The 84,311-nt window shown below is 37.4% G+C and carries 84 protein-coding genes; 37 read left to right on the top strand and 47 right to left on the bottom strand.

Annotated features, from left to right (window positions below):
- Positions 1–176 precede the first annotated feature (176 nt).
- The 4 genes from FY049_RS15365 to FY049_RS15350 are packed head-to-tail and all read right to left on the bottom strand — an operon-like array spanning position 177 to position 3,942.
- The gene (locus tag FY049_RS15365) at positions 177–1,208 is read right to left on the bottom strand and encodes an alpha/beta hydrolase (RefSeq protein ID WP_004719563.1); all 1,032 of its coding nucleotides are present in this window, start codon (positions 1,206–1,208) and stop codon (positions 177–179) included.
- Positions 1,208–2,356 (bottom strand): YdcF family protein, encoded by a 1,149-nt coding sequence (locus tag FY049_RS15360; protein WP_166782320.1) that lies wholly within the window; start codon positions 2,354–2,356, stop codon positions 1,208–1,210. Before FY049_RS15360 ends, FY049_RS15365 begins: the two co-directional genes overlap by 1 nt.
- A gap of 13 nt (positions 2,357–2,369) precedes the next feature.
- Positions 2,370–3,398 carry a UDP-N-acetylmuramate dehydrogenase gene (gene murB, locus FY049_RS15355; protein ID WP_004719558.1) on the bottom strand — a complete coding sequence of 343 codons (1,029 nt, stop codon included), beginning with the start codon at positions 3,396–3,398 and terminating at the stop codon, positions 2,370–2,372.
- A 40-nt stretch (positions 3,399–3,438) separates the two neighbouring features.
- Entirely contained in the window at positions 3,439–3,942 is a 504-nt protein-coding gene (locus FY049_RS15350) for a low molecular weight protein-tyrosine-phosphatase (RefSeq protein ID WP_056512835.1), read from the bottom strand.
- A 120-nt stretch (positions 3,943–4,062) separates the two neighbouring features.
- Here FY049_RS15350 and FY049_RS15345 point away from each other — a divergent pair, with 120 nt between their 5' ends.
- The 3 genes from FY049_RS15345 (at position 4,063) to FY049_RS15335 (ending at position 7,311) form a co-directional block, all read left to right on the top strand.
- Positions 4,063–5,217 carry an iron-containing alcohol dehydrogenase gene (locus FY049_RS15345; protein ID WP_446083968.1) on the top strand — a complete coding sequence of 385 codons (1,155 nt, stop codon included), beginning with the start codon at positions 4,063–4,065 and terminating at the stop codon, positions 5,215–5,217.
- 628 nt (positions 5,218–5,845) lie between these two features.
- On the top strand, positions 5,846–6,652 hold the full coding sequence (locus tag FY049_RS15340; protein WP_056512831.1) for an OmpW/AlkL family protein: 807 nt from the start codon (positions 5,846–5,848) through the stop codon (positions 6,650–6,652).
- A 227-nt stretch (positions 6,653–6,879) separates the two neighbouring features.
- Entirely contained in the window at positions 6,880–7,311 is a 432-nt protein-coding gene (locus tag FY049_RS15335) for an acyl-CoA thioesterase (RefSeq protein ID WP_056512827.1), read from the top strand.
- Positions 7,312–7,659: 348 nt separating this feature from the next.
- Here the strand turns inward: FY049_RS15335 and FY049_RS15330 are convergent, their stop codons facing one another.
- The 5 genes from FY049_RS15330 to FY049_RS15310 form a co-directional block, all read right to left on the bottom strand.
- On the bottom strand, positions 7,660–8,379 hold the full coding sequence (locus FY049_RS15330) for an MgtC/SapB family protein (RefSeq protein WP_056512824.1): 720 nt from the start codon (positions 8,377–8,379) through the stop codon (positions 7,660–7,662).
- Between the two features lie 12 nt (positions 8,380–8,391).
- Entirely contained in the window at positions 8,392–11,139 is a 2,748-nt protein-coding gene (gene mgtA, locus FY049_RS15325) for a magnesium-translocating P-type ATPase (protein WP_446083967.1), read from the bottom strand.
- Positions 11,140–11,173: 34 nt separating this feature from the next.
- On the bottom strand, positions 11,174–11,911 hold the full coding sequence (locus tag FY049_RS15320) for a hypothetical protein (RefSeq protein WP_446083966.1): 738 nt from the start codon (positions 11,909–11,911) through the stop codon (positions 11,174–11,176).
- 515 nt (positions 11,912–12,426) lie between these two features.
- The gene (gene dnaX / locus FY049_RS15315; RefSeq protein ID WP_446083965.1) at positions 12,427–14,652 is read right to left on the bottom strand and encodes a DNA polymerase III subunit gamma/tau; all 2,226 of its coding nucleotides are present in this window, start codon (positions 14,650–14,652) and stop codon (positions 12,427–12,429) included.
- Between the two features lie 325 nt (positions 14,653–14,977).
- Positions 14,978–16,465, bottom strand: coding sequence for an MFS transporter (locus FY049_RS15310; RefSeq protein WP_419280089.1), 1,488 nt, complete (start codon positions 16,463–16,465; stop codon positions 14,978–14,980).
- Between the two features lie 114 nt (positions 16,466–16,579).
- On the opposite strand from FY049_RS15310, the gene FY049_RS15305 reads away from it, so the two are divergent.
- Complete coding sequence (locus FY049_RS15305; protein WP_004719539.1) at positions 16,580–17,167, top strand: TetR family transcriptional regulator; 588 nt, start codon at positions 16,580–16,582, stop codon at positions 17,165–17,167.
- 116 nt (positions 17,168–17,283) lie between these two features.
- Here FY049_RS15305 and FY049_RS15300 read toward each other — a convergent pair whose 3' ends face one another.
- The 3 genes from FY049_RS15300 to FY049_RS15290 all read right to left on the bottom strand — a co-directional run bounded on the left by FY049_RS15300 (position 17,284) and on the right by FY049_RS15290 (position 21,064).
- Positions 17,284–18,546, bottom strand: a complete 1,263-nt coding sequence (locus tag FY049_RS15300) for a serine hydrolase domain-containing protein (RefSeq protein ID WP_446083964.1) — start codon at positions 18,544–18,546, stop codon at positions 17,284–17,286.
- An 80-nt stretch (positions 18,547–18,626) separates the two neighbouring features.
- Positions 18,627–19,481 carry a MaoC family dehydratase gene (locus tag FY049_RS15295; RefSeq protein WP_224963749.1) on the bottom strand — a complete coding sequence of 285 codons (855 nt, stop codon included), beginning with the start codon at positions 19,479–19,481 and terminating at the stop codon, positions 18,627–18,629.
- Positions 19,482–19,672: 191 nt separating this feature from the next.
- Entirely contained in the window at positions 19,673–21,064 is a 1,392-nt protein-coding gene (locus tag FY049_RS15290) for a 3-oxoacyl-ACP reductase (RefSeq protein WP_105713690.1), read from the bottom strand.
- A 311-nt stretch (positions 21,065–21,375) separates the two neighbouring features.
- Between FY049_RS15290 and FY049_RS15285 the strand changes: the two genes are divergently transcribed.
- Positions 21,376–22,914, top strand: coding sequence for an acetyl-CoA C-acetyltransferase (locus tag FY049_RS15285; protein ID WP_004719531.1), 1,539 nt, complete (start codon positions 21,376–21,378; stop codon positions 22,912–22,914).
- A gap of 179 nt (positions 22,915–23,093) precedes the next feature.
- Here the strand turns inward: FY049_RS15285 and FY049_RS15280 are convergent, their stop codons facing one another.
- The gene (locus FY049_RS15280) at positions 23,094–24,212 is read right to left on the bottom strand and encodes an OmpW/AlkL family protein (protein ID WP_056512793.1); all 1,119 of its coding nucleotides are present in this window, start codon (positions 24,210–24,212) and stop codon (positions 23,094–23,096) included.
- A gap of 674 nt (positions 24,213–24,886) precedes the next feature.
- Here FY049_RS15280 and mdh point away from each other — a divergent pair.
- The 3 genes from mdh to FY049_RS15265 all read left to right on the top strand — a co-directional run bounded on the left by mdh (position 24,887) and on the right by FY049_RS15265 (position 28,109).
- A complete protein-coding gene (gene mdh / locus FY049_RS15275) occupies positions 24,887–26,059 on the top strand; it encodes an iron-dependent methanol dehydrogenase (RefSeq protein ID WP_105713693.1) in 1,173 nt (390 codons plus the stop codon).
- Between the two features lie 203 nt (positions 26,060–26,262).
- Complete coding sequence (locus FY049_RS15270) at positions 26,263–27,105, top strand: SDR family oxidoreductase (protein ID WP_056512785.1); 843 nt, start codon at positions 26,263–26,265, stop codon at positions 27,103–27,105.
- 41 nt (positions 27,106–27,146) lie between these two features.
- Positions 27,147–28,109, top strand: coding sequence for an alpha/beta hydrolase (locus FY049_RS15265; protein WP_446083963.1), 963 nt, complete (start codon positions 27,147–27,149; stop codon positions 28,107–28,109).
- A 57-nt stretch (positions 28,110–28,166) separates the two neighbouring features.
- On the opposite strand, the gene FY049_RS15260 is transcribed toward FY049_RS15265, so the two are convergent.
- Positions 28,167–29,348: a hypothetical protein gene (locus FY049_RS15260; protein ID WP_004719519.1), complete on the bottom strand. Its 1,182-nt coding sequence runs from the start codon at positions 29,346–29,348 to the stop codon at positions 28,167–28,169.
- Positions 29,349–29,707: 359 nt separating this feature from the next.
- Between FY049_RS15260 and exaC the strand changes: the two genes are divergently transcribed.
- The gene (gene exaC / locus FY049_RS15255) at positions 29,708–31,219 is read left to right on the top strand and encodes an acetaldehyde dehydrogenase ExaC (protein ID WP_446083962.1); all 1,512 of its coding nucleotides are present in this window, start codon (positions 29,708–29,710) and stop codon (positions 31,217–31,219) included.
- Between the two features lie 128 nt (positions 31,220–31,347).
- Here the strand turns inward: exaC and FY049_RS15250 are convergent, their stop codons facing one another.
- The 3 genes from FY049_RS15250 to FY049_RS15240 form a co-directional block, all read right to left on the bottom strand.
- Complete coding sequence (locus tag FY049_RS15250) at positions 31,348–31,686, bottom strand: immunity protein Imm33 domain-containing protein (protein WP_446083961.1); 339 nt, start codon at positions 31,684–31,686, stop codon at positions 31,348–31,350.
- A gap of 89 nt (positions 31,687–31,775) precedes the next feature.
- Positions 31,776–32,195, bottom strand: a complete 420-nt coding sequence (locus FY049_RS15245) for a hypothetical protein (RefSeq protein WP_262781922.1) — start codon at positions 32,193–32,195, stop codon at positions 31,776–31,778.
- Positions 32,196–32,247: 52 nt separating this feature from the next.
- Positions 32,248–33,120 carry a LysR family transcriptional regulator gene (locus FY049_RS15240; protein WP_151957424.1) on the bottom strand — a complete coding sequence of 291 codons (873 nt, stop codon included), beginning with the start codon at positions 33,118–33,120 and terminating at the stop codon, positions 32,248–32,250.
- A 147-nt stretch (positions 33,121–33,267) separates the two neighbouring features.
- Here FY049_RS15240 and FY049_RS15235 point away from each other — a divergent pair, with 147 nt between their 5' ends.
- Positions 33,268–34,185: an AEC family transporter gene (locus tag FY049_RS15235; protein ID WP_105713696.1), complete on the top strand. Its 918-nt coding sequence runs from the start codon at positions 33,268–33,270 to the stop codon at positions 34,183–34,185.
- Positions 34,186–34,346: 161 nt separating this feature from the next.
- On the opposite strand, the gene FY049_RS15230 is transcribed toward FY049_RS15235, so the two are convergent.
- Entirely contained in the window at positions 34,347–34,940 is a 594-nt protein-coding gene (locus FY049_RS15230; protein ID WP_335955519.1) for a 2-hydroxychromene-2-carboxylate isomerase, read from the bottom strand.
- Between the two features lie 155 nt (positions 34,941–35,095).
- Positions 35,096–35,842, bottom strand: coding sequence for an SDR family oxidoreductase (locus FY049_RS15225; RefSeq protein ID WP_327857319.1), 747 nt, complete (start codon positions 35,840–35,842; stop codon positions 35,096–35,098).
- A gap of 95 nt (positions 35,843–35,937) precedes the next feature.
- Here FY049_RS15225 and FY049_RS15220 point away from each other — a divergent pair, with 95 nt between their 5' ends.
- The 4 genes from FY049_RS15220 (at position 35,938) to FY049_RS15205 (ending at position 38,599) form a co-directional block, all read left to right on the top strand.
- Positions 35,938–36,504, top strand: a complete 567-nt coding sequence (locus tag FY049_RS15220) for a TetR/AcrR family transcriptional regulator (RefSeq protein WP_151957426.1) — start codon at positions 35,938–35,940, stop codon at positions 36,502–36,504.
- A 67-nt stretch (positions 36,505–36,571) separates the two neighbouring features.
- Positions 36,572–37,288: a glutamine amidotransferase gene (locus FY049_RS15215; protein ID WP_056512768.1), complete on the top strand. Its 717-nt coding sequence runs from the start codon at positions 36,572–36,574 to the stop codon at positions 37,286–37,288.
- A 313-nt stretch (positions 37,289–37,601) separates the two neighbouring features.
- Positions 37,602–37,871: a putative hemolysin gene (locus tag FY049_RS15210; protein ID WP_333666584.1), complete on the top strand. Its 270-nt coding sequence runs from the start codon at positions 37,602–37,604 to the stop codon at positions 37,869–37,871.
- 200 nt (positions 37,872–38,071) lie between these two features.
- Positions 38,072–38,599 (top strand): ClbS/DfsB family four-helix bundle protein, encoded by a 528-nt coding sequence (locus FY049_RS15205; RefSeq protein WP_333666586.1) that lies wholly within the window; start codon positions 38,072–38,074, stop codon positions 38,597–38,599.
- A 95-nt stretch (positions 38,600–38,694) separates the two neighbouring features.
- On the opposite strand, the gene FY049_RS15200 is transcribed toward FY049_RS15205, so the two are convergent.
- The gene (locus FY049_RS15200; protein WP_446083960.1) at positions 38,695–38,850 is read right to left on the bottom strand and encodes a hypothetical protein; all 156 of its coding nucleotides are present in this window, start codon (positions 38,848–38,850) and stop codon (positions 38,695–38,697) included.
- Between the two features lie 212 nt (positions 38,851–39,062).
- Here FY049_RS15200 and FY049_RS15195 point away from each other — a divergent pair, with 212 nt between their 5' ends.
- Together FY049_RS15195 and FY049_RS15190 are read left to right on the top strand one after the other, a co-directional pair.
- A complete protein-coding gene (locus FY049_RS15195; RefSeq protein ID WP_056512760.1) occupies positions 39,063–39,272 on the top strand; it encodes a hypothetical protein in 210 nt (69 codons plus the stop codon).
- Between the two features lie 78 nt (positions 39,273–39,350).
- Positions 39,351–39,905, top strand: a complete 555-nt coding sequence (locus FY049_RS15190; RefSeq protein ID WP_151957429.1) for a lipocalin family protein — start codon at positions 39,351–39,353, stop codon at positions 39,903–39,905.
- 73 nt (positions 39,906–39,978) lie between these two features.
- On the opposite strand, the gene FY049_RS15185 is transcribed toward FY049_RS15190, so the two are convergent.
- Positions 39,979–41,211 carry an MFS transporter gene (locus FY049_RS15185; RefSeq protein WP_446083959.1) on the bottom strand — a complete coding sequence of 411 codons (1,233 nt, stop codon included), beginning with the start codon at positions 41,209–41,211 and terminating at the stop codon, positions 39,979–39,981.
- Positions 41,212–41,277: 66 nt separating this feature from the next.
- On the opposite strand from FY049_RS15185, the gene FY049_RS15180 reads away from it, so the two are divergent.
- From FY049_RS15180 to FY049_RS15160, 5 genes are all read left to right on the top strand, one after another.
- On the top strand, positions 41,278–41,670 hold the full coding sequence (locus FY049_RS15180; RefSeq protein ID WP_446083958.1) for a helix-turn-helix domain-containing protein: 393 nt from the start codon (positions 41,278–41,280) through the stop codon (positions 41,668–41,670).
- Between the two features lie 209 nt (positions 41,671–41,879).
- The gene (locus FY049_RS15175) at positions 41,880–42,878 is read left to right on the top strand and encodes an AraC family transcriptional regulator (RefSeq protein ID WP_446083957.1); all 999 of its coding nucleotides are present in this window, start codon (positions 41,880–41,882) and stop codon (positions 42,876–42,878) included.
- Between the two features lie 114 nt (positions 42,879–42,992).
- The gene (locus FY049_RS15170) at positions 42,993–43,616 is read left to right on the top strand and encodes a sterol desaturase family protein (RefSeq protein ID WP_262781914.1); all 624 of its coding nucleotides are present in this window, start codon (positions 42,993–42,995) and stop codon (positions 43,614–43,616) included.
- A 33-nt stretch (positions 43,617–43,649) separates the two neighbouring features.
- Positions 43,650–44,684, top strand: coding sequence for a DUF6670 family protein (locus FY049_RS15165; RefSeq protein ID WP_446083956.1), 1,035 nt, complete (start codon positions 43,650–43,652; stop codon positions 44,682–44,684).
- A gap of 204 nt (positions 44,685–44,888) precedes the next feature.
- The gene (locus FY049_RS15160) at positions 44,889–45,572 is read left to right on the top strand and encodes an Lcl C-terminal domain-containing protein (RefSeq protein ID WP_056512746.1); all 684 of its coding nucleotides are present in this window, start codon (positions 44,889–44,891) and stop codon (positions 45,570–45,572) included.
- Positions 45,573–45,804: 232 nt separating this feature from the next.
- On the opposite strand, the gene FY049_RS15155 is transcribed toward FY049_RS15160, so the two are convergent.
- Positions 45,805–46,383, bottom strand: a complete 579-nt coding sequence (locus FY049_RS15155) for a YceI family protein (RefSeq protein ID WP_004719471.1) — start codon at positions 46,381–46,383, stop codon at positions 45,805–45,807.
- A gap of 310 nt (positions 46,384–46,693) precedes the next feature.
- Here FY049_RS15155 and FY049_RS15150 point away from each other — a divergent pair, with 310 nt between their 5' ends.
- Positions 46,694–47,104 carry an OsmC family protein gene (locus tag FY049_RS15150; protein ID WP_056512744.1) on the top strand — a complete coding sequence of 137 codons (411 nt, stop codon included), beginning with the start codon at positions 46,694–46,696 and terminating at the stop codon, positions 47,102–47,104.
- 40 nt (positions 47,105–47,144) lie between these two features.
- On the opposite strand, the gene FY049_RS15145 is transcribed toward FY049_RS15150, so the two are convergent.
- The 3 genes from FY049_RS15145 to tkt form a co-directional block, all read right to left on the bottom strand.
- Positions 47,145–47,918 (bottom strand): hypothetical protein, encoded by a 774-nt coding sequence (locus FY049_RS15145; protein ID WP_446083955.1) that lies wholly within the window; start codon positions 47,916–47,918, stop codon positions 47,145–47,147.
- Positions 47,919–48,047: 129 nt separating this feature from the next.
- Positions 48,048–48,263, bottom strand: coding sequence for a hypothetical protein (locus FY049_RS15140; protein WP_004719469.1), 216 nt, complete (start codon positions 48,261–48,263; stop codon positions 48,048–48,050).
- 173 nt (positions 48,264–48,436) lie between these two features.
- Positions 48,437–50,425 carry a transketolase gene (tkt, locus tag FY049_RS15135; RefSeq protein WP_151801517.1) on the bottom strand — a complete coding sequence of 663 codons (1,989 nt, stop codon included), beginning with the start codon at positions 50,423–50,425 and terminating at the stop codon, positions 48,437–48,439.
- A gap of 568 nt (positions 50,426–50,993) precedes the next feature.
- On the opposite strand from tkt, the gene metK reads away from it, so the two are divergent.
- Positions 50,994–52,160 carry a methionine adenosyltransferase gene (metK, locus tag FY049_RS15130; RefSeq protein WP_004719464.1) on the top strand — a complete coding sequence of 389 codons (1,167 nt, stop codon included), beginning with the start codon at positions 50,994–50,996 and terminating at the stop codon, positions 52,158–52,160.
- Between the two features lie 258 nt (positions 52,161–52,418).
- On the opposite strand, the gene FY049_RS15125 is transcribed toward metK, so the two are convergent.
- Positions 52,419–52,670 (bottom strand): hypothetical protein, encoded by a 252-nt coding sequence (locus tag FY049_RS15125; protein WP_004719463.1) that lies wholly within the window; start codon positions 52,668–52,670, stop codon positions 52,419–52,421.
- Between the two features lie 296 nt (positions 52,671–52,966).
- Here FY049_RS15125 and FY049_RS15120 point away from each other — a divergent pair, with 296 nt between their 5' ends.
- Positions 52,967–53,155, top strand: a complete 189-nt coding sequence (locus FY049_RS15120; RefSeq protein WP_056512843.1) for a hypothetical protein — start codon at positions 52,967–52,969, stop codon at positions 53,153–53,155.
- On the opposite strand, the gene FY049_RS15115 is transcribed toward FY049_RS15120, so the two are convergent.
- Positions 53,152–53,781: a LysE family transporter gene (locus FY049_RS15115; RefSeq protein WP_056512737.1), complete on the bottom strand. Its 630-nt coding sequence runs from the start codon at positions 53,779–53,781 to the stop codon at positions 53,152–53,154. The genes FY049_RS15120 and FY049_RS15115 overlap by 4 nt on opposite strands.
- A gap of 428 nt (positions 53,782–54,209) precedes the next feature.
- Positions 54,210–54,779, bottom strand: coding sequence for an FxsA family protein (locus FY049_RS15110; RefSeq protein ID WP_446083954.1), 570 nt, complete (start codon positions 54,777–54,779; stop codon positions 54,210–54,212).
- Between the two features lie 311 nt (positions 54,780–55,090).
- On the opposite strand from FY049_RS15110, the gene ruvC reads away from it, so the two are divergent.
- A complete protein-coding gene (ruvC, locus tag FY049_RS15105) occupies positions 55,091–55,636 on the top strand; it encodes a crossover junction endodeoxyribonuclease RuvC (RefSeq protein ID WP_004719459.1) in 546 nt (181 codons plus the stop codon).
- A gap of 129 nt (positions 55,637–55,765) precedes the next feature.
- On the opposite strand, the gene FY049_RS15100 is transcribed toward ruvC, so the two are convergent.
- From FY049_RS15100 to FY049_RS15085, 4 genes are read right to left on the bottom strand one after another with little or no spacing between them, the layout of a single operon-like run.
- On the bottom strand, positions 55,766–56,107 hold the full coding sequence (locus FY049_RS15100) for a hypothetical protein (protein ID WP_004719458.1): 342 nt from the start codon (positions 56,105–56,107) through the stop codon (positions 55,766–55,768).
- A complete protein-coding gene (locus FY049_RS15095) occupies positions 56,100–56,984 on the bottom strand; it encodes a hypothetical protein (RefSeq protein WP_262781906.1) in 885 nt (294 codons plus the stop codon). The genes FY049_RS15100 and FY049_RS15095 overlap by 8 nt, the downstream gene beginning before the upstream one ends.
- A gap of 50 nt (positions 56,985–57,034) precedes the next feature.
- Entirely contained in the window at positions 57,035–57,307 is a 273-nt protein-coding gene (locus FY049_RS15090; RefSeq protein ID WP_446083953.1) for an acylphosphatase, read from the bottom strand.
- Positions 57,307–58,794: an NAD(P)H-hydrate dehydratase gene (locus tag FY049_RS15085; RefSeq protein ID WP_446083952.1), complete on the bottom strand. Its 1,488-nt coding sequence runs from the start codon at positions 58,792–58,794 to the stop codon at positions 57,307–57,309. Before FY049_RS15085 ends, FY049_RS15090 begins: the two co-directional genes overlap by 1 nt.
- Positions 58,795–58,840: 46 nt before the next feature.
- Here FY049_RS15085 and queG point away from each other — a divergent pair, with 46 nt between their 5' ends.
- Positions 58,841–59,941, top strand: coding sequence for a tRNA epoxyqueuosine(34) reductase QueG (gene queG / locus FY049_RS15080; RefSeq protein WP_446083951.1), 1,101 nt, complete (start codon positions 58,841–58,843; stop codon positions 59,939–59,941).
- 299 nt (positions 59,942–60,240) lie between these two features.
- Positions 60,241–61,230, top strand: coding sequence for a biotin synthase BioB (bioB, locus tag FY049_RS15075; protein ID WP_004719449.1), 990 nt, complete (start codon positions 60,241–60,243; stop codon positions 61,228–61,230).
- 110 nt (positions 61,231–61,340) lie between these two features.
- Here bioB and FY049_RS15070 read toward each other — a convergent pair whose 3' ends face one another.
- From FY049_RS15070 to FY049_RS15030, 9 genes are all read right to left on the bottom strand, one after another.
- Positions 61,341–63,233 carry a M48 family metalloprotease gene (locus tag FY049_RS15070; RefSeq protein ID WP_004822360.1) on the bottom strand — a complete coding sequence of 631 codons (1,893 nt, stop codon included), beginning with the start codon at positions 63,231–63,233 and terminating at the stop codon, positions 61,341–61,343.
- Positions 63,234–63,318: 85 nt separating this feature from the next.
- Positions 63,319–64,863, bottom strand: a complete 1,545-nt coding sequence (gene purF, locus FY049_RS15065; protein WP_056512722.1) for an amidophosphoribosyltransferase — start codon at positions 64,861–64,863, stop codon at positions 63,319–63,321.
- A gap of 24 nt (positions 64,864–64,887) precedes the next feature.
- Positions 64,888–65,481, bottom strand: coding sequence for a CvpA family protein (locus FY049_RS15060; RefSeq protein WP_004719444.1), 594 nt, complete (start codon positions 65,479–65,481; stop codon positions 64,888–64,890).
- 3 nt (positions 65,482–65,484) lie between these two features.
- Entirely contained in the window at positions 65,485–66,489 is a 1,005-nt protein-coding gene (locus tag FY049_RS15055) for a quinone-dependent dihydroorotate dehydrogenase (protein ID WP_446083950.1), read from the bottom strand.
- An 89-nt stretch (positions 66,490–66,578) separates the two neighbouring features.
- Complete coding sequence (gspM, locus tag FY049_RS15050; RefSeq protein WP_224963769.1) at positions 66,579–67,058, bottom strand: type II secretion system protein GspM; 480 nt, start codon at positions 67,056–67,058, stop codon at positions 66,579–66,581.
- Positions 67,058–68,200: a type II secretion system protein GspL gene (gene gspL / locus FY049_RS15045; protein WP_224963770.1), complete on the bottom strand. Its 1,143-nt coding sequence runs from the start codon at positions 68,198–68,200 to the stop codon at positions 67,058–67,060. Before gspL ends, gspM begins: the two co-directional genes overlap by 1 nt.
- A gap of 38 nt (positions 68,201–68,238) precedes the next feature.
- Positions 68,239–68,694 (bottom strand): SixA phosphatase family protein, encoded by a 456-nt coding sequence (locus FY049_RS15040; protein WP_056512714.1) that lies wholly within the window; start codon positions 68,692–68,694, stop codon positions 68,239–68,241.
- Positions 68,695–68,786: 92 nt separating this feature from the next.
- A complete protein-coding gene (locus FY049_RS15035; RefSeq protein WP_105713717.1) occupies positions 68,787–69,860 on the bottom strand; it encodes an NAD(P)H-dependent glycerol-3-phosphate dehydrogenase in 1,074 nt (357 codons plus the stop codon).
- Positions 69,861–69,934: 74 nt separating this feature from the next.
- The gene (locus FY049_RS15030) at positions 69,935–70,510 is read right to left on the bottom strand and encodes a nitroreductase family protein (protein WP_035371016.1); all 576 of its coding nucleotides are present in this window, start codon (positions 70,508–70,510) and stop codon (positions 69,935–69,937) included.
- Between the two features lie 326 nt (positions 70,511–70,836).
- Here FY049_RS15030 and FY049_RS15025 point away from each other — a divergent pair, with 326 nt between their 5' ends.
- Positions 70,837–71,217 carry a hypothetical protein gene (locus FY049_RS15025; RefSeq protein ID WP_056512707.1) on the top strand — a complete coding sequence of 127 codons (381 nt, stop codon included), beginning with the start codon at positions 70,837–70,839 and terminating at the stop codon, positions 71,215–71,217.
- A 94-nt stretch (positions 71,218–71,311) separates the two neighbouring features.
- Here FY049_RS15025 and rhlB read toward each other — a convergent pair whose 3' ends face one another.
- Both rhlB and FY049_RS15015 read right to left on the bottom strand, forming a co-directional pair.
- Positions 71,312–72,463 carry an ATP-dependent RNA helicase RhlB gene (rhlB, locus tag FY049_RS15020; protein ID WP_004719428.1) on the bottom strand — a complete coding sequence of 384 codons (1,152 nt, stop codon included), beginning with the start codon at positions 72,461–72,463 and terminating at the stop codon, positions 71,312–71,314.
- Between the two features lie 105 nt (positions 72,464–72,568).
- Positions 72,569–72,781, bottom strand: coding sequence for a cold-shock protein (locus tag FY049_RS15015; RefSeq protein ID WP_004822370.1), 213 nt, complete (start codon positions 72,779–72,781; stop codon positions 72,569–72,571).
- Between the two features lie 382 nt (positions 72,782–73,163).
- On the opposite strand from FY049_RS15015, the gene FY049_RS15010 reads away from it, so the two are divergent.
- From FY049_RS15010 to FY049_RS14990, 5 genes are all read left to right on the top strand, one after another.
- A complete protein-coding gene (locus FY049_RS15010) occupies positions 73,164–73,403 on the top strand; it encodes a sulfurtransferase TusA family protein (protein WP_004822372.1) in 240 nt (79 codons plus the stop codon).
- 138 nt (positions 73,404–73,541) lie between these two features.
- A complete protein-coding gene (gene rpoH / locus FY049_RS15005) occupies positions 73,542–74,411 on the top strand; it encodes an RNA polymerase sigma factor RpoH (protein ID WP_004719424.1) in 870 nt (289 codons plus the stop codon).
- Between the two features lie 175 nt (positions 74,412–74,586).
- On the top strand, positions 74,587–74,952 hold the full coding sequence (locus tag FY049_RS15000) for a DUF423 domain-containing protein (protein ID WP_446083949.1): 366 nt from the start codon (positions 74,587–74,589) through the stop codon (positions 74,950–74,952).
- Positions 74,953–75,002: 50 nt separating this feature from the next.
- On the top strand, positions 75,003–75,200 hold the full coding sequence (thiS, locus tag FY049_RS14995) for a sulfur carrier protein ThiS (protein WP_004719420.1): 198 nt from the start codon (positions 75,003–75,005) through the stop codon (positions 75,198–75,200).
- Positions 75,201–75,214: 14 nt separating this feature from the next.
- On the top strand, positions 75,215–76,015 hold the full coding sequence (locus tag FY049_RS14990; RefSeq protein ID WP_004719418.1) for a thiazole synthase: 801 nt from the start codon (positions 75,215–75,217) through the stop codon (positions 76,013–76,015).
- Between the two features lie 748 nt (positions 76,016–76,763).
- On the opposite strand, the gene FY049_RS14985 is transcribed toward FY049_RS14990, so the two are convergent.
- A complete protein-coding gene (locus tag FY049_RS14985) occupies positions 76,764–77,495 on the bottom strand; it encodes a DUF1266 domain-containing protein (RefSeq protein ID WP_056512695.1) in 732 nt (243 codons plus the stop codon).
- Positions 77,496–77,770: 275 nt separating this feature from the next.
- Between FY049_RS14985 and FY049_RS14980 the strand changes: the two genes are divergently transcribed.
- From FY049_RS14980 to FY049_RS14970, 3 genes are all read left to right on the top strand, one after another.
- Positions 77,771–78,451, top strand: coding sequence for a hypothetical protein (locus FY049_RS14980; RefSeq protein WP_262781903.1), 681 nt, complete (start codon positions 77,771–77,773; stop codon positions 78,449–78,451).
- On the top strand, positions 78,451–79,155 hold the full coding sequence (locus FY049_RS14975) for a hypothetical protein (protein ID WP_056512689.1): 705 nt from the start codon (positions 78,451–78,453) through the stop codon (positions 79,153–79,155). The genes FY049_RS14980 and FY049_RS14975 overlap by 1 nt, the downstream gene beginning before the upstream one ends.
- A gap of 194 nt (positions 79,156–79,349) precedes the next feature.
- Positions 79,350–80,057, top strand: a complete 708-nt coding sequence (locus FY049_RS14970) for a hypothetical protein (RefSeq protein ID WP_056512686.1) — start codon at positions 79,350–79,352, stop codon at positions 80,055–80,057.
- A 109-nt stretch (positions 80,058–80,166) separates the two neighbouring features.
- Here FY049_RS14970 and FY049_RS14965 read toward each other — a convergent pair whose 3' ends face one another.
- The 3 genes from FY049_RS14965 to gstA form a co-directional block, all read right to left on the bottom strand.
- Complete coding sequence (locus FY049_RS14965; protein WP_056512684.1) at positions 80,167–80,481, bottom strand: putative quinol monooxygenase; 315 nt, start codon at positions 80,479–80,481, stop codon at positions 80,167–80,169.
- Between the two features lie 49 nt (positions 80,482–80,530).
- On the bottom strand, positions 80,531–81,112 hold the full coding sequence (locus tag FY049_RS14960; RefSeq protein ID WP_004719408.1) for an NAD(P)H-dependent oxidoreductase: 582 nt from the start codon (positions 81,110–81,112) through the stop codon (positions 80,531–80,533).
- A 200-nt stretch (positions 81,113–81,312) separates the two neighbouring features.
- Positions 81,313–81,924, bottom strand: coding sequence for a glutathione transferase GstA (gene gstA / locus FY049_RS14955; RefSeq protein ID WP_446083948.1), 612 nt, complete (start codon positions 81,922–81,924; stop codon positions 81,313–81,315).
- Between the two features lie 214 nt (positions 81,925–82,138).
- Here gstA and FY049_RS14950 point away from each other — a divergent pair, with 214 nt between their 5' ends.
- Positions 82,139–83,590 (top strand): SulP family inorganic anion transporter, encoded by a 1,452-nt coding sequence (locus FY049_RS14950; protein ID WP_446083947.1) that lies wholly within the window; start codon positions 82,139–82,141, stop codon positions 83,588–83,590.
- Positions 83,591–84,311 lie beyond the last annotated feature (721 nt).

The raw sequence follows: 84,311 nt of genomic DNA, 5'->3' as shown, positions 1-84,311 counted from the left end.
GTTTGCTGTATCGCGTCGGGATGCTGCGTATTCTATACAGATTTTAAACCAGCGCAAGCCCTATTTTCAACAAAATGCATCGTGTGATTATTTTTTAATCTAAATGTTCAAAAAATCGCATAATTCACCTATTTTTTAGGCATTTTTGAGAAATTCAACTTAAAAGTAAGCTACATCTATTCAAAATAGTCACCAGAAGATTGTGCATGTAGAAACGCAGGAATTAATCCAGTTAATGCTGCACGTATATCTGCCCGCTCATTAATCAATTGATGCGAGCCTTCTTCAAGAATCAATAAGGTCTGTAATCTAAATTGTCGACGTACAAAATCAATATTATATTTCCAGTCTACAGTTTGGTCTTGTGCACCTTGTGCCAACCAAACCGGAATGCGGCACTTTGGATAGGCTTCCATTTCCAGCATCCACTTTGACATTGCCAAAATCCAATCCATTCCCATCATTCGAGGTTGTAACGGGTCTTTAAGGCGTACAAATCTTAAAAACTCAGGATTGTGATTATTTCTTTTAAAGTGACGAGGAACTTCTCTTTTAATTCTGCGAATAATTCCTAAACCAATAGAATTATGCCACCACGCTGTTTTTGCAGGTCGTACCAATGGTGAAAGCAGTAACACCCGATCCACAATTGGATTTTCACGTTTTTGCGCATACTCAAGTAAGTGATGCATCCAAATTGCACCACCTGTACTTTGCCCCACTCCCAACCACGGCTTAGGAAGCTGCTCTGCATTTTTTACATATTGATAGACCGCATGTAACACTTGTTGGTAATGGTCAAAGTTTTGAATATTTGCAGGCGAACCATTACTCAGTCCATGCCCAGGCAAATCATAAGTAATCACACTAAACCCTTGTTCAAGGATTTCTTTTACAATCGGTTGGTAAATACCACTATGTTCTAAATAGCCATGCAACAAACACACAGTGCCTTTTATTTTATCTATATTGGGTTTAAATACTTGCACATGAAGTTTAAACAACGGCATATCAATAAAACCTTGCCATTGCACACAGTCCAGTTGATCAAAACCATAAAGACGTTGATAAGATTTTATTTCTTTATTTGGAATATATTCACGATTTAAGTTTAAGGCTTCTAATAGTTGTGGTGTTGTATCTCGACTTGGTATAGGTAAGTCAAGTTGCTTTAGAATTGTTGGATTTAAAAATGGAATATCTGCCATTAAGGCACCTCTCTACAGCCACTCGAACCAAACAACATATCTCGGATTGTTGCTAAAGTTTCATAATTGGCTCTACGACTATGATCATAATTTTGTTTGCTCGGCTGCCATGCTGTTAATTGAGTTGGCATTGGTGCATTGACAGGAATTGTTTCGATACCATTTAATGCAAATAAACGACGTGTTCTTGGCATATGGTAACGATCGGTAATTAATAAGACTGTGGGTGCACCACCTTTTTTCTGTAAAAGTAATGAACTAAAGCGTGTATTTTCACAGGTGTTCATGCTCCTATTTTCTAATAATTTGGCTTGAACACCGCGCTCAGATAACCATTTTTGCATATAAGGTGCTTCTACACCACTCAGCACAATAGGAAGTTTAACCTTCTCTTCTAAAGCTAACGTTGTTTCAAGTCTTAGTTTGGTATAGTCATTCACAATAATGTCTTTTTGATTTTTATCTAAAGTTAAACCACCGCCCAAGACTACAATTGCATAAGGTTGACTGATTGGCTTCGGTTGTTCACTGATTTTCGTAGGCAAACTTTCAAGATCTTCTTGTACTTGTGAACTGGACAATTCATTTGCCAATGTGTGTGAATTTTCTTGAAGTAATTTTTCATCAATTTTATATTTTTTTAAGAATGTTAAATATTCATCCATTAAAGCCTTATTGTCTTCACTATTTAAATCCAATAAGTTTTTAACAACATCGTTCGATTGGTTCTCAACAACCTCTGATGCAGCATGTTCAGACACCAATGGAATTACTGGCTTGTTTTGTTCTTCATCATCATTTTTTTGATCTTCAGCAATTTTTTCTTGCAAGGCTTTATATCGTAACTGGAGTAGCATTAAATCCTGAGCATTTTTACTCTTAATGGCTTCATCCATCAGCTTAAGATAGGCTTGTCGAGCAATCCATAAATCAGAACCAGGTTCTAAGTTTTCAGCCTCCGAAAGAGCAGCGTTTTGCTGGCTCTTTGCTGCCACCTGATTGACTTCAACTGGAACAATGCTATTCAGGATTTTAACCATCATTGTCGAATAAAATGGCGTGTACCAAAAAACGACCAAACAGCCGAATAATACAAATAATATGGCAATTATTCGTAGAAATCTGACCATCCAATGCGGTTTGACCATATATTTACTCAATTTAATGGTTTTCGATTAAGCCTAGTTCATTATAAAGCACAGGTTCAGGTTCTAAGTGCACACCAAACTTCTCAAAAACATCTTTTTGTACTGCCTGATACGTTGCGCGTACATCTGTCAATGTTGCATCGGCATAATTCACCAACACCAAAGCTTGTTTATGAAACATTCCCACCTGATTAAGCTGTTTACCTTTCCAACCTGATTGATCAATCAACCAACCCGCTGCAATTTTAACGTGATTCCCTGCTTGAGGATAATGTGGAATATTAGGGAATTTTGCAATTAATTGTGAAAACTCTTGTTGCTTAATAATCGGATTTTTAAAGAAACTTCCCACGTTTGGATATTCATTTGGGTCTGGGAGTTTACTTTGACGAATATGAATCACTTGCTTTTGTAAGTTTTCAGCACTCATATCATCCATCATTGCATCTTTTAAATCCCCATAATTTACTTTTAAATCAGCATGTTTAAGTAATTTAAAAATCACATGGGTAATCACATAACGATCTGGATCATCTTTAAAAATACTGTGTCGATAAGAAAAATGGCAATCTTGTGCTTGAATTGAAAGTGTCTGTGCTGATTGACGATCGTAGACTTCTACAGATTGAATAAATTCACCGACTTCAACACCATACGCGCCAATATTTTGCACAGGCGATGCGCCGACTAAGCCCGGAATCAAAGCCAAGTTTTGTAAACCATAAAGTTGTTGCGTTGTCGTCCACAATACAAAGTCATGCCAAACTTGCCCTGCACCCACTTTGATTGTTTTACTTTCGGCATCTTCACTTAAAAATTCAATACCTTGTATATCTATAGCAACTACAAGCGCATGAATATGCTCAGGCAGCATCATATTGCTGCCCCCTGAAAGCAGTAAAACGTTTAAATCGTGTGCTTTAGAAAACTGCAACGCTTGTTGAAGATCTACGATAGATTGTATTTTGACATAATGTGATGCAATCGAGTTCAAACTCAATGTATTAAAGGGTTTGAGCTGAACCTGTGATTCAATATTCATAACTTAAATTTATTTCCTAAAAATATTTCAATCACTTGCATTAAAACTGTTGTTGAAACACATGTACCCAAGCCAAACTACTCGATTCACACTGATCAAGTACACGTTCAAATCCATCAGCTTCACCGTAATAAGGATCTGGAAGCGCCTGTTGTGGATAAACGTGATCATGCTCACTCATTAAAGCAATTTTAGCTTTGATTTGAGCAAGACCAAATTGGCTACTGGCTAGGTTATACAAATGCTGTATATCCGCAAAATTCTGATGATCCATGGCAAGAATCAAATCAAACTCTAAAAAGTCTTGTATTTTTAATTGTCTAGCACGTAACCCAGAAAGATCATAGCCTCTTTTTATTGCATGTTTTTGACTGCGACTATCAGGTGATTTATTTGGATGATAATTGCTCGTTCCAGCTGAATCCACAACTACATTTAATCGTTTTTCATCACAATAGTGTCGTAAAACCACCTCTGCTGTGGGTGAGCGACAAATATTTCCTAAGCACACACATAAAACTTTGTATGGCATTTTGGATGACATAACAACCTCAAATGATCATTTCTTTTATAAAGTCTTATGTTAAGTTATTTAGCAGGCGAATCCTATAGAACCTTAAAACAATAATGTTTAATTTGTGATGATAGATTAAGGATAATACATATGAGTCATTTTCAATTCCAAACTGTAGCCAATATTATTTCAGGTTTAGGATCAATCCAAGAACTCAGCACAGTATTAGGCAATCAATACCACAAAGCATTAATCGTGACAGATGCAGGCATGATTCAACACGCACTGCATTTGCCGCTATTAAAAATTTTAGCGCAATGCAATTTAGACTATGAAATTTATGCCGATGTACAGGCAGATCCAGCAGAGCAAATTGTTTTATCGGCAGTTCAATTCGCCAAAGACAATCAAATAGATGTGGTTATTGGCTTTGGTGGTGGTAGCTCTATGGATGTTGCGAAACTCATTGCGATCTTGGCAAATCCAAAGCAATCACAAAGTATTCAGGAAATCTATGGGGTCAATAATGTCAAAGGCCCTCGCCTTCCGTTAATTCTTATTCCAACCACAGCGGGCACAGGGTCTGAAGTCACCCCCATTTCAATTGTCACTACAGGTGAAACCACCAAAACAGGTATCGTTTCCCCCATTTTATATGCCGATGTGGCAATTCTAGATGCAACATTTACCTCAGGCCTACCTGCACATATCACAGCAGCAACAGGTATAGATGCGATGGTGCATGCCATTGAAGCCTATACCTCTAAAATTAAAAAGAATTTTTATGCAGACATGCTTGCTAAACAAGCCCTTAAACTTTTAAATAAAAATTTAAAATTGGTCTTGGCGGATGGTACAAATTTAGCAGCTCGTCAAAATATGCTGGTTGGCTCTATGCTTGCAGGGCAGGCTTTTGCCAACGCTCCTGTAGGTGCTGTACACGCTTTAGCATACCCCTTAGGTGGTCATTTTCATTTATCACATGGACATACTAATGCTTTGGTTTTATTGGAGGTGTTAAAATTCAATGCGCCTGATGCAAAAGCACTTTATGCAGAGTTAATGCAATGGCTTGATCCTTATAGTAAAGGCAGTACAGAAGGCTTATGTGACTTATTTATAGATCACATGCAGAGACACTTAGATCACAGTGGTTTGACTTTGAAATTACGCGATTTAAATGTACACGAGCAGCAACTTGATAGATTGGCATCCGATGCAATACTACAAACACGTCTTTTACAAAATAATCCAAGGCCACTACTTCACGCAGATGCATTAAAAATTTATCAGTCGATTTATTAAAATTTATCAACATTAATAGTGCACTGATTTATTGAATGCGCTTTTAAATAGACTTCTTTCATAAGTCCTTTTTAAAACCATAAATCAACATAAAAGCGCCCTCACCCTAGCCTTCTCCCAGTGGGAGAAGGAACTTTCAATACCAATATGACTCACTCCACATGATCATTTTTTGATTAATGAAAAATCTTTAATCAACATGAAGTAGAATTAATACATACTCGCTGAGTGTTTATTTAAAAGTATAAAAATATCTATCATATAACCTATAATTTGTGTTTGAAATATGCGGACCGCATCCGATCAAATCGACCTAAATTTTGAACAAAATTTATAATTTTGTAAAAATACAGCATTAAAATTAAACTTGGTTATTCTCAAAATATGAAAAAAACAATCTTATTGCGTCGTTTTGTTATATTTTTTAATCAATCGAACTTAAAGTTTTTTTTAAAAAAATATTTAAAAATTATTAATTATCAAATCATTAACCTATTAAATGACTATTTTATGACTAGCTAGTAATTAGTTTTTATTTAATTTTTATTTAATTTTTAAAATAATTACTCTAAAATCGCGCCAGATCTTAATCGGAAAATTAAGACAACTAGTATTGGAAAATGATTCTATGAAAAAACTTACATTAGCAATTCTGCCATTAGCAGCATTTGGATTAAGCAACGTTTCTCACGCAGCAACTTCTGATGGTAAAACTTTTGGTGTTTCTGCTGGTTGGTTACATGTTATGCCTCAAAGTAAAGGACAAGGCGTAAATGGTAAAACTGGTAATAGTCCTTACTTAGGTCCATTGGCGAATATACAAGCCAATAACCCAGATGCAGGTTTTGAAGTACAAAATGCAGATACAGCAGGCTTAATGCTTGATTATTTTGTCAATGACAATGTTTCACTTGAATTAACTTTAGGTGCTCCTCCTGAAATGGAACTTGCTGGCCAAGGTAGCATTAAAGTTCATGGTGTTACTGTCGTTGATCTAAATAAATTTGATAAAGCTGCAACAACAGATGCTTATACGCCAACGCTTTCTGCTCGTTATCACTTTGGTTCAATCAACAACAAGATCCGTCCTTATGTAGGTGCAGGCTTGATGTATGCTCATTTCTCAAATGTTGAGACTGATTCAGCAATCAATGATGCATTAAAAGCCAATCCTTTACTTGGTCGATATAATCCAGAACTAGGTAAGGTTAAAGTTGATGACGCTTTTGCACCTGTTGCAATCCTTGGTGCAGATTTCAATATCAACAAAAATTGGTATGCAACTGCTTCTGTTTCATATGCACATTTGTCAACAAAAGCAAAATTAAATGTAAATGGTACAACACCAGCTGGACAAACTACTTTAATTTCAGGCCAAAGCAGCATTGAGATTAAACCAATCGTGACTTATTTAGGTCTTGGTTATCGTTTCTAATCAATTTGGACTGAATCAGTTCTAAATTGTAAAAGCTCATTAGGTTAGACTTAATGAGCTTTTTTATTTTTTTCACTTGAATATAGTTGCACTGTGCTAAAACACTTGTAAACACATGCAAAATTCATCTATAAAGTTACTTGTTTATAAAGCTTTGCAAAGCCTTGGCTTGGTGATTGATCACAAAAGCACTGTTAATTTTTTATCTATTCGAATGAATAATCCAAATGAAACCAGAAATAAAATTACGTACCCAATACTCCTTTATCTTCCCCATCCAAACACGTTGGGCAGACAACGATATTTATGGTCATGTGAATAATGTGACTTATTATAGTTATTTTGATACTGCAGCGAATGCACTCTTGATCCAAAAAACCGACTTTGATATACATCACTCACCCATCATTGGTTTGGTGGTAAATTCTTCGTGTCATTTTCTCGAAGAACTCACCTATCCAGAAATTATTGAGGTTGGGGTCGCCATTGCAAAAATTGGTAATTCATCACTGAGCTATGATCTGGCTATTTTCAAACAGGGTAAAACTGAAGCTTCAGCACAAGGTCAATTTGTACATGTATTCGTAGAGCGTGAGACAAAGAAAAGCACCCCGATTCCACAAAAAATGCGAGATGCTTTGCAAGACTATACAACCTGAGTTCGATATAAGTTTTTGATGAAATATGATACGCGGAAACGTCATCCGCAACTGTCTGAGGCAGGACTTCATTCATAAAGTATTGTTTCTGCGATTCATTGAATGCGCTTCTGGTCGTCGACGAGTTTTGCGGATGACAATGGTTTTGCCTACTTTTGCCGAAACAAAAGTAGGGCGAGCCGCAGGCTGATCCTGAAATTGAATGACAGTTCAGCAAGACTCCGTCGAGATCATTGCTTTTCAATAAGTTAAAGATATAGTTAAGTCGAACTCACGTTATATAGTTTAAGCCTAAAAAATTGACACTTAAGACTATTTAGCTCCAACACCCTAAAAATAAACATCATTTTAAGCCAAGGTATTTTGATCCCAAAAAGCCTGACTCACTTCAGGCATTTGATTTAACATTTCAATAATCGGCTGAATTTCTTTTTCCTCAACAGAATTCGCAATCAAAATCGCCCTAATCTCTACATCTTGCTCACCAAAAGGTTCTACATCAAAATCTTTAGCAGGAAAATGATAACGCTTTAAAGCTTTATTCAGCTCATCCATGACATATTTACTGTGCTCTTTTTGACAAACCACATAAATTTCATGTTGCATTTCCGAATCAACATTTAAAGGTTTACGGTCGATAATATGCCCAATAGGACGTAATAAAGTATTGGCTGCCAAAATAAATATCGTCGCTAATATAGCCTCCACCAAGCGGTCACAACCTGCCGCAGCACCGACAGCAGCAGAACACCACAAGGTCGCAGCAGTATTGAGTCCTTGAATATTCCCTTCTTGGCGCATGATTACCCCTGCGCCAAGAAATCCAATGCCAGAAACCACATAAGCAATCACCCGTACTGAACCATCAGCACCTGTTAAGTTATTGGCAATATCAACAAATATAGCAGCGCCAAGGGCGACTAATACATTGGTTCTTAAGCCTGCTGTACGCTGCCTATACTGTCGCTCAAACCCGATCAATCCCCCTAAAATAAAAGCGCCAAGTAAACTAATCAAGGTATCTAGCATATTCGCTAATTCTAGATGTTGAATGAATTGGAGTTGCATTGGAGTTCTCCATTACCAGCCGTAACGACGGATGTAAATTTTTTTCATCAGTTGCACAACCAGCATGTAGCCAAGCAAGATGAAAGGTAAAAATAAGAAATAAGTTAATGGTAAAGCTTGTAATTTTAAGTACTCAGCAAAAGGCCCCATTGGTAAGAAAATACCAGCAGCCACAATGACCAAGGTCATGACTATCAAAGGCATTGCCGCACGACTTTGAATAAATGGTATTTTTTCTGTACGAATCATATGCACAATAATCGTTTGTGTTAGTAGCCCCACGACAAACCAACCGGATTGAAACAAGGTTTGCTGTTCTGGTGAATTTGCATGAAATACAAACCACATGAGAGCAAAGGTCAAAATGTCAAAGATCGAACTGGGTGGCCCAAAGAAAATCATAAAACGTCCAATTTCATTTGGTTTCCAGCTTTGCGGTTTTTCAATCAACTCATCATCAACATTGTCAAATGGAATGGCGATTTGTGATACATCATAAAGTAAGTTCTGTACCAGCAAATGAATCGGTAGCATTGGTAAAAACGGAATAAAAGCACTAGCTACTAATACCGAAAAAACATTACCAAAATTTGAACTTGCCGTCATTTTGATATATTTCAGCATATTGGCAAATGTACGTCGTCCCTCTAGCACGCCTTCTTCAAGCACCATTAAACTTTTTTCAAGTAAAATTAAATCTGCTGACTCTTTGGCTATATCCACTGCTGTATCAACCGAAATTCCAATATCAGCACTACGTATCGCAGCCGCATCATTGATTCCATCGCCTAGAAATCCAACCACATGTCCATTCTCTTTCAGCTGCATCACAATACGTTCTTTGTGAACTGGACTTAATTTGGCAAATACCTGTGTATATTCAACGGCAAATTTTAGTTCTTCATCAGTCATGTTCTCAACATGCCCACCTAAAAGAACATGTTCACAGTCCAGACCAAGTTCTTTGCAGACCTTTTGAGTAACAAACTCATTATCACCTGTAAGCACTTTGACATTGACGCCATGCGCTGCCAATTGAGCTAAAGCAGGTGCAGCAGATTTTTTAGGAGGATCCAAGAAAGTTAGATAACCAGTTAAAATCAAATTACTTTCATCTGCGACAGAAAAGTCATCTGATCTCCCACTAAAATCTCGATACGCGATAGCAATAACACGTAAACCTTCAAGATTAAATTGGCGTATTTTTTCTTGAATCGCCTCAAGATGGTCTGGTGTTAATAGCTCAATCTTGTCATTTATCTCTATATGCGAACAGACTTTCAGCATTTCCTCTGCCGCACCTTTAGTGATGATACGTGCGTTACCTTGTAAGGTTCTGACCACTACTGACATACGTCGACGCACAAAATCAAACGGTACTTCATCAAGCTTCTTAAATTTAAAATTTAGATCCTGTAAGTCTTGTGCAGCATGGTCCAAAATTACAGCATCCAGTAAATTTTTCAGCCCTCTTTGGTAATAGCTATTTAAGTAAGCCTGTACCAATACACGTTGTGATGTCTTGCCATTTACATCGACATGTTGTGATAAACAAATTTTATCCTCAGTCAAGGTACCTGTTTTATCTGTGCATAAAATATCCATTGCGCCAAAATTTTGAATCGCATCTAAACGTTTAACGATAACTTTTTTACGAGATAAAAATACTGCACCTTTGGCCAATGTTGAGGTCACGATCATCGGCAACATTTCAGGTGTTAAACCCACAGCTACAGATAAAGCAAATAGCAATGCTTCACTCCAATCACCTTTGGTAAAGCCATTGATAAATAATACAACTGGCGCCATGATCAACATAAATCGAATCAATAACCAACTGACTTTATTTACCCCCATTTGAAATGAAGTCGTTGCACGATCTGCATGGGATACTCGGTGTGCCAATGCCCCAAAATAGGTTTGTGTCCCAGTATTTACCACCACCGCTTTTGCAGAACCAGACACAATATTGGTTCCCATAAAAACAATATTTTCCAGTTCCAATGCATTTTGTAGGGTGTGATCTTTTTGATCAGCAAACTTTTCTACAGGAATAGATTCACCTGTCATCGACGCTTGTGAAACAAACAGATCTTTTGCAAAGATAATTCGACAATCCGCAGGGATCATATCTCCAGCAGACAATAAAATGATGTCACCAGGGACCAAATCTTGGATCGCAAGTTCAACCTGTTGAGATCCTTGATCTAGGTCGCATTGCAGGGTTTCAAGGTCTGGGGCATCCCAATCTACTTGACGAATCACAGTAGCCGTATTACTTACCATTGCTTTTAATGCAGCGGCTGCTTTATTTGACTTAAACTCTTGCCAATAGCGCAACACCGTAGAAAGTACAACCATGGTTGTAATAATAATTGTGCCTTCTATATCGTCGGTAAAGAAAGCCACCAAAGCCAAAATGGTAAGTAAAATATTAAATGGATTGCGATAGGCATACCAAAGATGCTTCCACCACGGCAGTGGTTTTTCATGCGCAAGCTCATTTAATCCAAATTGTTCTTGTCGTTGTTCAACCAGCTTTGCTGACAAGCCTTGCTCTGTTGTATTTAAATGATTGAGCAATTGCTCTGAAGCTACATAGGAAGCATTGATCAAACTTTGTGAAAGCTTTTTACTAATTTCACTGGCATAACTGGCTTGATGTAATTCTTTAAATGAGCGATGACGTTCAAATAAGTGTTGAATATGATATTTTTTGATGAAATTAGAAAATAAACGTTGCCATAGATTATGAAGCATAATGTTCTCCTTTTTTGGCAATAAAGACTTCTTCCTATTGAACAGGAATTGAATTAGATGATTTTTTTATGAGCTTAAAATTGGTGAGAAACTCAGCTCCCAGCCCAAACCAGCGATCATGATGGTGGTCAAATCGATCTGCATAAGCCACTTGGACCCTGACAAAATCTTGAATCAACTCATAACCAAATGCGGTTTGAAAAAATACAGACTGATGATCTTGATTAAAGATTTCTGCACTGAGCGAAGTTTTAGCATTGATCCAATAATTGCTTGAAATTGCAGCTAAAACATACTGAGTATTGCCCTGATGTTCATAGGAGATGTTGCCATTTAAAAATAACCGATCATCCAGTAATAAATAAGTTACGGGGAGATTCACTTTCCAACTAGAGTGGTCATCACCATACATATTTCGGCTTATTGTTAAGGATGCGGCAGCGCCCCAACTATTCGAATCCACTGCTTTCAAATTACGTTTGAATTGACCTGATATCACATCATGACGATTCTTATTTTGAACATGATCATCCAGCTGAAAACTTAATTCCAAATTTTTGGCGATACCACATACTGGAGAAAAACTGGAATTAACCTCCTGATGTTTATAAAAGTTTATATTACTTTCAAAATGGCAAGTATACAGATCAGCAACAGTTGCATCATCTGTAATTAATACAGGATCTGCATGAGCTGATTTATGAATAATAAGTAATAAAAAGCAGCCTGTAATCAGTGCTGTTTCTATCATACAAAGTTGATTGATTACCATCCGTAATCCTCATTGCTGAGGCGGTATGAATCTAAGTGCGCACAAAAACAAGCCAAAATTGAACTAATTAAAGTCAAAATTGAGCTGCTTCACGTCAAAATGGGGATGTAGTTTAAAATCAGATTATAACTGTCTCATTGCAAGACAGCTTTCCTAAAGGCAGTGCTCTCTTGCTCAGATACGAATAATGGCTGTATATAAACTACAGCGCCTCGATGAACAATTTGCCACTTAGGGTCTCCGCTAATTAAAGTTGCCGCAATTATAACCATAAAAATATTTAAAACAAGTGATTTTCAGCATAACAACGTCTATAAATGCCAGATTGATCATCATAATTTGAATTAAAATTCTTATATAAATTGAGAACCTGATGAGATTTTAAAATGATTTATCTTGGCACAGGCAGAAAGGAATTGTGAATATTCCTTAAATTTCGGCAAATAAAAACAAGCCCAATTCCAGTGAAATTGAGCTTGTTTAAAATGATATTTAATCTAAATGTTTTTTAAAAATTAGGCTTTGAGCTGAATATTTTCCAACTTTCCATCCAATGCTTCAATTAAGCTTTTAACCAAAGGCTCTTTTTGAAGCATTTCACTGGCACGATCATAAGCTCGAAGCTTACGTTCGTTTTGCATCATATAAGGTGTAGTCGACTCAACTTCACCATATTGCACTGTAAACAAAGTACTCGGCCATTGCTGTTTTAATTTTGCCTCAAGGTCATGTTGTGCTTGGTTCAGTAATTTTTCATATTTTTGTGAAATTTGAAAAATAGATTGACCATTCACATCCCCTGTCATTAATCCATGCTGTGCAAGTTCTTGAACAGCTGGAGAAAGTGAGCTATTTCTAAACCAATACTCCCATTTTTCAACTGTCCACTCACCTTCTAAGACCTGTAATTTTAAAGCAAGTATCTGTTGCGGCGTTTGTTCCTCAGAAGAGGATCCACGTTCTATTTCAGGGATAATATTAGTAACTTGAGCTGGAGTATCTGTTTGAGAATGAATAGGCTCAATCAATTCAATTTCAACATTTTGATCCTGATTTTCAGGTGCTAAAAAGAATACATCTTGATTTGGACTAGACGGAGACGTGGTATTTTTCGGTTGACTCAACTCAGCACCAAACAAGGTTAAACTTGGTTCTGCATTTTCTACGTCAATTTTCTCTTGAACAATTGGCGGCTGCGCTTCAACACCTTGACTATTATGAGCCGTTGCTTCAACCACAGTGCTTTGTTGTACTTCCTCAGCAAAGTCATCTAAATAGTCATCACTACTCGGTTCATGGTCAACACTTTGCTGTTGAGCTTGCTGATCTTCAACTTGGTCAAAAGCAGGGTCTAAATCACTCACTACATTCTGTGAATTGATCTCAACCTGCGCTTGCTGTACCTCAGCTTCCGCTAATGGTGCGTAAGTTTCTGATTGATAACTCACATCCAAAGCTACATTTTGTTGTTCAATATTTTTTTCAACAGGTACTTGCTGAGCCTGCTGTTGATGAGCTGGCTCTTGCTGAATCTGTTCTTGTTGCACACCCCCCGTTTGAACATATGCTTGATGCGGTTGCTGTGAAATAGCAACTTGATCGATATTCTGATTGTTTTGTGGTTGTTGAGCTTGAGAGACTACAATTTCATTGATTTGCATCGGTCTAAATGCCAGTAAACGCAATACTGTCATTTCAAAGCCTTGCTCTTGTGTTACTGCAAGTTGTAGCTCCGCTCGACCTTTACAGGCAATTTGATAATAAAGCTGTAAATCTTGTGCAGAGACAATTTTTGATAACTGCATAATTTTTTGATTAATTTCAGCACTGTATTTTAGACTTAAATCAGGCAAATATTGCAACATTGCCAACTCATGCAAAGTCGAAATAAACTGATCTAAAACCAATGAAACATCTAAAGCCTGTTGCCTAAATTGTAGTAATAATTGACTGACACGTGCATTTTGGTTTTGATGAATTGCCAAGATCAAATCATAAATGATGGTTCTATCAATCAAACCCAGCATTTCTTTGACATCTTGATGCTGAATTGCACCTTGACCATAGGCAATTGCTTGGTCAGTTAAAGACAACGCATCACGTAATGAACCTTGGGCAGATTCAGCAATTTGCCAAATCGCATCTTGCTCTGATGAAATTTCTTCTTTATTTAAAATATCTGTAAGGTGATGGGTAATTTCATCTACAGCCAATGGACGTAATGTAAATTGCAAGCAACGTGAAATCACCGTAATTGGTAATTTTTGTGGATCTGTTGTCGCAAATAAAAATTTTACATGTTCAGGCGGTTCTTCTAATGTTTTCAATAACGCATTAAAGGAATGCGTCGACAGCATATGTACCTCATCGATCAAATATACCTTAAATCGCCCTTGGGTCGGTGCATAAGGTACATTGTCGAGCAACTCACGTGTGTCTTCGACTTTAGTCCGTGATGCAGCATCGATTTCAATAAGGTCAATAAAGCGCCCTTCATTTACCGCCTTACAAGTTGCACAAACTTCACAAGGTGTAGAGGTTACCCCTGTTTCACAATTTAAACATTTCGCTAAAATTCGAGCAATTGTGGTTTTCCCCACCCCACGTGTTCCAGTAAATAAATAGGCATGGTGTAAACGTCCACGATCTAAAGCACTGGTCAGTGCACGTGAAACGTGATTCTGTCCGACCAATTCATTAAAGTTACGTGGGCGATATTTACGTGCAAGTACCTGATACATGGAAGCTCCTAGTTACAGGTCTAAGGATACTGTTTTTTTGCTGATTAGTGAATGAAGAACTGTAGAGTTATTTTTTATTAGAGATAATTCGATCAATTTCTTCTAATTTGACACTGTGCTCTACAACATAAAGTTTATCTATCTCTTAAATAGATTTAAAAACATACAGTAGCTATTTTACTTTAAAAAAACACTGCCGTGGCACTGTTAAACAAATCACAATTTAAGCTTGCTAAAGTTTTCAATCGGTATATCAAACTCATTTTTTCATACTATAAAATCTAAATGTAAAAACAAGCGCATAATTTAAATTATGCGCAATATTCTAGACTGCTAGCTGTTTCTTTGCAGGTAAAGCGCGCCAAACAAATACAGATAAAACTAGGAACATCACACCCGAAATACCCAAGACTTTACTATGCGAATGAATAAACGCTTCAAAAGCAGCTTGTTTTACCTGTTGCATCAATGCAGGTTCTAATTGTTTGCTCAGCAATAATGCCTCACCAATAGAAGAACTTGCTTGAGCTGCGATATTCAGCGGTAAATGATCAGGTAAGATAATCGAATGCGCATAAAATATAGATAGCAATAGTCCAAAAATCGCAATCCCAAGACCTGCCCCTAACTCATACGCCATGCCTTCAATTGCACCAGCAGCAGTTGCTTTTTGTGGAGGTACAGCAGACATAATAGCTGCCGTGGAAGATAATAATGCGATTTCAACACTGATCCCCATCAGCACCATCCACACCCAAGCTTGAATATAATCGATGTCAAAATTGGTCATGGCCAAACCAAAGAAACATAAGGCACACATCAGCATCCCAACAGTTGCAACAGGTCTTAAACCATAGTGATTCATTAAAATACTAGTAAAAGGTCCACCAATACTGATTGCTATCATAAAGGGTAAAATAAACAAACCTGCTTCCAATGGGCTATATCCATACACAAACTGTAATTCTTGTGAAAGGAGTAGCTCAAAACCAACTAATGCAATCATAGCCACCATCGCCATCACAATACTGGTTGAGATCACAGGATTCTTAAACAGACTAAAATCAATCATCGGTTGCGTTGTTTTCAATTGATGACGGATGAATCCCACCAACAATCCCAATCCAAGCACAAAAATCAAAATCATCCCTAGGCTAAACGCATAGATAGAGGTCTTAATCGAATAAATCAGCATTAAGATTGCAGTGACCAAAATGAGCGCTTGTAATAGATTTAAAGGTTGTTTGGTTTGTACTGCTTGCTTTGGCACCAGCCATGTCGTCAATACCAAGACCAAAATAATAATTGGCACGTTAATCAGGAAAACGGTTCCCCATGAAAAATGTTCCAGAATAAAACCACCCAACAGTGGACCAAAAGCGGCTCCACCACCACCGACAGTTCCCCAAATACCTAAAGCATAATTACGTTGTTTTTCATCTAAAAAGGTATTTCGAACACCTGCCAAGGTTGCAGGTAAAATCATGGCAGCGCCTACACCAAGAAATGCTCGGGCAGCAATCAACATATAGGCTGAACTCGCAAAAGCAGCCATTAGCGAAGCCACACCAAAAATACCAGCACCAATCAGCATCAGCCGTTTAAAACCAATACGATCCCCCAATGCCCCCATGGGTAAAATCAAGCCTGCCATGATCAGTGAATAGATATCTATCACCCAGAGCATTTCATTACTGGATAGTGATAAGGCAGCACTCAATGTTGGGATGGCAACATGCAAAACCGTTGCATCAATTGAAACCGGTAAATAAATTAAAACGATGATTGCCAAAATCACCCAATTGCGGTACATAACACACCTAATTAAAGTTGGACACTTGTTCAAGTTCCATCATTATAACCAGACTTGAACAAACGTCCAACTTTGTTTAATATTCGTTTTGTAAATTTTGTTGTATTAAAAGTGATGAACTATTTAAACCGAGAACAACGTCGTAATATGATTTTGGATGCAGCAAAGCGTGTTGCATTACAAGATGGATTGAATGGATTAACAGTGCGCCGTATTGCCGCAGAAGCACAAGTTTCAACAGGACAAGTACATCATCACTTTGAATCAAGTTCGCATTTAAAGGCCGAAGTTTTTATTGAATTGATGGATCAACTCAATGAAGTAGAAGATCAAATTAAAACCGACAGTAGTTTTGAACGTTTATCTCTTTTACTAGGTTTTGAAAATATTGAACAAACTCAACCCTATCTACGACTCTGGAATGAAGCTGAGATTTTAATCGACCAAGATCCTGAAATTAAAAAAGCTTATAATATTACGATGGAACAATGGCATGTTGCCTTGGTTACAGCGATTGAACATGGCATCGCCCAACAAGAATTTAAAATTGCTACAGCCAGCAGTAGCCAAGACATTGCTTGGCGGCTGATTGCTTTTGTTTGTGGTTTAGAAGGAATCTATCAACTTGGCTTAAAAGGTCTAGACCAACACTCGTTTAAACATCATGTCGAAACCATCTTGAAAATGGAGTTATTTGCCTAAGAAAATATAGATGGATCTATATGCCGCTGTTTAAAGTCCTTATTTTTAATTCTTTTGCACTATAAGACTCAGCCATCTAACCTTCTATGAAATTTCAATCGCTTTGACCTTAATATTTAGAACCAGCCTTTACTTCCCTTAAGTAAACCATCAGCGCAACGTAATGTTTCTTGGGTCAGTCCCCAAAGACGATAATCACCGGTGATTGAACCAATGGCAAAATTATGAGTGTACGCAAAACTAAGCCCTCGTTGCGGATCACACCATGCCCCAGAACCGTTATATCCAATATGACCAAAGCCTTGCTTGGCACGTTTACCCATACTAATCACGCGGTGGTAGCCTAAACGCCATTTCATAGGAATTGGCATCACGCGATCTCGTTTAATCGATTGGATTTGACTTAACTCTGCAAATATTTCAGGGCGAATTAAAACTTTTCCTTCCCAAACCCCTTTATTTGCCATCATGGCATAAACTTTTGCAAGACTATTGGCGCTAAATACACCATTGGCCGCTGGAATAATCGCTTGAAGCCCTTGGTCACTAAAGAAACTAAAATCACGCATCCCTTTTGGTACCATGGCATCTAAAAAGTCTTGCGGATTTTGTCCAGTTAATTCAACTAATTTATCTGAAAATGACGTTTTATGGTGCTTAGTTTTGCTTTTACTGGATTTTGTTTCTGTTTTTTGTACAGGTGCTGCTTTTTGAATTAAACGCGCCACACGATTTAACTCAGCTTCAGGCACACCAAAATATGCACCATCAAGTTGTAGTGGTTCAACCAAATACTTCTGCATTAACTGTGTTAAAGATTGTTGCGTTGCTTTCTCTAAAACACCACCCACCAACCAGCCAAATGTTAATGCCTGATATGCAATATCGGTTGCTACAGCAAAACGAGGTGTGGCCTGCTCCATGACCTTGAGCATATGCTGCCAATCGGCCATTTCAACTGCACTAGCAATGATATTTCGAATATCGTATAAGCCACTTTGATGGCTCAAAATATGACGTAAAGTCATATTCTCTTTACCATTTTGAGCAAATTCAGGCCAAAAATTAACAATAGGTGTATCGTAGTCTAAGAAACCTTCGCTCACCAAAATGTGCGCGAGTGTTGCCAGTACACCTTTCCCCGTGGAATAACAAACCGACAAGGTTTGCTCATTCCATTGCTCAGTTTTTGATTTTTTACCCGTATATATATCGACAACTTTTTCATCTTGAAAATAAACAGTTAAAGCAGCACCACCATTTTCGCTACGACCATCCTGCAAACGGCTAAATTGAACAGCGAGATCTTGAAAACGCTCATCCACATAGCCCTGATAATTTTTCGTATTCGCAAAAATAATGTCCGTTAAACTGCTCATTGCCCTATCCTATTTTTTTAATCATAACTTTTTTAATTAAAAAAGCCTGAATCATCTCGACTCAGGCTTTATATTTTATCTTATAAAGCGTTAACCACACCAGAAACATGAGGTTTTTGTGATTTTTGATTACGAATCAAAAAGTCAGTTGTTGTACCTTCTTGCGCAGTTAAAAGCTCTACTGTTGAAGGTAAATACATCGGCAATTTAAACAATACATCTGCTTCATAAGCTTCTGGTAAGTTGAGCCCAGCAAGAACACGTGCCTTACTCCACATCCCATGAGCAATCGCTTGTTTAAAGCCAAATGCTTTTGCCGTCAATGCATGGATATGAATCAAGTTAAAGTCGCCTGATGTCATAGCATAACGACGACCAGTATTTTCAGGAACTTCCCAAACCGCCTGAACTTGATAATTTGGTTCTTTTTTATCTTTTGGTTTTTCTGCAACTGAACCATCAGTCTTTTGACGCGCTAAATAAGTGGTTAATCCTTGCATGACCACTTCACCGCCAACTTTAGCAGTCGTGATGAAATCGAATTGAACCCCTTTGTCATGTGGTTTTAACTCACCAAATTGACAAGATAAAGTTAGCTGTTCATTGACACCAATTTTACGTGTTTGCTTAATTTGATTACGAATATGTACCAAGCCTAAAATTGCAAAAGGAAATGCTTCAGAGGTCATCATATGCATTTGTAAACTTTGCGATAAAACAGCTAAATAAATTGCGGGAATATACCCATTATTTTTAAAGCCACACACTTCGTTATATGCTTTTAAATGATTGGGATCAATTTTGAATGAATCAACCACATATTCAACTTGCGGTAGAACTTTTTCACCTTTTGGCTTTTTAAAAATTAAACCCTGAATCACTTTTGGATAAGCTAAATATGGCTTAGGAAGTTGACTAAAATGGCGAGTATTCATACTGGACCTTTGAAAAATTAATTCTTATTCAACATTTAAAAAATCCAACATTTCAGTTGGAAATTAACGGATGATACAGCTTAAACATCCTGATTTCGTTCAAGAGAAAGCCAGCGAGAGTGTTATTTAAATACACAAATAATCTCTTCGCCATAATCCCCTAAACGAAACAGGACTTCACTTATGTGTGATTATGCACCCAATAAGCTTTGACCACAAACACGCACAACATTACCATTTAATCCTGTAGATGCTGAAGATGCAAATAAAGCAATTGTTTCAGCAACATCAACAGGTAAACCACCTTGACTCATTGAGTTCATACGACGACCCGCTTCACGGATTGCAAATGGAATTGCCGCTGTCATTTGAGTTTCAATGAAACCCGGCGCTACAGCATTAATGGTAATACCATTTTTTAACACAGGCGCAGTAAATTTCACCAAACCAATGACACCTGCTTTTGATGCAGCATAGTTGGTTTGACCTAAGTTACCAGCAATACCTGAAATTGAAGATACGCAAACGATACGACCATTTGCATTTAAACCATCATTTGACAATAAATAATCGTTAATACGTTCAGCAGCAGACAAGTTGATATTAATCACTAGATCCCACATCTCTGGCTTCATATTTGCCAAAGTTTTGTCACGTGTAATACCCGCATTATGTACGATGATATCTAAACCACCTTGTTGAGCTGCCGCAGCTTTGATTTTTTCACCAGCATCAGCAGCCGTGATATCAATTGCGAGCGTAGAACCACCGATTTCACTTGCAACACGGTCAAGGTCTGCTTGTTGTGGTGGAACATCTAAACAAATTACATGTGCGCCATCACGTGCCAATACATGTGCAATCGCTTCACCAATACCACGGCTTGCACCTGTAACAAGCGCAGTTTTGCCTGCAAGCGGTTTTGCCCAATCGATATCAACTACATCACCTTTAGATACGCGAATCACTTGACCCGATACGTATGCTGAACGTGGAGAAATTGCAAAACGTAAACTTGATTCCAAGTTTTGTGCAGCATCTGCATCAACCAGAATAAGATCAGCAGCAATTCCTTTCTTAAACTCTTTACCAACCGATTTAACAAACCCTTCTAATGCACGTTGTGCAATCGCCTGCTTAATCGTTGGTGCAGTTTCAGGTGTTAAACCAATAATAATTACACGACCTGATGTTGCAATTTGACGAGCAACAGGATTAAAAAACTTGTGTAGTTCATGTAATTGTTCTGAATTTTGAATCCCTGATGCATCAAATATCACTGCTTTAAATTTTGATTCTTTATCGCCTTCATTAAAAGCACCAACATTCAAACCAGATTTTGCCGCAGCTTGTTGTAACTCTGCGTTATTCCCTGCATAAGTGTTGGCATGAATATTACTAAGAACCTGCGCAACTTCACCAGTAAAATGACTCTTTGGAGCCGCACCGAATAATACAGCACCTTTAACGACAGGAGTGGCTGACTCAAAGCGGTCTAGCTGGATTGGTGATGGTAAACCTAAATTTTTTATGACAAATTTACCAATTGGAGATTTAGCAAATGCTTGGTATTGGTCAGACATGTTTCTTATCTCTCATCAAATTAATTTTGTATGGGGCTTAAGCTATCTTTTAACTGCAGTATAATCTCAGATATTTAGCTGTGTTGCGCTTTCTTAAATGGCTTGCGTTGTTCTTCGCGCAAGGCTTAGAGGAATCGTCAACAACGCTATCATCTCTATGACCCATAAGTTTCAGTTAAATCATACTTGAGTAGCCAAAATGATGACTTGACCTGAAAGAATATGCAAATGTCATTATAGTCAATTCGAGTCATAGCCAATTATGTTAATGTAAGCACTAAGAATATTGCGAACATGCTTGGAAAAGCCTTATGAGCAAAACAACTCAAGAAAATTCAAACGCTGAAAGCACTGTACAAGAAACTGTGTCAAATACATCAAAAGCTCGTACTCGTACGAGTAAAAGTAGCAACACAAATTCTACAAATGCCAATGCAGCCAACACGACTAAAAAACCGACTCGTGCACCAGCAGCTGCTTCACGTAGCAAAGCAACGGCATCGACGGCAAAAAAAGTTACAACAGCTTCATCTTCTAAAACTCAAACTTCTGGTCAGCAGGATAAAATTATGAGTCAAAACACTGTACGTCGCGTAGCAATTATTGGCGGTAACCGTATTCCTTTTGCACGTTCAAATGGCCCTTATTTCCGAGCGTCAAACATTGACATGCTTACTGCGTCTTTGAACGGTTTAATTGAACGTTTTAACCTTCAAGGTCAACGTTTAGGTGAAGTTGTTGCTGGTGCAGTTCTAAAACATAGCCGTGATTTCAACATGACACGTGAATGTGTTTTAAATACTCAACTTGCCCCTGAAACCCCTGCTTATGATATTCAACAAGCATGTGGTACTGGCTTACAAGCAGCTTTCCTTGTTGCAAACAAAATTGCATTAGGCCAAATTGAAGTGGGTATTGCTGGTGGTGTAGATACTACCTCTGATGCGCCAATCGCGTTTGGTGACGGCTTACGTAAAGCATTGCTTGAATTAAACATTGCAAAAACAGGTAAAGACCGTTTAAAAGCCTTAGCTAAAATCAATGTTAAAGACTTGATGGATGCGCCAAAAAATGGTGAACCTCGTACAGGTTTATCTATGGGTGATCACCAAGCGATTACTGCTTTAGAATGGGGTATTCCTCGCGAAGCTCAAGATGAACTTGCTGCATCTTCACATCAAAAAATGGCCAAAGCATATGAAGAAGGTTTCTTCGATGATTTGATCACGCCATTTATGGGTCTAGATAAAGACAATAACTTACGTCCTGATTCTTCAGTTGAAAAATTGGCTAAGCTTAAACCTGCATTTGGTAAAGGTGATACTGCAACAATGACTGCAGGTAACTCTACTCCACTTACAGACGGCGCTTCAGTTGTACTTTTAGCCTCTGAAGAATGGGCGAAAGCAAATGGTCATGAAGTACTCGCGTACTTAACATTCACTGAAACTGCTGCTGTAGATTTTGTCAATAAGAAAGAAGGTTTATTGATGGCGCCTGCTTATGCTGTTCCGCGTATGTTGGCTCGTGCGGGTATTAAGCTTCAAGACTTCGACTACTATGAAATTCATGAAGCTTTTGCATCACAAGTTCTTTCGACCTTAAAAGCATGGGAAGATCCTAAGTTCTGTAAAGAACGCTTAGGTCTAGATGCACCATTGGGTTCAATTGACCGTAGCAAACTCAATGTTAAAGGTTCTTCTTTAGCTGCTGGTCATCCATTTGCAGCAACAGGTGGTCGTATTTTGGCAACTGCTGCAAAATTGATTAACCAAAAAGGTTCAGGTCGTGTACTCATTTCGATTTGTGCTGCTGGTGGTCAAGGTGTAACTGCAATCGTAGAGAAATAAGTTCTCTGATTTGTACAGCACTTTCAAAAAAGCATCCTTCATGGATGCTTTTTTATTGCTCGTCAATCTACATGTCGCTAAAAAGCTTTTACATAGACTACTCTACTCAATACAAAAAATGGTTAGCCGAAGCTAACCATTTAAAATCTTCACTATTCTTAGGGAAAATAGTGTTGATTTTAGAAGCGATACCCCACACCAACATAAGTAATCAAAGGATCTATATCAACTTTTGTCGTTGAATTAATCAGTCGCTTACCAGTATTCGCATCAACGACATCTATCTTAGCCTGATTGTTGAGCTTGGCATAAGAAACGGAAGCCACACCAAACCAGTTTTCATTAATATCATAGGTTGCACCCAGACTTACAATAGGTGCAATTGCATCTGTCGTTTTAACTCTAACATAAGGATTTGCACTAGAAGGTTTACCATCCAACGCAGCCCCTGCTTTTCCATCTAAAACATTTTGGATCATATGTCCCGCTGCAACCAGATCACTTTTGATTTGTGAGTTCAACTTGATATCCGTGAAATGAGAGTACATCACTCCTACCCCGATATATGGACGTAATTTGTTGACACCAGATTGACCAAATTGATATTGCGCTTCAAGCGCTGGTGTCCATGCACGCACTGATGCTGCTTTAGATTTGTTGCCTAAATTGGTGATTGGAATTGCTTGGTTTAAATCAATGCCATCTGGAAATAAAATTCCGACTAGGTCACTTGGCGAGGTGGCTAATCCTGTGAGAGGTGCCAAGATTTCCCCTTTACCTTTAATATCCACTTTTGGAGGAATCCCACCAATGAGTTGCAAAGAAACATTGTCGTTGATGTAATAATTTAACATCAAGCCAAGTGTATCCACATCATCGACTTCAAGCCCTGTACCCTTTGCTTGCCAATTTTCCAAGCCATGAATATTTGCGGTTCCTGCGACCTCCGGCAAAATATTACCCTTACCATCAGTCAATAAGGTTTGCATAAAGGCATCATTGAGAAATTCAGTTAACACCTCTTTCTGATTAAATGGCACTCCGCCTAAGTCTTCTCCCATCGCATTAGGATCAACTGAGTTTAAAAAACTGGTTGTAGAGATACTTCCGACTGTTGCATTGGTACCATTTTTAACACTGGTATTAATATTAAAGGGATTGGCTTTTCCTTGAGGCATGACATGTAACCAACCTGCAGATACTGAAAAGCGTTTATACTCCCCCGCAAAACTCGTGCTGGTAATCGCGAATAATGAAGTTGCTATAGCAATATTTTTTAACGTTAATATTTTTTTCATTTTTTATCCTTAAAATATGAGATTACCGAACCGTGGCAACCTGTTTAAAAAACATATATAAAAAACAATATTTATGTATAAAATTCTGATCAATAGCATTTACACTCATCCGTAAAAAATATTGGTACTTTTATTTTTAAATTTTTTATAATACTTATTAATGATATATATCATTATGTTATTTTTATCATTTAGCATAAATTAACAGTACAGGTATATTTAAAAAGTCTATTTAAGCCCCTGCTGACCTAGTATAGAAATATCAAATTTTTCACATAATTTTCACTTTTTAATTATTAACACACATTCTCATAAATTGATAATTTAGTCTATTTTGATGGATTTTAAAATTTATCCCCAAAATTTAACTCAACGATTCACTTTTTAAAAATAAAATGATCTGTCAAAGCAAAAAATACCAAATAAAATCTGTTTTTGTAGTTTTTAATCAAAACTTGCGTTCAAGTATGCTTTTCACCTTAAAAATTATAAAGAAAAACTTCATCACTTTATTTTAAATAAAAATATCAAACACTTAATTTAAAGTTTTCATTATTAAAATTTGGTAGGTGTTTAGTAGGTATTCAATCCAGCCCTCAAAACTGATACTCAACCTCAAGGTGATCATCACCTTTCTGGAATGATGAAATAACAATGGTAGAAGGAATCGCACCATGGCTTTTAAAAATATAGCAGATCAAACAAACGGTTTTTACATCCCTTGCGTCTCACTTTTTGGTCCAGGTTGTGCCAAAGAAGTCGGTGCTAAAGCACAAAATTTAGGGGCAAAAAAAGCCCTCATCGTCACTGATGCTGGCCTATTCAAATTTGGTGTTGCAGACATTATTGTTGACTATCTCAAAGAAGCTGGTGTAGACAGTCATGTTTTTCCTGGTGCAGAACCAAACCCGACAGATATTAATGTACACAATGGCGTAAACGAATATAACAATAATGGCTGTGACTTTATTGTGTCATTAGGTGGTGGATCTTCTCATGACTGTGCAAAAGGAATCGGCTTAGTTACCGCAGGTGGCGGTCATATTCGTGATTATGAAGGGATTGATCAAAGTAAAGTCCCAATGACACCGCTTGTCGCAATCAATACGACAGCGGGAACTGCTTCTGAAATGACTCGTTTCTGTATTATCACCAATACAGATACCCATGTAAAAATGGCGATTGTTGACTGGCGTTGTACACCGCTTGTTGCAATTGATGATCCTAAACTCATGATTGCAAAACCTGCTGCTTTAACTGCTGCAACGGGTATGGATGCTTTAACTCATGCTGTAGAAGCTTATGTTTCAACTGCTGCAAACCCAATTACCGATGCATGTGCAGAAAAAGCCATTTCGATGATTAGCGAATGGTTAAGCCCTGCTGTTGCCAATGGCGAAAATCTTGAAGCACGTGATGCAATGGCATATGCACAATATTTAGCAGGTATGGCATTTAACAATGCGTCTTTAGGTTATGTACATGCAATGGCTCATCAATTAGGTGGCTTCTATAACCTTCCACACGGCGTATGTAATGCAATTCTATTACCGCATGTGTGTGAGTTTAACTTAATTGCTTGTCCTGACCGTTATGCAAAAATTGCCCAATTAATGGGTGTCAATACTGAGGGTTTAACCGTTACTGAGGCTGCCTTTGCTGCGATTGATGCAATTCGTGAGTTATCATCATCTATTGGTATCCCTTCTGGCTTAGCTGAACTGGGTGTCAAAGCGGAAGATCATGCAGTGATGACCTCAAATGCGCAAAAAGATGCCTGTATGTTGACCAATCCACGTAAAGCAACTGATGCTCAAGTCATTAAAATCTTTGAATCAGCAATGTAAAAACGATCCCCTTTCGTTCTACTCAGCCTGACAACTGTTTTAGGCCAAATACAATGAAGTATGCTTGATACTCAGGAATATTACTTTGGTAGTATTCCTTTTTTATACGCTTATCAAAAAATGACAATCATTATTGTCAGATATATTGATAAAGTCACAATCTATGACTATGATGCTTAAAACATCAGCGGATTATTTCAGCAATGACAACAACAAGTAAAACCATCATCATCACGGGTGCAAACACTGGAATCGGGCTTGCAACTGCAGAAACTTTTATTAAGGATGGTCACCATGTGATCATTGCTTGTCGTAATCCAGAGAAAGCAAAAACAGCACAACAGCACTTAGAATCATTCGGTACAGGTCAAGTAGACGTGATTCGCCTTGATTTAAATAGTCTTGAACAAATTAACCAAGCAGCCAATGAAATTATTGCCAAATATGAAAAAATTGATGTATTAGTCAACAATGCTGGCATGATGACACCTGATCTTGAGGCCACAGCTGATGGTTTTGAAAAACAGTTTGGGGTAAATTATCTTGGGCCTTTTCTTTGGACATTGAAACTTCTTCCATTGGTTCAAAAAGCCCAACAAGGTCGTGTAATTCATTTGGCTTCAATGATGCATCTTTTAGGTCGTATCCAACCTGAAAACTTTAACGCGGATCAAGTGAAAAAATACAATGGTGTTTTGAGCTATGGCAATAGTAAATTAGCCAATCTGCTGTTTAGTAATATCCTCGCCAAACAACTACATGGAAGTCATGTCACCAGCAATGCATTACATCCAGGTGGCGTAGATTCTGAGATTTATCGTGAATTACCCAAATGGCAATATGCAATAATTAAACTTGGTCTTATTCCACCATCTAAACCTGCCGAATTAATTAAAAAAATTGCTTTTGATCCGTCATGGGAAAAGCGCAATGGTGATTATGTTAGTTTACAAACCCCTGCGTTTAAATCAGGCAAAGCCAAAGATATACAGTTGGCACAAAAACTATATGATGAATCCTATGCTCTGGTAAAAGACTATCTGTAATTTTTCGGATTTCATTTTTCTATAAAATTCAGGAATACGCTATGACCACTCAATCTACTGAATATCAACCTGATATCCTTGGTACAGGTTATGAAAAACTAACCTTAAACTTAGCAGATGACTATGATGGTAAAGTCATTGCGACTTTGGTACGCAAACAAGCAGCTCAAGCGACCAAGAAAGCGGTGCTCTATATCCATGGTTTTATCGATTATTTCTTTCAAACAGAAATGGCTGAACAATTTAATCAACATGATTATGATTTTTATGCACTTGATTTAAGAAAATATGGTCGTTCTTACTTACCACATCAAAAATATTATTATGTTTTAAATTTGAATGAATATGATGAAGAAATCACGCAAGCATTAAAGATTATTGGTCAGGAAGGCCACACTGAGGTGTTACTGGCAGGACATTCTACAGGTGGATTGATCGCAACATTATATGCAGCACATTATCCACAACATCCCCTTATTCAAGCCTTATGGTGCAATAGTCCTTTTTATGACTTTAATATGCCTGCTTGGAAGAAAAAATTAGCCCTACCCAAACTCAGCGCACTGGGTAAACGCTTACCTAATTTAAAGTTTCCAAGTGAATTAAATAAATGGTATGTCACCAGTCTGCATAAAGATTTGCAAGGCGAATGGGATTTCAGCTTAGAGTGGAAAAAACCAACTTACCCCAAAGTTTATTTAAGCTTTGTGCATGCAATTTTTGAAGCGCAAAAAGAAATTCATGCAGGCGTACAGATCAATGTACCAACCTTGGTGATGCATTCTCACAAAACAACCTATCCTAAGAAATTTAACCGAGATGCTCAAAGCACTGATGTTATTTTAGAGGTCAAAGACATCATCAGGGATGCAGGTAAAATACATGGCGATGTTAATGTCATGACCATTCAAAATGGACTACATGACTTGGTTTTATCGGCACCAGAAGTCAGAAAAGAAGTTTATCATCAACTTTTTTCCTGGTTAGCCCAAAAACAGCTTTAAAGGCTCAAATCCATTTTTCTTTACAAGTGAATGATCAGTTAAAAGTATCCTGCAAAATCAATGTTCATCTTTATATTTCATTAGAATTTGATGAGCAGGATGCCCGACTGGTGTAAGTTCAATCAGACGTTCAACGGCATCAATCGCTTCTGGAAAATGTGCAAGATGTTTTAATAAAGCATCTGTTTCATTGGCTTTGAAAATCGCTTCACTCAGGCGTGATTCGAGGCAGTCTCGCCATGCAGATAAAAAAGGACTTTCGGTTTTAGCTAAAAATACACCTTTGCATAATTTTAAAGCGGATTCGGTATAGCCTGCATCTAAAGCATTCTCTGCTTGCAAGAAATCTGCTTCAACATGTGCCAATAAACGATAAGGCCGTGAACCCAGCATGCCACCCAAGATATCGCGCAATTGCGACATTTCAGCTTTTAATGTGCCGACACTCACTTTTCGTTCACCATACAGCGCTTGATGTAAATTTTCCAGATTCATCCCTTGTGGACACAACGCAAGAATAGTCAAAATTTCAATTTGTCGTGGTGTCAGTACCACGATCTTGCCATTGAACAACACTTGTGGCACAGCAAAAGCCCGGATAAATAAATGTTGTTGCTGAAACTCTAGCAATGCCGATTGAATAATTGAGGCACAGCGCTCAGCCGCCAATAATCCCAAACTATTGTGATGATTCCATGTGGTTGACAGATCAATTACTCCTAAAACTTGTTTGGAATATGGATCTATAATTGGAGAGGCATAACAAACCCAGTCATGCACCGAAGACATAAAATGTTCATTAGAAAACACACAACTGGATTGTTGGGTTTTTAATGACAGTGCCAAAGCATTGGTTCCCACCAAATCTTCTCGCCATTGCCCACCAGCAATAAAATGAACACGTTCTGCGGCATTGCGCATTTGCCCACTTGCGGCTGACCAGATAATGGTACTGCCAATATCCCCTACTGCAGCAACCATTGCCGACTGTTCTGCGATATGGGTTAATTCATCACGACAATGTTCGATTGCTTTTTCTAACAGTGTTTTTCTTTCTTGTTTTACATTCATCAAGGGTGCAGCATCACGATCTTTGGGAATCGCAGCTGAATTGGAACGTTGCCATGAACTTGCAATACTCTGCCCGAGTTGATCAGCATGTTTTAAAGACAAACTACTGCTTTGGCGTAATTGCTCAATTAAACTCCGTTTATTTGATAACTCTTGTTGGCTTAACATACGCTACTTCCTCTGTAATTCGTTAAAAAATATCCTATCCTTTCTCTGTTGTTTTTATCCAGCGGACCTGCTTATAAATTACTCTACCACATTAACATAGTGAGCTTAACCTGAGTCAACACAACTCATACCAAAGCTGTAGAATAAAACCAATTTTTTCCAATATTTAGCAATTTTCCAATAAACAAGAAAATATTGCCAAAGATTAAAGCATAGCGCAAATATGTCTTGGATTTCATCCAACCTTTTCCCTACCTTTGACTCTCTATGCTCAAACCATCATGTAAACAATCATTGTTCATACATGCCATATTAAACACATCATGAATGATCATGAATATAAGTAAAGGGATACTCTTATGCGTTATGTAGATCCAAATCAGCCTTGTTCAAAAGTACAGTTCAAAGCCCAATATGAAAACTTTATTGATGGCAAATGGGTAGCACCGGTTAAAGGGCAATATTTTGATAATGTCTCTCCTGTAGATGGTAAAGCCTTTACCAAAATTCCACGTTCTTCTGCGGAAGATATCGAACTTGCATTAGATGCAGCACATAAAGCCAAAGCTTCATGGAACAAAGCTTCTCCAACAACACGTTCAAATGTACTGCTGAAAATTGCAGATCGTTTAGAAGAAAATTTAGAATTACTCGCAGTTGCAGAAACATGGGAAAACGGTAAGCCAATTCGTGAAACATTGGCAGCCGATATTCCTTTAGCAATTGACCATTTCCGTTATTTTGCAGGTTGTTTGCGTGCACAAGAAGGTGGTATTTCTGAAATTGATGAAGATACCATTGCTTACCACTTCCATGAGCCTTTAGGTGTAGTTGGTCAGATCATTCCATGGAACTTCCCTATTCTTATGGCGGCATGGAAACTTGCACCAGCACTTGCAGCGGGTAACTGTATTGTGCTTAAACCTGCTGAACAAACTCCATCAAGTATTTTAGTTGTTGCTGAACTCATTCAAGATATTTTACCGCCAGGCGTTTTAAATATTGTCAATGGTTACGGCGTTGAAGTGGGTCGCCCACTGGCAACCAATCCACGCATTGCTAAAATTGCATTTACGGGTTCCACTGCTGTTGGTCAAATGATCATGCAATATGCAACTGAAAATATTATTCCTGTGACACTTGAGCTTGGTGGTAAATCACCAAACATTTTCTTTGAAGATGTCATGGATAAAGATGATGATTATTTAGACAAAGCACTTGAGGGCTTTGCCATGTTCGCTTTAAACCAAGGTGAAGTATGTACTTGCCCATCACGTGCCTTGGTTCAAGAAAGTATTGCAGATAAATTCCTAGAAATGGCAGTTGAACGTGTAAAACGCATTAAAACGGGACATCCTCTAGACACTGACACCATGATTGGTGCTCAGGCATCTCAAGAGCAACAAGACAAAATCTTGGGTTGTATTGCAACAGGTCGTGCTGAAGGTGCTCAACTGCTTACAGGCGGTGGTGATCGTCAGGAAGTCGGTCAAGGTTTCTATATTGAACCTACCATTTTCAAAGGCGACAACAGTATGAAGATTTTCCAAGAAGAAATTTTTGGACCAGTGCTCTCTGTCGCAACATTTAAAGATTATGACGATGCGATCCGAATTGCCAATGATACGATGTATGGCTTAGGTGCTGGTGTATGGTCGCGTTCTGCGCATACCTCTTATCGTGCGGGTCGTGCGATTGAAGCTGGTCGTGTATGGACCAACTGCTACCATATCTACCCTGCACATGCTGCATTCGGTGGTTATAAGAAATCAGGTATTGGCCGTGAAAACCACAAGATGATGCTCGATCATTATCAACAAACCAAGAACTTACTGGTAAGCTATTCAACCAAAGCAATGGGCTTCTTCTAAGTTCTATAGTTGATTTACACTTTAAAAAAGCGAACTTCGGTTCGCTTTTTTGGTCGTGATGACGATACTTTTTAATTCCTATCACAATCAATTCATTATTTTATACAGATTGCGATGATTCGCTAAATTTAGTCGTTTGTTGGATTCAACCAAACATCTTCATAGCCATACTCATCAATAATGACATGATAACCGTGCTCAAGCGCTAAATAAGGTAAAATTTCAGGTAAATATTGCTGTAAATGTGAGGCATGCAGCGGTTGATAAAAATCATCAGCTGAAGAATATTCTCCACAGTGAATAAACCAAGAAACATTGTCTTGTTTTTGTAGCGCAACTCGAACTGCATAAATCGGTTGTTGACCTAGACTCTGTAATGCAATTGCAACCCTATCCGACGGATTAAATTCGATATATTTTGACTCATATTTTTTGCAGATTTGCCGTTGTAATGTTTCTAAATCCATCAACACATTCCTTTATTGACTGTTTAGTATTGCCTGTTTAGTTGAATAAACCAATACGTTTAAATCAGATATAGTGATCAGCAGTAAAATTATTTCGGTCTTTTCCATAACATTTTAATATTTTCGAAACTATATCCAACCACGACTCTTAAATTCATCATCAATAACATTGTGAAAAATACAATCACAGACATCACCAAACTTCGTGGAAAAAATTTCTGATCTAAAACAGATTTGTAAGTATTCAATGCTAAATATAAAATGATCAAAAGTGTGTAAAACAACAGTTGAAAGTAGATTTTGTATCTTGGCTTTTTCTCAACAATTTCCATCAAATATACAGACAAAGATAATGCAGAAAGTGCGGTAAAAACGAAGAAGCCGAGTACCCATAAAATACTAAAGCTTTTGATATGGCCGATTGCCCATAACGATAGGTTAGCAACACAGCCACATAGTATAAATGCTGTTTTAGGACGTTCTATGAGTTTATAAATCAAATCATTCATGCTGTGCTTATACTCATCTTTTATTCTTCTGCGAAACGCTCACGATAAAATGCTAAACCATTTGTGCAATATCAATAAATGCCTGTGTAATTGGACTCATCTGTTTTTTATTCTTCACTGCCAGACTAATAGACCGCTTAATATTCGGTGATAAAGGTAATTTTTGAACATTGGGAAACAGTGTCATCAACTCTTTATTCAAGGCCATATCTGCGACAATTGAAACACCAGCACCATTGTTCACCATATTAATAATGGTCAAAATTTGAGAAAAATAACATTTAATTTTTGGACTCAAATTGGCTTTTCTAAACATCTCTGTCACATGGTTTTGACTGCCTGCTGAGGTCATTAAAAAAGGATGTTCTACCAATTCATCCAATCGAACTGCACTTTGTTGTGATCGTGTATAGGACTTAGGAATAAGTGCTACAAAGATATCCTCAATCACAGGAAAAGTATCAAAGCGTTCTTCAGGTAAAACCACAAATCCAACATCAATAGTACGATCATGAATCCATTGAGTAATATCTTTGTCCGTTCCTTCTTTAATAAACACTTCAATATTTGGATATTTTAAACTAAATTTTTCTAGAATTAAGGGAATCAGTACATTAGAAGATGAAGCACCAAAAGATCCAATTCTTAAAGTGCCAGAATGAAATCCTTGTATATCGGAGATTTCTTGCTTTAGGACATTGGAAATATTCAAAATTTCTTTCACATGCACTAAAAGCCGTATACCCGATTCAGTTAACTCAACTTCATTATGATTGCGATAAAACAATGTGACCGACCAATCTTGTTCTAAGCCTTTAATTGCATGAGAAATCGCAGATTGAGAAATTTGCAAACGCTGTGCTGTAATAGTAAAGCTTTTCTGTTCAGCCAACATGGCAAAAATAGTCAGTTGAGTAAATGTCATCGCCACTCCATCCATGAGTAAAGACTCATTTTACCATGAATAGTCATAAGTCATATTCTTGGTTAAAGTTTACTTGGGTTTAGCTTACAGATGAAAAAATCAGTGGCTGGGACTTGGTCGAATTAGTTTCTGCATAGAGCGTTCAGCATGCTACAAATGATTACTATCCTTTTTCCATCCATCGCCCTGATTGGTTTAGGTTTTTATCTGTTCCAGTCACGTATACTTGATGAAAAATTCTGGAATGGCGCAGAAAAGCTCAATTACTATATTTTATTTCCAGCCTTATTGTTTAGCTCTCTTGCAAATGCAGATATGAATATGGGGCATCTCAACAGCATTCTCACGGTCATTTTTTTAATTATGGCCATGATCATTGCTGGCGTTTATCTGTTTGCAAAGTTAAACCGCACACCTATTGCCCAGATCGGTGTATATGTCCAAAGCTTGATTCGTTTTAATACCTATCTCGGACTCTCGATTGCCACGACACTCAATCATGCTGAAATCAAAAGTATCTTGGTAAATATCCTTGCTATAGCAATTCCCTTGGTTAATGTTGTTTCGATCCTTTCATTGACTGATAAAGATCAACTGAACATTAAAAATATATTCTGGTCTTTAATCAAAAATCCACTGATCAGCTCTTGTATATTGGGAATTACATTTAATGTTTTAAACATCCCTATTTGGTCTGGCTTTGCAAATCTGTTAAATGCTTTTTCAAGTAGTAGCCTGATGTTGGGCTTATTATGTGTAGGAACAGCAATTCAGTTTTCGACGCTCAGAGTTTATCTGAAAAAGTCTTTGCTCATTAGCCTACTCAGATTATTGCTGATCCCGCTTATTGCCTTTATCTGTTTGCAGTTTTTTGAGCTAAGTCATGCCGCGGTGATTGCTATCATGATTTTCTTTTCTATCCCAACCGCATCTTCCGCATATATCTTAACCAAACTGTTAAACGGCGATCATCAATTAATGGCAGCAAGCATCAGCATGCAAACACTTCTATCCGTATTCACTTTGGCACTGATCCTTGCACTATTACAGCATTATTATGTTTAATCTATTATATTTTTGATTCGTGTTTGTTCATCAAATATTTTGCTGATTCAATGTAGTTTTGCTTTGTATAGAATAGCTGTGCTGTATGGCAAGGTACAACACAACTCGATTCTCTCCTGCTAGCATCTAAACAATAGAATCAGAGTTTAAAAGCGTATTTATCAAGATTTAGCCAATTCCATCTCAACAAAGTGAAGATGATCAACGCCCCAAAACATTTCATCGCCAATAAACCATGTCGGTGCACCAAAAACACCACGCCCAATGGCTTCTTCTGTCATATTTTTTAGTTGGGCTTTAACCTGTTCATCTGAAAGCCAAGTTTGTACCTGCTCTGTACTAAAACCCAATGATTGAAGCAAGGTAATAAGTTCATTGATATCATTTAAATTACGCGGATGCCCAAACATTGCATCAAATAAAGCGTTTAACACTGTTAAGAATTTTTCAGCTTGATAAAGCTGAACCGCTGTAATCACGCGCATCAGATTTAAAGTATTAATAGGAAAATAGGGATTCATTTGTATTGGAATATTCCAGAGTTTTGACCAACGCCCCATATCGATCATCGAATAACTGGCTTTTGCTGGCACAGCCATTGGACTACTGTTCCCTGTGGCTTTAAAAATGCCGCCAAGCAAAATTGGTTTACAGATCACTTGTGCTTGATTTTGTTTTGCAATTTTTTGAATCTGATAAAAGCCTAAATAACTATATGGACTACCCAAATCAAAATAAAATTCTACCTGTTTCATTTAGTGTTATTCCTTAACTGTACTGATCATATTTTTACTGTAAAAATGATTCTAGAAAAAACTTAAATCATCACTTCTTAATCTCGCTATATCGAGATAAGTCATCTAGCTATATTAACCTACTCATACAAACCAACTTACTAATATAAAGTGACTTACCATTTTTCCATCCAAGGTCGTAAATCTAGCTCATGCGTCCATGCATCACGTGGTTGCTGGGCAAGATGCCAATAATTTTCAGCAATATGTTCAGGATTTAAAATACCATCTTGGTCTTTTTTCTCATAAAGATCAGGAAAACTGTTTTTAATAAAATCTGTATCAATTGCACCATCAACTACCACATGAGCCACATGAATATTCTGTGGACCAAGTTCACGCGCCATACTCTGTGCCAAAGCTCTAAGTGCATGCTTTGCCCCTGCAAATGCTGAAAAATAAGCAGCACCACGTAGACCAGCAGTCGCGCCAGTAAAGATCAATGTCCCGCGTTGTCGGCTTACCATTCGTTTCGCCACTTCACGACCAGTTAAAAAAGCAGAAAAACACGCCATTTCCCATATTTTAAAATATTTACGCGCTGTTTCTTCAAGGATGCTACATGGAACATTAGCACCGATATTAAAAACCAGTACCTCTATTTCGCCAATGTTACTTTCAATTTCTTCGATCAATTGTATAACTTGCTGTTCTTTTCGAGCATCAGATGCAAAACCATATGCTATTCCACCTGCCTGTTCAATCTCATCAATCAGTGGTTGTAACTTGTCAGCATTGCGACGGGTCATACAACTAATATATCCCCCTTTGGCAAAACGTTTCGCAATTGCGCCACCTGTTGCATCACCTGCTCCAATAATCAATGCAACTTTCTGATTTGATGTTGTTATTTCATCTTGCATATCATGCTTCCCTTTTTGCATAACGATCGTTATTATAACGATTACTATGTTATAGTTTTACTAGAGCGTCAAGGAAAAATTTGATCGAGGAAAATATGCGATACAAATCTGGCTATAAAGAAGAAAAAAGAAAAGAGCTATTAAAAATCAGTGGACAGCTTGCTAAAAAAGATGGTTTTGCTGCAACTGGTGTAGATGGCTTTATGAAAGCTGCTGGTGTGACCAGTGGTGCATTCTATTCACATTTTTCTTCCAAGCAGGATTTGTTTAAAGCATTGGTTGAAAACGAACTCAAAAATAGCATTCAGATGTGGCAAAACAATCCCCATGAGCAGGCTGAGTTATGGATTGAATTTGAACTCAATCGTTACTTAACCCTCTCGCATGTTGAACATCCAGATTATGGTTGTGTATTGCCAACACTCGCTACAGAAGTCGCACGTTCTGATGAGGAGATTAAACAACGCTATCAACAAGAATTACAACGCGGTCATGCCCTATTTACTCAACGCCTCGGGAGTGAAGAAAAAGCTTGGGGCGTCTTATGTCAATTGGTGGGTGCTATACTGATAGCAAGAAGTGTTTCTGATGATTCGGTTAAATTGACCATTTTGGAATCAAGCAAACACTGTATTTATTCTATGTTGCAAATCACAGCATAAATTTAGTTTTCAACCCAATACAATCTAGTATAAATTAGCAATATTCTCGTTAAATCATTATAAAACCATGACTTCCTCCACACACGCTTTGCCGAAGACAATCTATGCCATTCAACATTTAGCATTTGAAGATTTAGGTATTCTTGAAGACACTTTTTATGATTTGGGCTATCGCATACGTTATTTTGAAGCGGGTATGGATGATTTAAAGCAAGCATTTGAATTTGAAGGTCTAGTTATCATTCTAGGTGGCCCAATTGGTGTTTATGAAACTGAAGATTATCCTTTTTTAAATGATGAAATCGCTTATCTTAAACAACGTTTAGCCAAGAATTTACCAACAATTGGCATTTGCTTAGGTGCACAATTGATTGCACATGCTTTGGGCGCAAAGGTTTATGCAGGCCATCAAAAAGAAATTGGCTGGAGTCAATTGAAGCTAAATCTGGCTCAAAATAATCCGTTATTGCCACTCGTTAATACTGAAGTTTTACATTGGCATGGTGATACCTTTGACTTGCCTGTACAGGCTGAATTACTTGCCAGTTCAGCAATTTATACAAATCAGGCGTTTAGAGTCGGGCAAAATATCTTGGCGTTACAATTCCATGTCGAAGTTGCGGCAGACGATATGGAAAAGTGGCTGATTGGTCATACTTGTGAATTACGCAAAGCTGGCTTAAATATTCCTCATTTACGAGCTGAAAATGAAAAATATGCGCCAAATCTGGAATTAAAATCACCACTGGTTTTAGAGCATTTTATCAAACACTTGAATGTATAATCTGTTTATCTATATCAGCATGAAATAGACTTTTCTGTTTCGTGCTTTTTATACTTTATTTACACTTCACCCATAAATACGGCTTTACTCGAAATATAATATCAATACTGCATTGCCTATATTTAACTGACTATACCGTTTACATTAAAAAGATATTCTTTATTCTCACACAATATTATTTAATCATACTTAATATTTTATACTAAGTCGTACCTGATCATTATTTTTGAGCTACAGGATTATACAGAGTAGATACATTAAAGCTTGCTGATTTATTTATACTGCATACTTTAAAACCAAGACTTTGTTTGCAATGAATAAAATATATATTGGCGCTTCTGTGCTCATGACAACACTTCTTTCTGCCTGCTCTACCCCTGAAGTAAATAATCAAAATGCTAAACCGCTTGGCATGGCCAATCCTGCAAGTGTGTATTGTCAAAAAATGGGAGGAGAGTCTCAGATTAAAAAAGATGCTTTAGGAAATGAAGCTGGATATTGTAAGCTTCCAAATGGAACAGTCGTTGATGAATGGAAGTTGTTTAGAAGTGCACAAGGCGATGAGCAAGCTGCTGCTAAATAATTTTGAATAATCGCTGCGGAATATAAACAATAGACAAGCCTTCTGGAATGACTGATTCTCTATTGGTATAAATTTTAGACTCATTACTGTATATTCACTACGGTAATGAGTTGCTCCACCCTTTTCATAGTTAAAATAAATTAGATCTAAACATGCACTAAATATAAACAGTATTGTATTTTTTTGGGAATATTGAATAGATGAAAACCTATCAATCTAAACAGGAACTGATTGTTGCAATCAATAATTCATTAAATCAATATTTAACAGAATTTGAAGAAATATCCGAAGACTTAAAAGATCATAAAGTTGCAGCTGTAGATAAAACCCCTGCCCAAAATTTATCCTATCAATTGGGATGGGTAAATTTATTATTAGAATGGGAAAGCAAAGAACTTGCAGGTTTCCCCGTTTCAATGCCGAAAGAAGGCTATAAATGGAATAACTTAGCAAGTCTATATCAAAATTTTTATCAAACCTATGCCCAGCATTCATTAAAAGAAAATACTCAGTTATTGTCTAAACGGGTCAAAGAAGTCACAGACTGGATTGAAAATCTAACAGATGAAGAACTATTTGAAATAAATCAACGTAAATGGGCAACCACACCTGCCAACTGGCCACTGTATAAATGGATTCATATCAACACTGTCGCCCCTTTTACCAATTTTAGAGTTCAAATCAGAAAATGGAAGAAACTCAACATAAATACTGAACAAACTAAATAGCCTTAACAGGTTATCTTTTTCAGATCTAAGTATTGAGTAATGGTGTTATTTAATTCGTCCAAATAATACTGTTTGGGTTTTTCTTGTCCCAAGGATTAGTCTAATTTCATTAAAGTAGGCAGGTATTCTGTTTTATAGACACGCTCATATTCACCACAGAATAATGCTCTATTTACCTCATTACTGGTATTTTCATCATCCAGTTGCTCATGCATGACTTCAATGGATTTTTCTTTTTTCATCAATACCAAACTATTTTTATCCTATATCACATTCTCAATTTATCGATAACAATTAAAATTTGAGTTTTCCTAAAATACGTATTAAAATTTTGATTAAGTAACAAAATCAAGATTTGATATAAACAGATCAAATCTAATTAACTAAAAGTGCTGAGAGTGAAAATTCAATCACTCGCAATTTTATTGATTGTCAGCCATTTAAGGTGTAAAGAATTTAATCCATGCCCCCTAGAAATAAGCCAAACACAAAACAATTGTTATCCTCTGCTTGGTCAACAGATCAAGATTGCTTTCTCATTGAAAACAACCATTTAACTGTTGATCAATTGGTTGAAATACTGCCTTACCAGCATGATGAAATTATCGCAAGAAAAAGACAACTTGGACTGCTTAGAAGAGATTTTTACATGAAAAAACTACATGACTTGTAAGCAAAATTACAATACCCCCGCATCAGGCGCGACATAATGAATATATATATATTAAATACTTAAATATAGGGCTATGTCATGAACAACAAGTTTAAAATATTAACGCTCGTCGGTGGAATAGCATTACTTAGTGTTGCGGCATTTGCTTATGCAGGAAATGAAAAGATTCAAACCGTTAAAAATGTAGATCTAAAGAATTACTTAGGTACTTGGCATGAAATTGCGCGCAAACCAATGTATTTTCAAAAGAAATGCGATTATAACGTTACTGCTGATTATTCCTTAAATGAAAATGGCTCAATCAAAGTGGATAATCGTTGTTACGATAAAAATGGCAAGCTTCAACAATCAATTGGCGAAGCATCTGTACAAAACGCGCCTACGAACTCCAAATTAAAAGTGAGTTTTTTACCAAAAGCACTTCGTTGGTTGCCTGTAGGCCGTGGTGATTATTGGATTTTAAAGCTGGATGAGAATTATCAAGTTGCATTAGTCGGGACACCCAATAAGAAATATTTATGGTTACTCAGTCGATCTCAACAGCTTGATCCAGCCACGACTGAAGAATATTTAAATTATGCTAAAAGCTTAGGCTATGATTTAAGTGATTTAATTGAAACCAAACAAAAATAAATGCAAACAAGCCCTTTTTAAGGGCTTGTTGAATCTAGCTTATTTTATACGATTGCACTACAAGCCCTTCTGATCAATATCGTCTACGAAATGAGACACAACTGATGAGCAAGCCGACAATCATCAATGCTCCAGCACACAAAAAGGTAAATTGCATCCCATCAATGATTGCTAAAGCCGTTGCCTGATTGAACTGAATTGTGCCGACACCGAATGAAAAAATAGCTCCCATCACAGAAGCCCCGATAATTAAGCCCATATTACGAGATAAGCTAAGAAGTCCTGATACCATCCCTTGTCGAGCTTTGGGAACATCCGCCAAAGTCATAGTATTGTTGGCCGCCTGAAACAGTTGATAACCTAAAGTCAAAATAATGATAGGGAAAATATAGCCACTTAGACCCATCAATTTCGGTACGATAGCGAGCATAAAGCTACCGATAATCAGAAAAATCAACCCTATAGCGACGATATAGCGACTGCCCCAACGATCGACAAGTCGACCCGATGGAATCCCACTTAAGATAGCAACCACTGGTCCAATTCCCATAATCAAACCCACTTGCATTTGATTCAAGCTTAGACCTAGGCTCAGATAAAAAGGTCCAATGACGAGCGTGGTCATCATAACAGCGGCAACCATCAAGTTAATCAGCAGGTTTGGCGTTATGTTCTGGTCTGGTTGCCATGAACTTAACGTAGGAATTTGTTTTCTAATGCAATCATTAGGCAACAACACCCAAGCCAGAATAATCGCGATACTCGCAAGTATAAACTGTAATCCAAAAATGCTTTGCCAACCGCTCAAGGTAATCAGAAGCCCACCCAACACAGGTCCAAGTGCTGTACCTAAAGCAGATATCGTTCCAAGCATTCCCATTGCTCTTCCTAACTGTGATTTACTGACGGTCTGACGTGTAAGTGCCATTGCAAGTGTCATTAAGAATGCTGCACCTATTCCTTGAAATGATCGTGCAGCAACCAATATCCATAAGCTAGGTGCAACACTACATAGCAATGAAGCCAAACTGAATATAACCAGTCCAACGATCAGCATAGACTTACATCCATATCGATCACCTAAGCGTCCAGCAATCACAACCGTGATCGTCAACGAGATAAGATATCCAATTACAACTGCCTGTACTTGAATAAATGGCAGTAGAAATACCTCAGCAAGTGTGGGTAATGCGATATTGACAATGCTTGTTCCCAACGATGCCAATAAGATGGATACCCCCAAAGTGATGGTGATTCCAGTTTGGGTCTTGTTTGTCAATGTTAATGATTCTGTCTGCTCTGTCATGTTGCGCTCTTGTCAGCAGTGGTGTTTAATCACATACTACTAATTCAAGTTGACTTGAGGTCAAGTATGAAATTTCTTGATATTGGTGAAGTTTCAGCAAAAAGTGGAATTAAACCTTCGGCAATACGCTATTACGAAGAAATCGGTTTGATTTTCTCAATTTCTCGTCATGGATTACGTAGACAATTCTCTTCGGAAGTTCTGTTACGACTCACTTTGATTTCAATGGGGAAGTCGGCGGGCTTTTCGCTTAAAGAGATCGCAGCAATGTTCGATAGTCATGGCGCACTTGATCTTTCCCCAAGTGTTATTCACCAAAAAGCTGATGAGATTGATCTTCAAATTCATAAATTGATCGCACTCCGTGACATACTTCGTCACGTAGGTGACTGCCCTGCACCATCGCATTTACAATGTCCTAGTTTTAAGCGACTAGTTGAGAAGGCAGCTCATAAATAAAAGACTTTTTAAAAAGGTTGTTAGGCGTATTTGCTGAATAGCTAAATTAGATTGTAGAACAATAATTAAAATTAGCACGCAATGACATTGAACAGTCAAATGGCTTTCTCTAAGATGATAAAACAAGCTTAAATTTTGATGACTTTTATACGTTTGTAGCCTGATCTACGAATATAAATTGTATCTGTTGAAATCGGTATTTTTGATTTATGGATCAAAGCAAATCTAGTGATTCTGGTGTTTTCCTCTGGTTAACATATCACACGCTTAATAAAATGAATTTGGACGCAAATCGGATATTTTCACAAATAAGATTATCTGAACTACCACCTGACAAAACCATTCGGCGAGATAATTCGACCCAACAACGCTTTTGGGAAATAGCTGAACAAATCAGTGCTGATCAGGATATCGGACTTCATGTAGGTGAACATTTCCCGATTTTTAGAGGCGAAATATTAGAATACATTTTTATGAGTAGTCCTACATTTGGGGACGGCTTACAAAGAGCATTGCGTTATCAGAAAATTTTTACCGATGCTTTTGTGGCTCATTTACACATTGAAAATCAAAATGCAATGATCACGAATCTTCAGCACCCAGTTCGTCATTATCTAGAATGCGCCATAAGCGTTATGCTTAATTTTTTAAACTATATCAGTAACAATCATTTTCATCCCAAGGAAATATGGTTGCCTTACCAAGAAGGCGCGAGTTTAGATGAATATCAACGTATCTGGAAATGCCCGACTCGTTTAGGTATGCAGTACGGCTGTATAATTTTTGATGCAGAAATATTGAGTTTAGCTTCAGCATCGGCTGAACCAATGCTATTAAAAATACATGAGCATGTAGCTAAACAGCAGGTGAAAGTTGTCGATAAATATTATTTGATTAATGATATAGAAAACTTACTCAGCTCTGGTTTATTAGAATCAGGGCAATTAGATTTAAAACTAATTGCCCAACATTTAGGGCTACAGCCCCGAAAACTTCGTGCAGATCTTAAAGAAGTTAATACGACTTTTGAAAAAGTTTTGGCAACTTATCGTGAAAAAATGGCCAAAAAGCTGTTGATGAATCCCAATATAAGCATAGATCAAGTTGTATATTTACTTGGTTTTTCTGAGCCTTCCGCCTTTTCACGTGCCTTTAAACGTTGGACAAATGAAACGCCATCCCATTATCGCCAGCGTAAGCAAAAATAAGTTTTTAGCTATAACTTGATTCTAATGACATTTAACGAGTTAGCTTTTCGGTCAAAAAAAATGAGCTGTTCTTTTCTACACTGATGCTTATTTCTTAATTGAAAAGGATCAGAGATGTTAGGTTTTCCAATTGGCCTTTTAGTTGCGAATGGATTTGAATGGTATGCACATAAGGTATGGTTGCATGAGTTTCCAAGTAAACACCGTAATAGCCCTTTCTTCACACATATAGCACATCATAAACGTGCCCGAACAGATGTGTTTCATGATGAAGGATATCGTGAATCTATGTTTAAAAATGCAGAAATTTATAATGAAAAAACCGCATTGTTAGGTTTAGCCGCGGTTTCAACTGTATTTTTACCCATTGCACCATTTTTTACTGCTGGCTTATATTATGGGATTTGGAATTATTGGCGAGTACATGCAAAATCTCATCTAGACCCTGAATATGCACGTAAACGAATCCCTTGGCACTATGATCATCATATGGCAAGTAATCAAAATGCCAATTGGTGTGTTACACGTCCGTGGTTTGATTATATTATGGGTACACGTGTTTTTACTGAGCTTTCGATTAAAGAAAGCAATCCCTTAGGAATAAAACTACCTAAAAATTTTGAAATAATCCTAAACAAGACATCACAGAAAATATTTGCAAAATCATATCTTAAAATTACCTCTAAGAGTGCATTGGATATAAGAAGTGCTCGTCAAGGCATCTCATTAGAACTGTAAATTTTAACAAATAAAGTATTAAGGATCATTTAGATGAAACGATTATTGCCCAAACACATTGCTGCGCCAAAGTTTTTACATCATTTTATCGATCGTTCAGAGACAATCAACGGAAGACCTTTTGATGTGAATACGTCAACGCATACACCAAAAGGAAAGTATTCTTGCGTTCATTATGGGGTTATGATTCCAAATCTTGAAGCACCATTTAATTTTTTGAATCTATTAATTGTGGTTGGCCAACCTCGTGTAAAAATTTTTCGGAATCAACATTTGATCCAAACTACTGCGCTTGATACTGCAAATGTATTAATCGGTACTGCAGTAGGTACAAAAGAATACTTTAATGGCTATAGTGTAGAAAATGACTGTGTATTGGAAAGCAATGGTTCATCTTTAAGCTTTGGTCGTGACGTGTTACTCGAAGGCGAATATCCAAATTTTCATGCGCATCGTGAAGGTCATGATTTCAATTTTGATGTAAAGATTCGTGCGACTGATAAAATTGCCCATTTTGCACAAATTTCATTGGGTTTATATGATCACTGGGCATTATTATGTACATATGAAAGATTTCTTGAATATCAAGGTAAAAAAACCAAGGTTCAGGGTCTTTGTACTTATGAATATGCTCGTGCAGTAGATGTAAACTTATATATCAATTATTTTACTTATCATATTTTAAATATCGATGAGAAAACTCAAGTCTTACTTGTAGAAGTTCTTGGTCCATTAAATCTGGTATTGCAACGTCGAGTATATATTCGTTCTACAGATGATCATGGCAGTATTCACTCAAATGGATTTAATTTTAATGTCCATGCATTTGAAGCTCAACGTGTAATGACACCGAATGGTTTATCAATGCGTTTACCTCGTACCTTCTCATGGCGCGTGAATGATGATAATGGAAATCCGTTATTACATATTGATGGTCTAACAAATGCTGATTTTCAATATGGCATGGCGGGAGGCTATGCAGGGAGCTATCAATACAAAGGTACATTCAAGGGTCGTACAATTGATGGTGCCGGTTATATTGAATATTTAGATATCCGTACTGATTAGATCGATTGAACTTTTAACTAGGTGATAAAAAGCCTAGTTAAAACAGATATAGACCTCATCCACTTTACCATTGCTCGATATTCACCAATGTAGTTTTGAAATATATCAAGGCAACGATAATACGGTATTCAGGTTTTTCTACATTTACTTTGGAGGGAAGTAAAAGTAAATTAAAGAGAACTATTCCTTAATTACAAAGACAAAATGAATATCTTTAACCAATTTAAACTTTGTATTGAGCAGCGTAAAAGCTTAATTCCAGCATACTTGCTACTGATATTTTCAACAAGCGCTATGAGTGTTTACGCAGAAACGGATGAGCAATTAAGCAAATCTGGGCAATGGCGTGACCCTGCAACAGGTCTAATCTGGATGCGTTGTTCAATTGGGCAATCATGGACAGGCTCAACTTGTAAGGGTGATCCTTTGGAATTTAAAAACTGGGAAGACGCACAAGATTATCTTGATCAAATGAATAAAAATGGTGGATTTGAAGGTAAAAATAACTGGCGTGTTCCCAAAATAAAAGAATTAATAACAATTCGTAAATGTAGTACTGGCTGGAGGAAAATAGGACAAATACAATTACCAGAACAAGAGCGGAGACAATATGGACAAGATCATGAACTTGAAATGAAAAAACTACCTTATGGGCAAAAAGCTCCGACTAACTGTGCTGATGATTCAACTAGCCCTACATTAGATACTCATATTTTCCCTAATACCCCATCTAATGGTAAATATTGGTCAAGTTCATTATCCCCATGGAAACCTATAGGCTACAAATATAAGGCATGGAAAGTCAACTTTAAGACTGGTTTTTTTGCACCGACCATTAACTACACAGACGACGGTAGTTTTTCTAGAGCAGTTCGAAATAGTCGCTAGTCTCCCAGCAGTATTGTCTAGCATTTTATATAAGCAGTATCATGATAATGTTAGAAAAAATTTAAAAATATGAAAGAATTGCAACGACTGAAAAATAGCTGATTTTGCCTATAGAGCAAATCATAGTGAGTAATGATTATTTAAATATCTTAAATTGGATAAGGAATAGACGATAAAAAAGGCCTATAAAGCAAGTTAAACTAACTTTATAGGCCTTTGATCTATTTCAATATTACTTCGCTACAGAAGCTTCTGTTGTAATATTTACAGTGATTTTATCACCTACATTCGGGACATATGCTCCAACACCAAATGCTGAACGATTAAATGATGTCGTTGCATTGAAACCAATTGACTGTGCTTTAGTCATTGGATGCTCACCTTGTTTGTTTAAAACAGCATCTAAAACAACAGGTTTAGTCACATCTTTCACAGTTAAGTTACCTGTGATTTTGTATTTGTTTTTACCTAAAGCTTGAACTTTCGTACTTTTAAAAGTGATGTTTGGATACTTTGCAGCATCAAAGAAATCTGCATTTTTTAAATGTTCATCTAATGCTGCAACATTGGTATTTAAACTAGACAATGGAATAGTTACATTGACAGATGAGTCTGCTGGTTTTGCATTATCAACAGAGATCGTACCTTGGATGTCACTGAAGTTTGCTGAAGGTGTTGAAAAACCGAAATGATTCCAAGTAAATACTGTTGCGGTATGTGTTGGATCAATTTTGTAATCTACAGGCTTTGCCATGCTGAAAGTTGCAACTGATGCTACAGCTAAACCCAATGTTAATGCTTTAAAGTTCATCTTTATATTCTCGCTATCGAATGGATATTAGTTTATACACTTCCCGTATAAATTCATTGTTATTGATAATACGATATGTTGCATATATGCAACGATTCTATAATGACCATTTTTAAAACTTGATCAAAACCTTAAAAATCAATACAAGGCATTGTTTCATAATTATTTAATTTTTTACAATCTAATTAAGCAAAGCATAGACCATAGGCTAAATTCAAAGCTAAAATTTATAAAGCAATAAATTACACTAGACCATTTTAGGGAAATTTTATATTTATGGTACTGGTCTTTTTTATCTGATGAACATTTTATGGCAAATATTGCTCAAGCACAAAGTACACAAACACCTTATCGTGTAACACTCACCAACCCCCAAGGACATACATGGTATGCCGATGAACCTAGCAATAAAGGTGGTCAAGATACTGCACCGAATCCAATTCAAATTTTATTATCTGCATTAGGTGCTTGTACTGTGGTCACCCTAGAAATGTATGCAAATCATAAAGGGCTTAAAATTGAACATGTACAATTAGATTTAGTTTTAAATCCTGAGGGTGATCCTGAAGCAGGTCAAAATAATATTTCAAGAAAAATTGTTCTTAAAGGTGATTTCACCGAGGAGCAACATAAGCGACTGCTAAAAGTTGCAGAAAGCTGCCCTGTTCATAAATTATTGACTTCAAATATTCAAATTCAGACAGAGTTGGGTATTGAATAAGAATTCCCCTGTTTTATAACAAGAGGATCAGGTATGCTTCTTAATAAATACCCTGCTCAATGCCCTCTATCCATATTCTGACCCAGTTAGCATTTCCTTGATCAAAAGTATAACCTTGATGTTTAAAAGCATTATAACAATCTATGAAATGCTGACGAATAGTCTGGTCATTGTTCCAGTGCAATAAGATTTTTCTAACACGTTCAGAAGTAAGACTTAATTCATCTGCTTGTTCATATTCATCATAACCGCTATTCACTTTTTGCGTTGCATAGTCAATTAGGCTATATGCTGAGGGATGATTTAAACAGAGATTTGACAATTTTTCTGTATCAAACAAATAAGACTGAAACATATCCAAAAAAATTTCTATATATTTAAATTCAGCATTCTCTTCTTGATATAAATGATAATGAATATAAGTTTCTGCAAATTGCTGTAAAAAGGTTAATTCCCCAATAGTCCAGCCCCCTAAGCTATAAGCACTTATGCGCTGAAAGAAATAATTTTCTGATAAAAAATTATTGGTTCCTTGCACTAAAAAATCTAAAAACAATGGTAAAAAATATTTGAACTCGCATAGCGGTGTTTGATTTGAATATGCTGCATTTACATAATTGTTGAAAATACCAATCTCAATTCGTTGCAATGGTGTATTTTTCAAATAAATATGATCTTCCTCAAAAGAACAACCACCACACATACAGGCATCTAAAGCTTCCGTTTTATCAAGACTATATACAGAAAAAATTTTATAACCTTGTGCAATCAATTCTTTTAGTTTTATGGAATATTGTTCTTGTTCAGTATTCATTTGCTGATCTTTTATATTTTCAAAAATAGATTCTATAATTATAATTTTTTTCAGCTGTTAATTTAGATGAAGATTAATTCTTAAAATTACAAACTATAAAAATCAAAGCCCCTTTCGGGGCTTTTAAACTTATAACTTCTCAACCAAGACACGATCGACTTGCTTTAAACCAGATTGTTTTTCATGGTTTTTACGGCGGATCTTAATCAACTTGTCTTCTTGAAAATCTTGTAACAGCAACTCAACGGCAACCATAGATTCAAGCGGCAAATCCTGCCCAATCCATTTTTGCTCACCTGCGTCCATCAAGGTAATTTCATCACTAATTTGTTCATAAAGGCTCATATTTTCCTCACTTCTGGGATATGTATCACCATGTTTCATGAATACCCAATGAATGGCACAACTATATACCTATTGCTAAAAACTGCTACTAAAATTTAATTAATTTACAAACAAATCTCACAAAATAAAAACGCCCCTAGCGGAGCGTTTCCATATTTAAAACGATGCAAGAATTAAGCAGTTAATTCTTTTACAGCGCCAACAACAGCTTCAGTGGTAATACCAAAGAATTGGAATAAATCTTTGGCTGGTGCAGACTCACCATAAGTCGACATACCAATAACTTTGCCGTCTAAACCTACAAATTTCCACCAGTAATCTACATGTCCAGCTTCAACTGCAACACGTGCACGGATATTTGATGGTAATACCGCTTCACGATATGCAGCATCTTGCTTCACAAATTCTTCCGCACATGGCATAGACACTACACGTACACCATCAAGTTGTGCATATGCTTCCATCGCCAATGAAACTTCTGAACCAGTCGCAATAATGATCGCTTTTAATTCGCCTTTTTCTTCAGCCAATACATAACCACCTTTCACAACATTCTCAATCTGAGCTTGAGTACGTGTTTGGAATGGTAAGTTTTGACGAGAGAAAATTAATGCTGTAGGACCTTCGTTACGTGTTAAAGCAGATTTCCAAGAAATAGACGCTTCAACTGTGTCACATGGACGCCATGTATTTAAATTTGGTGTACCGCGTAAAGAAGCAATTTGCTCAACAGGTTGATGCGTTGGACCATCTTCACCTAGACCAATTGAGTCATGAGTATAAACATGGATCACACGTTGTTTCATCAATGCAGACATACGAACTGCATTACGAGCATATTCCATAAACATAAGGAAGGTTGCTACATAAGGAATGAAACCACCATGCAATGCTACACCATTGGCAATTGCAGTCATACCAAACTCACGCACACCATAATGTACGTAGTTACCCGCAGGATCAGACTCAACCCCTTTCGCACCTTTCCAAAGTGTAAGGTTTGAACCAGCCAAGTCAGCAGAACCACCTAAAATTTCAGGTAGTAAAGGTGCAAATGCTTGAATCGCATTTTGGCTTGCTTTACGTGTTGCAATGGTTTCACCTTTGGCATTCACTTCAGCAATATAAGCATCCGCTTGTGCCAAAAATTCTGCAGGCAAGTCACCATTCACACGGCGTTTTAACTCAGCCGCTTCTGTTGGGTATTTTGCAGCATAGGTTGCAAAAATGTCATTCCAAGCAGCTTCAGAAGCTGAACCTTTTGCTTTTGCATCCCAAGCTGTATAAACATCAGCAGGAATAACAAACGGCTCTTCTTTCCAACCCAATGCTTCACGAGTTAATGTAATTTCATCATTACCTAGTGGCGCACCGTGGCAATCTTCTTTACCTTGTTTGTTTGGCGAACCTAAACCAATAATCGTTTTACAGATAATCAAAGTAGGTTTCGAGCTTTCTGCACGCGCAGCAACTGTTGCAGCACGAATTGCATCTGCATCATGACCGTCTGCACGAAGTACTTGCCAACCATAAGCTTTAAAGCGTTCTTCTGTATCGTCAGAGAACCAGCCTTCTACTTCACCATCAATAGAAATACCGTTGTCATCATAATAAACAACGAGTTTTCCAAGACCTAATGTTCCAGCAAGTGAACATGCTTCATGGGAAATACCTTCCATTAAGCAACCATCACCCAAGAAACAGTAAGTGAAATGATCTACAACTTGAATATCTTCTTTATTAAATTGTGCCGCTAAAGTTTTCTCAGCAAGTGCAAAACCTACAGCATTGGCAACACCTTGACCAAGTGGACCTGTTGTCGTTTCAATCCCTGGTGCATAACCTAATTCTGGGTGACCAGGAGTTTTAGAATGTAATTGGCGGAATTGTTTAATATCTTCAATAGAAAGATCATAACCAGTTAAATGAAGCAAAGCATATTGCAACATTGAACCATGACCATTTGACAATACAAAACGGTCACGGTTTGCCCATTGTGGGTTGCTTGGATTATGGTTTAAAAATTCACGCCATACGACATCAGCGATATCTGCCATCCCCATTGGAGCACCTGGATGTCCAGAATTAGCTTTTTGCACAGCATCCATAGCCAATACACGAATTGCGTTAGCTATACGACGTTCATTCAGCGGGGTTGTCATAAATCAGAGTCCAATAAATTAAAATATAGGAAGATGAATAGAAAATTCAAAAACTGGGATGTATTGTCTTAAAAAAAGCGATCAGGGTAAAGACTTAAGTCTATATTTATCCGCTTAGGTTGCAAATTAATTAAAAAATATACCGAATAGTCTTAAATCAACGTTAAAAACGGTCTTTTTTCTTATTCACATCGAACATCTCAACATCAGCAAAACAAATTTGATTATGTTTAAGCGATGCATTTACATTCGGATATTCTTTCACCACCCTATTCAGTCTAAATATTGAAAATTTCATGCTGATCAATATTCAATAGAACAAGATCTTGCTAAAGCGTTTCACGCGATAAAAAGTCATGATAACTTGAATGCAAATCGACCTGCTTTTGCAAATTTTCCAAGAAACAGGACTCAATCGTAATCTTTTATCAATTTTTCTAATGAGCATATCAATTAAAAACACATGAAAATGAATTTAATTCATGCATTTTAGTCAGGTAATGCTAGTCCTCAGGCTGAAGTCGATGTAACATATTGCGTCTTTATAAATTACTGTGATAGGACTTTCATGCGCGAGTATGCTGTTTTTACTTCGGAATCTGTGAGCGAAGGCCATCCAGATAAAATGGCTGACCAAATCAGTGACGCTATCTTGGATGCAATCTTAAAAGAAGACCCATACGCTAGGGTTGCATGCGAAACATTAGTAAAAACTGGTGCAGTCGTTCTTGCAGGTGAAATTACAACGACTGCAAATGTCGATTTTGAAACTATTGTCCGCAATACCGTAAATGGAATTGGCTATCACCATACTGATTTAGGTTTTGATGGTTCAACTTGTGCTGTGATTAACATGGTGGGTAAACAATCACCTGAAATTGCACAAGGTGTAGACCGTCAAAAACCAGAAGACCAAGGTGCAGGTGACCAAGGTTTAATGTTTGGTTATGCAAGCCGTGAAACTGATGTGTTGATGCCAGCACCGATTTCATATGCGCATCGCTTAATGGAAAAACAAGCTGAATTACGTCGTAACGGCGCACTACCGTGGTTACGCCCAGATGCAAAAAGCCAAGTAACATTTGCCTATGAAAATGGTAAACCTGTTCGCCTAGATGCAGTTGTTCTTTCAACTCAGCACGATCCTGAAATTTCACAAGCCAATCTGAAAGAAGCTGTGATTGAAGAAATCGTGAAAAAAATCATCCCTGCTGAAATGTTCCATGCAGGTACTAAATTTCACATCAACCCAACTGGGTTATTTGTGATTGGTGGTCCAGTGGGTGACTGTGGTTTAACCGGTCGTAAAATCATTGTAGATACTTACGGTGGTATGGCGCGTCATGGTGGCGGTGCTTTCTCGGGTAAAGACCCATCAAAAGTTGACCGTTCTGCTGCTTATGCAGGCCGTTATGTTGCAAAAAATATTGTTGCGGCAGGTTTGGCGGATAAATGTGAAATTCAAGTGTCTTATGCAATTGGTGTTGCTGAGCCGACTTCGATTTCGATCAACACATTTAATACAGGCAAAGTATCTGATGAATTGATTATCCAATTGGTTCGTGAGCATTTTGACTTACGTCCATACGGTATCACTCGTATGCTTGACCTAATTCAACCAATGTATAAGCAAACTGCTGCTTATGGTCATTTTGGTCGTGAAGGTTCAGATACTGCATTTACTTGGGAAAAAACAGATAAAGTTGAAGCGCTTAAAGCTTCTGCAAATTTGTAATTCTAGCCTAAGATCTAAATTTGAAAAAAAGCTCGCATATGCGAGCTTTTTTATTGAATTAATGTTATCGAGATGAATACCTCAAAATTTTTCCTCCTCTACTCCACTGAATATCTATATCTTAAATATCTTATCGATATTTATAGCTTTAAAACACATCTAATGGTTTGTTTATTTTAATCATTAGCATGATCTAATTTTATTGTTCTTCAAAGCCCAATCAAACCTTTACACAATTCAACCAATCATTTACAGCACTTATTGACCACCTGATTTAGCATCTGGCTGTAACACACTCAATAAAGAAACTTGCGCTGGCGTTTCTGTATTGTGATTTTGCAAATAAATATGTCCCACTTTAAACGTTACTGCTGCAATCAAACAAGCAGCCAGACAAAACGTCCATAATCCATATGGGCTTTTAATATGTTGAGAGCCACATTTTGGACAAACTTTTTGTGTTGAACTGACCGCTTCATCACAACAAGCACAATGATATTGTAGAATCATATTCAGATCTCCTTTTATGGCGCTATTATTGTTTTTAATTATTACACTACAATTATATCCATATATGTAATGCAAAAAATCTGTTTCTTTTTTTAGTGTACATGATTCGTATCTTTTGACAAGACAAATTTGTTTCAATATATTCTCATATAAATTCAATAACTTAACTTTATATACTAAAAATAATTGATTATAAATCAACACCTATCAAATTGTGGATCATTCATTCAATATTCTGTATTACATTGATTCAAGCTATAATCTGTAAAGTGAAAGATATTGTTTTGGAGATTATTTTGGTACAGCTGATTAAAAAAGGCGGTTTAAGAGAACGTGCAAATCGCAGTCGTAAATACACGCAATCTGAAAATAATATTAAAACCTTAGATCCACATCGCTATACCACTCAAGATCAAAACCACAGTCGCAATGATCAACAGTCACAAGAACAGCCTTTAATTCCTCAACAACATCCTGACCACTAAAACATCTTCAAGACATCGACCCAAAGGAAAATGGCAAATAATAAGAAAAAGCTTCCTGAAACAATATCGATATAACTTCCTGATTTTTGATAAATGCGCTTAATTTTAGGAATTGACATGATCATCATCAACAAGCTGAAAACTAAAAATGTTTGAATGGGAATAATCACTGCCAATTGCGGCTTTAAATTTGCACCTGCTGTTGAACTCAATGCCAATGAAAAAACACTACTAAAATAAATCACAATCTTAGGGTTGGCTAAATTAGTATAAAGCCCCAATAGAAAATAGTTTTTAGGGGGCTGCTCGATCACGCCATCTAAATTGGTATTTTGTTTAAGTGTTGCAATGCCGCCTCTCAACATTGCATAGCCCATTTTGGCAAGGAACAAGCCTCCGATCAGCATCAAGACTTGTTGAATCCATGGCCATTGTTCCAATAAAACCGTAAAACCAAGCAAAGTTAAAGCAACCCATACCACCACACCGGCAGAGATGCCTAGAATGATTTTTAAAGTATTGGCACGTGTTGTCGATGCTGAGCTTTTAGCGACAAGTAATACATCTGGACCAGGACTCAACTGTGCAACAAAGTGTAGTGCACAAATGGTCAATAACATCGACATAATAAAATCTTAGAAATTGTGACTCAGTGATTATATCGTTTGATCAAAAATATGTTTAAGAAATTATGCTTGCTTTAGGGTTTGTTGACATTTCATAAATGGCTTGCGTTGTAGGTTAAAATTGAGCAGGCAAGGCATGAAACGAAGAAAATAGCGAGACTATTTTCGAGTTTCATAACGTAGGCTGAGATAATTTTAGCCACAACCCTGAGCAAGAACAAAGCACTGCGGGACTAGCGTGTTTTTTGCCGCTACTTTGTTATGAACTACTTATTTAGAATGACTAAATTTCGTATTTCGTGCCTAGTATCGCCTAAAAAACACTCGTAGTCGCAAACGTAGACGAATTGTCAACAGACCCTATGATTTCAGGTATAAAAAAGCCGAATCATTGATTCGGCGTTCTATTCAACATCGTAGACTGTATTTTACTTTTGATTTACATCTTTCAATTCAATTTGTTTATGCTGCGGTTCAACTTCATGCGCTTCACCATCAATAATGGTTGAATCACGATGTTGCTCACCAGATTGCTGGTTTTGCATATCCTGCATTTGACGCATCAAATCTGCAAATGGGTTTTGACCTTGAGCACCACCCATGTCCCCCATTCCACCCATCATATTGTTCATCATGGCTTGTTGCTTTTTCGCCATATATTTCATACCTGCATTTTTAATTGCATTCTGTACAGGTGGAAGAATAACCAGTAGCGCCAAGACATCGGTGATTAAACCTGGAATCATCAACAAAATACCCGCAAATGCTGTCGCCATTTTTTTGGCAATTGCAGGATCATTCCCCATCATTCCTGTCATTTGCATTTGTTGTAATTGCGGCATAATTGTTGCGGTACTTGAACGCAACAAGTTTAAACCAATTACAAAAGCAATGATAAACCAGAAAAATACGTACCAACCGCTAATGAACTGGGCTACACCAATCCAAACAGCAATTTCAACAATCGTACCAATTAAAATAATAGGAAAAAGTTTCATCGAAACAAGGCATCTCAAAGATAAATTAAAAGTGAGCTTGAAAATTCACATATAAAAACAATGAATTTCGTTGCTTCTATCATTTATATGGGCAGTTAAAAATTTTTAAAGGGTAATTTTGTGTTCTGACAGCGATTTTATTTATTTGTGCGATTTATTGACTGAGGTTTTATAAATAATGAGCACCCTAGCGCTGTGCTTAAGGGAAATAATACTGTTGTGTACTTTGATTATACAACTAAGTTAAAATTTTACTTACAATTCATTTTTAGAATCATATAATTGAAGCAAGACTTACGATAAGCAGTATTATGCCTTTAATTATTGGAATTGACCCCGGTTCACGCTTAACAGGTTATGGCATCATTGAAAAAGATGGTCAAAAACTTACTTTTGTTGATGCTGGTACAATTCGCACTGAAACAACAGAAATGCCTGAGCGACTCAAACGAATTTTTGCTGGAGTTGAACGTATTGTTCAGTTTCATGGCCCTACAGAAGCTGCTGTAGAGCAAGTATTTATGGCACAAAACCCTGATTCTGCTTTAAAACTTGGACAAGCGCGTGGCGCGGCAATTGCAGCGTTGGTCAATTTAGACTTACAAGTTGCAGAATATACGGCTCGTCAAATTAAACAATCTGTTGTGGGCTATGGTGCTGCAGACAAAGAACAAGTTCAGATGATGGTGATGAAGTTACTTAACTTATCAATCCAACCCCAACAAGATGCTGCCGATGCACTCGCTGCAGCAATTTGCCATGCCCATGCTTCTGGCAGTATGAGCAAATTAGCTGTACTAAATGCTTTAGGCGGTATGGCTCGTGGGCGGAGTCGCAATAGTAGTCGTCGACGTTAATTTATATACACCACCAAAACGCCTCGCTCTACCCATGTCAAAGTCCAAGCTATTGCAATCATAAAAAAGCTATCGCAATCACCAAGGTGATCTGAAAGGTTTTTTATTATTGAGATGGTAGAGCCCATCTCAAGTTAAATAAGGCAAAGTATCTTTTCGAATCTCACGAATACTGGGCTGCTTTGTATAGGTTGCAATTAACATTTTCCCAGAAGTTCTTAGATTTTTCTTCTGTTCTGAATCAACACGAATCAACACCAACTCTTCAGGGATACGTGGATTACTCCCTTCTCGACAAATTATGAAATTTTGATTCCGTTCAAGAATGGTATAGTTTGGAAATTCCTTTTGTAACTTTGCTTTGAATGACAAAGACTTATCTTCTTTTTTCCCACTATCGAGTTGGGTATAAATAATCAATACCAAACACGCAGCAAATACAATTCCAACAACTAAATATTTATCAATCATGTAATTTCACTCGAATATACTTCTGCTGTTTTTCATTATACTGATAAACATGGGTTTCATTTATAGGCACAATTTTAGCGATATCACCAACATAGATTTGTTGCGTACCAGAATAGTGAATTTCAATATCGTACAAACCATCATGCTCAGTGCTTAAAAAACGATAATCAGCTTGTGTATTGTAGATTTTATCACTTCCTGTCACTTCATTGTCATTCCCAATTTCTGCAACTTCCAATTTGACCATTGCAGGGTTTTCATCAAATGGGATGATATAGAGCGTGCTAGTTGAATAGCCTTGTCGACTATACGCTTGTTCTTCAACATAGCCTTTTATTCTCGGACCAATTTTTCGAATATTTTTAACTATATTTTCAGTCGGATAAGGCAAATAATTAAAATCTGCATTCATCCAACTATTTTCATCCTGACTCTGGCTCACTAACTCAAATTGACCTAAAGCATTTTTCTTAAATAGGTAGATTTTAGTAAATGTTGCGCATACACCACAAAAGTTTAGTAATTCATTATTTTTATCTATCGAAACTTCTGTTGTACTTATAAGATAGCGCAACTCATTTTGAGCATTTTGATAAGCACTCGCAGGACTAAATACAATCACAGCATCATCACGATCAAAGACATGGGTATATTCGGCATTTTTAATCCCGACATACTGTATATTGCTCTGATCTAATTGAGGGATTTTGACATATTGGATCTGTTTTTGATAAAAAGATTTCATCACAGTTTTAAAGTCCAAATCTTTTAAAGCAATCTTATTCTTATTCGTCACAGCGTCTACTGGTTGTGCGACAAGCTCAGTATGAATACCGCACATCAAAATACAGCTTAATAAAATTTTGTTGATCATCATAGGTAATATTGATTTATATCAGTATGTGGTTGCTATTCTAAATGATCTCTTTAACGGATCATCTTAAAATCAGTATAGTCTAAATCATGATTCAGGTTTTGTTGTTCAATACTAGTAACATCAGCACGTAAAGGCCCAACATAGCAATGACGAATCAAACTTAAAATCGCTTGTTCATCTCCGACCACAACAGCTTCAACCTCGCCTGTAGTTAGATTTTTCACATAGCCTTTTAAATTCAATTGTAAGGCTTCTTTTTCAAACCAACGACGATAGCCTACAGCTTGAACTTTACCACAAATTAACAATTTTACCGCTTTCATCACATACTCACTCCTGACAATGAATGATTGACCACATAATACACAGCATCACGCATTTGCTGGGCCTGTAAACCACGCATACCGTTTTTTGCGAGCCTATCACCTGCCAAAGCATGTAAGGTGACAATTTCATGTAAGTGAATATTTTCATCAAATTGTGCTTTTAAACTGGCAATCATTCCTGCAAGAACATCTCCCATCCCACCAGTGCCCATGCCTGCATTCCCCGCAGTACAGATCCATAGATGCTTTTCTAAAATCAAACTTCCAGAACCTTTAAGTACCCATTGTCCTGAATATTTTTGTTGAAGTTTTTGAATCGCAGCAATACGATCATTTTCAATCTCTGCCACTGAGCAATTTAATAATTTAGCAGCCTCACCTGGATGAGGCGTCAGGTAAGTTCGTTGATTGAGTTGAACAGCTTGTTCAGCTAAAAACCACAAAGCATCAGCATCTAAAACCACTTGCAGCTGTGGGGTTAAATGAATGGGTGAAAACCATTTTGAAAATTGTTGTTTCGCCCAAGCATCACGCCCTAAACCCATTCCAAAACTGACAGCATCCACATGGCTTAATAAATTTTGAATATCCACATCAGTTAAAGCGTTGATATCTCTCAGCATGATGTTAGGAGAGCGTGCCAGAATTGCAGTGTGATGTTTGGCATGACATACAATCGTGACTTTTCCAGCACCCGCACTAAATGCAGATTCAGCAGCTAACATGACTGCACCGCCCATCTCTGCATGCCCACCGACCACCAAAACATGCCCATAACTGCCTTTATGACCGAACGCTTGGCGTTGTGGTAATTGAATCTGGGTGGGTGACAACTGTGCGACCGCTTTTAATTGTGGGTCTATAGGAACAATTGAAATGAGCTCAATTTGACCCGCATATTCTCGACCTTGTCCTGTAAACAAGCCCGCTTTAAGACCTAAAACAGTCAATGTCTGATCTGCTTTTACCGCCAGAGGTAATGGTTGTCCTGTATTAGCATTTAAACCACTTGGAATATCAATGGCTACTTTTAAACCTGATTGAGCATTATAGTGTTGAATAATTGCTTGCAATGCATCATCCAAATTACGGTTTAAACCAATACCAAACAGTGCATCAATATGACAATCAAAGCGCTTTTCGATATTAAAATGTGGGTGGATTTTGATTTTATCTTTCTGTACTAACTCAATTGCCGCCTTTAACTGCTGAGAATGCCCTGCTTCAGTTGCAAATATTTCGACTTGATAACCGTATTGATGCAAATAATGGGCAACACAATAGCCATCACCTGCGTTATTTCCTGCACCGCACCACAGCGCAACAGTGGTAATTTGGGGAGAAGCTTGTTGAAACAAAATATTTAAGCGTTGCGCAATTGACCAAGCCACCTGTTGCATTAAACCAAAAACGCTATTTTGCTGAGCAAACCAACGCGCTTCCCATGCTTGTATTTCACGGCTGTGATAAACTTGCTGATGCATCATTCTGTCCTTTTCTTCTCACTATTTTATAGCGCATTGATTCATTATGTCGGCAACTTTAACTTCGCAATCCATTCCCTTGCAACAGCTTGATCTTCAAGAACTAAAATCTTGGATCAAACAACAGGCTGTGCAACTGGGCTTTGCTGATTGTGTCATTGCTCGTCCTGATGCTCAAGCTGAATTACCACGATTTAAAGAATATTTAAAACGCGGATACCATGGCGATATGAAGTTTTTAGAAGAAAATTTAGATAAAAGAGCGGATCCTACACTACTGGTTCCAGGCACAAAAAGTATCATCTGTGTACGAATGAATTATTTGGTGGAAACACCAAAACCGCGTTATGTACCAGATGAGCCCAATGCAGCAATTATTGCCCGTTATGCACGTGGACGTGACTATCATAAAATCATGCGTGGTCGGCTAAAAACCTTGGCAACCCTCATTAAAGAAAAAGTTGGTCCGTTTGAATCCCGTCCCTTTGCGGACTCAGCGCCGGTGTTTGAAAAATCACTGGCAGAAAGTGCGGGGATGGGATGGACCGGTAAACATACTTTATTGATTCATAAAAAATCGGGTTCTTTTTTTGTTTTAGGTGAATTATTTACTTCACTTGATTTGCCCTTTGATGAACCAGCAACGCATCATTGTGGTTCATGCTCAGCCTGTATCGATATTTGCCCAACTCAAGCGATTGTTGAGCCGTATATGCTGGATGCGCGCAGATGTATCGCCTATTTAACCATCGAATATAAGGGAGTTATTCCTGAAGATTTAAGACGTGGTATTGGTAACCGTGTTTTTGGCTGTGATGACTGTCAACTGATTTGTCCTTGGAACAGTTTTGCCAAAAAAGCTTCGATTGAAGACTTTAACCCGCGTCATGGCTTAGACCATATTAACTTATTGGATTTATGGCAATGGGATGAACAAACCTTCCTCAATTGTACTGAAGGTAGTCCCATCCGACGTACAGGCTTTCAAAGCTTTATGCGCAATATTGCAATTGGCTTAGGTAATGCACCGTATTCAGCCCAAATTATTGCAGCATTGACCCAAAATAGAGCCTTACATGATGAAGTTGTGCAAGTCCATATTGATTGGGCAATTACAGAGCAAAACGCTAAACAACACCAAATTTAAGCTCATTTATGCTCTTAAAGTGTGCCGAGTGATAATTTTCAGATCGTTGCAAAGTTCGTAATTTTTGAATATTTTAATGACCAATACACTGAAATTAATAAAAATTAAAGTTAAAATTTTGTGAGTAAATCACAAGGAATGTGGTTAACTTTGCAACTATATTTATAATTTTAGTTTTCTATACTCTTGATCTTTTTAATCGTAAGATACCATCGTATTTGGACTTTTTTGCCCTATGGAATTGGCATGAATTATGTATTATATACAGGGATAGATAATGATTATCATGGATTTAATTAATGACAGTACGTAATGACTGGGCTCGTGAAGAAATTCAAGCTTTATATGAACAGCCTTTTTTAGACTTAGTTTTCAAAGCACAGCAAACTCATCGTGAACACTTTGATGCCAATACCATTCAAGTCAGTACTTTACTTTCAATTAAAACTGGTAAGTGTCCTGAAGATTGCAAATATTGTTCGCAATCTGCACGCTATGATTCAAAATTAGAAGCTGAAAAACGTATTGCAGTTGATAAAGTGATCAGTGAAGCAAAAGAAGCCATTGAATCAGGTTCTTCACGTTTTTGTATGGGTGCAGCATGGCGAAACCCACATGAGCGTGATATGCCTTATGTCCTCGAAATGGTGCGCGAAGTTAAAGCATTAGGTTTAGAAACCTGTATGACACTGGGTATGCTCAACCAATCACAAGCTGAACGTTTACATGCAGCAGGCCTAGATTATTACAATCATAACTTAGATACATCGCGTGAATACTATTCACATATCATCAGCACCCGTACTTTTGATGATCGCTTAGACACCTTGGATCATGTCCGTAATGCGGGGATGAAAGTCTGTAGTGGCGGTATTGTTGGATTAGGTGAAAATCGTAATGATCGTATTGGTTTATTACATGAATTAGCAACCCTGCCTGTTCATCCTGAATCTGTACCTATCAATATGCTTGTTCCAATTGAAGGCACGCCCCTTGCAGATGTTGAAAAACTTGATGTCACAGAATGGATTCGTACGATTGCGGTTGCGCGTATTATCATGCCACACAGCTATATCCGCCTCTCTGCTGGCCGTGAATCGCTCACTGACTCAGATCAAGCTTTAGCCTTTATGGCAGGTGCAAACTCGCTATTTAGTGGTGAAAAATTATTAACCACACCAAATGCTGGTGAAGGCAAAGACAAACAATTGTTTAATAAGCTAGGTCTAAAAGCAGAAAAAGCCAAGCCAACCGTGGCTGAGCTTTCTGTCGATGCGATGGCGAGTTAATTCAGCGTTTTTTCTAACACCGCTTAAGATCAAGTGGTGTTAGCATTTCCCAGCTAATTCTTTTTATTATCATTGCTATGATGGCTTTATCTACAACATACTTAGTCTTATTAAATAATCATTACACTGTTCTTTTTCTGCATTTGGTCTACGATATCATCTGTGGCAAAGCCAAGTCGCCAATACAGCAATTGCAGTACATCTAATTCATCTTGGGTAATAATTCGATCATTCCACAAACAAATTTCAGCCACACCCAAAATACTCAGGCGATCACGTAATAATAACCCTGCGATATCATTTAAGATTTCACCCAAATCAATAGGTTCATCTGAGATTTCTTCAAACAGTTCTAACTCATCCTTAGACAAAACCCGTTCTAAAATCTCATAGCGCACATCAAGCTGATTGGCACTGTTAATTTGCTGTACATGCAGCAAGGCATCAATCAAGCGCACAATTTGTGGCTTCACCGTTTCCAAGGATGACGGTGTATGCATCGGCAACAAATGCAATTCAGCTTTTACACGCTCAATCAGCAATGCATCCAACAAACCAATCTCACCATCTTCTTGAATAATTTTCGCAAGCTTGGTGACAAATTGACGTGCACTGGTCGCAGGCATATTACCAAGGTTTTCACAGGCATCATGGAAAATTTGAATATGTACCCGACCATCTAAATTTAAAAGTGAGTCAATAATGGCACGACTTACCTCCGCATCAGACGGAATAAACTCGCGATACTGTCGAATCATTAAGATGGCGACCATTACCTCACGAGAACCCGTTGCCGTTTGCATAGCACGCTGAATCAAGTCTGAACGCTCAATTTGACGGCGTACTTCTGGATTTAAAGGTTTAATTGCATCGTTTAAGGCAAAACTAATTGGGGATAAGCGTAATAAAGGTAAAGGCTGTGGAGATACCCACGGGTTATAAACGTCCCCTGTTGATTCTTCCAAAGGGCGTAACAAACTAAATAAAGGCTGACTACGTAATTTTTTTAAATTTTCCAGCTGTAGATCCTGTAACAGTGTCGGATTTAACTCATAAATACGGTCTTCAATACTTGGATGGATATTTAACCAACTTTGCGGACTTAAGGAATTGGCAAAACACATATGAGCAATGGCTTCAGAAAACTCACTATGAATTTGAGAACCTGCATGATGGACATAGATACGCAATAAGGTTTGTACATTGGCATTATTGAGCAATAATTTTTTAGTTTTATAATCGTTATAAAAAGTACGGCCACCCAAAGTGAAATATTTAATCAAACGATTAATTAAAATCCCCATACTGCCGAGTAGCCAAATCACCCCACCCACTGCGACAAAACTGGTTTCAAATTTATGCTGATTTCCCTTGGCGTTATAACGATTAAAGCCCTGCTTTGCGATTTTGCTTCCCAACTGACTAAAGGTAATTAAACCACTATATAAAATTTTAAGTCGGGTATTTTCTCGTGCTTCACCGGATAGAATTTGATTAAACTCATGCCCTAATAAACCATAAAGTTCTAATTCATCCAGATTCTGTAATGCGCCCCAGGTCAAGATAATCACCGTATCTCTTGGATGAAACCCAGCAGTTAAAGCATTAACCCCAACTTCATCTGGCAATACATATAATGTAGGAGCATCAATCTCAAAAGTCTCTGCAAATTTATCTGCGAGTTTTAAGGCCACACTTTCTTCCGGAGTGCTTTCAATTTGACTTAAACGACGGGCTTTTAATTGCTTTGCAAGTGAGTGACCACCTGTACGGAACACATAAAATTCATATGCAATTGACCAACCAATGATGACGATGATCAAACCGACACAGTAAGGGCTGAGGATATTCCACCAGATCTCTTGATCTGGATCCACATAGTGAACCAGCAATCCTAAAACAGTATTTAGAATAAAAATGGTCAAAATGACCGCCAGTAAGCAAATACTTGCAGACCACAACATATTCTTGTTTTTTATCAAATAATGACTGACATCTTTCAATGTAAAATTCCTCATTACATTGCAAAATACTATAAATGAAAAAAGCGGGAACTTCCCGCTTTTTCTCAATGTAAATCAAAGTTGCTTACATTTCTTCTTTGATACCGCTTAAATCCACAGATGCTGCATCGATATTGACATCAATATAACCATCTTTTTCTTTTTTCGCAGTATCACTACGACTTTGCTCAAGATCAGTTAAATATTGCTCATCAATATCGCCTGTAACATAAACACCGTCGAATACTGAACAATCAAAATCTTGAATGACAGGTACTTTACTGGTTCTTACTGCCGCTTTTAAATCATCCAAGTCTTGGAAGATTAAACGATCAGCACCAATAATGTCCTGAATTTCCTCAACACTACGATGTGAAGCAATCAACTCTGCTTTTGCTGGCATATCAATACCGTACACATTTGGATATTTCACCATTGGTGCAGCAGAAGCAAAATAGACTTTTTTCGCACCCGCATCACGTGCCATTTGAATGATTTCATTACAAGTGGTACCACGTACAATCGAATCATCAACCAACAAAACGTTCTTGCCTTTAAACTCAAGCTCTACAGGGTTGAGTTTTTGACGAACAGATTTGGTACGTTGTTGCTGACCCGGCATAATAAAGGTACGACCGATATAACGGTTTTTCATGAAACCTTCACGGAATTTCACGCCCAACATATTCGCCAATTCTAAAGCAGAAGTACGGCTCGTATCTGGAATTGGAATCACCACGTCGATGTCGTGCATATCCCCCCATTCACGAAGAATTTTCTTCGCAAGGGTTTCACCCATTTTCAAGCGTGCTTTATATACCGAAATACCATCGATGGTTGCATCAGGACGCGCAAAATAGACATATTCAAAAATACATGGGCGGTAACGCGAATTTGCCGCACACTGTTGTGAAAAGAACTCACCTTTTGAATTGATAAAGATCGCTTCACCAGGCTCAATATCACGTTCTACTTTAAAACCTAACGCGGTAATCGCAACAGATTCAGAAGCGATAATATATTCTGTTTCACCATTTTCAGTTAAACGTGAACCATAGATCAGTGGACGAATACCATTGGGATCACGAAAACCTACGATACCATGCCCTGTGATCATTGCAACGACACCATAAGCACCTTTACAACGCTCATGCACACGTTTAACTGTATGAAAAATATCTTCAGGCATTGGCGTTAATGATGCACATTTTTGCAATTCATGAGCAAAAACGTTTAGCAATACTTCTGAGTCTGAGTCCGTATTCATATGACGTAAGTCAGTTTTGAATAAGTCATCGTGAATATCAGCCGCATTGGTTAAGTTACCATTATGCGCCAATGTAATCCCATAAGGTGAGTTTACATAGAAAGGCTGCGCTTCTGCACTACTTGAAGAACCAGCAGTTGGATAACGCACGTGACCAATACCATAGTTACCGAGTAATGCGCGCATGTGGCGAGTATGAAATACATCACGTACCATACCATTATCTTTTCTTAGAAAAAGACGTCCATTATGACAAGTCACAATCCCAGCCGCATCTTGCCCACGATGTTGTAACATCGTCAACGCATCAAATAACATTTGGTTTACAGGTGCTTTACCTGCTATACCAACGACTCCACACATAACTACCTCGCAGACCAGCTAGGACTAATAAAACGGATTCTTTGTCGAATGTGCTGATTTTTCATCGCTTTGAGTATCCGATGATCGATCAGCCTTAGTTACAGAAGTATCATCGGAACGATCTTCTGAATGTATATGATGTAATGCTTCATTTGCAGCATCTTTAGAGATTTCAGATGCCAAAGGTGCAAATGGTAACAGCGTCTGAATGAATTTGGATTGTTTCCACGTTGGAGAACTTTCAACCCACGGTCCCAAACCTTGCATAGTAATGAGGACGATGAACAAACCTTTCAAGGTCCCTAAAGCACTTCCAGCTAAACGATTTAACGGCCCGAGTTTTAAAGTTTTTAAAATCTGATTGAGTAAGGCGGTGACAATCCATGTTAAAACAATAATAACCAAGACAATAAAAGCAAATGCAGCAATTTTCTGCACCACAGGATCCTGACTGAGTGCAGACATTGAAGGTGCGATGATATTGGCATATTTAGCACCGACAATCAGTGCAAAAATCCATCCTATCAAGTTCGCAAAGGCTTTCACGAATCCTTGTCGCAAACCGTTTAGCCCTCCAATGAGCAATAGAATCAGAATAATAATGTCTAAGGTATTCATATTTTAAATCATAGCGTCAACACAGTCTTTAATGAGTGTAGGACCTGTATAGATCATACCACTATAAATTTGGACTAAGCTTGCACCAGCTTGTTGTTTTGCAACAGCTTGTTCACCAGATAAAATGCCACCAACACCTATTAAAGGAATTTTACCTTGTAAAATTTTTGAAAAAGCCGCCAAACATGCCGTGCTCTTTTCAAATACGGGCGCACCTGACAAACCACCCGCTTCATCACCAAATGGTAAACCTTCAACACCCTCACGGGATAATGTTGTATTGGTCACAATCAATCCATCAATTTTAAACTGCAACAATTGTGATGCAATAAATTCGATATCTGAAGCTTCTAGATCTGGTGCAACTTTCAACACTAAAGGAACATAGTGCTGCAATTCTTCTGCCAACTCTAACTGACGTTTTTTGAGTGTTTCCAAAAGTTCAGTGAGCGCATGGCCACTTTGTAAAGAACGTAAATTCGTGGTGTTTGGTGATGAGATATTAACAGTAATATAAGATGCGTAGTTATAAACTTTTTCAAGACAAACTAAATAATCGGAAACTGCATCTTCAACTGGTGTTGTGGCATTTTTACCAATATTGATACCAAGAATGCCTTTAAATTTTGCGGCTTTAACATTCTCAACCAATTGATCCACACCATCATTATTAAACCCCATACGGTTAATAATTGCTTTGGCTTGAGGAATACGAAAAAGACGTGGCTTGGGATTGCCCTCTTGTGGCTTAGGCGTAATGGTTCCAATTTCAATAAAACCAAATCCTAAACCCGCTAAGGCATCGATATAAGCGCCATTTTTATCCAGTCCCGCTGCTAAACCAACTGGATTTGGAAACTCAATTCCCATGCAAGTGACTGGTTTGGCAGCAACAGTTTGACGAATCGCCCCCATTTTATGGGCAGATTTAAGCATGGATAATGTGAGTTCATGTGCACGCTCTGGTGCTAAAGAAAACAACAAAGGGCGAGCAAGTGAATACATCATAGCTACAAAAGTCTACTGCTTTTTAAGTTGCCATATTATAGGCACAGTATGTTGAAAAGGCTATGCTTGAACTGTGTTTATTTTCACTACTACTGTACCGTCGCTGTTAATTTAATCTGCCCACCTTCTTTGGCTAACTCCATCTTTTCCAAACTCACACCCATTTGGGCAATTTGGGTTAAAAAGTTAGCTAAAACGGCATAGTTTTGATGTTGTGCAATAATCTGAAATTGCTCACCCACTTGCTGCGAGGCAACCGAAAGCCCTTGTTGTTGTGCCACACGCTGAATTTTATCTGCAGTGGTTAAGGCCAAATCATCTGCGGGCTTCATGGTCACTACATTACTCTGCATCCACACCACAAGATCTTTCATCTGATTTAAACGTGCTTGCTGTTTTTCGGCAGCTTTATGGGTGTACCACAACGCCGCACCCACAATTGCCACAATGACAAAAATCGTGGTGAAAACAACCATGACACGTTCACGTGGAGATATTTTTTCTAAATTCTCTGCGATTTTCTCAGACCATACATCCAGTCGATTTTGCACATTTTCCATTGTTTTCATTATTGTATCTTCACCAAACCAACGACAGATGCACCTTGCGTCTGAACATTGCCTAATTCTGCTTTAAAGCCTTGTTGATTCAGTTGCGTCACCAAGGTTTGTAAGCCTTCAGCATTTTTCGCCACCAGATCCATATTTAACACTGCTGTATCATAATTTACACGACTGGCAATAATCTGATGCTGCATTAAAATTGGCCCAACACGACTGAGTAATTGTAAAGCTTGGGTATTTGCACTCTGACTTAAAGCCAATTTATTTTTAAACTGACGTTCTACAGACTCTTCTGTAATCCGTTGCTCATTTGGAAACCATTTTTTGTACTGATCAACTGCAATCAAAGCAGTTTGATCCGCAACTTTCTTCAGCTTAATCCAACGCAAAGCATCGTAACTCAATTGCGCAATGATCAAAACAACCACCAAAACTGCACAGGCTTGCCAATAACGGGAAACACCTTGATTGGCTTGCTTGGCTTTTGGCAATACATTATAAGGATGTAGTTTCGGTTTTTTGATTTCACTAAATTGATAATCAAAAGGCTCACGCTGATCCGCTGCTGCAATGGCAAATAAACTGACCGCTTGCTCATCTGTCAATCCGCTATATAAATAGCTTTTCTCTCGATCAGCGAAATCCAAATATACATTCAGATCATCAATCGAATTACCCAGAAACTCACTTTCTCGAACCAATAATTGCCCGTTGACATTGGCCAAAATCGTCTGTCCGACTTCTGGTACAGGCAGCATCAAAAAGTCAGGTAATAAAGAGACAATTTTTAACGGAATCAATGACAAGGAATGCTGCATTGTGGTAACAGCATATTGATGAATCCCCAATATTGAAACCTGATCAGGTTGTTGAAAGTGTGAAAACACTTTCATCTGATCAATCGGCAAAATCACATATTCTTCTAATAAATATTTGACACCATCTACACCCAATTGTTTATATTGAGTTTTACTGAATTTCTGTTGAAGAATTTGCACTTCACGACTTGGGAAGAAGGCCACAGCTTCTTCACCTTGGTAAAGTTTAATATCTTGTATTAATTGTTCTAGGCTCGAAGATTTAGTCCAATCACTTCCTCGAGACCACTGCCAAACCCCATTGGCTTCAGGCATCCATAAGTACAACATTTATCGTTTTCTGCCGTTAAGTTCTTTTAACAATGCTTTTATACAGTTGGAATAAAGGCTTTATCTTGTGTAGATAGACCATTTGCAATCACAGTTTGCTCATAAATACGAGCCTCTGCCAAGGCAAAAGGATTAAAATGCTCATGTGTCAGTTGTTCTGCAATATGTGCCACAACATTCATATGACATACCACCACAATACGTTCAAATGGCAATTGTGACAACCATTCGATTGCTAATTTTGCATCATCATCTGGCTTTATTTTGTCACAGACCAATACAGATACATTCGGGAAGTAAGTCTGTATGTGCGCCAATGTTTCTTGTGCTCTCAATAAAGTGCTGACAACAAATACATCCGGCTGCACGATTTCTTTTAAAAAATTAGCCGTTTGTTCTGCTTGTAAATGCCCACGTTGTGTTAAAGGCCGTTTACTGTCCACCCCATTGACGGGTGGAGCTGCTTCACCATGACGTACCAAAGTCAGTTGCATAAGATTTCCTTTTTAATACTGCACTGATTATAACGAGGCTTTGTTACAAATCCATCTCTAAAGTTTTGAATATTGTCCCAGCAAATGCTCAATCAGACTTCGTTATGTGGAAGCACAAACTCTACATCACTACGATGCCCATTCTTCATCAAAGAAACGGCAATATTCAGTGGTGGCGCCCCTTCAAAAATAACTTCATACAATGCAGTGGTAATTGGCATATAGACATCCAACTCCTTTGCACGTGCATTGACTTGTACAATAGTGTTGATCCCTTCAGCAGTTTGCCCCAATTCAGAGGTTGCTTGTTCCAGTGTCTTTCCAGAACCTAAGGCAAAACCAACTTGATAATTTCGGCTCAACGGGCTGTTACAGGTTGCGAAAAGATCACCCACACCAGACAAACCTAAGAATGTTAAAGGATTTGCCCCCAACTTAACTGCAAAGCGACTCATTTCAGCCAAAGCACGGGTTAAAATCATACTCTTGGTATTTTCACCTACTTTATAAGCAGCAGCCATTCCCATTGCAACAGCATAAATATTTTTAAGTGCTCCACCCAGCTCAACACCATGTACATCGTCACTGCCAAACACTCGAAACAATGCACTATGTAGTGCTTGTTGTACGGCATAACGTACTAATTCACTATCACTGGCAATCACTGTACCTGCTGGTTGTCCTGCAACAATTTCTTTGGCTAAGTTAGGTCCTGAAAGAACACCATAAGGAACTTCAGGAAGCTCTTCACGAATGATGTCACTCATAAAGCTAAAGGTTTTTGCTTCGATGCCTTTGGTTAATGAAACAACGGCTTGTGCACTAATAAACGGTTTAATTTGACGTAAAACATCACGAAAAGAATGGCTTGGGATTGCCACCAAAATAATATCGCGATCACGCACTGCATCTTCTAAATTTGACTCAGCACGTAAACCCGTCTCCAATTGAAAATCAGGTAAATAGCGTTTATTGACATGAGTCGCATTAATTTCAGCTGCGATACTTTCATCGCGAATCCAAATCATGGTGTCACAACCATTACGTACTGCTGTATTTGCCATTGCTGTACCGAAACTACCACCACCCAGTACAGTCACACGCAACGCTGTTTTCTGACCCAATACAATAGGTTCAACTAAATCTTTAAATTGTAAATCCGACATTTATTGTTATCCTAAAATGCTTGTCCTAATAACCCAATGATTTTTCAATCTGAAAATATCAATAACTTTTTGACTCAAGCTTGCCAAAAATGAACATATTGTGTTGTTTCAATCTCTGCACGCGGGGCAATCGCTTTTGCCGCCGTGCCGACATAAATAATGCCTGAAATTAAATCTCGTTCAGCTAAACCCAGTGCTGATTTTAATAATTTAGATTCAACAACCGCCCCACTCCGCCACATGGTTGCGAAACCTTGTGCCTGCATCGACAATAAAAAGTTTTCAATTGCAGCCCCTGAACTCAGCGTTTGTTCAAAAAAAGGCACTTTAGGATGATCCTGAAATTTAGTCACGGCAAGCACCAAAATAGGCGCTCTAAAAGGATGAAGTTTTACCCGTTCAACTTGGGCTGGATCTAATTCACCTAAGTCAGCAATAGATTGTGCCAGTAATGCACCAAATGCTTCACGTTGCTCAACATCCACGACAATAAATTGTGTGGGTTTTAAACGATGATGATCGGGTGCTGTTAAAGCGGCTTTAAATGCAATATTCAGTTGTGCGTGTGAAGGTGCAGGTTCAACCAAATGACCAATCGATTGACGTTGATGAATATTGTCATGTACTGCTTTGAAGTTTAAATCTGACATTGACCTATCTATTATCTGGTTAATTTCACTTGTTTCAAGATTAGCATAATCTAAAATCATTAAGCTATCTCCGACAAAATTTACTTGGCATCTGTCAATATTACATACAACTTATTGTTAGGTTATCAATGAGCATGATTGCTCACAAAAAATGGCTTCGATACCCTTTGGCTTCGAAAATAAAGCCAAATCATCAATAAACTTTAAAAAAAAACTGCAAAATTTATACATGTTTCTCAATATTTAGCCCACATTCTATGCTCAAATTATAACTAATTTAAAAGCAGTATCTTTTTAATTTTTAGTACAGGAATTTGAGAATCAATATGAATAAATTAACAACGATCACTTTACTTGCTAGTTCAGCGTTACTCTTCACTGCGTGTGCATCAAATCCAACACAAACTTTAGCGATTCAAAAAGCAGATAACCAGTATGAAGTCACTGGCTTAGGTAAAGACCAAATTACCGCAAAAAATAATGCCATTACTGCAGCAAACAAAACTTGCGGAAAAAAAGGTGCACCAGTCTTAGTGGATGAAAAAACTGAATATCATGGCAGTTTAAAAGGTGTGGTCGATGAACAGACTGGAAAAATGATCACTGCAGCAGCCGGTGTATTAGGTTCAGTAATGGGCAAAAACTACGGTATTGAAAAAGATACGGACTATCAAACAACACTGACCTTTAGCTGTAAAGCAAGTTAATCCGTTTAGCCTTCTAAACTAAAAATAATCATTAAAAAACCCACTTTAAATAAGTGGGTTTTTTAAAAACAATTTGATAAAGAAACAAAAAAACTTAGCAATAACCATCTAATCGCGTCAAAGGCAATTTTTGCCCAATCGCTTTCTCAATAGTCGGTAAATTAAATGCATCATCTTCAGACAAGAAACTAATACTTACACCCTGTGTACCTGCACGACCTGTACGACCAATACGATGTACATAATCATCTGACTGTTCAGGTAAAGTGAAATTCACCACATGAGATACGCCATCAACATGAATACCACGACCTGCAACATCTGTTGCAATCATAATATTATGTTGACCATTTTTAAATTGATCCAACATTTTCAAACGTTTATCTTGCGCTATTTCACCTGATAGCATCACCACTTTATAACCATCTGCTTTTAAATGATCATAAAGTTTACGCACTTGATCACGGCGATTGGCAAAGATCATCACTTTTTCAATGGGTTCATCTGCCAAAATTTCGCGCAATAAGCGATATTTATCTTTCTTTTCGACCACATATACACGCTGTTCAACATCAGCATTGGTTTTCTTTTCAGGCTCGATTTCTACTGTAACTGGCTCACATAACCATTGTTGGGCAAGATTGAGAACATCATAGCTAAATGTTGCCGAGAACATTAAGGTTTGACGTTGCTCTTTACGTGGCGAAAAACGCACAATCCGTTTAACTGATGGGATAAAGCCCATGTCTAATAAACGGTCAGCTTCATCAATCACTAAAAATTCAATTTGATCTAACCAAACTTCTTTTTGTTCTGTGAAATCAATTAAACGACCAGGGGTTGCCACTAAAATATCAACAAAACCTTGATCCAGTTGTTTTCTTTGCTTATCAAAATCTACGCCGCCAACCAAAGTCACGACATTTAAATTGGTATATTTGACCAAATCTTTTGCATCATTTTCAATTTGAATTGCAAGTTCACGTGTTGGCGCAAGAATCAATGCACGTGGTTCACCACGGAAACGTTGTTCTTTAATTGGGTTTGTGAGCAAATCATTAATAATACTGACTAAAAATGCCGCTGTTTTACCTGTGCCGGTTTGAGCACGACCAATTGCATCATGACCTGCTAAAGTATATTTCAATACTTTTTGCTGAATTGGGGTCATTTCTTTAAACCCTAAAGCATCAATCGCTTGTTTAAGTTGCGGATGTAAATTAAGGGTTTCGAAACCTGATGACATAAATACGAGCTCTAACTGTAGACACTTTTAATTGCGCCCATTATAAACAAAAACGCCCCAATTTATAAGAAATTGGAGCGCCACTTAAATTTTAAAAATTTAAGATTAGTCTAAAGGCTGAACTTCTTCAGCTTGAAAACCTTTTTGACCTTGCACAACACTGAATTCAACGCGTTGACCGTCACGAAGTGAACGATGACCGTCACCTTGAATAGCACGGAAATGAACGAATACGTCATCACCGCCTGCGCGTTGGATAAAGCCGAAGCCTTTAGTGTCGTTGAACCATTTAACTACGCCTTGTTCACGAGCTGTCATAAGTTAATCCTCAGTTATTAAGAAAAAGGGACCACCCGGTGTTGCAAACAGCAGAGCAAACAAAGTTTTAAAATATTTTCTAATTTCAAAGCTTGTAATCATTCTGTAAAACTATTAACAAAATCCCGGTTACATCCATCTTGTAATAGGGTTTCAAAACAAGAATTGTTTCTGATAAATCCTAAATACGCAACGAGCTTAACATGGGTTTATGACAATTAATAGAATTTTTTTTGATAATTATTTTCGATATCAAGCGTGTTTTTTAAACAGCTTCACGATTATTTTTTATTTGTTGAAGAATCTTCCAATTTTTGTTGGGGTGTTTCAATAAACTTGGTAAAATATGCGTTCCATAACCCTGTTGTTACCTTGCCAAAAAATGAATGAACCTTTAGGTCAGACAGCAATTGAAATAAATTGTATGGGTAAACCCTGTCCAATGCCTCTATTAATGTTAAAGCGTGAATTAAAAAGAGCATTGCCTCATCAAATATTTCTTTTAATGTCCTCTGATCCGCACAGTGAAATTGATATTACGCGTTATTGCGAGATCAACAAGATTTCTTGCCAATTGACTAAACGATCAGAGCATGAATTTCATTACTTAATTGAATCTTAATTATTTTCAATTCAAATTATTTTTTGCAAATTTGCATATATTTTTACATTTCGATACCCAAATTTCCTTACTTATGTACAATATTCGAATTAAGATGAATGCATTAGCTATACAACGAAATTCCTATAAGGAGAACCCATGAGTGACAGCAGCAATCAGTTGATGCCCCTGTCCTTATCTGCACCAGGTGTTAACTTAGGTGCTTATATCAGCACCGTAAATCAGATTCCAATCTTGACAGCTGAACAAGAAAAAGAGTTAGCTGATCGCTATTTTTACGATCAAGATTTAGATGCTGCGAAAATGTTAGTGATGTCTCACTTACGTTTTGTGGTGCATATTGCGCGCAGTTATGCGGGCTATGGTTTGCCACAAGGTGATTTAATTCAAGAAGGTAATCTCGGTTTAATGAAAGCAGTTAAACGCTTTGACCCAAATATGGGCGTGCGTTTGGTGTCTTTTGCTGTGCACTGGATTAAGGCTGAAATTCATGAATATGTGATTCGCAATTGGCGTATTGTCAAAATTGCGACCACTAAAGCGCAACGTAAATTGTTTTTTAATTTACGTAGCCTAAAAAAATCAAGTAAAAAACTTACACTTGAAGAAGCACAATCAATTGCCAATGACTTAAATGTAACAGCAGAACAAGTCTTGGAAATGGAAGGTCGTTTAACTGCTTATGATGCTGCTTTTGAAGCTCAAGGTGATGACGATGACGAAGGTTCAACTCATGTTGCTCCAGCGCTTTATCTCGAAGATAACCGCTATGATCCTGCTCGTTTAGTCGAAGAAGAAGATTACGAAGAACAAAGTACTTCAGCTTTGCATAATGCTATGGAACAGTTAGATGATCGCTCACGCAACATCTTACAGCGCCGTTGGTTAGATGATGATAAATCGACCTTGCATGAACTGGCTGCAGAGTACAATGTCTCTGCTGAGCGTATTCGTCAGTTAGAAAAAAATGCCATGGACAAAATCAAAGTTGCCATGTCATCCAACTAAATCTTCAAAACTGTCTGCATACCAGACCAATATTTATATTTTCAATAAAAGGGCGACATGCCCTTTTATTTTGCCTGATATTTTTGTCAAATCTTTATTCTTAATAGATTTTGCCTTTAATCCCGCTTCAAAATTGTGTTAATGTTATGCGCAAATTTATGCAGATGACTGGCTTATGTGGATTGCAATTTCAGCACTGAATTTAGCGCTTGCAGTAATCTTAGGTGCATTTGGCACACATGGTTTAAAAGCTCATGCAACTGAAGCACAGTTGGCATGGTGGCAAACAGCAACCGATTATTTTTTCTACCACGCACTGGGCCTGTTGGCACTGTCAATTCTCAGTAAAGTCATCCCACAACTTCCAATCAAAGCCAGCTTCTTACTCATCCAAATCGGTATTTTATTTTTCTGCGGTTCGCTTTATGTCATGGCGCTGGGTTTACCACGAGGTTTAGGTGCAATTACACCCATTGGTGGAGCACTGATGATTGCAGGTTGGTTAGTCCTCGCATGGAATGCATTGAAATACGCTAAATAAAATTATTTTGAATTTAGATATCACAATTTGCGCAATCGAATGGAATGTATATGCAAATTTTCTTAAATGGTGAGCCTCAAGAGACCGCTTGCCAAAATCTTTTACAACTGGTTCAGGAACTTTCACTCGAAGGTAAACGCTTTGCCGTAGAAATGAATGAAATGATCATTTCCAAAAGTAAACTTGAACTTACCCCTATTGCTGAAAAAGACCGTATTGAAATCATTCACGCTGTCGGTGGCGGCTAATTTGGAGCTCTCCCATGCTAGATTTTCCTACTGAAAACTCCCCTCTTATTATCGGTTCTCGTACTTTTCAATCACGTCTTCTCGTGGGTACGGGTAAATACAAAGACATGCAAGAAACTGATTTAGCAATTCAAGCCAGTGGTGCTGAAATTGTGACAGTGGCGATTCGCCGAGTAAACATTGGGCAAAATCCAGATCAACCCAACTTACTGTCAATCCTTCCACCTGAAAAATACACCATCTTACCGAACACAGCGGGTTGTTTTGACGCCAATAGCGCAGTACGCACCTGTATGCTTGCACGTGAACTTTTAGATGGGCATAACTTGGTCAAATTGGAAGTATTAGGTGATGAGAAAACCCTATATCCAAATGTAACCGCGACACTTGATGCAGCTCGCACATTGATTGAAGATGGTTTTGAAGTGATGGTATATACATCGGATGACCCTATTGTGGCTCAAGAACTTGAAAGTATGGGGTGTGTTGCGATCATGCCTTTAGGTAGCTTAATTGGTTCTGGCCTAGGCATTTTAAATCCGCATACTATTTCAATTATTAAAGAAAATGCCAAAGTGCCAGTTTTGGTTGATGCTGGTGTAGGTACTGCAAGCGATGCCGCAATTGCAATGGAATTAGGTTGCGATGGCGTATTGATGAATACTGCGATTGCCGCTGCACATCATCCAATTTTAATGGCATCAGCAATGAAAAAAGCGGTTGAAGCTGGACGTGAAGCCTATTTGGCGGGTCGTATGCCACGTAAACGAATGGCAAATGCGAGTTCACCAGAAACAGGTTATTTCTTTAAATAAGCCATTTCAAATGCACCTACTTTAAGCTAAGTTTTCAATGCGATAAATGAAGACGATAAACTTTGCCTCGTGAAAATGTAATTGTTTATACAATAAAAAACCCTTAGCATATTTATAAGCTAAGGGTTTAATTTTTAAATTTAATCTATTAATTTAATAACAATGTTATTTAAATATATTGATCTTACTGGAAAAGTTATCACCTTTTTAAAATTTCTTGATTTATCAATTTCTTCTAATCAAAATCTATATAAATGCCTTTGGATCGAAAACACAATAAGCAATTGCATTTTTGATTCGACCTTAATGAAGAAAGTAGAGTTTCTAAAACGTACTTTTAGGGACTGTACCTTTTTGAATTTACATTTTATAAAAGGAGGTTTTAATGAATCATTATTTGATTCTTGCTCTTTCTTAAACGTAAAATTTGACACATCTGATCTATCCGATGTGAGGTTCAAAAACTGTGTATTTGAACAAGTTGATCTGAATGGTTTATTGCTTAACGAGCACAAAATAACCCTGCTATTTTCCAAACAAGGAACAATTACATCTATTGCAACAGGTAATAACAGATAAAATTCTATTTTTTATTCATTTTTACTTACCGAGCTATTCAATGCTAACAACACCATCACGATACTTAGTAACTGCAATTAGAAGAATTACAATAGCAATAACAGGCTGTTTTAAACAACCTGTTTTTAACTCAAAATGATGTCGATTATTCCTGAACAACTATACAAATTTACTGAAATTGATAACGCTGATAAACATCCACATCTTGTATTTTACGTAGTGCAGGATTCTGACTGTGCAATATTTGTTTAGCTTCAATGATAATATCATCTAAATCAAAGCCATTAATTGCTCTTCCAAGTAAAAAAGATACAGTATAGTCTGTCCAGCTTTTTCCATGTTGCGTGGCTTGTTTTGCGGCTTGTTCCATAATACTCCAAGTCTCACTTTCAGATAAATAACCACACCAATAACACCATTTAGCTAAAGAAACTGCGCGTCCGACATCCCAGGCATAAGCTGATTTGGTTTGCTCCACAAGAGAAATATCAATCCCTAGGCCTTTTGCTATACTTTTTTGAATTTTCGCTAAGTCTGAAGAAGGAAGCTGCACAAAGGGTTCAAATTCACTACTCCGCTGTAATTCGAGTAAATCACCCAATACTTCTTTTGCTTCCTTAGCATTGGATATCTCCCATTGCTGTTTCAATCCATAAATGTATTGATTTAAATCATCTTCCGGATAAATACCTAAAATTTTTTCACCTCTGTGATAAAAAAGAATTGCACCAAAGGTTAGTAATCTCTCTTGTTGCCTAGTCAAAGGCGTCCCTGAATTATGATGATTAAAGCCATCCAATTGTTTCTGTTTTCTTTTTTTCATCATGGTGTGCAAGAAAAGCATATAAATGATAAATACACCAGCAACCACACCTATGATCAAATAAATCTTTATGTTCATCTGTTCTCCTTTTTTATCGTGACACTCTATTTTGAGCATTTAGTCCATAACTTTGCTTTAATTCATATCAGTTCGGTTTTCATGAACCAAGTATTCTTATATGTGATTTAATTATCAATATAATAGATTAATAATAATTAATTCACAATTTACAATAAGATTTAATTGTTGTCACCAATTATTAAATGATTCATTTTAAAAGTTTTAACTTGCTTAAAAGATTCTTCAAAATCTCGTTATAGGTTAAAGTGATAAAAACTTGATCAGGATATATGATGATTAAAACAATATTTTCCACCCTTTTATTGGCAACATGTTCATCCATGTGTTTAGCAAACCCAGCCACCTCATCCTTACAAAAATTTGTACCAAATAATTGGGAAATTCTTGCTCAAGCAGAAGGTGATTTGAATCAAGATGGTAAAAAAGATATTGCCCTCATCATCCAACCTAAAAATAAAAATCAACACAATCGAAAGCTTTTAGTGCTTTTTCAAAAAGGCCAACAATTACAACTCAAACTAAGTCGACAAATTCCTAACTGGACCTATCGTTCAGAAGAACTCTGTATCGAAGATGCTCTAGATGACTCTACATTGACGATCGAAAATCAACGCTTAGATGTGTTATTCAATACCATGTCATCCTGTAGCAATACCTATGGCTTGATGTATACCTATGGGTTTAAACTAAAAAACAATCAATTCCACCTGATTGGATTTGATGCTTATGATTTAGATAAAATTAGTGGTAAACAAAAAGAAACCAGCCTTAACTTTCTAAGCAACAAAGCCAAAGTGACCACAACGCCAAATATCTTTGCAGAAGTTGAAACACCAGCCAAAATTGTTTGGAAAACACTGAGAACTACGACAAGCTCCACTTTGGAGAATATTCCTTGGAATAGTGAAGAATTTATTCATAACTTTAGCGTTCAATTTATTGGAGAAAAATAATGAAAAACAAAACTGAATTACTTTTATTTTGTGCATTAACAACATGCTCAACTTTGGGTTGGGCAGGCACCAATACCAAAGCTGACTATCAATCATTTATCCCTAAAAACTGGAAAGTGCTGAGTAAAGTACAAGGTGACTTAAATGGTGATCAACAAGCAGATCTTGTTTTGATTATTGAAAATACGGATCCAAAAAATATTGTGACAAATGAAAGCTTAGGTAATCCTCAGCTGAATTTAAACAATCGAAAGTTATTAATTTTATTTAAAGCCCCTCAGGGCTATCATCTTGTTGCAAGTAATTCCAAGCTTCCCACTGAAGGTGATCAAGAATCCCCTTGCCTTACCGATCCTCTAGGCGAAGGAGACCCACTCACCATCAAAAATGGATTAGTTAAAATTAATTTACATTATTGGCTCAGTTGCGGTTCATGGTCTGTCTATAACAACGCTTTTACTTTCCGTTATCAAAACCAGTCTTTTAAGCTGATTGGTTACGATACAGATTACTTCCATCGTGCATCTGGTGAAACCAGTGCGAAAAGTATCAATTTTCTAACAGGTAAAATTAAAAATACTACAGGTGGTAGTGCGTTTGAAAATCAGGATCAAGCTAAGCAAGTTTCTTGGTCCAAATTAAAGAACAGTTATTCACTTAAACTTGAGCAGATCAATTTTAAAGACTACGGCGAGTTTGAATAAAACACGTTTCGTATCTACCAACGATTCATAAATATGCCATATTCTTCTGAGAATAAAGGTGTCGAAGAGGACTCGATATTTGCCATAAAAAATTAGCTAAGACAAGGTAATCAAAAATGATAGCTTGGAGAGATGCCTAAAAATAGGCATAAATTTAAAAACAAATTTACGATTCAGTGAATTGGAAGAAAACCATGAAAAATAACAATCTATTACTTCTATTTTTTACATTAACAGTCTGCTCAAGTTTAGTGTGGGCAGAAACCAATACTGAAGCTGATGTTCAAGCTTTCATTCCTAAAGATTGGAAAATACTTAGCAAAGTTCAAGGTGACTTAAATGGTGATCAACAAGCCGATATGGTGCTGATTATTGAAAATACGGATCCCATAAATATTGTTAAAAATAAATTCAATCATAAAAAGCCAGCAAATCTTCTACTTAACCAAAATGAGCGAAAATTATTAGTTCTATTTAAAGACGCTCAAACTTACCGCCTTATCGCAAGTAATTCCTCACTCCCTAGAGAAAGCAACAATGAACGCCCTTGCCTTATCGATCCATTGATTGTGGACAATTCACCAATCATCCAGAATGGACAACTTAAGATCACATTAAATTACTCGTTTCGTTGTGATTCATGGGAGGTCTTTAATAATATTTATACTTTCCGCTATCAAAACCCATCATTCGATCTGATCGGCTATGATTTACATTATTTCGATATACCATCAGGTGACAGTCGAACTGAAAGTACTAATTTTTTAACAGGGAAAATCAAAAATGTCACCAGTACGCAAGAACTTGATCGCAAAAATACACCAAAAATATCCTGGTCAAAATTAAAGAAAGTACCTTTGCCCAAACTTGAGCAAATCAACTTTGAGCGTTATGTTCAATAATGGATGTCTTTTATAAATTATTTTTTAAAAACAATAATTCAACATAAAAGAATCCCTCACCCTAGCCTTCTCCCAAAGCGAGAATGAACCTCTTAATGGTGAATTAACTTTAAAATCCTTGTTCTAAAATACGGATTTTAACATCAGCAACATGCTCTTTTACTTCAAGTTGATACGCTTGCATATGCTCAGTTTGTAAGTGTGCATTGAGATGCTCAATACTTTCCCATTTTTCAAGCATCACGATCAAATCAGAATCCTTGCTTTGATAACTTACATCAACACCAGCGTCGACCAATAGCTGATAACCATGACAGCCTTGCTCTTGTAATACTGTCGGGGTAATTTTCTTAAATGCTTGGATAATTTTATCTTTGTGTAATCCATTTGGATATGCACGGATTTCAGCCACAATAGTCAACATATTAGACTCCTTAAATTTTTTAAACGAGATATTCAAAATTCCAATTTGCTTAAGCAAAAAGCTGCTGTAAATGCTGGCGATATGCCTGTTCATATTGCGCAATTTGTGGTGCTTTAATCACATCATTGACAATAAACGTTTCTAAACTTTGCATTCCTAAGAATTGATTGGCTTTATGAAAAGGTAAATACACACCATCTACACCTACACCATGGAAAAATTGCTCAGGATCATCAAAAGCTTGCAAGGGTGCATTCCAAGTTAACGACAACATATACTTTTTCCCCTGAATCAAACCACCTGAGCCATATTTCTTGGCAGCATCAGAACGACTACGACCATCGTTGGCATATAAACTGCCATGACCAGTGGTAAAAACATCATCAATATATTTTTTCATGGTCCACGGTGCACCCATCCACCAACCTGGCATTTGATAGATCACAACATCCGCCCAGAGATATTTCTCTACTTCTTCTTGAGCATCGTAATTTGCATCGGTACGTGTCACTTTTACACTGTGTCCCAAATCGCTAAGCACGTCTTCACCCAAAGCAGTTAGGGTATCGTTTAATTCACCATTTGAATGTGCAAACTGTTTAGCACCATTTACGATTAAGATATTACTCATTGTTTACCTATGTTTTGCCAATACGCTTGATTTATGGCGCAACTATAGAGCTTATTTTTATCGCAAAAAACGCAAAAATAAGCAAAATATTATTGACTAAAAATCAATAATAAATATCTTTGCCTCTTTCTGTCCATTTCACTTTAATCAATTCAATAAAAAAGCACCCGTAGGTGCTTTGTATATCGATTCAAGCATATTTAAGGAATTAAACCTTCATCACGCATTGCAATCTGTACAGATTGACGTTCAGCGACTTTATTGCGTAATGCCACAATATTGGTAAATGAGGTTAAATCATGATGAATCGAATTCGACCAATTTGTCAGTACAAACAAATACGCATCAGCAGGACCAAAGCGGTCATTGACCAAATAATCGTATTCTGACTCGGCAAGATAGTCATCTATATATTTCAACATCTTATCTATGGTTGCATAGCCACGTACTTTTTCATCTTCAGTGATCGCTGGGTCAAAGAAGACGGCATATTCATCATGCAACTCTGAGTTTAAATAACCCAACCATTCTAAAACTTTAGCACGTCCCAAACCTGATGGTGGGATCAAATCCTGTTTAGGATCGTGTTGCGCAATAAAAGGCAGTACTGCAACATTTTCAGTTAAAAGCAAACCTGGATTGATTTCTAATGCGGGTACATAGCCTTTTGGATTGATTTCGTAATAATCTGCGCCCTTTTCTGTTTTATGCGTTTTTAAATCAACACGTTCTAAATCAAAATCAACATTAATTTCGTTGAGTAAAATATGGGCAGCTAAAGAACATGCACCTGGTGAATAATATAATTTCATATCTAATCCTTGTTATATGACTGTTTAAGTTGTAAATGGCTCAGATCACAATTTCAAGTCGTAAAACATAAAATTGCAAAAAGCATAAATTTATAAAATCAGCTATAACTTGAATATTCAACAAAATGAAGACTTTTTCAAGTCAAAGTTAACTGCTTTTTCACTAAAAGATGTTTTAACATACGCATCTTTAAAGAATGATGAAAGGTTTGTAGTGATTAGTCTAAAAAAAGCGGAATGGTTTTCCAATATTCGTACAGATGTACTTGCTGGAATGGTCGTTGGCTTAGCACTTATTCCTGAATCAATCGCTTTTTCTGCAATTGCAGGCGTAGATCCACAAGTCGGCCTGTATGCATCATTTTGTATTGCAGTGAGCATTGCTTTCTTCGGTGGACGTACCGCAATGATTTCCGCAGCCACAGGCGCAATGGCGTTGCTGATGGTTACTCTCATCAAAGATCATGGTTTACAGTATTTATTTGCCACCACAATTTTGACTGGAATTCTTCAGATTCTTGCTGGCTATTTTAAAGTTGCAAAACTGATGCGCTTTGTTTCACAGTCTGTCGTCTATGGTTTTGTCAATGCATTGGCTATTCTCATCTTTGTGGCACAGATTCCTGAATTACAACGTATGGATCTGACGGCTTATCTATTTGTCACCTTTGGCTTAGGGGTGGTTTATCTTTTCCCCTATATTCCCAAAATTGGTCAACTCATTCCCTCACCTTTGGTGTGCATTATTGTATTGAGTTTAGCTGCCTTATTTTTGGGTGCGGATATGCGTACTGTTAGTGATTTAGGAAAATTTCCAGACACTTTACCACTGTTTTTAATTCCAGAGATTCCACTTAACTTGGATACCTTAAAAATTATTTTTCCTTATGCCATCACCTTGGCCACCGTAGGTTTACTCGAAACCATGATGACAACCACGATTATTAATGAAGTGACGCAAACAGAAGGCGATCGTCACAAAGAATGTCGTGGACAAGGCATCGCCAATATGGTCAGTGGGTTTATGGGGGGTATGGCAGGTTGTGCCATGATTGGGCAATCGATTATCAATGTGTCTTCTGGTGCACGAACTCGCTTATCGACCTTAGTTGCTGGTATTTTTTTACTGTGTTTAGTGGTCTTTTTAAAAGAATGGCTGTCTTATATTCCAATGGCTGCACTTGTGGCAATTATGATTATGGTGGCTTTTACTACATTCAACTGGGACTCAGTCAAAAACTTTTCAAAACATCCCAAACAAAGCAATAGCGTGATGCTTGCGGTGGTGGTCATTGTACTGATGACGCATAACTTAGCTTTAGGCGTGTTGATTGGTGTACTTTTATCTGCACTTTTCTTGGTCAATAAATTAGAAAATGCAGTACGTGTCCAATCTCATTTTTTGAACAGCACGACCCGAAAATATGAAATTTATGGGCAAATTTTCTTTAGCAGTTCAGAAAAATTCTTTCAGTTTTTTGATTTTAATGAATCTGTTGATCATGTCATTATCGATTTAACCCATGCCCATATTTGGGATATTACCTCTGTCAGTATGCTCAATCAGGTACAAAACAAGTTTCTGCAAAATAACATTCAGGTTGAAATTATAGGGATGAATGAAGCAAGTCGTAGCTTAGTTGATCAATATAGTGCGGTAAAATAAACAGCATTATTTTTCTTAAGGCAGTGATGATCAGCGTTTAATACAGGTAAAGAGCAATAGCCAAAATGGTAATCGCAATACATTGTATCACTGCCAAATTTCTAAGGAATTTAATCATCGTAAGCTACATCCATTATAAAAATAATCCATTATTCAGCGAATATAACCGATATTTTGCTGTTAAATTGTGATTTTTATCTACTAAAATTTGAATATTTACTTAACTTGTCTCAATAACCTTATCTTAAAAAGTTAACTTGGTCTCAATAAATTGACTTTAGGCATTATTTGATACTCAGTAAGTGCGTTAAAACTCGATTGTAATAAACTGAATATTCGTTCCTAATCACTTTGGGTCTGTTGACAATTCGTCTATGTTTGCGACTACGAATGTTTTTTAGGCGATACTAGGCGCGAAATACGAAATTTAGTCATTCTAAATGATGAGAAACATCGTTTCGCAAGGTAACAACGTAGCGGCAAAAAACACTCTAGTCCCCCGCTGCGCCTTGCGCTGCAAACAAAGCAGTGCTTTGTTCTTGCTCAGGGTTGTGGTTAAAATTATCTCAGCCTACGTTATGAAACTTGAAAATAGTCTCGCTATTCTCTTCGTTTCATGCCTTGCCTGCTCAATTTTAACCTACAACGCAAGCCATTTATGAAATATCAACAGACCCTTATTAAATACTAAAAATACCTATTATCAGGTATAGATTAAGCC

The organism is Acinetobacter sp. 1125_18A (genome assembly GCF_052824985.1).
Note: the sequence above shows the minus strand (reverse complement) of the source record. Positions and strands in the feature narration are given on the sequence as shown.

Coding starts and splice junctions, on each gene's coding strand:
- FY049_RS15365 (WP_004719563.1), bottom strand. CDS start 1,208: ATGGCAGATATTCCATTTTTAAATCCAACAATTCTAAAGCAACTTGAC.
- FY049_RS15360 (WP_166782320.1), bottom strand. CDS start 2,356: ATGGTCAAACCGCATTGGATGGTCAGATTTCTACGAATAATTGCCATA.
- murB (WP_004719558.1), bottom strand. CDS start 3,398: ATGAATATTGAATCACAGGTTCAGCTCAAACCCTTTAATACATTGAGT.
- FY049_RS15350 (WP_056512835.1), bottom strand. CDS start 3,942: ATGTCATCCAAAATGCCATACAAAGTTTTATGTGTGTGCTTAGGAAAT.
- FY049_RS15345 (WP_446083968.1), top strand. CDS start 4,063: ATGAGTCATTTTCAATTCCAAACTGTAGCCAATATTATTTCAGGTTTA.
- FY049_RS15340 (WP_056512831.1), top strand. CDS start 5,846: ATGAAAAAACTTACATTAGCAATTCTGCCATTAGCAGCATTTGGATTA.
- FY049_RS15335 (WP_056512827.1), top strand. CDS start 6,880: ATGAAACCAGAAATAAAATTACGTACCCAATACTCCTTTATCTTCCCC.
- FY049_RS15330 (WP_056512824.1), bottom strand. CDS start 8,379: ATGCAACTCCAATTCATTCAACATCTAGAATTAGCGAATATGCTAGAT.
- mgtA (WP_446083967.1), bottom strand. CDS start 11,139: ATGCTTCATAATCTATGGCAACGTTTATTTTCTAATTTCATCAAAAAA.
- FY049_RS15320 (WP_446083966.1), bottom strand. CDS start 11,911: ATGGTAATCAATCAACTTTGTATGATAGAAACAGCACTGATTACAGGC.
- dnaX (WP_446083965.1), bottom strand. CDS start 14,652: ATGTATCAGGTACTTGCACGTAAATATCGCCCACGTAACTTTAATGAA.
- FY049_RS15310 (WP_419280089.1), bottom strand. CDS start 16,465: ATGTACCGCAATTGGGTGATTTTGGCAATCATCGTTTTAATTTATTTA.
- FY049_RS15305 (WP_004719539.1), top strand. CDS start 16,580: ATGAACTATTTAAACCGAGAACAACGTCGTAATATGATTTTGGATGCA.
- FY049_RS15300 (WP_446083964.1), bottom strand. CDS start 18,546: ATGAGCAGTTTAACGGACATTATTTTTGCGAATACGAAAAATTATCAG.
- FY049_RS15295 (WP_224963749.1), bottom strand. CDS start 19,481: ATGAATACTCGCCATTTTAGTCAACTTCCTAAGCCATATTTAGCTTAT.
- FY049_RS15290 (WP_105713690.1), bottom strand. CDS start 21,064: ATGTCTGACCAATACCAAGCATTTGCTAAATCTCCAATTGGTAAATTT.
- FY049_RS15285 (WP_004719531.1), top strand. CDS start 21,376: ATGAGCAAAACAACTCAAGAAAATTCAAACGCTGAAAGCACTGTACAA.
- FY049_RS15280 (WP_056512793.1), bottom strand. CDS start 24,212: ATGAAAAAAATATTAACGTTAAAAAATATTGCTATAGCAACTTCATTA.
- mdh (WP_105713693.1), top strand. CDS start 24,887: ATGGCTTTTAAAAATATAGCAGATCAAACAAACGGTTTTTACATCCCT.
- FY049_RS15270 (WP_056512785.1), top strand. CDS start 26,263: ATGACAACAACAAGTAAAACCATCATCATCACGGGTGCAAACACTGGA.
- FY049_RS15265 (WP_446083963.1), top strand. CDS start 27,147: ATGACCACTCAATCTACTGAATATCAACCTGATATCCTTGGTACAGGT.
- FY049_RS15260 (WP_004719519.1), bottom strand. CDS start 29,348: ATGTTAAGCCAACAAGAGTTATCAAATAAACGGAGTTTAATTGAGCAA.
- exaC (WP_446083962.1), top strand. CDS start 29,708: ATGCGTTATGTAGATCCAAATCAGCCTTGTTCAAAAGTACAGTTCAAA.
- FY049_RS15250 (WP_446083961.1), bottom strand. CDS start 31,686: ATGGATTTAGAAACATTACAACGGCAAATCTGCAAAAAATATGAGTCA.
- FY049_RS15245 (WP_262781922.1), bottom strand. CDS start 32,195: ATGAATGATTTGATTTATAAACTCATAGAACGTCCTAAAACAGCATTT.
- FY049_RS15240 (WP_151957424.1), bottom strand. CDS start 33,120: ATGACATTTACTCAACTGACTATTTTTGCCATGTTGGCTGAACAGAAA.
- FY049_RS15235 (WP_105713696.1), top strand. CDS start 33,268: ATGCTACAAATGATTACTATCCTTTTTCCATCCATCGCCCTGATTGGT.
- FY049_RS15230 (WP_335955519.1), bottom strand. CDS start 34,940: ATGAAACAGGTAGAATTTTATTTTGATTTGGGTAGTCCATATAGTTAT.
- FY049_RS15225 (WP_327857319.1), bottom strand. CDS start 35,842: ATGCAAGATGAAATAACAACATCAAATCAGAAAGTTGCATTGATTATT.
- FY049_RS15220 (WP_151957426.1), top strand. CDS start 35,938: ATGCGATACAAATCTGGCTATAAAGAAGAAAAAAGAAAAGAGCTATTA.
- FY049_RS15215 (WP_056512768.1), top strand. CDS start 36,572: ATGACTTCCTCCACACACGCTTTGCCGAAGACAATCTATGCCATTCAA.
- FY049_RS15210 (WP_333666584.1), top strand. CDS start 37,602: ATGAATAAAATATATATTGGCGCTTCTGTGCTCATGACAACACTTCTT.
- FY049_RS15205 (WP_333666586.1), top strand. CDS start 38,072: ATGAAAACCTATCAATCTAAACAGGAACTGATTGTTGCAATCAATAAT.
- FY049_RS15195 (WP_056512760.1), top strand. CDS start 39,063: ATGCCCCCTAGAAATAAGCCAAACACAAAACAATTGTTATCCTCTGCT.
- FY049_RS15190 (WP_151957429.1), top strand. CDS start 39,351: ATGAACAACAAGTTTAAAATATTAACGCTCGTCGGTGGAATAGCATTA.
- FY049_RS15185 (WP_446083959.1), bottom strand. CDS start 41,211: ATGACAGAGCAGACAGAATCATTAACATTGACAAACAAGACCCAAACT.
- FY049_RS15180 (WP_446083958.1), top strand. CDS start 41,278: ATGAAATTTCTTGATATTGGTGAAGTTTCAGCAAAAAGTGGAATTAAA.
- FY049_RS15175 (WP_446083957.1), top strand. CDS start 41,880: ATGGATCAAAGCAAATCTAGTGATTCTGGTGTTTTCCTCTGGTTAACA.
- FY049_RS15170 (WP_262781914.1), top strand. CDS start 42,993: ATGTTAGGTTTTCCAATTGGCCTTTTAGTTGCGAATGGATTTGAATGG.
- FY049_RS15165 (WP_446083956.1), top strand. CDS start 43,650: ATGAAACGATTATTGCCCAAACACATTGCTGCGCCAAAGTTTTTACAT.
- FY049_RS15160 (WP_056512746.1), top strand. CDS start 44,889: ATGAATATCTTTAACCAATTTAAACTTTGTATTGAGCAGCGTAAAAGC.
- FY049_RS15155 (WP_004719471.1), bottom strand. CDS start 46,383: ATGAACTTTAAAGCATTAACATTGGGTTTAGCTGTAGCATCAGTTGCA.
- FY049_RS15150 (WP_056512744.1), top strand. CDS start 46,694: ATGGCAAATATTGCTCAAGCACAAAGTACACAAACACCTTATCGTGTA.
- FY049_RS15145 (WP_446083955.1), bottom strand. CDS start 47,918: ATGAATACTGAACAAGAACAATATTCCATAAAACTAAAAGAATTGATT.
- FY049_RS15140 (WP_004719469.1), bottom strand. CDS start 48,263: ATGAGCCTTTATGAACAAATTAGTGATGAAATTACCTTGATGGACGCA.
- tkt (WP_151801517.1), bottom strand. CDS start 50,425: ATGACAACCCCGCTGAATGAACGTCGTATAGCTAACGCAATTCGTGTA.
- metK (WP_004719464.1), top strand. CDS start 50,994: ATGCGCGAGTATGCTGTTTTTACTTCGGAATCTGTGAGCGAAGGCCAT.
- FY049_RS15125 (WP_004719463.1), bottom strand. CDS start 52,670: ATGATTCTACAATATCATTGTGCTTGTTGTGATGAAGCGGTCAGTTCA.
- FY049_RS15115 (WP_056512737.1), bottom strand. CDS start 53,781: ATGTCGATGTTATTGACCATTTGTGCACTACACTTTGTTGCACAGTTG.
- FY049_RS15110 (WP_446083954.1), bottom strand. CDS start 54,779: ATGAAACTTTTTCCTATTATTTTAATTGGTACGATTGTTGAAATTGCT.
- ruvC (WP_004719459.1), top strand. CDS start 55,091: ATGCCTTTAATTATTGGAATTGACCCCGGTTCACGCTTAACAGGTTAT.
- FY049_RS15100 (WP_004719458.1), bottom strand. CDS start 56,107: ATGATTGATAAATATTTAGTTGTTGGAATTGTATTTGCTGCGTGTTTG.
- FY049_RS15095 (WP_262781906.1), bottom strand. CDS start 56,984: ATGATGATCAACAAAATTTTATTAAGCTGTATTTTGATGTGCGGTATT.
- FY049_RS15090 (WP_446083953.1), bottom strand. CDS start 57,307: ATGAAAGCGGTAAAATTGTTAATTTGTGGTAAAGTTCAAGCTGTAGGC.
- FY049_RS15085 (WP_446083952.1), bottom strand. CDS start 58,794: ATGCATCAGCAAGTTTATCACAGCCGTGAAATACAAGCATGGGAAGCG.
- queG (WP_446083951.1), top strand. CDS start 58,841: ATGTCGGCAACTTTAACTTCGCAATCCATTCCCTTGCAACAGCTTGAT.
- bioB (WP_004719449.1), top strand. CDS start 60,241: ATGACAGTACGTAATGACTGGGCTCGTGAAGAAATTCAAGCTTTATAT.
- purF (WP_056512722.1), bottom strand. CDS start 64,863: ATGTGTGGAGTCGTTGGTATAGCAGGTAAAGCACCTGTAAACCAAATG.
- FY049_RS15060 (WP_004719444.1), bottom strand. CDS start 65,481: ATGAATACCTTAGACATTATTATTCTGATTCTATTGCTCATTGGAGGG.
- FY049_RS15055 (WP_446083950.1), bottom strand. CDS start 66,489: ATGATGTATTCACTTGCTCGCCCTTTGTTGTTTTCTTTAGCACCAGAG.
- gspM (WP_224963769.1), bottom strand. CDS start 67,058: ATGAAAACAATGGAAAATGTGCAAAATCGACTGGATGTATGGTCTGAG.
- gspL (WP_224963770.1), bottom strand. CDS start 68,200: ATGTTGTACTTATGGATGCCTGAAGCCAATGGGGTTTGGCAGTGGTCT.
- FY049_RS15040 (WP_056512714.1), bottom strand. CDS start 68,694: ATGCAACTGACTTTGGTACGTCATGGTGAAGCAGCTCCACCCGTCAAT.
- FY049_RS15035 (WP_105713717.1), bottom strand. CDS start 69,860: ATGTCGGATTTACAATTTAAAGATTTAGTTGAACCTATTGTATTGGGT.
- FY049_RS15030 (WP_035371016.1), bottom strand. CDS start 70,510: ATGTCAGATTTAAACTTCAAAGCAGTACATGACAATATTCATCAACGT.
- FY049_RS15025 (WP_056512707.1), top strand. CDS start 70,837: ATGAATAAATTAACAACGATCACTTTACTTGCTAGTTCAGCGTTACTC.
- rhlB (WP_004719428.1), bottom strand. CDS start 72,463: ATGTCATCAGGTTTCGAAACCCTTAATTTACATCCGCAACTTAAACAA.
- FY049_RS15015 (WP_004822370.1), bottom strand. CDS start 72,781: ATGACAGCTCGTGAACAAGGCGTAGTTAAATGGTTCAACGACACTAAA.
- FY049_RS15010 (WP_004822372.1), top strand. CDS start 73,164: ATGAATGAACCTTTAGGTCAGACAGCAATTGAAATAAATTGTATGGGT.
- rpoH (WP_004719424.1), top strand. CDS start 73,542: ATGAGTGACAGCAGCAATCAGTTGATGCCCCTGTCCTTATCTGCACCA.
- FY049_RS15000 (WP_446083949.1), top strand. CDS start 74,587: ATGTGGATTGCAATTTCAGCACTGAATTTAGCGCTTGCAGTAATCTTA.
- thiS (WP_004719420.1), top strand. CDS start 75,003: ATGCAAATTTTCTTAAATGGTGAGCCTCAAGAGACCGCTTGCCAAAAT.
- FY049_RS14990 (WP_004719418.1), top strand. CDS start 75,215: ATGCTAGATTTTCCTACTGAAAACTCCCCTCTTATTATCGGTTCTCGT.
- FY049_RS14985 (WP_056512695.1), bottom strand. CDS start 77,495: ATGAACATAAAGATTTATTTGATCATAGGTGTGGTTGCTGGTGTATTT.
- FY049_RS14980 (WP_262781903.1), top strand. CDS start 77,771: ATGATTAAAACAATATTTTCCACCCTTTTATTGGCAACATGTTCATCC.
- FY049_RS14975 (WP_056512689.1), top strand. CDS start 78,451: ATGAAAAACAAAACTGAATTACTTTTATTTTGTGCATTAACAACATGC.
- FY049_RS14970 (WP_056512686.1), top strand. CDS start 79,350: ATGAAAAATAACAATCTATTACTTCTATTTTTTACATTAACAGTCTGC.
- FY049_RS14965 (WP_056512684.1), bottom strand. CDS start 80,481: ATGTTGACTATTGTGGCTGAAATCCGTGCATATCCAAATGGATTACAC.
- FY049_RS14960 (WP_004719408.1), bottom strand. CDS start 81,112: ATGAGTAATATCTTAATCGTAAATGGTGCTAAACAGTTTGCACATTCA.
- gstA (WP_446083948.1), bottom strand. CDS start 81,924: ATGAAATTATATTATTCACCAGGTGCATGTTCTTTAGCTGCCCATATT.